Raw genomic sequence first — 115,343 nt, 5'->3', positions numbered from 1 at the left:
GATTGGAACCTTTTTTTTTGTCTAGACATTAGACACAAGACACAAGACATACGAACTTTCTGGGGTCTAGTTATATCGGTGTCATGGGTATAAGGTCATGACTGAGGTATTGTTTGATATTGGTCTGCATTTTATTTGAACCAGGATTAAAAGAGTTGGAGGATGCACCAAGATCACCTCACAAAAAAGGAGCTGTTTTTAACAGCCCCTTCAAAAAATGGAAATACACTTATATGTTTTGAAAATCCAGTCATTATCCATTTGAAACGTCTGAAATTTCTCCTGTCTAATGTCTGTTGACTAGTGTCTGACGTCTTTTGTCTAGTGTCTTATTTAGGCTGTGGCATAAACCGCCTCCTTGCTTTCCAGTACCGATGTGCCCATCAGGTATTCATCAACCTTTCTAGCGCATTCTCGGCCCTCAGAAATGGCCCATACGACCAAAGATTGCCCCCTTCTCATATCGCCAGCTACAAATACTTTGTCCACACTGGTTTTATATTCCGTTTCCGTAGCCTCTACATTCCCTCTATCGGTTGTTTTTACACCCAACTGGGTCAAGAGACCTTCATGCTGAGGATGTAAGAAGCCCATGGCCAAGGTCACCAATTCGCAAGGGATTTCACGTACTGATCCTTCCACTTCCTTAAAGGATAGCGGTCTACCGGAAGGGTCCAATTCCCATTCCAGGTCAACGATCAATGCTGCCCTTAAGTTTCCTGCTTCATCCCCTAAAAACTCCTTGGTGCTGATGCTCCAATGGCGTTGGCAACCTTCCTCATGCGAAGTGGTGGTTTTCAACAGCATCGGATAGCTTGGCCAAGGCATGGCCTCCGTACGAGCAGTAGGAGGGGTTGGCATCAGCTCAAATTGTGTTACTGATTTCGCTCCATGTCTATTGGAAGTTCCGACACAGTCTGAACCCGTGTCTCCACCGCCGATAACCAATACGTTTTTATCTTTGGCATGGATCTCCTCCACTTCAATTGGAGAACTGCCCACGCGCTTGTTCTGTTGTTTTAGGAATTCCATGGCGTAATGAACACCCTTCAGTTCCCTGCCAGGTATATTCAGATTCCTAGGAATCGTTGAACCTCCAGCCAATACAATGGCATCAAACTCATCCAGCTCGCTTGCAGGGACATTGTTGCCCACTTCGGCATTGGTCCTGAATTCTACGCCTGACTGCTCCATGATCTCGACACGGCGATCGATGACCGATTTGTCCAATTTGAAATCTGGAATGCCATATCGCAACAGACCACCGATTTTATCATCCCTTTCATACACAACCACATCATGCCCAGCTTTGTTCAACTGTGCAGCTGCTGCAAGTCCGGAAGGACCCGAACCAACCACGGCTACACGTTTTCCGGTCTTCAGATAGCTCCTGTTCGGTTTCACATAGCCTTTTTTATAGGCAATCTCGATGATGTGCTTCTCAATTTCCTCAATGGCTACCGGGTTTTTGTTGATCCCCAATACACATGCCGATTCACAAGGAGCAGGACAGATCCTACCAGTGAATTCTGGGAAGTTATTGGTGGAAGAAAGGATCTGGTAGGCCTCCTCCCAATTGCCATCATAGACGGCATCGTTAAATTCCGGTATCACATTCCCCAGCGGACATCCTGAATGGCAGAATGGAATTCCGCAGTTCATGCAACGTGCCGCCTGTTTATTTAACTGTTCCTCGCTGAACGAATGAACAAACTCTTGATAATTCTGCTTTCTGCTTTCCACAGCATCTTTCTGAGGAAGCGCTCTTTCAAATTCTAAAAATCCTGTTGGTTTTCCCATGATGATGTTCCTCCTTGATTATGCCGTTACTAATTTTTTGTTCACCACATTCTTGTACTCTCTTGGGTACACTTTGATGAAGCGGTTCTTTTCCGTTACCCAATTATCCAAGATAAAGCTGGCCCGCTCACTTTTGGTCAGGTGGATATGGCGCTTCAGCAAGGCGATGATGGCAGTTTCATCCTCGGTTTCCAATGGGTCCAGGTCAACCATTTCCTTGTTGCAGTTTTCTTTGAAGGTGCCCGCAAGGTCATAGATCCATGCGATACCGCCACTCATTCCTGCCGCAAAGTTCCTTCCGGTCTCGCCTAAGATCAAGGCCCTTCCGCCGGTCATGTATTCACAACCGTGGTCACCAACTCCTTCTACTACAGCAGTCGCTCCCGAATTTCTTACCGCGAAACGCTCTCCGGCCATTCCATTGATAAATAGGTGGCCAGAAGTCGCACCATACAGGGCCACATTGCCGATAATGATATTGTCCTGTGGTACCAAATTACTTTCCTTCGCAGGATATATAGCCAACTGTGCTCCTGAAAGCCCTTTCCCTACGTAGTCATTAGCTTCGCCTTCCAGTTCAAAGGAGATTCCCTTGGTATTGAATGCGCCAAAGGACTGTCCGGCAGACCCTTCGAACTTAAAGTTGATCGTATTGTCCGGAAGGCCTTCTGAACCATAGATCTTCGAGATCTCATTGGATAATAGGGTACCGATGGTTCGATCGGTGTTTTTCACCTTAAAGGTTCCAAAAACTGGAGTCTTAGTTTCCAGCGCCAATTTTGATTGGTTCAATAATCCCCAATCCAAGATCATGCTCATGCCATGGTCTTGTTCTTCCGTATTGTACAGGGTTTCTCCGTTTGCGTTTGGAGCTACATGTAATATGCCCGAGAAGTTGATTTTATTTACTTTCCAATGGCCTAGGTTTTCTCTTTTCTTCAGGAATTGAGCTTTACCAACCATTTCATTGATGGATTTAAATCCTAAGTCTGCCATGATCTCGCGCATTTCTTCCGCCAAAAAGCGGAATAGGTTCACGACATCGTCCGGTTTTCCGGTGAATAGCTTTCTCAGTTCCGGATCTTGGGTTGCAACACCTACCGGGCAGGTATTCAGATGGCATTTCCGCATCATGATACAGCCGCCAGCTACCAGCGCTGCAGTGGCAACGCCCCATTCTTCAGCGCCTAATAAAGTGGCGATCACCAAGTCTCTACCGGTCTTCATCTGTCCGTCTGCTTGCAATACCACACGGCTTCTCAGTTTGTTCAGTACAAGAGTCTGATGGGCTTCGGCCAGGCCTAGTTCCCAAGGTAGACCTGCATGTTTGATGGAGCTGATTGGAGAGGCTCCAGTTCCGCCATCATAACCTGCTATCAGGATTACGTCGGCATGGGCTTTGGCAACACCTGCTGCAATGGTACCTACACCAGCTTTCGACACCAATTTTACATTGATGCGCGCTTGTCTGTTGGCATTCTTCAGGTCGAAAATCAATTGTGCCAAATCCTCGATGGAATAGATATCATGGTGTGGCGGCGGGGAGATCAGGCCTACTCCAGGTGTAGAGTGTCTCACTCGCGCGATCCAATCATCTACTTTATGTCCCGGTAGCTGTCCACCTTCTCCTGGTTTTGCACCTTGTGCCATTTTTATCTGTAATTCATCCGCTTGGGTCAGGTAATTGGATGTTACCCCAAAGCGTGCTGATGCAACCTGTTTGATTGCCGAACGCATGGAATCTCCGTTCGGTAATTTTTGATAGCGAATTTCATCTTCACCACCTTCACCTGTATTGGACTTCCCGCCGATGCGGTTCATCGCAATGGCCAAGGTACTGTGGGCCTCATGCGAAATCGATCCGAAGGACATTGCGCCAGTGGCAAAGCGTTTCATGATTTCGCTCGCCGGTTCCACCTGATCGATGGAAATCGGACTTCTATGTTTTGCAAAATCCAACAATCCCCTCAAAGTGAACATACGTTCCTTTTGGTTGTTGATCAGTGTTGCATATTTCTTGTAGGTAGAAAAATCATCTGTCCTGCAGGCCTGTTGCAACAAATGCACGGTCTGCGGATTCCATAAGTGACCTTCACCTCTTCTTTTCCATTGGTAGATACCACCTTCCGGCAATAGGGTAGGTGCCGATCTGCTGTTTTCAAATCCGCGCCAATGTTTTGCCAAGGCTTCCTTAGCGATATCATCCAGGTTCAGGCCGCCAATCCTGGAGACCGCGCCACAGAAGTAGCTGTCCACGACTTGGCTGTCGATACCAAGTACCTCAAAGATCTGGGCACCATGGTAAGACTGCAGGGTTGAAATACCCATCTTCGAGAAGATCTTCAACAAACCGTTGCATACCGCCTTTACATAGTTCTTTTTCAGGTCATCCCAGGTCAGTTCAGTTTCCAGATGGCCGATCTCTTTCATGGTCCGGATACTCGCCAATGCCATATATGGGTTGATGGCCGTAGCTCCGAAAGCCAATAGACAGGCAAAATGATGAACTTCCCATGCATCTCCAGCTTCAACGACCAAACCTACCGCGCCACGGTTACCCGTTTTGATCAGGTGGTGGTGTACTGCAGAAACCGCTAATAGAGAGGGGATGGCACAGTGCTGTGAGTCGATCGCCCTGTCAGACAGGATGATCACTTCAAACCCATCACGAACGGCATCGTCTGCATAGCGGCAAAGCCTTTCCAGACCAGCTTCCAGGGAACCTTCTTTTCCGTCTGCACGGAAATAACTCTGAATGGTTTTCGCTTGGAATACACCGGTGTCGATGGAGCGTAGTTTCTCCAATTCACTGGATGTCAGGATCGGATGTTCCAGGGTTACACAATGGCAGAATTTCTTGTCTTCCACCAAAATATTGCCGGAGTTTCCGATAAAGGTTGCCAAGCTCATCACCAAACGTTCGCGGATCGGGTCGATCGGTGGATTGGTAACCTGAGCAAAGAATTGCTTGAAATAACTTGAGATATGCTGTGGCTGATCAGAAAGGACGGCCAATGGAACGTCCGTTCCCATAGAACCGATCGGTTCATAGCCGGTCAAGGCCATTGGGGTCAGTATCGTTTCGAGGTCCTCCCGAGAATAGCCGAAGGATAATTGATATTTGAATACAGATTCCTTGGACAGGTAGGTAAAGGTTACCCTTGGTTCCGCCAATTCCTCTAATTTGATTTTATAGTTGTTGATCCATTCTCCATAAGGTTGTTGACGGATCAGTTCGCCTTTTACCTCTTCATCCGAACGGATCTTTCCAGCCTCCATATCTACCACGAAGATCTTGCCCGGTTGCTGTCTTCCTTTTTTGATGATCAAGGCTTCATCAATTGGCAATGCACCAGCTTCTGAAGCGACCACCACACGGTCATCTGAAGTTACTGCGTAGCGTAATGGTCGCAGACCGTTACGGTCTAAGGTCGCACCGATGATTTTTCCATCGGTAAAACATAATGCTGCCGGACCGTCCCATGGCTCCATCAAGGTCGCATGGTATTCATAGAATGCTTTTTTCAGTGGATCCATCTGCTCGTTGCCATCCCATGCCTCTGGTACCAACATCAACATAACATGTGGCAAGCTGCGGCCACTGTGAAGCAAGAGCTCCACCACATTGTCCAAACATGCCGAGTCTGACTGTCCGCGGTCTACTACCGGCAATAGGATTTCCATCTCCTCTTCGGTAAAGAATGGGGATGAATAAGCCCTTACACCAGCGTAAAACCAGTTTAAGTTTCCGGTCAGGGTGTTGATCTCCCCATTGTGCGCAATCATGCGGAAGGGTTGAGCCAATGACCATGAAGGGAAAGTATTGGTCGAGAACCTAGAGTGGACCAAGCCAAATGCCGATACCACACGCGGATCCCTTAGGTCTTCAAAATATGACCCTACCTGATAAGTAGTTAATTGTCCTTTGTAAATTATGGTTTTGCAAGATAGAGAAGCGATATAGAGTGGAAGGGGGTACTCTTGGTGAAGTTTGATTTTTTGGATGATTAAGCGTCTCAAGACAAATAATTTCCGTTCAAAATCTTCGGTGTTTGCCACCCCTGCCGGCCTGGAGATGAAGAACTGAACGATTTCTGGTTCTGCACCTAAGGCGGTAGGACCTATGCCTTCTCGATTTACCGGAACAGCTCGGAACCCCAATAGTTCCATGCCCCTTTCATGTGCAGCTTCGGCAATGACATCACGGCAGATTCGGTTCATGCTTTCCTCCTTCGGGAGAAACAACATCCCTACTCCATAATATCCTGGTTCCTGAAGTTGGATACCCAACTCAATACATTCTTCCCAAAGAAATTCATGAGGTAACTGGATCATGATCCCCGCGCCGTCGCCCGACTCTGGATCGCAACCACAAGCTCCACGGTGTTCCATGTTCTCTAACATGGTAAGTGCATCTTTAACCTGTTGATGTGACTTCTGACCCTTGATGTGGGCTACAAATCCAACACCACAGGCATCGTGCTCAAACGCTGGGTTGTAAAGTCCTTCTTGCTGCATTGTAATATGATAATTAGATAAAATAACAAACGAGTTTGCTAATATATGAATAAAAACATAAAATATTTGCAATAATGATAAAAAATAATCAAAAACGTTGAGGTTAATATAAATTTAACGCTGTTTGATAAATGAAATTGTATTTGTTTCGCCATTTGCTTATAAAAATGGAATATCATTCGTTACATTTGCTATTTGAACTAATAAATTATGTTGATCAAAGAAATTGAAATTTATAGGTTGAGTATTCCCATGGAACCCTTTGTCATTGCAACGGGTGTGATGGAGTTTGCTCAGAACACTTTTGTAAAGGTTATCTCGGATGAAGGCCTTAACGGAGTGGGTGAATGTTCTGCCTTTCCGATGATTGTTGGGGAAACACAAAATACCTGTATCGCTGTGGCCCAGGATTTTGCAAAGATCTGGATCGGTAAGGACCCTTTGGCAATTGAAGAGCGATTGGCCGAACTGCATCTGTACATTGCCAAAAACGCCACCATTAAATCGGCCTTTGATATGGCCCTTTATGACCTAGCTGCTAAGAAAGCAGGTGTGCCACTTTATCAATTCCTGGGTGGAAAGCCAAGAGAGATTGTAACGGATATTACCATTGGTATCGCTAGCCCGGAACAAATGGCGGCTAAAGCAAAGGACCTGCACGATCATGGTGCCGTTGCCTTAAAAGTAAAATTGGGTAAGAAACCGCAGGATGATATTGCCCGCATTAAAGCCATCCGACAAGCTGTTGGCTTTGATATCCCTATCCGGATTGATGCCAACCAGGGCTGGAGCTATGAAGAGGCCTTGGAAGCATTAAAAGGGCTTGAACCTTTGAAAATCCAATTCTGTGAACAGCCCATGCGTACCTATAACGATCATCTATTGCCCCAGTTGAGGTCTGAAACCATCGTTCCGATCATGGCAGATGAGTCTGTCTATGACCATCACGATGCTGAGCGCTTGTGCAGGACAGACAGTTGTGACTATATCAATATTAAGTTCTCCAAATCTTCGGGCATTGCGGAATCCTTAAAGATCCAGGCGGTTGCGCAAGAATTTGGTATCCCATGTATGATCGGTGGCATGTTGGAAAGCCGTTTGGCACTTGCCGCGAAGACACATTTTGCATACGCTGCACCTAACGTGAAATTCTTTGACCTGGATACCTGCATGGTAGGACATCTTGAGGACCCTGTTATTGGCGGAATTCAATATGATGGCTATTCCATCAAGATTACCGAAGGACCAGGTATTGCAGCGGATATTGACCCCTCATTTCTGGAGAAATGTGATAAATGGACAATTTCCTAAAATCGAACCGATATGCTGAATAATGACACCTGGAACCTAGGAACAAATGAGATTATCATCTTGTTTATCCTGATCGTAATTGTCGTTTTTTTCTTTTGGCTTTTTTCCAAGCTGTTAAAGAGAAAGTAACAAGCAATATTTTATAAGAAAAAACAGCTCCAATTACTTTATGATTGGAGCTGTTTTTCTTCTGACCAGCTCGGTCCGCAATCAAGCTCATCACGCAGGCTGATTTTTCCAGTTCAAATTCTAATCTTTTTAGGGGTTTCATTCGAGACACATTCGAGAGATATTCGAAAAAGCTTCGGAGATCGGAGCACGTTGCTAGCTCCATCGTTTTGGTCATTTTGCGAATTTTCGGAATATGTCTCGAATAAAATCAACTTATAACCTCAGAATTTTCATTGCCGGTTAGGATTTAAAAATACTTCAAATGAAAAGAAGGGATTACTGTTTTGGGCTGTCTCCACTTGCTTGAGCCTTTAGTTTGGTCATTTCATAGCCTCCAAGTCTAATTAAGAGCATTTTTTAACATTTGTTAAAAAACAGGCTTATAAGCGGGATTAACTGCTTTTTTGAAAGCCTATCGAATGGATATTATTATGGCTTCCGCTCAAATTTCTTTGATTGCGGGAGATTTGGGGCGTTTAGCACGCATAGCGCTCAGTAATTCTTGAATAAATCAGTACCTTTGTGAACATTTATTTGAATATAAGATTATGAGTACACAAAGAGGTCCTATTTCTCAATTTATTGAGAAAAACTATCTTCACTTCAATGCCGCTTCCTTAGTTGATGCCGCAAAAGGTTATGAAACCCACCTAGCAGAAGGTGGTAAAATGTTGGTTTCATTAGCAGGTGCGATGAGTACTGCTGAGCTTGGAATTTCATTAGCCGAAATGATCCGTCAGGACAAAGTGGCTATCATTTCCTGTACTGGTGCAAATCTGGAAGAGGACGTGATGAACTTGGTAGCGCACTCACACTATAAACGTGTTCCTAACTACCGTGATCTTACTCCTCAAGACGAATGGGAATTGTTAGAAAACCATTACAACCGTGTTACTGACACCTGTATCCCTGAAGAAGAGGCTTTCAGAAGATTGCAAGTTCACCTTGAAAAAGTATGGAAAGATGCTGAAGCTGCTGGCGAACGCTATTTTCCACATGAATTCTTATACAAAGTAGTATTATCTGGCGTTTTGGAACAACATTATGAAATTGATCCTAAAAACTCTTGGATCTTGGCTGCTGCAGAAAAAAACATTCCTATCATCGTACCGGGATGGGAAGACTCAACTACAGGTAATATCTTTGCTTCATATGTCATCAAAGGTGAATTGAAAGCACATACAGTGAAAACTGGTATTGAATACATGATCTATTTGACAGAATGGTACCGTGCTAACTCAGGTGGTAAAGGTGTAGGTTTCTTCCAGATCGGTGGTGGTATCGCTGGTGACTTCCCAATCTGTGTGGTTCCCATGATGTACCAAGATCTTGAATGGCATGATGTTCCTTTCTGGTCATACTTCTGCCAAATCTCGGATTCAACAACTTCTTATGGTTCTTATTCTGGTGCTGTACCAAATGAGAAAATCACTTGGGGTAAATTGGATACCGAATCTCCTAAGTTCATCGTAGAGTCAGATGCAACGATCGTGGCTCCATTGATTTTTGCTTGGGTATTAGGTCAATAAGATAATTACAACGGCGCAAGGAATTAGGATGGACAAGAACCTTACAACAGATAACCCTATAGCGATTCAGGCCTTGATGTCTGAAACGGTATTTGCTATCCCAGGTTCTGTCATGCCCATCGTAGAAACCCAAACCGTTGGAAGCCAACATACATCTCCTCAGCAAGGGCATTTTGAGGCCTCTGCTGAGGAGTTTGTTTATCAAGGGGACAAGTCGACCGGTGTGCTGTTTATCCTGCGTTATCCGGACTATCCTTACTTCTCCCCACAGGCAGAAGAAGCATTCTTGAAAACCATCGGTGCCCTCCAATTGAATGCGGATAATGTTGCGGTGCTGAATCTGGCAAACCCGCACAACCCCAATGAGTGGAAGCAGATCATGCAGTTTTTCCAACCCAAGAAAATTACGCTTTTAGGTGTGGAACCTACCTCGCTAAAGCTTCCTGAAATCGGCCATAACTCCTATATGCGCGGCAAGATCGCGACCGTGTTCAATACCTTCAGCTTTGAAGAGATGTTTGCTGATGTCCAGAAAAAGAAACTGTTCTGGAATGAGTTCAAGACCTTTATTCAATCCTAGTTTTTCCCATTTTTCTTTCTTCCTTTCTTGATTGCTTAAATAGAATGTTATTTTTGAAGCTTAAATTTAGAGCTATGGAATTGGTATTTGCTACGAACAATGCGCATAAACTGGAAGAAGTACAACAGATGGTGGGAGATAAGTTTGTCTTGAAATCATTGGCTGATATAGGTTGTGACGATGATATTCCCGAAACTGGGGTTACTTTCCAGGAGAATGCCCAACAAAAAACAGATTACCTATTCCAAAAATACCAAGTGGATTGTTTCGGAGATGATTCGGGTTTAGAAATTGACGCCTTGAATGGGGAGCCAGGGGTATATTCTGCACGCTACTCAGGATCTAGGGATATGGAAAAAAACATTGACCTGGTTTTGGAAAACCTACAAGACCAAGAAAACCGCAGGGCGAGATTCAAAACGGTTATATCCCTGTTCTTAGATGGAGAGCAGCATTTCTTTGAAGGCACTGTAGAGGGAAGGATCATTGCAGGTAGGACAGGAACGGCGGGCTTCGGTTATGATCCCATCTTTATTCCGGATGATTATGAAAAGACCTTTGCGGAAATGAGTCTGGAAGAGAAAAACAAGATCAGTCATCGCTCGCAAGCCGTGGCTAAGCTGGTTGGTTTTTTAAACTCAAAAGAATAAATATTAATTTAAAAATAATTTACGATTTTCGGGTATGTTAAGCATCATGGTTTTTTCACATGGTAACAAACTCTTAACATAATTATGCAACAAAATCCATTTTTGTTGGAGAATAGGCGGAGAAATAGCGGATCCGCCTATTTTTTATGTCCTAATTAACAATTTTCTCATTGTTTAATTACCTAATCTTTTTATTGAGTTAATGTTACCTTAAATGTGCGGGGCTACTTTTACGGCAAAATATTAACCCACATTTCAATGAGATTAATTAAAGCTCCAAAGCTGTATTTAGCGGCTTTTTTGCTTGTAGGATTTCAAATCCCAAGCTCCCATAGTATGGGTGAGGTTCTATCCATTGTCCAGGACCAGGAGGTCTTTACGGGCAAAGTCATGGATGAATCTGCTCGCCCAATCCAAGGTGCCACTGTAAAGAATCTAAACGCTGGAATTTCTACCCAAACCGATGAAGATGGTCAGTTCAGTTTGCGGGCTGCCAAAGGAGAGTCCATCCAGATCAGCTCCATTGGTTATGACAGCAAGATCTTTGTCCTTGCTGATCAGAACAGTTTTACCCTGAACTCCAACTCTTCAAACTTGGAGGAATTAGTGGTGATCGGTTATGGTTCCCAAAAGAAAGTCAACCTTTCTGGAGCTGTTGATTATGTCAGTGGTAAAGAACTGGAGAGCCGTCCTATTGCCAACGTTTCCCAAGGTTTGCAAGGATTGGTACCCAACTTAAATGTACAATTCAATTCTGGTGCTCCTGGAGAAGCTGCAAAGATCAATATCCGTGGTATCACGTCCATCAATGGTGGGGACCCTTTGATCTTATTGGACAACGTGCCTATCAGTTCGGCAGAACTGAACAGGATATCACCACAGGATATAGAGTCCATGTCGGTGATCAAAGATGCTTCTGCAGCTGCGATTTACGGAGCTAGGGCATCTTTCGGGGTTATCTTGATTACCTCTAAATCAGGTAAAGGCGCCCTAAAAATCAACTATAGCAATAACTTTACCTGGAATACGCCGACCGTCATTCCAGATAAGATTACAGATCCCTATGTTTTCTCCCGTTTACTGGAGACATCAACCGATAATACCCCTTGGGATAACGTGAATTTCTCGGAGCAATATTATCAATATGCCAAGGAAAGGTCGGATAACCCTAGCATCGCTGATGTCAGGATTGACCCTAGTAACCCAAAACAATGGGAATATATGGGTAATAGAGATTGGACCCGTTATTTCCTGTCCGACTGGAACAATACCCATAACCATGACCTTTCGATATCAGGATCCAGTGATAAGGTCAATTATTATATCAGTACGGGCTACAACCGTCAAAATTCACCGATCAAAATCGCAGATGACTATTTTGATCGATACAGTATCCGGTCCAAGGTAAACTATAAGCTGAACGATTACCTTTCTGTGGGTAACAATACGGTTATCGGATTGAACGAAAGGGTAAATCCATCCTTGTACAGTTCATCCAGTTCCATGGCTGAAATCTACCATGTTTTCCCAACGAGCACCTTGAAAAATCCGGATGGAAGTTGGGCATATTCCGATGTGGATCGAAATGTTGGTGCAGGCCGAATTGCCGCCAAAATGGTCGATGGGGGACAGATGAGGACCAAGCGTAATGATCTTCAGTCAACCTTTAATGCCGAATTGCGATTATTTGAAAGCAAGTTTAAGATCAATGCAGACTATACGTTCCAGAGGAATACCAGGAACTTAAACAGATACACGACCAGATATAAAATTGGTTATGGTCCGGATGATATCCGTGAAGAAGGAATTTCATCAGCCTATCGTGAGGCAGGATTCTCTTACTATAATGTCTACAATATCTTTGGAACCTATAATCAGACCTTTGATAAACATCAGGTAACTGCCGTCCTAGGTTTCAACCAAGAGGATTATCGTTGGGAAAATATCGTTGCAGAGAGACAAGGATTGATCTCTGATCTCTTCCCTACGGTGGCCTTGGCAACCGGTACTGCTGAAGTAGGTGAGGAAATCGACAAGTATGCCCTGCGCGGCGCATTCTACCGCTTGAACTATATCTATGATGATAAGTATATCTTGGAATTGAATGGCCGTTATGATGGTTCATCAAGATTTCCAAAGGCTAGCCGTTTCGGGTTCTTCCCATCGGGTTCCGTGGCATGGTTGATCAACAAGGAAAACTTCTTGTCCGACGTCAATTGGTTAAGCCAATTGAAGGTAAGAGGTTCATATGGTGAATTAGGTAACCAAGCGGTATCCAACTTTGGTTATATCCCGACCATGGAGCCTTTTGAATCTCCATATTTGATCGGCGGCAAAGTGAATCCATCGATAAAAGCGCCAGGTTTAGTGTCCAACCATTATACATGGGAGAAGGTAAAAACCTACAACTTAGGTTTGGACTTTGGGTTTATGCAGAATAAGTTTAATGGTTCATTTGATATCTACCGTAGAAATACCATGGGCATGTTGACCTTCGGAAAGGAGCTTCCTAAGATCCTGGGTGTAAAGGAGCCGAATGAAAATGCGGCTGACCTGGCCACCAACGGCTGGGAATTGACCTTGTCCTATAATGATTCAAAAGATGTCTCGGGCTCAATCCTGAATTTTGGGGCTACTTTTGTGCTATCGGATTCCTACGCCAAGATTACCAAATTTGACAACCCGAACCAGCGAATTACCCAATTCTATAAGGGCATGGAACTGGGTGAAATCTGGGGATTGGAAAGCGATGGTTTCTTCCAAAATCAAGAAGAGATCAATAAGCTGGACCAGACCTCGATCATTCCATGGGGAGCCTTATCGATTGTTCCGGGATGGCCAAAGTTTGTCGATCAAGATGGTAATGGCAAAATTGAAAAAGGCTATGTATTGGGTGATACCAAGGACCTGAAAATTATCGGTAATTCTACTCCACGTTACAATTTTGGTCTGAACCTGAATGCAAGTTGGAAAGGATTTGATGTGCGGGCATTTTTACAAGGTATCGGGAAGCGAGATTATTATCCATTGGATTACCTATACTGGGGTGTTTACCAACAGCCTTATGGAAATATCTATTCCCATCTCTTGGATTTCTATCGTCCTAACAATGATTCTGATGCTGACCGTGCGAAACATTCCGCTTCCTATTTAGCCTTAGGTTTGGCAGACCAGAATCTGGATGCCAAATATCCAGTCCTTCAGTCTTGGTTGGCGGACCTGAACTTAGGGACACGTGTCAATGAGGCTCAGGGGGCTGCTATTCCTCAAACACGATACTTATTGAATGCGGCATATTTGCGGTTCAAGAATGTCACCATAGGCTATACCATTCCAAATCATTTGTTGGAAAGAGCAAAAGTGAAGAACCTTAGGGTTTATGTCAGTGCAGAAAACCTGATGGAATGGTCTGCAGTAAAGCGATATTTTGACCCCGAGGTTTTGAACATCAACACCTATACAGATCCAACGGTAGCAAGAACGAGGGAAGGTAATGGCGCCATGTATCCATTCCAACGTAGTTTTTCAGCTGGTCTACAATTAACCTTTTAAAATAATGAAACGATATATCAAATTAAGTTTATTGACTGCCTCCTTGCTTACGTTTGCAGGGTGTAATGACAGTTACCTCGACCGATTGCCTGAAACGATGGTACAGAAGGAGAACTTCTTCAAGACGGAGTCCGATCTGGACATGTATGCCCTGAACCTCTATGATTTTCTGGACAACGGTTTTTATGAGCAGGATGCCACTACCGACAATGCGAGTACCACAGGAAATAAGGAGATCAAAAACATCATGCTCGGAACAGCTTCGGCAGCAAACATTACCGAGGGCTGGAATTGGGAGAAGCTGAGAGATATCAACTTTATGTTGGAAAATCTTTCACAGGCAAAGATCTCAGAAGCGAAACTCAAGCATTATGAAGGATTAGCTCGTTATTTCAGGGCTAGGTTCTATGTAAATAAAGTGCAGCGCTTTTCGGATGTGCCTTGGGTAGATAAGGTGGTTAAAGTGGAAGATCAGGCAGCTTTGTTTGGCAAAAGAGATCCTCGAGAATTGGTGGTGCAGAAAATCATGGAAGACTTTAAGTTTGCCTTTGAAAATGTGGAAGCAACCAAGGTTCCTGGAAAAGTGAATAAATGGGTGATCGGGCAGGAATATAGCCGCTTTGCTCTATTTGAAGGTACCTATCGTAAATACCATAAATATTTAGGTTTGGACAAGACCGTGGATAACTTCTTGACCATTGCATATCAAACTGCTGAAAACATCATGAGCAATGCTGGTTATGCTATCCATAACACGGGAAAGGTCGAGTCGGATTATGCCTCTTTGTATAATAATCCAAACCTTGAAAATAACAGTGAGGTCATTCTAGGTAGATTTTATGCCAACAATGTTATCAATCGTTCGGATTGGCCCGGTATGTTTGGGAATTATGAATACTATCCACTCCGCGATATGGTACAGAGTTATCTGATGAAGGATGGTTCGATCTATACCAATAAGGCGGGTTATGAGAAGTTTTCCTTTGTGGAAGAGTTTAAGGATAGGGACCCTAGGTTGGCCCAAACCTATGCTGCACCTGGATGGAACCTGGTATATGTCAGCACCTATTCGCAGGGACCAGGTTTATATGTACAGCAATTGAGCAAGAACTTTTCGGGATATCACCAGATCAAGGGTTTCTTAAATACCAGTGTTCAGGAAGAAAGATACAATGTAGATATCCCACTTTACCGCTATGCTGAGGTACTATTGACCTTTGCAGAAGCAAAAGCTGAATTGGGAATCTTGAACAACCAAGCAGATTTAGATAAATCGGTAAACCTATTGCGCAAAAGAGCGGGTATGCCGGATATGACCTTGAACCCGGTGTTGGATACAAAAATGGCCAACGATTTCAAGGAGACTGCTGGACCTCAGCAAAGTTTGATCCTGGAAATCAGAAGGGAGCGTAGGGTGGAATTGGCTTTTGAGGGATTCCGTTTCAATGATTTGATGCGCTGGAAAGCAGGTAAACTTTTGGAAAGAAAACCACAGGGAATCTATTTCAATGGATTGGGCAATCACGACGTGACGGGCGATGGTATTGCGGATATCAAATTGATCGGAGCCAGTGAGTCCTTACCAGAGGTTAGAGAAAAGAACAGTTTAGGGGTGACCTTAAGATATTATAAGGTCGGCAGAATAGGACAGGATGTTTCTGTATTTTTAAGTGACGGAAATTCTGGATATATTGATGTCGTAGATAAGGTTGGTGGTTTTGAAGAACCTAAATTTTATTATAGACCTATCCCTAAAAACGATGCAGATATCAATACCAATCTCAAACAGATCTTTGGTTGGTAAAATTATAAAAGAGTCATTATGAAAAAAATCAGTTTGATCCTTGCTTGCCTTTGTAGCATCAGCTTGATCTATGCGCAAGCTCCGAAAGCTAAAAAAGCAATCGTCATCATCGTGGATGGTATCCCAGCGGATGTTAAGGAAAAGGTAAGTACGCCATTTATAGATGCCGTAAGCCAAATAGGTGGCTATACCCGTGCGACCATGGGCGGCGAGAAGTCGGGTTATTCCCAGACGCCCACCATTTCTGCAGTATGCTATACCAGCATGATCACTGGGACCTGGGGAAACAAGCACAATGTTTGGGACAATGGTCTGGAAGACCCTAATTATAATTATTGGACCATGTTCAGGTTTCTGAAGAATGATCAGAAGGACAAGAAAATCGGGATTTATTCTACTTGGTTGGATAATAGGACAAAATTGATCGGTGAGGGCCTACCGCAGACCGAACAATTGAAGTTTGATTATCATTATGATGGTTATGAATTGGATACCGTTCGTTTTCCGCATGATAAACAATCCAAATATATCAACAATATTGATGAGGAAGTAGTGAAGGAAGCGAGCCAGAGCATCAGGAAAGATGCGCCTGATTTCAGTTGGGTCTATCTTCAGTACACCGATGATATCGGTCACCATTTCGGGGATAGTCCTGAAATGGAGAAGGCGGTACAGATAGCGGACCGTCAGGTGGGTGATCTGTTCGCGGCAGTGCAATATAGAGAGCAATATTTTAATGAGGATTGGATGTTTGTCGTGATCACGGATCATGGTAGGGATGTGGCAACCGGTGAAAGCCATGGTGGTCAGACCGATCGTGAAAGAGGAATCTGGATTGCGACCAACAAAAAGGAGTTGAACAAGCACTTCTATGCACATACCCCAGAGATCGTTGATATTTTACCTTCCATGGCAAGACATCTAGGTGTGAACATTTCCAAGGAGCAGCAATATGAATTGGATGGTGTGCCATTTGTAGGTGAAGTGTCCATTGCCCATCCTAAGGCTATGCTGAAGGATGATAGTCTGGTTCTGAGCTGGACCAGTCTTCAAAGAAATGATAAGGTGAAGATATTGGTGACAGGAACGAACAACTTTAAGCAGCAGGGGGTAAAGGGAGCTGACAAGTATATAGATTTAGGTGAGTATGAGCAAAGCTCTGGAGCCGTGAAAGTCAAGCTTCCGAAGGAATTGAAGGACAGCAAAATGTTGAAGGTGGTATTTGAAGGGAAAGACAATACGTTGAACCGCTGGATCGTGAGATAATAAGTAAAAAGGATGATCAATAACAAGAAAGAGGCTGCATCATGCAGCCTCTTCTTATTTACTATTAACTTAATATTTATTATTTACTTACCCCAGGGTTGGTGATTGTTTCGCCTAGTGGAATTGGGAAAACATAACGCTCATCAGAAGGTTGAACCAAACGGCCTGCACCTTCGGAATTGATTGGCATATTTCTGCGCTGTAAGTCTGGTACACGAAGACCTTCACCCAAGAACTCAATTCTACGCTCTAATAAGATGGCATCTACCAAAGCTGCTTTGTTAGCAAATGCTGGGAAGGTATAAGCCGCATCAGAACGATTACGAACCGCTTTCAATAAGGCCAAGGCTCTAGTTTGAGAACCAGCTTCTGCTTCAGCTTCGGCCAAGTTCAAGAGTACCTCTGAATATCTGATCGCAGGAATCCAGTCCAAATAAGGTGATGCACTGGAGAATTTCGTTAAGATATTCAACTTGCCATCTGAAGATTTGCCGGTCAAATCTTTCTTACGCGCATCGGTTGCTGGCCAAGCAGCGTTCGAAAAGATACCATCTGCAGCCAATGAATACTCGATATTTCCTTCATTGTAGTAATAACCCAATTGGTTTTGTGTTCCAGGGGCATTGTTAGCTTCAAAAGGGAAACTTAAGATACGTTCGTTGATCGTGAAGTTCGAAAACACATCGGTAATGGCAGGAGCCAATTGATGTTGGACACCAGAGCTAGCTTTGAATGGTGCTGCGGCACTTACGATCTTGTTTGCTTCCGAAATTACCTTTGCATAATCCTTCATGGCTAGATAGACACGGGTTTTGAAGGCAATAACGGTGTTTTTATGCGCACGGGTACTTTGAGATTCCGCATCTCCATAAGTTGCTGGAACCGCGGCTTCCGCTTCATTCAAATCTTTTAGGATCTGGGCATAGATGTCCTTTACGGGGCTTGCTGCTAAATCATTGTTTTCCGAGTTCCTTTCTGCCAATAAACGCAGTGGAATTCCTCTAGAAATACCATTGTCCGCTGCATATGGCTTAGCAAATAACTGTACCAAGGAATAATAAGTCAGCGCACGGATGAACTTAACCTCCGCGATCAATTGTGTTTTCTTGTTGGCATCCAAGATATCGGTACCAATCGGTTCAACACCTTCCAAAAAGATATTGATACGGTTGATGGTCAAATAACCTCTTACCCAAAAGTCTGAAACATAACTGTCTGTTTCATCATTGGAGAATTGATAGGTCGAATAACCCGTTACGTTGTTCTGTCTTTGATTGACAAATTCTTCCGAACGGATATCATTATAGATTAAGTAACGGCCGCCATAAAACTGACCATTCTTGATCGATGAATATATACCTACTACTTGAGATTCGATACGGTCTGCGCTAGAGAACACGAATTCACTAGGTATCGATAGTTCAGGGGATAGTTCCAAAAAGTCCTTTTTACAAGAGACGGTACTGAACAACAGCGGCGTTAGAACTAATAGCGCTGCTAATTTATTTTTGATTTTAAATCTTCTCATGACACAATTAATTAAAAGCCTAGATTAATACCGAAAGTGAATGTACGTCCATTAGGCATAGAGTTACGCTCTACCCCTGAGTTTAAGTTTCCATTACCATTTGATGAAATCTCAGGGTCAACACCAGTGTATTTGGTAATCAAGAAAGCGTTGTTTACTGCTGCATAGATCCTTAAGCTTGAAATGCCAGAATTTCCAAAAATGGTTCCTGGAAGACGGTATCCTAATGATGCGGTCTGTAATCTGATGAAGTCACCTTTTTCGATGTTCGATCCGATTGCGAAAGCAGAACCATTAGAAATATTGTCACCATAGATCGCTCTTGGGATATCCGTGTTTTTATTCGTCGGGGTCCAAGCATTCAACATGTCTACTGAGTTGTTCCAGATACGTTGGTCTCTTAAACCAGCTCTTGAACCATTGTAGATATAGTTACCTCCAGAGAAGGTGAAGTTAATGGTCGCATCAAAACTTTTGTATTGGAAGTTGTTGTTGAAACCACCGAAATAAGTAGGTAAAGTATTACCTGCTGCTACGGCATGACCTGCTACCGAACCAGCTTTTGTGCCGTCCATATAGCTATAAGAGTAGAAGCCTTCTGTGTTAGGCGCATTGTGTAAGTATTGTACTTGGTCACCATCTAAATTGATAAAGACTCTTCTACCATTTTCTGGGTTGATTCCAGTGGTAGGCACGGCATAGATTTGAGCTGCAGATTTTCCAACTTCGGTGATACTTGTGGTTTCAAGTCCTGAAGTTGTAGCAATCAATGGTCTGCCTTGGTTATCCAAAGCTGTTACCTCGTTTTTATTGGTGGAGAAGTTTAATGTTGTTGTCCATTTGAAATTCTCTTTTTCTACTGCTCTCACGTTCAGGGCAAATTCAAATCCCCTGTTGTACATTGAGCCGATGTTCATCAAGATGCTGTTCCCTGGGATACCTTTTGAAGGAGTCTGTGGAACGGCAAGGATTAATCCATTGTGGTCTTTGTTGTAATAGTTAGCTTCTAAGGAAACTCTATTATTCCAGAATCCTAAATCTATACCAATGTTTGTTTGATCGGCGGTTTCCCAAGACAGTTCTCTGTTACCTGCTTGTGAGAATACCATACCACCTACATTTCCATAGATTGCTGGATCATAAGTATCGAAAGATCCGTAAAGATTGGAGATAGCACTGTTACCCACGCGACCCCAGCTTCCTCTTAATCTGAAATTAGAGAATACATTGCTTAAAGAACTTGATTTAAAGAATTCTTCTTCAGATACGGTCCATCCAGCGGATACACCACCGAAGTTACCCCATTTTCTTCCTGGTGCTAATGATGATAGACCGTCACGTCTGAAGTTAGCCGTGAAGAAATATTTATTAGCATAGTTATAGTTCAGGGAAGTGAAGTAAGATTCCAAATTAAGTTCGCCAATTCCATTACCCCCTGCATCGTTGGTCAGGTAGTTACCTTGGAATTGATCAAAGAAACCATCAGTTAGGTCATAGCGAACGGCACCCCAGTTCTCGATACGTGTACTTTGCGCTTCATGTCCTGCTAATGCTGTAAGGTTGTGGTTTCCAAAAGATTTGTTGTAAACCAAGGTGTTGAAAATTAGCCAGTTGTTGTTTTTTGCTTGGTTGTTGTAAGCATAACCATTGTAGCTATATCCATCACCATTGATTGGGTTCCAGAATTGTTGGTTGGTCGTATTTCTTAAATCCCAGTTGAAATTGTTGTTTAAAGTCAGTCCATCCAATAATTTAATTTCGGCACTCACATTTGCGAAGAAACGGCTAGTTTCTGAAGTGTTTTTGTCCAAATCTCTGATAGGAAGTGGGTTAGGGTAGTTAGGGGCTAAGATATTAGCTCCTTTTCCGATGGCACTACCTGAAACGTTGTAATCTCCATTAGGAAGGAATGCTGGAACGTTTGGTGCTTGTACCATGGCGATACGACCAAGACCTGAAGTATTGAAGGCAGCACCCGCAACTGAACCTGAGTTTGGTGATCTGTTGTCACTGTTGGTGAAAGTTAAGTTCGTTCCTAATTTGATCCAGTCATTAAGTCTGTGATCTAGGTTCGCTCTTACACCTTTACGTTTGAAGGTGTTGTTGAACAAGATACCGTCTTGGTCAGATAAGTTACCTGAGAAGAAGTACTTGGTTTTTTCAGTACCACCACTTACACTTAAGTTGTGGTTGTGCGAGAATCCATCTCTATATACATAGTCGTACCAGCGTGTATCTACTGGATTGCCATTTTCGTCTAAAGTTGGGAAGAAACCACCACCTACTGGATAAGATCCTGTCGCTAGTTTAGGGTTGATTTCCCTAGCATTTGCGATTGCACCGTTTTTATGGGCAATATACTGTGCTGCGTTCAAAAGTTCAGGAAGACGTACGGCTTTGGAAGTTCCAAACCAGCCATCATAAGCAACTTTTGCAGCACCTGATTTACCTTTTTTCGTTGTGATGATCATCACCCCAGGTGCACCACGTGATCCATAGATAGCTGTTGAAGCAGCATCTTTTAAGATGTCGATGGATTCAATGTCCTCGGGGTTGATATCCCCCAATGGGTTGTTTGCTGAAGAGTTTGCAGAAACGTCTCCTGTTGCAATAGGAATACCATCAACAACCACCAAAGGGAAGGAGTTCAAGGAAAGGGAACTTAATCCGCGAACACGTACAACCGGTGGGTTGTTCAATACACCTGAAGGTTGGATAATGTTTACCCCTGAAGCCTGTCCGGTAAGACCTTGTGTAAAACTTTGCAATGGTCTGTTGGCTACGGTTTCACCACCTACTTTAGCAGAAGATCCTGTAAAGTCTTTTTTCGATTGAACCAAGTAACCTGTTACCACCACCTCGTCCAAGGTCTCATCATCGGAGCCTAGTTCTACGTTGATTACCGATCTGCTTCCAACAGCGACTTGGAAAGTTTGGTAACCGATGTAAGTAAAGGATAGGGAACCATTGTTGTCAGGAACCGCGATGGAATACGTACCATCACCGCTGGTTTGAGTTGCCGCGGAAGTCCCAACAACTCGAACGGACACTCCAGAGATCGGAGCGCCATCTGCTGCAGACGTTACCTTACCGGTAACCTGCCGATTTTGTGCATAGGAACTGCCAATAAGCAGCACGCACAGCACAAGCATGCTAAGTAATCTTTGTTTCATGTGTTTGTTTAGTTAATATTAGTTAGTAAATAATGCCAAGCAGACCATAACTTACTGGTTTGCAAAGAATCTCTAGAATTTTCTCTGCGGCTTCAAGATGTTTAATAATTTCAACTAATCAAACGTGTGCATTCAAGAAAATAAAGTAAAAATTAGGAAAGTTTCATTTGTTGTTAATAAATAATTAACAATAGCGTGATTGATGTTAATAATATAAATTGCTGGTTTTTGTATTTTACCCATCAATTTGATTTTCGGTTAATTATAATAAATTGGGGAAATAATTTGAATCGATAAGGTTAAAATTGTAATTAACGCAATAGTTTTTTAAAAAATTATTTAGAATAATGTTTTATTTTCCATTTTCCTGGAAAGGAAGGATTCAATTGTAACAATAAGGTTGATAATTGGAGAAGATTGTTAGAATAATTGAAAATATCGCAATTCTATTTCATATGAAATAGAATATTGGCTAACATTCATTGCTTTATCTGAAACTATTTGAATGTTATTTTTTAATAGTGCTGTCTTGCTTTGCTTTAATAACCGAATCTGGTTGAACTTTCAAGGTGCTATCAGGCTTCAGTTTTAAGGCACTATCCGCGGGAGTCGTTGGTTTGCTTTGAGGGTTCAGCGTTGGCTTTGAGTCCTTAGTAGGAGGCAAAAGGTTTCTTTTCTGAACTCGTTTTTGGAGTTGCTGTGTTTCCATCAGGCTCAGATGCAGAATCCTCATTAGGGGTGCTATTCTCTTCAGGACTTCCTTTTTGATCGGAGACAGGGGCTGCTTTGGTCCTCTTGCGGTTCAACATATCTTCTACAGATTTCGGTCGATCCTCAGGCTTCCATTGGAACCCTGGTAATACTTCTATTTCTTGGGTGACTAACCTAAATGGATAGACTTTTTGGTCTACTTTACGGATAGATACATAGTCAATTACCTTTTTGCCCTCCATCTTGACCTTGATCCGGCTACTTCGGTCATGGAACATCTCCGTAATCGTATTGGTTTTGTCGTTGGTGGTAAAGACCAAGTTTTCCGCATTCCCGTCAACGAAAAGGCGGTCAATATTATTATTGGCAAAGAAGGCCGTGATTTTTCTTCCCTTAAGCTGGTTGAATTTCAAAGTATCCAACACCGCATTCACCATAAAAGCATTGTCCTTTAATAGGGCATTGTCCATTTTATTGTTCTTGATCTGCATATAGATGGTGTCAGCATTGATCTGTGATCCCTCTGACCAGATCATCGGTGAGCCCATAAATCGGAACATGGAGTCTACCATTCCATAGTACACAGAGTCTGCTACAGCTTGTAAGTCAGATTTGAATACCCGCACATTATAATAAGCCTTTACAATTCTGGTTCTTGCCGTATCAGCATAGATTTCTGTCGAGTCCTTCAATAATGTGTCAGCAGTTTGGGCGGATTGCAAGGCTTTCCGCATCAGGCTATCTTGTTCTTGTCCCGTTGGCATGACGGCATTTCTACGCAATACGCTATCGGCCTTACTGGTGGCTTGGATAGTTGCGGCATCCACAGGCTTTGGTTTTGCTGCAGGTTTATTGGCAGGTTTCTTTGCTCCCTGTTTATTGTCCGTAGATTCTTTTTTAACAGGGTCAACTTTCGTCAATTTCTTCGTCCCCACATTGCCAACTTCGGTAGAATCACCGGTTTCAAATAGATCAACCTGATCGATGTCGCCATAATCTACTTCCGTAGTATCTTCCAATTGGCCACCATCCCTATCTAGCTTAAGGTCCAGAGGTTTATAATCCCTGACAAAGATAACTTTAGAAAACAAGGTGTCCGCCGTCATATATGCAGTATCAATTTTACTTGTCTGTCGGACTGGAGGAGGGGCTATACTATCGGTTTCCACCGGTTTTATTGCCGCATTTTTTAAATCCTCTTGTTTTTCCTTCTCGGCTTCTTCTATTTTCTCGCGTTCCTTCTCTTCTGCCTTTTCAAGTTTCCTAAGTTCTCTTCTTGATAAGTTCTCCCTATTGACCGTGTCGACCTGTACAGAGTCTTGGGAATTATCCGTAGAATCTGTCCTGACCACGTATTTGATCAATGGCTTATTGGTCATCAGGATAGATTGGTCGCTCTCTAGGTATTTTCCGTATTCCCCGCTGGCATAGAACTTATCTAAGGTGTCAACAAACAGTACATTTCGAAAAGCTTCACCATGACCTTTGTCTCTATCGTAAAACAAACTATCCCCTTTTAAGAACCGGCTACCTTCCGTATAAAGATTGTTCTTGTTGAATTTTGCAACTCCAAAAGCCGTATTGTAGGTTCCTTTTTCCGTGTAAAGTTTTTCGCCTTTTCTACCATTGATAGTCGTTGGTCCAAAGAAAAAAGCATCTCTGTACATGGTATTATACTGCATGGAGTCCGTATAGATAATGGTGCTTTCATTTCTCACAACGACTTTGTTGTTGAAATAGGCATCCTTTGTATTTTCAAAGTAATAAGCCCTTTGGGAAGTGATGGTGTCACCTTGCCCAACAATCCTACCGCCACCGGTATAAGTTCCTTGCTGGCTTCTTAGGTTGTAAGTCAGGTAGTTGGTGGTCAGTGTACTCTGGTCATCAACCATTTTCACGTTTTTGGTCAGCACGGCATGTTGTGAAGAAGCATCGTAATGAAGATGCGTACCTTGGATTACAGTACCCGAAGGCTGGGTAATGACGATATTTCCATGGGCTTCAAAGAATTCATTTCCAATATCATCTTTATAAAGATCACCACTGTCAGCGGCCAAGGTTGAGCCCTTGTGCTCATATACAGCGTTGTAACTCCTTAATATTTTCTGGTTGATAAATCTACTGCTGGATGAAGATACCAAGCGCATGGGGGCATTGTCCGCGCCAGCATTCACGGGTGTAAACTCGTCCTGTGCATAGGCAGACAGGCATATCATGCTTATTAATAGTACTAATAGGTATCTCACAAGCGCAAAAATATAGAATTAATTAGCAAAAAATTGTTAAACAATAAATTTTAATGCCTCTAACACAAGATTATTTATAATCTGTAATTTTGGACTATGTCAGTTTCAGAAAGATTAAAACAGTTTATCATCGAAAAGGAACTCCTTGACAGGAATGATAAGATTCTCTTGGCCGTCAGTGGCGGTAAGGATTCCATGTTGATGGCTAGGTTGTTTCATGATTTAAAGATGAACTGCATAATAGCCCACTGTAATTTTCAATTGCGGGGGGAGGAGTCTGACAAGGATGAGGCTTTAGTTTTAGATTATGCAAAAGAATTAGGCTATCCATTATTTGTAAGGAAATTTGAAACGGATGACTATGCCACTCAACATAAAGTCTCCATTCAAATGGCTGCTCGAGAGCTACGGTATCAATGGTTTGAGGAACTGCGAGCTGAACAGAATTGTCAAAAGATTGCCATTGCACAGCATGCCAATGACCATCTGGAAACCATGTTGTTTAATTTAACACGATCAACCGGAATCCAAGGGCTTTTAGGTATTCAAGCTAAGCGAGGGCCTATTATTCGTCCACTTCTATTTCTTTCTGCTAGTGAAGTTGCTGCTGAAGTTCAAAACCTGCAAGTTCCGTATAGAGACGATCAGTCCAATTTCTCAACCAAATATGCGAGGAACAAAATAAGGTTGGAGATCATTCCTAAGTTTAAGGAAATCCAACCAGACTTTGAAGCTATCCTAGAACAGGACATCAAACATTTTGAGGAAAGCCAACGCTTTATACAGAATCAGGTGGATGCTATCCGAAAGCTGATGTTCCAAAATGAAGGATCTCAAATAAAGATCCAAATTGGGGCCCTGCAAGGCCATGCTAACGATCCCTTTCTCATCTTTGAACTATTCAAGCCTTATAATTTCCAAAGAAATGTAACCAATGATTTAATCAAAGTACTTGATAAGAGGATGGGGCAGATATTTGAATCCCCTAGTCATGAACTTCTTTTGGATCGAGATATGTTAATCCTTAGGGAGAAGGTCATTGACAGTCTTGTAGCTATTGCCATTGAAGACCTTAACGCGAAGGTGAATTATAACCAAAGGCACTTTTACATTGTCGAATCACTAGGAATGGAAATTGAGCGAGATGAAAACCAAGTCCAAGTCGATGCGGATTTGATCAAGTTTCCATTGGTATTAAGGCCATGGCAAATAGGGGATACCTTCAAACCATTGGGAATGGAAGGTTCTAAAAAGCTAAGTGATTATTTCATCCAAAAAAAGCTGAACCGCTTTCAAAAGGAGGATGTCCCAATTTTGGTCAATGCCGATGGGCAATTGATTTGGATAGTGGGTATGCGCTTAGATAATCGCTTTAAAGTGACAGAAAATACAAAGAAAGTACTTACTTTAGTATACAAATAGCAAATATGGAAGAAGAACAAATCTTATTTCAAGAAAAACAATATCTAGGAAGAGATTGGACTTGGATTAGCGTACGATTGATCTTAGCATTGTTTTGCTTTGTTGCCTATTACATCAACTGGGAACATGTTGTCTCTCAACAACTGTTCTTTATCGTGGGGGTTGGAATCCTGATCGTTTCCATCATCATGCTCTATATGGTCAGTTATCGGACCACAGTTACCAAGACTCATATCATTTTAAGCGGACTATGGACCACCAGTTTGGTCAAGATTGATCTTAACTCAATCAAAAAGATTGAAAAGGATAGGTATTCCACCTTCTTTTTTAACAACCCAGTTTATAACCTGCACAAGAATGGCAAAATCAGGTTCTATTCAGGTGGTAAGGAAGCCTTATGGCTTACAGATAACGACGGATTGGTCTATGTAATTGGTTCACAGCATCCTACCCAGCTTCTTCAGGCTGTTTTGAAAGCTAAAGCAGAAAAGTAAAAAAATGTTAACTGAGATTTACTTGACAATCTCTTAAACTTTCATTTCGATTATTTGTTAAATTTGATGAAAAGCATTTAAAAATGACATTTATATATTTCCTTATATCAGCAGTTATATTTTACTACCTATTTAAAATTGGTATGCGTCTTCTGATGCCTTTCTTTATGAAGAAGGTGGCAGAGAAAATCATGAATGGCGCTCAAGGACAATATGCTAATCAAGGTCCAAATCAACAAAACTATAACGATCCTTTTTCACAGTTTAAGCAACAACAACGTCCTGACGGAAAAGTTCGTGTGGAATATACTCCACCTAAAGAAAACAATTCCAGAAAGGGTACTGAAACTGCAGGTGAGTTTATTGACTTTGAAGAGGTAAAATAAAGCATAGCCCGACGAAAAAGCATATCTTTGTATTGCTATGTGGCTAAAACATCTATCCGTTTTAAATTTTAAGAACTACACTGAATCTTCATTAGATTTTCTGCCAGACACCAATGCCTTTACAGGGCAGAATGGTTCGGGGAAGACTAATCTTTTGGATGCTATTCACTATCTATCACTTTGCAAATCCTATTTTAATCCCATTGACTCCCAGCATATCAAAAAGGGAGAGGATTGGTTTATGGTACAGGGGCAATTTGATAAGGAAACAGTTTTGGATGCCGTTTCCTGTAGCATCAAAAGAAATCAGAAAAAGCAGTTCAAGAAGAACAAGAAAGAATACGGTCGTTTAGCCGATCATATTGGACAGTTTCCTTTGGTCATGATCTCGCCTAATGATAGCTTTATTATCATGGATGGGAGTGAGGAGCGAAGGAAGTTTGTCGATAATGTGATATCGCAAACCGACAATCAATATCTAGACATCCTGATTACCTACAATAGGATTCTATTGAACCGCAATATCATCTTGAAGAACATCCGTGAAACTGGCGTTTTTGACAAAGGACTATTGGAAGTTCTCAACTTACAGCTTGTGGAAGCTGGGGAAAAGATATTTTCACGCAGACAGAAGTTTATGGAAGAGTTCCTTCCGGAATTCCGTCGCTACTATCAATTTCTTTCCGATGACGTCGAGCAGGTGGACCTAGTCTATGAATCTCAACTCCAAGACCAAGATTTCTTGGACCTTCTCAACAAGCAATTAGAAAAGGATAGAGCTTTGGAGCGCACGACCGTAGGGATACACAAGGACGATCTACAGTTTAGCATACATGAAGGGATGCCTTTAAAGAAATTTGGCTCCCAAGGGCAGCAAAAGTCTTTCTTGATCGCTCTGAAGTTAGCTCAATATGCTTTTCTGAAAAACAGGAAGCAATATAAGCCACTCCTGTTGCTGGATGATATCTTTGATAAACTGGATGAACAGCGGACCAAAAAACTGATGCAATTGGTCTCTGAAGACGAATTTGGACAGATATTCCTGACTGATACGGACTCCGACAGAATAAGGAAAATATTTCAAGAAATAGGAAAGCCAATTCGTATCTTTGACATACAAGGAGGTCAGATCAATGGCGAAGTATAATGATGATGCATTTAGGAGAAGTGATGATGTAACCATCAAGCAAGCAGTGGAGAAGTTATTGGATGTATACCGTCTCAGACGTAAATTCGATGAAACCTCTATTGTTACCGCCTGGCCTGAGCTTATTGGAAGTGCAATCGCCAACCGAACCCAACAGATTTATATTAGAGATAAGAAATTGTTTGTACGCGTAGAATCAGCGGTCATCAAGAATGAACTGGCCATGATGCGCAGACAGATTATCGGACGTGTCAATGAATACGTTGGAAAGGTGGTCATCGAAGAGTTCGTTATTCTTTAAGGCTTTTACTCTTTATCTATAATATGAAATATTACCTGTCAGCATTGACAGGCTTTATCATCTGGGGAACATTCGCCTTGGTCTTGAAGCCTCTCAGTGACTATGGAGCCCTCGATATATTAATCCACCGTGTCCTATTTGCCTCAGTCTGCATACTATTGGCCTGTTTTATCTTCCGAAGAAAACAGACCCTAGCCAGTATACAATACCTTAAAACCAGCAATTCCACAGAAAGAAAGCAACTCCTTGTAAATGTACTGGCAAGTGCCGTCCTCTTGGGGATGAACTGGTTCCTGTTTATTTATGTGATGAATGCAGTCAGCGTCAATGCAACCTCCTTGGCCTATCTCATTTGCCCCATATTGACAACCGTATTGGCCAGTATTTTCCTCAAGGAACGACTCAACAAAGGACAATGGTTTGCTGTAGGCCTCAGTATCGTGAGTTGTATCCTATTGGCTTATGGGCATTTTCTTGACCTTTTCTATAGCTTCATCATCGCACTTTCCTATGCAGGCTATCTTGTCCTTCAAAAGAATAAATTCAAGCTTGATAAATTCTTTACCCTGACCATCCATATTTTGGTCAGCACTATTTTATTGCTGCCAATTCTTTATGTTGTGGACAGCTCCGTTCCCAAGACCGATGAGTTTTACACCTATATCCTCATCATTGCCATTGGATATACCATTATTCCACTGTTCTTGAATATCTATGCCCTGAAGGGGTTAGACTCTTCTGTAGTGGGCATATTGCTGTACCTTAACCCGATCATCAGTTTCTTTCTGGCTGTTCTATATTACAAGGAGTCCATCAACACGGCTCAAATTATAGCCTTTGGGATGATATTTATAGCTGTAGTCATTTTTAATATTGCCTATATTTATGAAAGAAGACGTCAGACTCAACTTAAAATGGAAGGCTCATGATATTTAAACAGCAGTTATTACAGATGTTCGAACTCTCTGATGAACAAGCCGAATTGATTATCTCTAGGTTTGTCCCCGAGGAGCTCAGCAAGAATGAATTGTTCCTGGAAACAGGAAAATCCTGTAAAAAACTGAGTTTTATCGAAGAGGGAATATTTAGGGTTTTCAAATGGACAGATACTAAGGAAGTAACCCAATGGATCGGCGGAGAGGGCTATTTTATCACTGATCTAGCTTCCTTCTTTTTCGACAACCCTTCCAATTGGTCCATTGAGGCATTGACACCTACCAAGCTTTGGACCTTAAATAAATCTGATTACTTCGATATACAGCAGTCCATACCCAATTGGAATGTGATCGAAAAAAGATTCATCGCGAAATGTTTTATGCAGATCGAACATCGTGTCTTCGATTTTATTGCTTTATCTGCCGAAGAACGCTATCAAAAGTATTTCGAACAGAATAAACAACTGTTCAATCAAGTTCCCTTACAATACATTGCCTCCGTATTGGGCATGAGCCCAGAAACCTTAAGCCGCATCCGGAATAAATTATCTTCTTGATAAATGTCAAGTGCTTCTGACTGCCTCAAGGCTAACTTTGAGGTATGAAAGAACAGATTGAATCACAGATTATCATAAATGCTCCTGCAGAAGCTGTATGGGCTATATTATCCGATTTCCAAGCTTATCCGGAATGGAGTCCAAGCATCGCTGAATTTTATGGAACCCCTCAAGTTGGCAAACGGACCCAGGTCCTGCTAACCCAACCGGGCGGTACGAGCATGAAGATGAATCCTGTCTTTTTAAAGATAGAAAGCAATCAGGAACTTCGTTGGAAAGGAAAGCTTTTAATCAATGGAATATTTGATGGCGAGCATTATTTTATCCTGAACAGGATCTCAAACGATCAAACCCAGCTTATCCAAGGGGAAAAGTTTTCAGGCATACTGGTGCCACTCTTCAGGAAAATGATTCATGGAAATACCAAGAAGGGTTTTGAACTCTTCAATGCCGCCATTAAAGAAAGGGTGGAGTCTAGGCTATAGATATTGTTCTAGATCCCCTTTACCTTCACGGATGATTTCAAAGTCGCCAGAGGTCACATCAACTACTGTCGAAGGAACGTTGTCGCCATACCCACCGTCGATTACTAAATCTACCTTTTCCTCGAATTTCTCATAGATCAATTCAGGGTCGGTAGAATATTCGATGATCTCATCATCATCATGGATGGAAGTAGTGACGATTGGGTTACCCAATTCCTTGACGATATCACGGACAATATTGTTGTCCGGAACACGGATACCTACAGTTTTCTTTTTAGAGCTCAGCAGTTTAGGGACTTGGGAGCTCGCATTGAAGATAAAGGTAAATGGACCAGGCAATGCTTTCTTCAATACCCTAAAAACGGTAGTGTCAAAAGGTTTGGTGTATTGCGAAATATCCGTCAGGTCATAACAGATAAAGGAAAGGTTAGCCTTGTCCGGTTTCAGTCCGCGGATAGAGCACACGCGCTCTATGGCCTTCTGGTTTGTAATGTCGCAACCAATACCATATACCGTATCTGTTGGATAGATAATCACGCCTCCTTTTCTTAATATCTCCACAGCCTCTTCGATAGCCTTTGGATTCGGATTGTCATTGTAGATTTTTAGTAACATGGATTAGTTTATTAAATTGTTTCAATATTACTGAATAAACAAAAACCGTCAAAATAATGTTTGTTTTGACGGTTTTTTAAATTTATCTAGTTTTTAAAACTCTGCGTTATTTGGTGTCCTTGGGAAAGGGATAACATCACGGATATTGGTCATTCCAGTGGTAAATAATACCAACCTTTCAAATCCAACTCCAAAGCCAGAGTGAGGAACCGAGCCAAAACGGCGGGTATCCAAGAACCACTCCATCTCTTCCGTAGGAATTCCAACTTCACCCATTCTGGTGATCAGTTTCTCCAAGTTTTCTTCACGTTGTGAACCGCCAACCATTTCACCGATTCCTGGGAACAAGATATCCATGGCGCGAACGGTTTGTCTTCCGTTAGCATCTACTGGGTTCTGTTTCATATAGAAAGATTTGATCTCTCTTGGGTAATCAGTAAGGATGACAGGTTTTTTGAAATGCTTTTCAACCAAGAAACGCTCATGCTCCGACTGAAGGTCGGCACCCCAACTTTCAATAAGGTATTTGAATTGTTTCTTCTGGTTAGGCTTGCTTCTCAACAAGATCTCGATGGCTTCCGTATAAGTCACGCGCTCAAAATCATTGTTGATGACAAAGTTTAATTTCTCGATCAGGTTCAATTCAGAGCGTTCGTTCTGAGGTTTAGATTTCTCCTCCTCCAATAAACGGTTGTTCAAGAATTCAATCTCTTCCGGACATTGATCCAAGGCATAACGGATAACATATTTCAATAGATCTTCAGCAAGATCCATGTTGTCTTCCAATTCATAGAAAGCCATTTCCGGCTCGATCATCCAGAATTCAGCCAAGTGACGGGTAGTATTGGAGTTTTCAGCTCTAAAAGTAGGGCCGAAGGTATAGATATTTCCAAAAGCCAATGCCGCCAGCTCCCCTTCAAGCTGTCCAGAAACAGTCAGGTTAGTAGATTTTCCGAAGAAATCTTCTTTAAAATCGACATCACCGTTTTCTGTACGCGGAATATTGTTCAGGTCCAAAGTTGTAACACGGAACATTTCCCCAGCGCCTTCAGCATCCGAACCTGTAATGATTGGCGTATGCATATAAACGAAGTCACGCTCCTGGAAGAACTTGTTCACTGCAAATGCCAGGGCATTACGTACTTTGAAGATAGCATTGAAAGTTCCGGTACGGAAACGCAAATGTGCAATCTCACGAAGGAATTCCAAACTGTGCTTCTTCGGTTGCAAAGGATATTTTTCAGGATCCGAGTCACCAATGATAGAAACATCGGTTGCTTTGATCTCTACTTTCTGCCCTTTACCCAATGATTCTACCAAATTTCCTTTTACACGCACAGCCGCACCGGTGGTAATCCTTTTTAGGATTGCATCCGATGTATTTTCAAAATCAATGACCGCTTGAATATTATTGATTGAAGATCCGTCATTGATAGCTATAAATTGATTGTTACGAAAGGTACGAACCCATCCTTTAACAATAACTTCTTTTCCGAAATCCTCTGATTTTAATAATTCTTTAATTCGTGTATGTTCCATTTTGTAGAAAAAATATTTTAATGGTCGCTTTATAGGCTTACAAAAATAGCCAAATAATTGATTTATGGTCTATTTTACCCAGCCTTTTTCAATAACTTCTTTTGCATGATAGGTCAAGATCGATGTCGCTCCAGCTCGCTTGAAACTCATTAGGGTTTCCAAGATAACCTGCTCGCTCAACCAACCATTTGCGATGGCAGCTTTCAGCATGGCATATTCACCAGAAACATTGTACGCTGCAATCGGCAGATCAAAATTATCGCTCAATAACTTGATAACGTCCAAATAAGGCAATCCTGGCTTTACCATCAAGAAATCAGCACCCTCTTGGGTATCCAACTGCGCTTCGATCAAGGCCTCTTTGCTGTTCGCAGGGTTCATCTGATAGGTTTTTTTATCCCCTTTTTTAGGGGCAGAACCTAAGGCATCCCGGAAAGGACCATAGTATGCCGATGCATATTTTGCCGTATAGGACATCAATGATACATTGCTGAATCCGTTCTCGTCCAAAATATTACGTAGGTACCCAATTCTTCCGTCCATCATATCCGATGGAGCAATGATATCGGCACCACTTTCTGCATGTGCCAAGGCCATTTTACCCAATACTTCTAAAGTTTCGTCGTTCAGGATCTCTCCATTTTCAACGATGCCGTCATGACCATCCGAACTATAAGGGTCCATCGCCACATCGGTAACCACACAAGCTTCAGGGAAGTTTTTCTTAACCGCTTCAATAGCTTTTAAGTATAACGTACCTTTTCTGTAGCTTTCTGTAGCATATTTATCTTTCAGGGATTCTTCCACAGCTGGGAATAGATCGAAGGCTTTCAAGCCTAAATTCATACAGCTTTCTACCTCACGCAATAAATTATCGATCGAATAGCGGTAGATACCAGGCATGGAGGATACTTCAACTTTTTGGTTGTCTCCATCTACAATAAACAATGGGAAAATCAAGTTGGCAGCAAACAGATGGTTCTCTTGAACCATGTCGCGAATTACAGCTGATTTTCTGTTTCTTCTAGGACGGTGTAACATGTTTTTGTTTTTTTATGTAAGAGCAAAGGGGGATAATTCCCCCTTCGCTATATTTTTTCTAATAATCTAATCCGAATACAGCTTCCGCCAATCCAATTTCGTCTGGCGTGAATGGAAGGGTATATTTTAGGCCTAATGCTTCAATAGCTTTGGCTGTTGAATAACCGATACAGATAATCTTTTGATCAGGATCCGCCAAGTTCTCACGGAAATAAGCTTCCACATTGCTTGGGCTGGTAAAGATCAATACTTGAGCATTGCTCTTATCCACTTCTTCCTCGATTACCGATTCGTAGATTGGCATATCGATGATTTTGGTGTTTTCCGTCAATGCTTTCTGGATCGTTTGCAAAGAACCTTCAGCGCGTGGGATCAATACCGTCTGACCATCCACCAACTTCGCAAACTCCTGTGCTATTCCTTCCGTATCGATACCTAAGTTATCACCTGAAAAATCAGCAATACGGTTGAATTTGCGCAAAGTATCTTCCGATCCTCTTCCTAGCACACCGATCTTTGTTTTCTTCAAGATCCAAGGTTCCAATTTGAAGAAATGCTCAATGGCATTTTTGGAATTGAAGAAGATCCAATCTGCTCGCTTCAAAATGAAGGAGTCTAATTTATTGATGGTCGGGAAAATGCGGATCAATGACCTTGCATCCACCTGAATATCATGTTTCTTTAAGAAACGGGCTAAATATGAGTTTTCAGCAAGATCCCTGGTAATAAATACCGAAGAAGGTAATTTTCTATCCTTTTGGTATTTTGCAAAAATCTTCTCTGCCATTCCCTCTGTCGTCTCCGACTCCAAGAACACACGGTCAGGAAAGTCTTCGTTGGTATCTGCAATGGAAGTCCAAGATTGGAATACACCATCTTTCTTACGGCAATAGCTGCCTAGAGGAGCATGACAACCCGCATCGAACAAATTCAATACTTTGCGTTCTACTGAAATTGCTTCAGCTACTTCTTTATCGTTGATTTGTTGCAAGATATCGAACAGTTCTTGGTCACTTTCACGAATCTGAATGGCCAATACCCCTTGAGCAGGTGCAGGCACAACCTCAACTGGTGCGATCTCTTCCAAATGGAAATCCGAAAGCTCCATGTTGATCCTTGCAATCCCAGCCTTAGCCAAAACAATAGCATCATATTTCTCATCACGTAATTTCTGTACACGTGTTTGAAGGTTTCCACGAAGGTCTTCAAATTCAAGGTCCGGACGTAGCGATAGGAGCTGTGCTTTTCTTCTGTTAGAAGAAGTTCCAACTGAAGCATTATGTTTTAAGGAAAGACGCTTGGTAATATCGACACAATCTTTGTGGATAATCAATAATTCCGATGGGTCTTCACGTTCTGAAACTGCCGCAATGATCAATCCTGGAGGATTTACCGTGGGTAAATCTTTATGCGAATGAACTGCCAGATCAATTTGGCCAGACAACAATTCTTCTTCTAACTCTTTCGTGAAGAATCCTTTTCCTTCAAGTTTGTCTAGTCTTAAATGCTGAACAATATCCCCTTGGGTTTTGATGATTTTTAATTCAGCTTCGATTGATATTTCGGCTAATCGATCCTTTACAAAGTTTGCTTGCCATAGTGCCAATTCACTTCCACGGGTACCGATAATTAGTTTTCTGTTCACGTTCAAAGATTTACAAATGAATAATCCGGAGGCAAATTTAAGGAAATAGCCTCTTTATTCTGATGATTAAATGTCAGAATCAGAATATTTTTAAGAAAATTTAATATTAATTGCTTTCTGATTCGGCAGATTTAACCAAGATCTCTTTCGCCATCACCATAGGAACTTTGATATATTTCTTTTCCATATAGTTGATGACCTTGTTCAGCACTTCACGTGCTTGTGGGTCCAGTTGCTCAACTTCATTGGCAAATACCTCCGATAAAGCCATCGCTTTGATTTCCTTGATTTTCTCAGGAACCTCCTTCATGGCAACCTCAACACGACGTTGTTTCAGGATCGGTAAGAATTCTTTGATGTTTTGCTCAATGATTTTTTCAGCATTATCCAGCTCCGCATAACGCTCTTGAATATTCTTCTCCGCGATCTGTTGCAAGCTGCTTACTTCGATGTAGTGGATTTGGTGTTTTGCAATCACAGCTGCATCAATATCATTTGGAATGGCTAAGTCAACAATTACCTTTTTATCCTCCTCGCCATTCAGTAAAGACTCGTAAAGATCTTCATGGATAATGGCTTCAGGGGCACCAGTACAGGTGATCATCATATCAAATCCCTTTTTGTAATTCTTCAATTCGCTCAAAGGATAAACAGGTGCCTGCAATTCTTCAGCTAATGCCTGCGCATTGGCCACTGTTCTATTGAAAATAGTGAAATTACTGTACTTATGTTTTTTAAGGTATTTTGCTAAATTTTGGTTGGTCTCCCCAGATCCAATGACCAAGATCCTAGGGTTGTCCTTTAATTTCACTTCACGAAGCTTGCGATAAGCTAGGGAAACTACCGAAATAGGGTTGCGTGAAATATTGGTATAGGTATAGACTTCTTTTGCGGTTTTTACCAAGCGGTCCATCATCAGTCTCAGGAAATCTCCCGTAAACCCTGCCGCTTTGCAACGGTCATAAGCACGACGGATCTGAGCTAAGATTTCTTTTTCGCCAACTACCAAACTCTCCATGGAACATGAAGTGCGGAATAGGTGGTTCAAGGCGTCAAGACCTGAATATCTGTTGACCTGTCCCAAATAACATTGCATACGCTCCGCTGGAACACAGAAATTCATGCTGTCCAAAAACTGCACTACAAAATCATCGTTCAACTCATGCGCGCCATAGAACACAAATTCCACTCGGTTACAAGTACCGATATAGAATATCTCAGGAATGTCTAAATTGTTTTTTAGGTTAATAAGGCGACTATCCAATTCTTCATTGCATATCACCAGATTCCCCAAATCTTTTAGATCGACATGTTTATGGGTAAACGCTATAACTTTTAAATTCTTCAAAGCCTAATTATTTCTCCAATAATTTTGTACTGCAAATGTAGATTAAAACAGCGTTGCTATTGTCAAGAATGTGTCAATACAGTGAATTTAGAACGATTATAAATAGTGTTAAAAATATGTTAATAACCTGATATGCAGTGTTATAGGTTTGTTAAAGCGCTAATATTGTGATGACAATCATTTCTAATGCTGGCAATAAATGACATTAATTACAGTTTATACTTAACGAATATCGATAAATCATGCATTTTTTCGGCCTTTATTCAGTTTAAATCCCAAATTTTCTTTCCTAAATCCCATCAAATGCTCATCTTTGAACTATAAATTTTATCATGAGAAGTTTAAACAAACCTTTGGCATTAATAGGATTTTTTGTGGTGTTTTTTTCTGCAATATTCTGCCCGTTCCTGAAAGTTCCACTACAGGCAAATTGGAATCTTTATCAAGTTGATACCGCCTTGTTCATGATCACAAATGGTTTGCTCGGCCTATGTGTCCTGCTTTTCTTTATGCGTAAATTAAGTCCCTTCCGAATCGCTGCCTTGGTGCTCATCGGATGGATCGTCCTTTCTTTTATATTGGTATTTTTCCAGATCAACAATTACCTAGGCCTAAAATTAATCGATGGCCTGCTTTCCAAAACCCTTAATATCAAATGGGGATGGGGAGTGTTGCTGTTCGGAGCCCTGTTGATTCTGTTTTCTGTAGGGAAGAAGAAGACTATAGACATAAGACAGTAGACAACAGACATATGTCCATTGTCCATCCCTAAATAGGGTTGACCGTTTTTATTTATCTGAAGAATATTTTTATCCGTCATACATCCCCTGCGGGGATTAATTATTTTAGCATGGATGGTAAACAATATAAGGTTAATGCAAAAACGATGTTCGATTAATCGAACATCGTTTTTGCGCGACTTCCAGGCTAACGTGCCATGCCAGCTAAAATAGTGGAACCCCAAAGGGGGTTCTTTATTTTTTAAATAAAAGAGCTAATTTATTTTCATTGCCAACATGCTGTCATCACCTTCCAATAAATTTAACCCAAATTTTTTATTCTCAGAAGGACAGCAGAAATAGAGAAAAATAAAAGATTTATTTTTAATCTTGGTCTATCCTCCCATCCCTTCAATCCTGGTTCAAACCCATTCGATATTCCGCTTCAACGACCTAGGATAAAGAATCAACCTTCTAATGCGCGAGGGTCTTATGTCTTTATTTCTCCTATCTAACCCGGCCTATGCGAGATAAAATGTTGCTTCAATTTATCGAGTCCAATATTTTCCTCCACTTTGTCCAGTTCATAGATCCATGCTTTTTCGGGCAAAACTTCCAGGTTCTCTTTTGAATTGATCAGGTCAAGAGGTTTTACCTTGATTGACTTTTCGATGGGAGGGAACGCGTTGTGTTGTCTTCTCGAGGTCCTTAAGATCTGGAATTCCAGATTAGGCCATTTGTTGATGGCGGAGAAATTGCCGGTATAGAACTGGTTGTATTCGCGTGCAGGAACGATATTGGCGAATATCCCTGTTCTTTTGTTTCCTACAGATTCAGATACTGTAACCAACAATTCAAAGGAGGTCTCATTGACAATAAAGAACTTGACCAATCCTTCCTTCTGTTCACCGGTCAGGGCTAAGTATATGCCCTTTTCGATAAATTTCCCCGTCTGAACTACCTGGGTTGGTTCCTCATCCTCCTCCATGCGCATGTTGCCATGGACTAAGGTGATCTTATCTTGCATCACCGGAATCTCAAAGCCTGTGTCATCCGTAACCCCAACCAATCCGTTGCTCAAAAAAGCGGTAATATGGCCCTCAATGGGTTCATCTACAAACCTGACTAAATCTCCTATTTTAAAATTCATCGTAAACTCTCAATAATATTAACAAAATTATGAATATCCTTTATGTCATTATAAAGGTGTATTCCTATTCTAATCCCTGTTCCACGGGGAAAACATTTCACCCCCATGTTCATCAGGTTTGGGTAAAGCTCCTGTGGAAGCTGCACGTTGATCAAGGATGAACGAACCGAGCGCTCTGCTATATAAGGTAGGATCAAATCCCTTTCCAATAACAGTCGGTATGCCTCATCCGATAGTTCCGTGATGTGTCGCTGAATATTTTCCAGTCCTTGTGCTTTCAAGAACGTTAGACTGCTCTTCAAAGTTCCATGGCTTAGGGTATCTTGATGACCAGGTTCAAAAAAGGTGTCCAAGATGCTCTTGTGTTTCCACATTGCTACCTCTGGCAGTGGAACCTCAGCTTTCAGGTCCTCCAGCATCAGTTTCAAGCTATCGCTGATCAGCATAAAACCATTCCCAAATCCTGACAAGAGCCACTTATAACCAGAAGCTCCTAGGGCATCAATCCCAGAATCCTGGAAATTAAAAGGACCTGTTCCTAAAAATTGGGTGCCATCTGCAATGATCCAGAGATTAGGGTATTCAGCCTTTATCCTTTTGATAAAATCTAAGTCTATCATCAGTCCTGATATGTACTGCACCAAGCTCAGGATCAAAACATCCGGATTGTGCTTCTCCACAGCTTTTTGAAGCTCATCTTCCACATTCGCCGATACAGCAACAGAGGTATATTTCAACTTTCTGTTGACTATGGGGTATTGCAGGGATGGATATTCATCTTCCAGGACCAAATAGCTCAGGTCCTTCGGTAGCAGGTCCACCAAGGTGGAAAATCCAAATGAGAAATTAGGGGTCAAGAAGGTGTTCGCTGCTTGTGTTCCGAAAAAATCCGCAACGGTCTCCCGTACTCCATTGATAAATTCCGGCTGTTCATCCCTTAGGTTGGAATTGATATCAAAGAATTCCTGTTCCCAGGTCTTCCTCCAATCCAAGGTCACCTTCGGCAACAATCCATTGCCGGGTGTATTGAGATAAACAACATCATTTGGAAGGTTAAAGTGTTCCTTCAAAGTCATAAGGCAAAATTTCTTGTTCGTCTAGAATGGATAAATATTCTTGTTGACTGATCATTTCTGCCCCCATTTTGCACAAATGATCTGAGGGGATCTGACAATCGATTAATTCAAGCCCAAAATTTTTGGCTAAGTGAAATAAGGCAACCTTTGAGGCATTTGGGACCAAGGAGAACATACTTTCTCCGCAGAAAACATGGCCAATTTTCACGCCATATAATCCACCTACCAAATTATCATCTTGCCAAACTTCCACGCTATGTGCATAACCTTCTTCATGCAACTGTAGATAGGCTTTCTGCATATCTGAAACGATCCAGGTTCCATCCTGATCCTTTCTGGGGATATCGGCACAGGTCTCGATGACAGCTTTAAAATCCGAATTATAGCTGACCTTAAATCTGTTTGACCTGATGACCTGCTTCAAGCTTTTGGAAACCTTCATTTCCGAAGGCCTTAAAACAAACCTTTCCAATGGCGCATACCATAATATGGGACTGTCCTCATTGTACCATGGAAAGATGCCGTTTTCATAGGCCAGCATCAATCTATCAATACTGAGGTCGCCACCTATTGCCAGAAGGCCGTCTTCATCGGCTAGTGAAGGGTGGGGGAAAACCAATCTGTTTTCATCCAACAAGTAGGGCATGCTATAGCGATTTGCCTATTCAGGCTGTCTTGGTTCCTTGCTGATCTCATCAAAGATCTTGTCCATATGTTCAACGTATTCGTTGGTATCATCTAGGAAGAATTCCAACTGTGGAACGATGCGGGCTTGGTTCTTGATCCGTGCCCCCAATTTATAGCGTATCTCGTTAGTTTTTGATTTGATGCTGTCGATGTCTGCCTTGGCAGTTTTGGTGTTCAAGAAGCTCAAATAAACCCTAGCAATGGCCAAGTCAGGAGTGACACGTACCCTGGTAACGGTAATAAAAGCACCGGGAGCCCAAGAGTTGCCCTCACGTTGAAACATTTCTGCAAGATCTTGTTGTATTACTCCAGCAAATCGTTGTTGTCTTTTACTTTCTGTTCCCATCTTTTGATTTGATTGCGGAAAGCTGCATTGCATTTCCTAATACAAATATAGGGCTTTTCTATGAACTAATATATGTTAGGAAGAACCTTTGGCGATCAAGGGGAGGATGTGTTGTGAGGACTTTTTTGAACTAGGATTAAATGGATTCGAGGCTAAACTTTGCACAGGGTATTGGTATTCTTTCCCTTTTTCCGCTACTGGAAATGAACAGAGGGCTAAAGGTCATCCTCCGGCAGGATCTTGTTTGTTTTGAGAAACCCACAGCGTGGGTGAAATATTTGTAGAAATTGATTGATTGAATTGGTGAACCCCTAGCGGGGGTGAAATATTTTTCAGCACATCTTCCAGCTTGGAAGAAAGTTAGAAGATGTATATGAGCTATAATATTGACCTCATTCGAGACACATTCCGAATTTTCGCAAAATGTACCGAATCCAGTCTATGGATTTCCCGAATATGTCTCGAATAAGAGCAAGTCCTGTCCCGAATTTTTCACTCGAAAAATTCGGCAAAAAAGGCATAAAAAAAGACTTGTCGTGGGCATGGTGACAAGTCTTTAATCAAAATTAGTTTATAATTGGATAGAATAATTCTTTTCGTAGTTTTAAGACTTTCCGGTCTATCATGTTTAGTAATTTGTAGTTGGCTATTAAACGTGAGTGGAAGCTCACTTATTAATATCATTCATTCCCCTTTACATCACAAACATAGAGCTTTAATTACGATGTGACAAGATGTTTTTTAAAAAAAAGTAAGTAATTACTTAATTGACAAAAGCTATTTTTTGTCCTATTTCTTCATGATTTATTCATCGTTTCTTAATAAATTAAACCCAAAAATTAAAAGCTCGTCAAAAGTTAAATGCTTGTTTTTTAGTGTGCTAAAACGGAAAAGCTTTAACAAAATTTAACATTTTGGTTTTTGGGGAAATCCTAGCACAGTTCTCCAAAAATTAACCAAAAAAGCACAGAAAATTCATGCATAATTCTAAAAAAATTATTGAATGTCAAAAAAAATAATTGGCGGAAATGGATAAATGTTTGTAATAATTCTGGAAATTACTAATCAGGCCAGTCCCTTGTTGCCTTGCATTTTCCCTATATATTGGTACTTTTGTTCGACAAGATTTTGAACATGAAGATTTGGCAAAAAAATATTGATGTAGATTCCTTTGTGGAAACCTTTACCGTAGGACAAGACCGTGAAATGGACATGAACCTGGCAGCCGCCGATGTTCTTGGTTCCTTGGCCCATACCAAAATGCTGAACAGCATTGGATTGATGACCGACCAAGACTTGGAGGATGTGCAAAAAGAACTCAAGAATATCTACAGAGAAATATTGGCCGGAAATTTCAAAATTGAGGATAGCGTCGAAGATGTGCATTCCCAAGTAGAAATGATGCTGACCGAACGCATCGGTGAGGCCGGGAAAAAGATCCATTCTGGCCGTTCCAGAAATGACCAAGTCTTGGTGGACCTAAAATTATATTTCAGGTCTGAAATCGAGAGCATCTTTAAGAATACAGAAGAACTGTTCGATCAGTTAATCAGTTTAAGCAATCAATACAAATCGGTACTGATGCCGGGCTATACGCACCTGCAGATTGCCATGCCATCTTCCTTTGGTCTATGGTTTGGAGCCTATGCGGAAAGCCTAGTGGATGATCTGCAACTGTTGAAAGCGGCTTGGAACGTCTGCAATAAAAACCCATTGGGTTCAGCAGCGGGCTATGGCTCGTCTTTTCCATTGAACAGAACGATGACCACCAACTTGCTTGGCTTTGAAGACCTTAACTACAATGTGGTCTATGCGCAGATGGGCAGGGGGAAAACCGAACGGATCTTGGCGCAGGCCATGAGTTCGATTGCCGCAACCTTGGCGAAATTTGCCATGGATGTCACCCTTTTTATCAATCAGAATTTTGGGTTTATCTCCTTTCCGGCACACCTGACAACAGGTTCTTCTATTATGCCGCATAAAAAGAATCCCGATGTGTTCGAGTTGATCCGCTCCCGTTGCAATAAGATCCAGGCATTGCCAAATGAAATTGCCATGATGACCACCAACCTTCCCGTTGGATACCATCGTGATCTGCAGCTGTTAAAAGAAAACCTTTTTCCTGCATTCCAATCCCTGAATGATTGCTTGGCTATCGCTAAATATATGCTGGAGAATATTACGATCAAGGATAATATCCTGGATGATCCGAAATACGATTATTTATTCTCGGTTGAAGTCGTAAATAATGAAGTGTTGAACGGAGTTCCTTTCCGCGAAGCCTACCGCAAAATCGGTCTGGATATCGAAGAAGGAAAATTCCAGCCAGCAAAAGAGGTTAACCATACCCATGAAGGAAGTATCGGTAACCTTTGCAATGATCAGATCCAAAGAATGTTTAAAGAAGTGAAAGCTGATTTTGGCTTCGAAAAAGTAGATGCTGCCCTAGATAGCCTTTTGGCGCAGTAGATAAGAGACACTAAACTTAAGACACTAGACATAAGACACTAAACTTAAGACACTAGACATAAGACACAAGACATTAGACCTAGACAGGTTTAATGTCTTTTTTTGTTAATAAGCTGAGTTGAAATCCGGATCTTGGTCCATCCTCTTATCCCTTGAATCCTGGTTCAAACCCTGTCATAAAAATAGGACGCCAGTAGGTCTTATGTCTTGTGTTTATTGTCTTATGTCTATTAAAAAGTCTTATGTCTAATAAAAAGTCTCATGACTTTTTAATACAGAACTTATATCTTGTTTCGCTTTCGAAAACATCTCCTGGATTAAGTTTCACCGAAGGAAATTTTTCTTGGTTTGGACTATCGGGATAATGTTGGGTTTCGAAGCAAAGACCACCATAGCGCAGGTACTTTTTGCCGGATTTCCCTTTGTCATCGTCTAGGAAGTTTCCGCTGTAGAGGTGCAGGCTGGGTTCTGTGCTGAAAACTTGGAGTTCTATGCCGGACTCTTTCGAGAAGGCTTTTGCAATAGGCTCACTGATGGGTTGCTTATTGATGAAGCTATGGTCATAACCATTGGCGATCTGGATCTGTTCCTCGGGGCTATTGATATCTGTTGCCAAAAGTTTGGGTTGGCGGAAGTCGAAAGCAGTACCTTCTACTGGATAGATATCACCCGTTGGGATCTGGTTTTCATTGAGGGGAAGAAACTCATCCGAAAGAATGCTGATTTCATGGTTCAGGGTATCCCCGTTTCCTTCGCCATTTAAATTGAAGTAAGCATGGTTGGTCAAGTTGAGGACCGTAGGGGCATTTGTTGTAGCCCTATACTTGATGATGATTTCATTCTCATTGCTCAACTCGTAGGAGACGGTTGTTTTTAGCTCCCCGGGGAAGCCTTCTTCGCCATCAGGAGAAACATAATAGAAGTCGACTAATTTGTTGAAGCTCACCTGCCTGTCCCATACACGGTTGTGGAAACCGTCGACTCCTCCATGCAGGCAGTTGCTGCCATTGTTCTGCGCTAAACTGTATTCCTTCCCATCGATGGAGAATTTTCCGTTGGCAATCCGGTTGCAGAATCTGCCAACTGTAGCTCCATGGTAAAACTGCTTTGCCTGAAGGTAGCCTTGAATACTGTCAAACCCTAATATCACATCGATCAGGTCGCCATTTTTGTCGGGAACCAATGCGCTTACCAGTCTAGCACCATAATCGGTCAACGCGATTTGCATTCCAGCTCGGTTGGTAAGAGTGATGAGATGGGTGTTTTTGCCATTCAATTTACCTTCAAAGTCTTTAGGAAGAGGGAGTTTATAAGTCGTCATTATGTTTTAATTGCTTCTGTTAAAGATAATAATAAAGGGGGGCGTTCCAAAGAACTAAGGAAAAGGAATGGTAAATACCTGTTCATTGATGGTCTTTTGGTTCCCAGCGAATCATTTATTATTTAATTCTTAGTTGATATTGGTATTTTAAAAATCGCTGAGATTTTATTATTTTGTTGGAAATCAGTGTTATGTTTAAGGTTTCGTTATTATTTCTTGCTGTCGGAATTTTGGTTCTTGCCTTTGCGGTATTTGTGCCGGCCAAGGACTCCTCCATTACGATAAATATCTACGATACCTTCTTTATAATCTCATCTATATCGCTTTTTAAGTTTTTGGGTTTATTGGGGCTTATTTTTGCCGGTTTATACTATTTTACGGAGCAGATGCTCTATTCCAAAACCTGGAGCATCATGCATTTGATCAGTTTCTTATGTCTCATAGTTAATTTATGGACCTGGGGGTTTGTGGAAAGGGTTTATTTTGGGAATATAGAATCCCAGGTTTCCGGTAAAGCCTCAAACTTGGCTGAGGTAGAGCGGTTTTACAAGATCCAACAGTTTTACGTAGGCTCTTTTATTATGTTGCTGGTCATGCAATTTGTGTATGTCCTGAATCTGTTGTTCGGAATCATGACGCGAAATAGGAGCAGTGAGGATTTGGACTGATAATAAACTATACCTACGAATTATTGGCTGTAATAATTGAGGACTAATCCATCTACATAGGGTCCTTGAAATTTTTAAAATGGTATATTTGCCATTCAAAATCTGAGATTTTACATGAATTGGAAACAACTGATATCGGCAAAGCGCTGGGGCTATGAAAGTCGTGCGAACAATGATCAATTTGATGCTCGTTCTGAATTTCAGCGGGATTATGATCGTTTGATCTTTTCTTCACCATTTCGTAGGCTTCAGAACAAGACGCAGGTATTCCCTTTGCCGGGAGCTGTTTTTGTTCATAACCGCTTGACCCATAGTTTGGAGGTTGCATCGGTCGGAAGATCCTTAGGACGTTTGTTTTACAACATGCTGAAACAGGAGAATCCCAATATTGATGATGAAGCACCTTTTTTGCAGGAGGTAGGGAATATTGTGTCGGCAGCATGTCTGTCGCATGATTTAGGGAACCCTGCATTTGGACACTCTGGGGAAGCTGCTATTTCCACCTTCTTTACCGAAGGGAAAGGGCAGAAGTACAAAGAGATGGTCAGCAAGGAGCAGTGGGAAGATTTGATTCATTTTGAAGGAAATGCCAATGCCTTGCGGATTTTGACCCATGCATTCAATGGGAAAGACCCCAAGGGATTTGCCCTGACCTATACCAGCTTGGCTTCCATCGTTAAATACCCATGTTTAGCAATTGATGGACATGTGAAAGGCTCTCACCATAGAAAGAAATATGGCTTTTTCGATTCTGAAAAAGCGAGTTTTGAAAAGATTGCCTCGGAATTAGGATTGGAAAGGGATCCTTCAAATCCGAATGGCTATTTGCGCCATCCATTGGTTTATCTGGTTGAGGCAGCTGATGATATCTGTTATAATATCATTGACCTGGAGGATGCCCATCACCTGAAGATTCTTTCGTACAAGGAAGTGGAGGAATTGCTCCTGCCGCTTTGTGCTGGGGAAGACTTAAGGGAGAGATTGGATTCACTGGCCGATACCGCAAGTCGGGTTTCATTATTGAGGGCAAAAGCTATCAATACCCTGATTTGGGCATGTGCAAAGGTTTTTGTGGAAAACCAAGAGCAATTCTTGAAGGGTACTTTTGAGAAACCCCTGATGGATGCCTTGGATCCGGAAATCGTGCAGCATATGAAGGTAATCTCCAAGATTTCCGTTGCACGTATTTACAATGCACCGACGGTTGTCCAGATTGAAATCGCAGGTTTTAAGGTGATGAATGCCTTATTGGAAGAGTTTGTGCCAGCCTACCTGAAGTCTAACAAATCCATGTTTGACAAAAAGTTGGTGGCGATGATTCCTGAGCAGTTCCATACGGATAAGGATGACACCTATTCCAAGATCCGTGCAGTCCTTGATTTTGTTTCCGGGATGACGGATGTATATGCAGTGGAACTGTACCGTAAGATCCAAGGGATTTCTATAGCTTCCTTGGAATAATAATTTCATTTTTCGTTAGATTTAAGATGTGATATGGCTTTCGATTGAAGGCCAATATAAAGTATTGAATGAAAGTAGTAATAGCTGAAAAACCTTCTGTAGCGAGAGATTTGGCCAGGGTGATGGGCGCGAAAGAGGTTAAGGATGGATATATTTCGGGGAATGGCTATGCCTTTACTTATGCATTTGGCCATTTGGTGCAACTGTGTACTCCGCAAGCCTATGGCTTCCATAACTGGTCCATTTCCAACTTGCCGATCATTCCCGAGCAATTTGCCCTGGAGGTGAAGAAAGTCAAGAGAGATGGCAAGCAAATGGATGATTTGGGTGCCTTGAAGCAGTTGAATACCATCAAGGCTTTGTTGGCCCAAGCCGAAGAGATCATCGTGGCAACGGATGCTGGGCGAGAAGGAGAATTGATTTTCAGGAATATCTATTATTACTTGAGGTCCAATGTGCCTTTTAAAAGGCTGTGGATTTCCTCGCAGACGGATAAGGCCATCAAAGAAGGTTTTGCCAACCTGAAGGAGGGTGTAGAATACGACAGTTTATATATGTCGGCAAGGTCAAGGTCCGAATCGGATTGGTTGATCGGGATCAATGCAACCCAAGCATTGACATTAGCTGCAGGGAATAGAGGGCTCCTATCTTTAGGAAGGGTGCAGACCCCAACCCTTGCGATGATCTGTTCGCGATATCTGGAGAACAAAGATTTTAAGCCACAGGCTTTCTATAAAATTCAGGCTGGTTTTGAAAAAGAGGGCATTCAGTTTAAAGCTACCTCGAATAAAATCGATAAAAAGGAAGTGGCCGAAGAAACTGTTGCCAAACTACAGGTTGGGATGCAGGCGATGGTCAAGAATGTAGAGGCCAAGGAAACGAAGGAACAACCACCACTGTTGTTTGATTTGACTTCCCTTCAGCAGGATGCCAATAAGAAATACGGCTATTCGGCCGACCAAACCTTGAGTATTGCCCAGACTCTATACGAGAAAAAAGTGATTACCTATCCACGGACGGGTTCCAGATATATCGGTGAAGATGTTTTTGAGAAAATTGAGGAACTCTTCCAGCATTTAGCGGATACCGCACAGGAACAGATTGCCGTCATCAGTAAGAACTTGATAGGCGCCAAGCTGAACAAGCGGTCGGTAGATGATAAAAAGGTGACGGATCACCATGCGTTATTGGTAACCGATGAAAAACCGGGACCAATGCCTATGGACCAGCAGAACATCTACAATATGATTGCTAAACGTATGGTAGAAAGTTTCTCGGAGGTCTGTCTAAAGGATATCACCACGGTGACAATAGACGCTGCAGGGGTAGAATTGATTGCCAAGGGAACCGTGATCAGGCAATATGGTTGGCGATTATCTGCAGATCAGGTTGAATTGCCAGATGAGGATAAGAACACGGATGACCAAGACAATGAAAATGCGCAATTACCAAAATTGAGCATAGAGGAAATGCTTGAAGTATTGACCTTGGAGTTGGCTGAGCGATTTACCAAGGCCAGACCTATCCATACGGAAGCCTCTTTGTTGAAAGCGATGGAAACATCGGGCAAGGAAATCGAGGATGAAGAAATGCGCCAAGCTATGAAAGACTGTGGTTTGGGTACGCCTGCAACCCGTGCTGCAACCATCGAGACCTTGTTTCAACGGGATTATATCAAAAGGGACAAGAAAAAATTGATCCCTACGGAGAAAGGTCTTTCGGTTTATTTCCTGATCAAGGATCGCTCCATTGCGAAAGTTACCCTGACTGGTAAATGGGAACAGAAGCTGGAAGAAATGCGAGCGAACAAGGTGAGCTATGACGTGTTCATGAAACATATCAAAGATTATACGGAGAAGATCACGAAAGAGCTTTTGCAACTGCGTGTAGCCATTGCCCATGAGGAACTGAAACCTTTGCAAAAAGGAAAGATCAAATGCCCTAAATGTAAGCCTGGTCAGGTGCAACTGTATGATAAGGTTGCCCAGTGTGACCATTATGCGAGGGGATGTGACTTTAAGATTTGGCGTACGCTAAATGGTGTTTTCCTCGATGAAAAGGAGATGAAGAACCTGTTGGAGAAAGGGAAAACTTCGGTATTAAAAGGGCTGAAGGGACAGGATGGGCAGGTTGTTTCCGCGCCCTTGCTTTTCGAAAACTTTAAAGTAAATATTGGTTGATTTCCTTAACTTAGATAGATGGACACTATCTATGTTTTCTCTGGTTTAGGTGCAGATCGTCGGGTCTTTGAAAAACTTGATTTTTCAGGGATGCAGGTGGTTTATGTGGACTGGTTAAAACCAAGACCTGCAGAAGCATTGGAAAGTTATGTGTTCAGGCTTGCCGAGCATTATCAGATTCCCAAACAGGGAGCAAATGTACTGGGACTTTCTTTTGGTGGAATGTGCATTGCTGAGCTCTCAAAATACTATGATTTCAAGAAAACCATTTTAATTTCATCTGCGAAGACCAAGGATGAATTACCGAAGGTCTTGGGCGTTTCCAAATTCCTTTCCCTGCACAAATTGTTTTCTGGAAACCAATCGAGATTTGCGAATTCCAAAGTTCTGTATTGGCTCTTTGGACTGAAGTCAGATGAAGAGCAATTCCTGTTTGATACGATGTTGGCTGATTCAGATCCGGACTTTCAGAAATGGGCCGTGGACAAAATCGTCAATTGGGAGAACAGTCATGTTCCTGTGAACTGTCTGCATATCCATGGTGACAAAGATCGATTGATTCCAATCCAGAATGTAGACTATAGCATTCGGGTAAAAGGGGGCGGGCATTTTATGGTTTGGAATAAAGCTGCTGAACTCAATTTTCCCATTCGAAATTTTCTCCTTTAATTGTGCTGATTTCCTCAAAGTCATGTTGCGGTCAATTGTAGCAGCATGGTTTTCCATCTATGAGTTTTGTGTTACCTTTGCAGCTTATGGCAAATAAACTCTATAATCCCTTTTTGGATTTTAAATTTGATAACAAAACTTGCTTCTTGTCAGGAAAAGCATTGGAGTCGGAAGATGAAAAGATTCAGGTATTCCCTGTCTGGATGATGCGCATCTTTGATTTGGAAGATAAGCCGTTTAAGTTGTTGGATGAGAGTTTGGTGACTTACAAGCAGTTGCAATTGCCATGTTCGGCTGAAGTGGCGGCAGTCATTGCAGAGGTAGAGAAAAAGGTTGAGGATGCAGTGAACATTGGCTATACGGCTTTAAAAGAGCTGGATCAGCTGACCCTTTTTCAATGGGTTGGGAAAATCCTGTACGGTGTGGTGTTTAACGAGATCCAGGTTGGGATTAGGCAGGCTTTCCTTTCCGGAGAGCAGTTGAATTTTTCCCAAGCATTGGTTCATAAGTTCAAGAACCTGCATTTTATGTTGCAATCTCTGATCACCCCGATGGAGTTTGAACATAAAAACCCCTTTACCATTTTGGTGTTCCCTGTTGACAGTACCCCTGAAACCTTTATGTACCGTGATGAGATCAATACCTTGATCTTTTCGATCCGTATGAAGGATTTTGCCATCATAGCGACCATGCAAGATAATGGTGTGCATGAAATCTATCATGATGAGGTTTTGGCAAAAATAAAGGGGATGGTTTTGCACCCTGTTCAATTTGAAGAGATCTGTGCTCGTTTTTTCTATTCTGCTTATTTATTTAACAGGTTGCCCGAATATACCTATATGGAAGTTCCAGAGAAGGTTTTCGTGGAGCCAATGCCCTTGAATGATTGGACCCTCAAGCCTATTTTTGATCAATGGACGGCTAAAACCTATGGACAGGTATTGGAAAGTTTTTGGAAACCCTGGGGCTATACCCTTTTTGAAATCATCAAGGACCCTGAGAATCCTATGAGCTTTATTACGGATGATCAAGGTGAGTTTCTTTCCGATATTGATCTAGCAAAGTAATTTCTGTTATTCTTGAATTTTTCATATCTTTTAGGTATTGATTTTAAGATTCTTATGAAGACATTTCTCACGATCGTTATCCTATTCCTTTCTGGTTTTGGGAGTTTAAAGGCCCAAAATGAAGTGGTTGTGGACAGCAGTGTCGTTCGGGAAGTGGATGTTATCCCTCAGTTTGTTGGCGGAGCTATAGGATGGCAACGCTTTTTGGAAAATAACTTAAACCTTTCCGGAGTATTCAGGGACATGGACAGCACAGAATATGTGAAGTATGGTCTCCGTCAGACTGCCATCTTGGAGTTTACAGTCTGTGAGGATGGAGAGTTATGCGATATAGACATCGTCAACAAGTCCAAAATCAGTCCTTCATTTGCGCGAGAAACCATGCGTCTCATCAAGAAATCTCCGAAATGGAAAGCAGCCATAAAGGATGATAAGCCAGTCCGCACTCGGATTAGGCAGCCGATCGTTGCGATCCTTGATGAATACTAATCCTAGCTAAAACTTATTAGCATATTCCTAATAATAATATTGTAGTAATAGTTAAATTACTGTAAAAGCATCTTTACATTAATTATTGCACTTTGTCATTTATTTTATTGGTAATTTTTTAATAAATATTAAATTTGACAAACCAAATTATGAAATTACTGCATATGAAAAGACCTCCAATTTGATGGCTAATTCTTCTCTAGAATTAATCTATCATGAAAATTAGCACCTAAATTATTTCAATTATGAAACTAACCACTTGTCCAAAAAATTGGACAAAACCATTGCTGTTTACCAGTAAATGGACATTAATGGGCTTTACATGCCTGTCGTTATTTGTGTATCCAGAGCATACATTTGCGCGAATAAATAGCGATGTAATTTCTTTTCAGGAAGAAATTGAAATTAAGGGGAAAATTACTGACAAAAATGGTGCTCCCATCGCTGGGGTATCCATTACCATTAAGGGCAAAAGCATCAGTACATCAACAGATGCCAATGGAAATTTCACTTTCCGGGTTCCAAAAAACTCAGTTTTGGTAGTGACTTCAATGGGGTACAGCTCTATTGAGCATGCCGTATTGAATTCCAATCCAATCAATTTGACGATGACAGAGTCCAATGAAGAGTTGGACGAGGTCGTTGTAATCGGTTATGGAACGCAAAGCCGTAAGGAGACGACCGGAAGTTTAACATCTGTAAAGGGGGACGATGTGGGGAACTTGCCCGTTCAGAGTTTTGATGCTTCCTTGGCCGGAAGGTCATCTGGGGTTCAGGTAAATACCAGTTCAGGTGTTCTGAATCAAGCTCCAGTTTTCAAGATTAGGGGAACGAACTCCTTATCATTAAGTACATATCCTTTGGTCGTGATCGATGGGGTTCCAGCCTTCAATGATAATGACGATTCAGGACCAAGTTATGCGGCCTCCAATCCATTATCTGCAATCAACCCAGCCGATATTGAGAGTATAGATATCGCTAAGGATGCTGCTGCAACCAGTATTTACGGTTCGCGAGCTGCCAATGGAGTGGTTTTTATCACCACTAAAAAAGGGAAAAGAGGTTCTGCCAAAGTTAATTATGAAGGTTGGTTGGGTTATACCACCGCTAACCGTTTGCCGGAGTTGTTGAATGCTGCCCAATATGTGGAAATCAAGAACGAAGCATTAAGGAACGACGGAACCTTTAATGACACTAAAAACTTTTACGGGTTGAGTAAGGATGCCAATGGAAATACCATTGACACCCGCTGGTATGATTACATCTATCAAACTGGAACTTCCCATTCTCATAACATCAATATTTCTGGAGCAACCGAAAAAACCAATTATTTTGGTTCTGCAGCCTATACCGATCAAGAGGGTATCTTCCAGAAAAATGGTTTCAATAGAAAGTCAGCGATGTTCAATATTGACAATACGACTACCGATTGGTTAAAGTTGGGCGTTAAGTTGAACTATGTCAATGAAAACAACCTGGCGGCAATGTCTACCGGTGCAGGTGGCCAAGGTGGTTTTCAGTCTTCTTCATCTTCTGGTGCGATGGCACGATTGGCTTTGATTTCAGCGCCTATCATCGGTCCATATAACAATGACGGAAGCTTTAACGTGACTTCAAATGGTTTCTTGGGATTAATGGACAATACAGGGCATTTGAATCAATCCAGACTAGGTTTCTACAACCCAGTGATTTCATTGCTGAACAATTATTCGAATAATACAGGAAATAATGTGCAATCCAATGCTTATGTGCAGATTAAACCCCTGAAATGGATTACCTATAAATCTGTTTACGGAATCGATTATAGAAACGTAGATTATAACAATTATTATTCACCACTTTCTGGGGAAGGGTTAGCTAGCAACGGTTCTGCAAGTAGTGTGAGTTCGAAACGTCAGCGTTGGGTGTGGACAAATACCTTGACATTCGATCGTAACTATGATAAGCATAGCTTCAACCTATTGTTAGGTCAAGAACAACAAAGAACTACAGGTTCTATGTTTGGTTTGCAGCGAACTGGACAGACCGACCCATACTACACCAATATACAGGGAGGATGGCAAAACGTTTTTGACTATAGAACTGATAACCAAGAAATCAATAACTATCTGTTCTCTTTGTTTTCCCGTTTGCAATATGACTATCAGAAGAAATACTTCTTTACTGCCAACTTAAGACAGGATGAATATTCTGCTTTAGGACTGAACAATAAGAAAGGTACCTTCTGGGGAGTTTCCGGTGGATGGGACATCGCTAAGGAAGCTTTTTGGTCTGCAAGTTCATGGGGACAAAAGATCAATGCCTTTAAGTTGAGAAGCAGTTATGGTAAAGTGGGTAATGTGGGTGGACTTGGAGACTTTGGAGCGATCAATACTTATTCTGCTACCTTATATGGAGGTCAACCGGGTTTAACCTATTCGGTAACTGGAAACCCTGACCTTAAATGGGAAACCAGTAAGAAATTTGATGTAGGCTTGGATTTTGCCTTATTCAATTCAGCCATCACTGGGGAGATCGGTTATTATAAAAACTCTATCGACGGTTTGATCTTCGCGGTGCCACTACCTCCTTCAGTAGGTATTCCTAATGGTACCTCAAACAGTATTTTGCAGAACGTAGGTGAGATGTACAACAGAGGTTTTGAATTTACCATTGGAGGTGCTCCAGTCCGTAAGGAGGATTTCAGATGGAATAGTTCATTTAACCTTACTACCAATCATAATGAAGTATTGACATTGGCGAATGGTGTACCGAGTATCATTTCAGGTTCTTTGGATGGTATGACGATTACTTTACCTGGACAACCTGCCGGTATGCTCTATGCGATTGAAACTGCTGGTGTGGACCCTGAGACAGGTAGAAGGATCTTCATTGATGGCGATGGCAAGAAAGTATTCTATCAACAGAATGTTTCAGGGATCAATGCTGTCAAATACCAATGGGAATATGAGGATGGAACCAGAGCTAGAGCTATCACTCCGTCGGATGATGCAAAACCATATAAGCCAACTGCTCCTAAGCTGTTTGGAGGATGGACCAACAGCTTTAACTATAAAGGTGTTGACCTGACAGTGCTATTGACCTACCAATTGGGCGGCTATATGATGAATGGTAACCAAGGAACAATGCGTGACCTAAGGTTCTGGAACAATTCCGCGGATATGATGCGTAGATGGCAGAATCCAGGAGACCAGACCGATATTCCAAGGGTCGTAAATAATGATAATGTGTCCAATGGTAATACATTGCCTTTAATACATAATATTTCTTCGACAGATTACTTGCGCTTAAAGAATGTGATGCTTTCATACAGCATACCAAATACTTTGGTGAGCAAAATGAAGCTGAATAACATTCGTGTGTATGTCAGTGGCCAAAACCTAGCATTATGGACCAAGTACACTGGGTATGACCCAGATGTTACTACCAATGGTAACAATGCAATCAGACAAGGTATTGACAAGAACCAAGCTCCAAATGCAAGAACATTCACATTTGGATTAAACGTTGGATTTTAAGGACAATTAAAAACTTATCACAATGAAATCGAGTAAATCTATCATATTATGTGCAACTGGACTGACCTTATTATTTAGCAGTTGTAGGAAAGAAGAGTGGTTGAATCCACAACCCAAAACATTGATCACCGATGTTACCGCGTTTAGTACGCCAGAGCGTATCCTGAGTCAAGTTAATGGCTTGTATGCAAGCATGAAGGCTTCAAGCTACCTAGGGAGTTGGTACATATTGATTTCTGATGTCAGGACGGGTGAATTTCACTGTAGCAACATGAATGCTGCTACAGGTGCCACCATGTATTCCATGTTGCCTCAGACCACAACCTCCGATGTCAATGATATTTGGGTGGCGACCTATGCGGCAATCAACAAATTGAACGTTTTCTTGGATGGCTTAGATAATGGTGGTGATGCGGTATTGGATGCTGCCACAGCAAATAGCTACCGTGCAGAGGCACGACTGATCCGCGGGATGACCTATTATTATCTTTTGCAATTTTATGCAAGGCCGTATTGGGATGGTAATGGTAGTAAACCGGGACTTCCTCTCCGTTTGAAAGGAAATACAGGACCGGGGAACTATGATTTGGAGCGAAGTACTGTTGCAGAAACTTATAAACAAGTATTGGCTGACTTGGATTTTGCTGAACAAAACCTGCCAGCAAATTATACCTCTGCGTTCCTGAATACCACCAGAGCTCATAAAAACACCGCCATTGCTCTAAAAACGAGAGTTTACCTGAGCATGAGAGATTATCCTAAGGTAATCGCTGAAGCAAATAAGATTGTTCCTGCTTCAGCACCCTTCAGTGCAGGGACTGGGGTAGCCAATAAATTGGAAGGTAATTTTGAAGATCTCTTTAAGTCTCCTTACACTTCTGCGGAGTCGATTTTTTCAATGCCATTTACAAATAATGATGCTCCCGGAAGTGCCCTGTCCAGATATTATTTGCCAGGCACAGGTGACGGCGGTACATCTACCAGTAATGGAGCAGGTGAATATTCCTTGAATAAAGTGGAAGGAATCTATGCGTCAGCGGAATGGTTGGGTACTGATGCCCGTAGGAAATTGACCAAAACAGGAACAAAGACTGGGAAAGCATGGTTAACGAAGTTTAATCAAGCATCTCCTTATATCGATTATGTACCAGTAATCCGATATTCTGAAGTTTTGTTGAACCTTTCGGAGGCTTTGGCTAGATCCTCCAATACCATAGATGCCCGCTCATTAGCCTTATTGAACGCAGTATATGGCCGGTCAAATCAAGGGGCTTCCCTGACGGCAGGGGCATTTGCCAATGTAACCGCATATTTAAATAGAATCATCGAAGAACGTAGGATTGAATTCCTAGGCGAGGGAATCCGTAATGGTGACTTGATGCGATTGGGATTATCCATTCCAGCGAAATCACAGCATGCCATTGCTGCCGTGCCGACCGATGATCCTGCTTATATTCTACCGATTCCAAGTAATGAATTGATATTGAATAATTTAATGGATAATAACTAAAATAAATAATGTATGAATGATTATAAAATTAAGACGATTAGTTTCATAGCTTTCATGTTCATCTTTGGAGATCTATGGGCGCAGAGTTTAGCGCCCGTAATCCCAAGGGGGCCGCAATACAGTAAAAACAAGGCCATCGAAACATTGAAACTTGATACGTCAGTAGTATCTAACAATTCAGCCATCATTCCTGAAGTGGTAGAAACCAAGCATGTAGCCAAACTGAGGTCTGGTAGTATTGAGTATAAAGCCCAGTCAGGCTATATACAGTTGAAAGATGAAGACGGCAATCCCAAAGGGAATGTATTCTTTATCGCGTATGTTGCAACCAACCGGAAAGACCGTCCGGTTACTTTTGCATTCAATGGAGGCCCAGGTTCGGCCTCTGTTTGGGTTAATATGGGATTTATGGGACCTAAGCGGCCTAATTTGACCGAAGCTGGAGATGCCGTTTATCCATATAGCTACGGAGATAATCCGGAGACCTGGTTGGACAAGACAGATCTGGTGTTCATTGACCCGATCTCAACGGGATACAGCCGGGCGGTAAAAGGCGAAGATCCCAAGCAATTCCATGGATTTGTCGAGGATGTTCAGTCGGTAGCCGACTTCATCAGGTTGTATGTCACAAAGAATGAACGCTGGAATTCCAAGAAGTATATCATGGGCGAAAGCTATGGTACGCCGAGGGCAGCCGGTTTGGTTCAGTATCTACAGAACCGATACAGCATGTATTTTGATGGAGTCATCATGTTGAGTTCTATATTGAATATGCAGACGGCAAGGTTTGAGATCGGGAATGACCTTCCTTATCATCTGTTTTTGCCGACCTATACTGCAACAGCCTATTACCATAAACAATTAGAACCTAGCTTGCAGAGCAACCTAAGAGCAATACTGGATGAAGTTGAGAAATTTGCAAACAACGAATATATCCTGGCACTGAACAAGGGAACTGACTTAACAGAGCAAGAATATGATCAGATCGCGACTAAATTGGCTAGGTATACCGGTTTGAGCAAAGCCTATATCAAAGAAACCAACCTAAGGATCAATATCCATAAATTCTGTAAAGAATTGAGGCGCGATGAAGGTTTGACGGTGGGAAGGCTTGATAGCCGTGCTATCGGTCGAGACTATGATGATTCGGGCGATCGTTTCGAATTTGATCCAGCAGGAAATACAGCAGGTACCTTTTCTTCGGCAATGAATCATTATATTAGGACCGAACTTAAATTCAAGAATGAACTACCTTATGATTTTTCCGGTGGGGTATCCCCATGGAACTACAATAATGTTCAGAATAAATATTTAAATGCTTCAGAGCTATTGAGGCAAGCCATGGCTAAGAACCCTGACCTAAAGGTTTGGGTAATTGGTGGTTATTATGATTTGGCAACGCCTTATCATGCTGCTGAGTATGTTATGAAACATATGAATTTAAGGCCAGAACAGAAATCGAAAGTATCATTTACCTATTACGAGGCAGGGCACATGGTGTACATGCCGAAGGATTGCATGGTACAGCTAAATAAAGATGCAGATGAATTTTACAAGAAAAACTAACCGAAATTATTTGAAAGCAGGATTTTTCATTGCTTTCTTGGCGGGTTCAACCATGACCCATGCGCAAGAGGCAATCAAGTATCAATTACCTCCTCAATCCATCGTTGATCTTGTGGATGCTCCACAGATACCTATGGAGGAGTTCAGTCCAGATGGAAGGTATATGTTGGTACTGGAAGTTCCAGGTTTTCAAACCATTATTCAAGCTTCACAACCTGTGTTAGGTGTTGCCGGATTGAGAATCAATCCCATTAGCAATACCACTGTAGCAGAGAATCTGGGGACATTCAAAGGCCTGAAGATTCGTGATTTGAGCAATGGCTCAGAGTTCAGCATCCAAGGGCTGCCTCAGGACTTGCAGATTGCCGATGTAAAATGGTCATCCAAACCTGGTGTATTTGCCTTCTTGAATAAATCATTAGATGATACGGAACTATGGCTTGCCGACCTGAACAGTAAAACAGCTAAAAAGCTGTTGAGTAAGGTCAATGATACCTACGGAAGTACCTTTCAATGGAATGGAGATGGAACAGCTTTGCTTGCCCAGCAAGTGAACGCCTCAAGAGGATCGGTTCCTGTCCAAAATCCAGTGCCTACAGGTCCTGTAGTGCAGGAAAACCTTGGCGGCATCACCCCTTCAAGAACCTATCAGAACCTATTGGCAAATGGATACGATGAAACCCTAATGGAATATTATCTGACTTCAGACCTTATCGAAGTCGATCTTCAGGGAAATGCCAAACCTATCGGCATAAAGGGCATATTTAAATCTGTTTCCTATTCTCCAGATGGGAAATATATCCTGACGGAAAAGGTCGTTAAGCCCTATTCTTACTTGGTGCCCATCTACCTGTTTCCGGCAGAAGTGACCGTTTATTCTTCAACTGGTTCTAAAGTAAAAGATATCTATACCATCCCATTAGCCGATAAAATGCCGATTTCATTTGATGCGGTATTGGAAGGCCCTCGAGATTTCGAATGGCGAAAAGATAAGGATGCTTCATTGGTTTATGTGAAGGCATTAGATAAAGGCGACCCTAATATGAAGACCGAGGTCCGTGATGAATTATTTGAAATCGCTGCACCATTTGATCTTTCATCATCAAATAAGATATTCTCAGGTACCTATCGTGTTAGGGATATCCAATGGGGAGATGGAGTGGCTATCGTTTCAGAAAACTGGCGCAAGGACCGTTCCTCTAAACTGACATTAATCAACCCGAAGACCAATCAGGTAGTCAAAGTGCTTTCAACCCGCAAGTCTGAGGATACCTATACCGATCCAGGAAGCTTTGTGAAAAATGAAAAAGGTCAGTTGCTGACAGATGGGAAAGGTTCTGTTTTCACGCAAGGATTAGGAGCTTCTCCAGAAGGAGATCGCCCATTTCTGATGAAATGGAATGTTCAGAATGGTAAACAGGATACCTTGTACAAATCTAAACGTGGATATTATGAAGAGCCGATCTTCTTCAACAATACCGGAGTGCTATATGTCTCCAGGGAGTCCGCAAAAGATGCTCCCAATGTCTATTCGGTAAATATCAAAAACAAGAAGGAAACAAAGATTACAAACTTTGCAGATCCATACCCAAGTATCGCAAATGTTCAGAAAACCTTATTGTCTTACCCAAGAAAAGACGGATTGAACCTTTCAGGAACGCTATATGTACCTGCGGATTTCAAAAAAGGCGATGCGCCATTACCTGTTTTGGTATGGGCATACCCGCGTGAATTTAAGACCAAAGAGGCTGCCGGACAGGTAAAAGGATCACCAAATAGGTTCCCGCGCTTGGCCTTCCGTTCTCCGGTTTACTGGGTGACCCAAGGATACGCAGTCGTGGATCAAGCTGATATGCCAATCGTTGGTGAAGGGATTTCGGAACCTAACGACACCTTTGTTGAGCAGATCAAGGACAATGCTAGTGCATTGATAGACCATATTGTAGGATTAGGTGTGGCTGACCGCAACAGAATTGGGGTTGGAGGCCACTCTTACGGAGCTTTTATGACGGCCAATCTATTGGCACATACCGATCTGTTTGCCGCTGGTATAGCCAGAAGTGGAGCCTATAACAGGACCCTGACTCCATTTGGATTCCAAGGTGAGGCAAGGACCTATTGGCAGGCCAAAGACACCTATGATGCCATGTCGCCATTTACCTATGCACCACAGATCAAGAGACCGTTATTGATGACCCATGGAATGGACGATGAGAACTCAGGAACATTCCCTATACAGAGCGAGCGCCTTTATGCAGCGATTAAAGGGCATGGCGGAATCGTGCGCTTGGTGATGTTGCCGAAGGAGTTCCATGGTTACAGAAGTAGGGAAGGCGTCCTCCATACCTTCTGGGAACAACATCAATGGCTAGAGAAATATGTAAAAAACAACAAAAAATGATTAAGAATACCATAAAATCGATTCTGGTAGCCTTATTGATTGGGCAGTTCAACTATGGAACGGCGCAACAGGTTACCAATCCGAAAACACATTTTGGATTCAATATCGGTGATGATTATATGCTTGCCAACTACAAACAGATGGAAAGCTATTTTCTAAAAGTTGCCAAGGAATCCAACAGAGTACTTATACAGGACGGGGGACTAACAGAAGAGGGCAGGAAACAGCACCTGATCATTATCTCTTCCCCTGAGAACCTGAAAAATATCGAAAAATACCGTAAGATATCCCAAACCCTAGGTCGTGCCGAAGGAATCACTGAAGCCGAAGCGAAGGAACTTTCCCTAGCAGGAAAACCTGTGGTATGGATTGATGGAGGTATGCACTCCAATGAGATGGTTGGATCGCATCAATTAATTGAAACCTTCTATCAATTGACCAACCGTAATGATGCTGAAATCAACAACTACCTGGATAAAGTGGTGGTCCTGATGTGGCATGTCAATCCAGACGGTCAGGATCTATTGGCAGATTGGTATATGCAATATGAGGACAAGTCAAAGCGTAACATGTCCATTCCTACCTTGTACCAGAAATATGTAGGCCATGATAATAACCGCGATTTCTTTATGTTCAACATGAAGGAAGCGAGCAACCTGGCCAAGGTAGTCTATGTAGATTGGTTGCCTCAGATTATCTATAACCACCACCAAACCTCTCCAGATGGCACTATTGTCGCTGGCCCGCCATATCGCGACCCATTTAACCATGTGTTCGATCCGTTATTGGTGACCGGAATTGATGGTGTTGGATTTGCGATGATCAATCGTCTTAATGAAGAAGATAAGCCTGGCTATGTCCGCATGGATCAATCTGGATTTTCTACTTGGTGGAATGGAGGATTGAGAACTGCTCCATATTTCCATAACATGATCGGTATCTTGACCGAAATTACAGGCCATCCAACCCCTTCGGAGATTCCATTGGTAGCAGAAAGGCAGATCCCTAGAAATGGCTTGCCTTTCCCTATTGCACCTCAAAAGTGGAATTTCAAGAAATCAATTGACTATTCCGTGTCGATGAACTTCGCCATCCTAGACTATGCTGCGCGTAATGGAGATAAATTATTGTACAACATCTACAAGATGGGTAAAAACTCCATTGACCGAGGTAATGAGGATTATTGGACAAAATACCCTAAATATGCCGAGTCCATTGAGAAAGCCTATGATGCAGATGTAGCAGCAGGTAAGGTGAAGAAAGAAGAAAGCAATACTTTCTACCGTTCAAAAACTATCCCTAAAAGCTATTATGATGCAATTTTCGCTGATAAATCCAAACGCGACCCAAGAGCTTTCATCCTATCGGCCGATCAAGAAGATTTCGGAACAGCCGTTAAATTTGTGAATACCTTGATCAAATCTGGAGTTTATGTTTATCAAGCGAACGCTGACTTCAGAGTAAATGGAAAGAATTATCCAAAGGGATCCATCGTTGTCAAAACCAATCAAGCCTTCAGACCGCAGGTTTTGGACATGTTCGAACCTCAGGATCACCCACACGATGTGGAATATGAGGGAGGCCCTCCAATCCGTCCGTATGATGCAGCAGGTTGGACCTTGGCCATGCAAATGGGCGTAAAATACGATAAAGTATATGATGATTTCAATGCGCCTTTAGAGAAAAAAGAAACAGGTGTTCTGTTGAACCCATTGGCTAGAGAGGTTGCCTCTTCAAAAGGTGGATATCTGATCAATGGAAAAGCAAATGATGCTTATTTGGCGATCAACCAACTATTGAAAGCTGGCGTGAAAGTATTCCGTGACCTTGATTCAAAAGATTTCTATGTAGATGCAAAAGCAGCAGCTAAGGTAAAGGAATTTGGATCTACCTTAGGCTTGGAAAGCAAAGCGGTTTCGAGCAAGCCAAAGCAATTGAAACCTGTTGAAGCCATCAAGATCGGCTTATTTGACCATTATGGAGGTAGCATGCCTTCAGGATGGGTAAGATGGATGTTGGAGCAATATGGATTTGACTACAAATTATTCTATCCACAAGATATAGACAACAGTAGCATCAAAGATTATGATGTGCTGTTGTTCGTAGGTCAGGGTATTCCGGCATTTGGTTCCAATGCTTCAGGCCGTTCGGTAGACGCGAGCATCGTTCCGGATCAATATAAACACATGTTGGGTTCAGTAACAGCTGCCAAGTCCATCCCTGTGCTTAAAACATTCGTAGAAAATGGAGGACAGATCGTGACTATTGGTGCTGCATCAGAACTGGTTTACCATTTCAACCTTCCAGTTGAAAATCCGTTGACGGAAGTGGGCAAGGATGGCAAGAAAGTGAAGTTGTCCAGTGTGAAGTTTTATGTTCCTACCAGTATTTTAAAGGCTGAAGCAGATATCAGCAGACCTGAGAACTATGGATTGGATAAAGACCTAAACATTGTGTTCAATAACAGTCCGGTCTTTAAGTTCCAGAATTCGGATAACCTATATTCATTAGGTTCCATTAACTCAGATCATTCGCTTTTAAGTGGCTGGGCGCATGGACAGCAATATTTAAAGGATGTCAATATTGGATTGGTATCCAAGATTGGGAAAGGGAAATTAGTGGCCATTGGACCTGAGATCACCAACAGGGCACAAAGCCATGGAACATTCAAAATGTTATTTAATCAACTATACCGATAAAAATAAAGGGAGCGAAAGCTCCCTTTTATTATTTATTGTAGTTCATCTCTATTTTCAGGAATCTTCCCGTTTCAGAGTTTTTCTGTTTGATCAATTCCTCCGGTGTACCTTGGAAAAGGACTTTTCCGCCGTTTTTGCCACCTTCAGGCCCCATATCAATGACCCAGTCGGCCGCTTTGATGACATCTAGGTTATGCTCAATGATCAGAACCGTATTACCGCGGTCAACCAAACGATTGATAACCCCCAGCAATACATTGACGTCCTCGAAATGTAGACCTGTCGTCGGTTCATCCAGGATATAGAACGTCTTTCCGGTATCTTTTTTAGAAAGTTCCGTTGCCAATTTTACCCTTTGGGCCTCACCACCAGAAAGGGTGGTCGAAGATTGTCCCAAGGTAATATAGCCTAGACCTACATCCTGTAGGGTCTTTATTTTCCGATAGATGGAAGGGATATTTTCGAAGAAGGTTACCGCTTCATCAATGCTCATGTCCAGTACATCTGAAATGGATTTTCCACGATATCTCACCTCTAAAGTCTCTCGGTTATAGCGCTTTCCGTTACAGGTTTCACAGGGAACCTGAACATCAGGCAAAAAGTTCATCTCGATGATCTTCATCCCCGCACCTTGACAGGTTTCACATCTTCCGCCCTTCACGTTGAACGAAAAGCGTCCCGGTTTGTAACCCCTGATCTTGGCCTCTGGTAATTGTACGTAGAGCGCCCGGATATCGGAGAATACACCGGTATAAGTGGAAGGGTTTGACCTTGGCGTCCTACCGATTGGAGACTGATCGATTTCAATCACCTTATCGATGTTTTCCAAGCCTTCTATTTTTGCGTAAGGTAGCGGTTTAGCTTTTGCCCTAAAGAAATGGTGGTTCAATATCGGGTATAAGGTGTTGGTGATTAAACTAGATTTACCAGAACCCGATACACCCGTTACAAGCACCAATTCTCCCAAAGGGATATCAATACTCACATTCTTTAAGTTGTGCCCTGTAGCGCCCTTTAAAGTAAGTGTATGGCCATTTCCTTTTCTTCTTTCATCAGGTATCTTGATTTCTCGGGTACCATTCAGGTAATCTGTCGTCAAGGTGTTTTCCTTCATCAATTGCTTAGGCGTCCCTTGAGCCACGACTTTCCCGCCGTGAACACCAGCTGCCGGTCCCATATCGATGACATAGTCCGAATGTAGGATCATGTCCTTGTCATGCTCTACGACCAAAATGGAATTACCGATATCACGAAGATTTTTAAGGGCATTGATCAAGCGTTCATTATCACGTTGGTGCAGACCGATACTCGGTTCGTCCAAGATATAAAGTACATTGACCAATTGTGATCCGATCTGTGTGGCAAGGCGAATCCGTTGAGCCTCTCCACCGGATAAGCTTTTGGAGCTGCGGTTTAAGGTCAGGTAATTCAGGCCTACATCCAACAGGAATCCAATCCTGGTCTTGATTTCCTTGATGATTTCCGTGGCTATGATGTTCTGTCTTTCAGAAAGCCTGTCTTCAACGCCATCAAACCATTCATTCAAGGCTACAATATCCATTTCTGCCAATTCCGAAATATTCTTGTCCGCAACTTTGATATGTAGCGATTCTTTTTTCAAGCGTGCCCCATGGCATTCCGGACAAACAACCTGTGTACGGAATTCATCCAAACCTTGTGTATCATCGCTGTATTTCGCGCTCATCTCTTCCAACATCTTGAAGATACCGGCGAATTGCACCTTATATTCCCTAGCTCCATATGAACCGTAGGAAACCGTTAAGCTTATCGGTTCCTCTTCTCCAAAAAGAAGGTTGTCGATCAGATCTTCGGATAGCTTGTCGATAGGTGTCGTTAGCGAAAAATCATATTTCTTGGCCACTGCTTTCAGTACCGCAAAGTTCCAGGAGTCTTTTACAGGCCCCAATGGGATTATTCCGCCCTTTTGTATGCTTTGGCTTCTATCAGGGATAACGATCTTTTTGTCGATTTCATAGATATATCCTAAACCATCGCATTTAGGACAGGCTCCATAAGGGGAGTTAAAGGAAAATGTATTAGGTTGCGGTTCATCATAGGAAATCCCAGATTCCGCATCCATTAAATAGCGACTGAAAAATTGTTCCTTATTTTCTTTATTGGCAATCTTGATGATCCCTTTAGCCGTTTTTAAGGCCTGGCCAATGGAGGTAAAGAGTCTTTTCCTAGATTCCTGCTCCACAATGATCCGATCCACGACAATCTCGATATCATGGATTTTATAACGGTCAACCTGCATTTTAGGAGCAATATCCAATATTTCTCCATCCACACGTACTTTGGTATAGCCCTGTTTCCTGATTTGTTCAAAAAGTTCGCGGTAATGACCTTTACGGCCCTTCACCACAGGAGCTAAAACATAGATGCCTTCTCCATTGAATTCATTGAGGATACGGTCTGTGATTTCGTCATCAGACATGCGTTCCATCTTTTTGCCGGTCACATAGGAATAGGCTTCCCCAATCCTTGCATATAGCAATCGCAGGAAGTCATATATTTCTGTTATGGTCCCTACGGTGGATCTTGGGTTTTTGGAAGTGGTTTTTTGTTCAATCGAAATAACGGGACTCAGGCCAGAGATTTTGTCTACGTCCGGTCTTTCCATTCCTCCCAAAAATTGGCGGCTGTAGGCAGAGAAAGTCTCCATATACCGTCTTTGTCCTTCGGCATAGATCGTATCAAAAGCCAAAGAGGACTTACCGCTGCCACTTAATCCCGTGATAACGACAAGTTGGTTTCTTGGAAATGATACATCGATGTTTTTAAGGTTGTGTACACGGGCACCAAATACTTCTAATTCGCTTTGATCCCCAAGGTCTACTGCTTTTTTTACGGCCATTAATCTCTCCTTTTAGCAAAATGCAAAGTTACAGATTTTTAGCTAAGGATTTTTATTTGCTCAACCCTAATCTACTATTAGGCAGGATTATTGAAAAGTATTACCTTTAAACTACAAAGCACATCAACTTGAAGAAACTAGACATAAATAAATCGGAGCGCGAGATCATAGAACAGGCATTGCATCATTGGGAAAAAGAGCAGTTGATATCGCAGGAAAAATCTGAGGAATTAAAGGGGAATTTGGATGACAAAGGCTTTGAATGGGGGATGTTGGCCAGGTATGCCTTCTGGATCGCTTTGGCCTCATTGATCTTCTCCGTAGTTTCCCTGTTTTCTGATGGTTATCTGTCCGACTTGGTGGAGAAATTTTATGAGACCCCAAACGTAATATTCTGTTTAGGCTTTGCAGGACTGGCTGTTTTGTTCTATATCCTAGGTTTTCGGAATAAGTCGAAAAACCCGGAAAAGAACTTTTCAAATGAGACCTTGATGCTTGCCGGCGCATTTTCCACAGCGGCTAGCATCGGATTTTTAGGACAGGTCCTGGACCGGAATGAAAACCACTTCACCCTGCTATTCCTACTATCCATTATTATTTACGGAATCCTTTCTGTCAAGCTGACCTCAAAGTTGCTTTGGGTTTTTACCTTAGTGGCCCTCGGGATTTGGTTTGCAACGGAAACCGCATACCATAGCAATTGGGGATTTAAGTTCTGGGGGATGAATTACCCCTTACGATTTACCATTTTTGGGATTATCCTGACTGCCTTTGCGGTATTGCTACAACCTAAAATAAAGCCATTGGCCGTCTTCAGGTCCACTTCTTTTGTCGTTGGACTGCTCTATACCATGATCGCTCTTTGGTTGCTTTCCATATTTGGCAACTATAGTGATTTCGACAAATGGTCCAGTGTCAGACAGTATGAGATTTTTTACTGGGGACTTTTAGGGATTGCCATTTCCCTGGGCTTGGCCATCTATGGCATGAAAACCAAGGACCATATCTCGCGTGATATCGGTTTTGTATTCTTTATCCTGAATCTGTATACCCGGTTTGTGGAGTATTTATGGGATAATATCAATAGAACGATTTTCTTTTTGTTATTGGCGGTTTCCTTTTGGTTTGTTGGCCGTTGGGCCGAAAGTATCTGGAAGAAAAAGGAGTGAGGTATTAATACTTTACCCCATTTTCCTTTAAGAAATTCACTGCAATTTTCTCATGTTCGATCAACGGTTTCAACTCTGAATCCATGAGGGAGGATGCCACAGAAACAAAGAACTTATTGATTGACGGAATTAAGGTTTCAGAAATGAGCTGTACCCTTTCCATGTGAAATTCAGAGGTGATAATGATCAATAAGTCTGGTTTTATTTCTTCGACGGCCTTTCGGGAGAGGGAAAAATCTTCAATGGTGTTCTTTGAAGGGATCCCTGGCAGAAACCGAGCAGGATTAATGCCTTTGAGGCTCAGGAAATTTTGAGCATAATATGTATGAGGTTTGTCCGTAATATTAAAGTGGTCGCCTTGACCACCCGTACATAAGATCAAAGCAGAGTCGTTATTGATGGCTAAATCATATGCTCTATATAGCCTATCGAGTGCTATAGCCGAAAGGTGTCCGTACTCGTCATTAGGCGCGCCCAACACCATGATTATTGTTTTCATGAACAAATGAATTAATTACTCAAAACTATAAAAAAGGATATAAATAAAGTAGGGTTTAATAATTATTTCTTGGACTTTAAAATATTAACCAATCTAGTTTTACATTCTAATTATAATAAAAATTTATAACAATTGGAATTGCTGTATCCACGGTAATTTACGAAAAATATTAAAAAAGGACAAATTGGTCTTAAATATGGGTTTGCAGAAAAAAAGAGGTCGGATTTTTGTTCCGACCTCTTTCAACTCCATTAGGAGTTATTATGTTTTAAAATCTTATAAGTGGATTACTTCACCGTACGCATCAGCAACAGCTTCCATAATAGCTTCACTCATGGTCGGGTGTGGGTGAACCGATTTAATGATCTCATGGCCAGTTGACTCTAATTTACGAGCTACAACCACTTCAGCGATCATTTCAGTTACGTTCGCACCAATTAAGTGAGCACCTAAGAATTCACCATATTTAGCATCGAAGATTACTTTTACGAAACCATCTTTTGCACCTGCGGCAGAAGCCTTACCAGAAGCAGAGAATGGGAATTTACCCACTTTGATTTCATAACCAGCATCTTTAGCAGCTTTTTCAGTGAAACCTACGGAAGCAACTTCTGGTGAACAGTAAGTACATCCAGGAATGTTGTTATAATCGATTGGGTCAACATGTAAACCTTTGATCTTCTCCACACAGGTGATACCTTCAGCAGATGCCACGTGCGCTAGAGCTTGACCTTTCACGATATCGCCGATTGCATATACACCATCGATGTTCGTTTTGTAGAAGTCATCAACAAGGACACGTCCTTTATCTGTTTTTACACCAACTTCTTCAAGGCCTAGGTTTTCGATGTTAGGCGTAATACCTACAGCAGAAAGAACCACTTCAGCTTCAAGGGTTTCAGTACCTTTTTCCGTTTTGATGGATACTTTGCACAGATCACCTTTAGTGTCTACTGATTGAACTTCTGATTTCGTAAGGATATTGATACCAGCTTTCTTCAAGGATTTCTCTAATTGTTTAGAGATTTCCTCATCTTCTACAGGCACGATACGGTCCATAAATTCAACGATAGTCACTTTCGTACCGATTGCGTTGTAGAAATATGCAAATTCGACACCGATAGCTCCCGAACCTACGACAACCATAGATTTAGGTTGCTTAGGCAAGTTCATTGCTTGGCGGTAACCGATAATTTTCTTTCCGTCCTGAGGGAGGTTAGGTAATTCTCTGGAGCGAGCACCAGTTGCAAGGATCGTGTGTTTAGCTGTATATTCTTTGGTAGAACCATCTGCAGCTTTCACTTCGATCTTACCAGCTTTTTTAATTTTTGCAGTTCCCATGATCACGTCGATCTTGTTCTTTTTCATCAAGAACTGGATCCCTTTGCTCATGCCATCTGCTACACCACGACTTCTTTTTACGATGGCTTCAAAGTCGGCTTCTCCACCGTTCACTTTGATACCATAATCAGCAGCATGATTTAAATATTCGAATACTTGTGCACTTTTCAATAGTGCCTTGGTAGGAATACAGCCCCAGTTAAGGCAAATTCCACCTAATGCGTCACGTTCGATAATGGCAGTTTTGAATCCCAATTGAGCTGCTCTGATGGCGGCTACGTATCCACCTGGACCACTACCGATAACAATAATGTCGTAATTCATAAATATTAATTGTCGTTATGTTTGCAAATACAATTCTTCAAAAATACACATTTTTTATTTAGTCAGGACATATCTTTTCCCCTATGGGGTGATTTTTACGCGGTATATGTCATATCGAGGTCAATCCTTTTCCTCGATTTCATTTCCCTAAAGGATTTCCTTTTCTTTGCGCTGACTAATAGTAATTTATATGTTAAGAATATTTCAGCAAGTTGCCCTTTGGGAGGCAATCTCTACCGTTTTGTTGTTTTTTGTTGCTATGCCATTGAAGTATTTTGGAGGTATTCCAGAAGCCGTGCGTGTTGCCGGATCAATCCATGGTTTCCTCGTTGTACTTTTTGTTGTCCTGTTGATTGCCTGTTGGCAAACCTATAACTGGAAGATTGGCCGCGTAGTCAAATATTTCTTCCTTAGCTTGATCCCAATCGTTTCCTTTTGGGTAGAAAAAGACCTTAAAAGAGAGATTACAGCTCAAAAAGCTGCTTAATCCCTTTTCTTGATATCCGACTCGATCCCCATATAGGCATAGGTAATTTCCGTTTTGCCATGTGGGGTTGGAGTTCCTTCCGGATCTAGGTTGACAAATACCAATTTGTCGATCGAAAGAATCACCATCCTTGTTATTTTATTGCGGACCACACAGCGCATCGTTAACGAGGTCCTTCCAAAATTGATGGCTTCAATGCCGAGCTCAATGATATCACCTTGCTTGGCCGAACTGACAAAGTTGATTTCTGAAATGTATTTAGTGACTACATGTGGATTCCCGAGTTGGACGATGGCGTAGATTACCGCTTCTTCATCTATCCAGCGCAATAGAGTTCCTCCGAATAAGGATCCATTAGGGTTTAGGTCCTCGGGTTTGACCCATTTACGAGTATAAAAGTTCATGATACAAATATCCGAAAAAATAGTTTATTCATTTTCTGTATTTTCCAGAAAGATTCAAGGCCATTAGAGCGGCTTATCTTTAATAAAAATGCTAGTCAAAAGGAACATGGCAATTCGCTAAAATTTGAGTCTGAAAAATTTTTTTTAGGGTAATTTTTGAGAAGTATTATTGGGGATTGATTCGAGTCTCATTCGAGACATATTCGGAAAATTCGGAATGTGTCTCGAATGAGACCAATAGCTCCACTAGGTTCAGAAACAAAAAAAGAGGCTACCTGAAAAGATAGCCTCTAGAAATAATATTTTTGATTTTAAGCGTGGATCGCTCTATTTGCAGTTGCTGCAAGAGCAGCTTCTTTAAATGCTTCCGTGAAGGTAGGGTGAGCGTGACAGATTCTACCGATATCTTCAGCAGATGCACGGTATTCCATTGCTACAACAGCCTCTGCAATCATATCAGCGGCACGTGGTCCGATCATGTGTACACCTAGGATCTCATCCGTTTCGGCATCAGCCAATACTTTGATGAAACCATCTGTGTCACCCGATGCTTTCGCACGTCCAGACGCTTTGAATGAGAAACTTCCAGCTTTATATTTCTTGCCTTCTTCTTTAAGTTGTTCTTCAGTTTTACCTACAGAGGCAACTTCAGGCCATGTGTAAACTACTCCAGGGATCAAGTTGTAGTCGATATGCGGTTTTTGACCAGCGATACGTTCAGCAACATAGATACCTTCATCTTCAGCTTTGTGAGCCAACATAGCACCTTTGATCACATCACCGATGGCGTATACACCAGCAACCGAAGTTTCCAAATGCTCGTTTACAGGAACCTTATTTCCTCTTTCTTCAGTTTTGATGCCGATATTTTCAAGGCCTAGACCTTCTGTATAAGCTGTTCTACCAACCGCTACGATACAGTAATCGCCTTGCAATTCTACCGCTTGGCCTTTAGCATCTTCCGCCGTAACCGTTACGTTCTTACCTTTTACGGTAGCTCCGGTAACTTTGTGGCTCATGAAGAATTCCACGCCTAAGTTTTTCTTCAGTACGCGTTGTAATTCTTTTCCTAGTCCAGCATCCATGGTAGGGATGATAGATTTTGCATATTCTACAACGGATACTTTAGCGCCTAAACGGGCATATACAGAACCCAGCTCCAATCCGATAACACCACCACCGATAACGATTAAGTGTTTAGGGACTTCAGTAAGGTTTAATGCTTCAGTAGAAGTAATGATACGTTTTTTGTCAACAGGAAGGAAAGGTAATGCTGAAGGTTTAGAACCCGAAGCGATAATTACGTTTTTCGCGCTTAACTCTTCTACTTTACCATCTGCAGCAGTCACTTTAATGGTGTTTTTGTCAACGAATGAACCTACGCCTTGGAAGCTGTCAATTTTGTTTTTCTTGAATAAGAAGGTAATACCAGCAGTATTTTGGTCAATAACACTGTTCTTTCTGTCGATCATTTTTTTCATGTCGACCTTCAGGTTACTTAAGCTAATGCCGTGTTGTTCAAAATTGTGAGCAGCATTGTGGTAATGTTCTGATGAATCCAACAATGCTTTGGATGGGATACATCCAACATTAAGACAGGTTCCTCCAAATGTGCTGTATTTTTCAATTACGGCTGTTTTTAAGCCTAATTGAGCACAACGGATAGCGGCAACATAACCACCTGGACCACTTCCGATTACGATTACGTCGTATTGCATAGAGATTTTTCTTTGTTTACGAGGCAAATTTACTATTTAAATGCATATTAAGCGAAGATTAATAGGATTAAAAATTGGGTGTTTTTTGGAATTAGACGGAGAGATTACAAAAGGAAGGAGAGGTTTCAGGGATGGATTCTGATTCTGAGCGAGGAGCGAGGAATCTGTAGTCTTTTATAAAATTGAATGTCATTCTTGACCGAAGGTTAAGGAATTGTTCGTGTGCTGGAGCAATGGTTGGTTTTTGGAAGATGGAAGTAAGTATTGGCGTACAGTTCCTGTTTGCTGCGCAAAAGGATGACAGCGAGAGGGAGAAGCGAAGAATCTGTAGTCATTAAAAAAAAATGTCATCCTTGACCGAAGGTTAAGGAACTGTTCGTATGCTGGAGCAATGGTTCGGTTTTGGCGGAAGAATGTGAGTATTGGCGTACGGTTCCTGTTTGCTTCGCAAAAGGATGACAGCGAGAGTGAGGATGAAAGGAACTGCTCGTATGCTGGAGCAATGGTTGGGTTTTGGAAGAAGAAGGTTAGTATTGGCGTACAGTTCCTGTTTGCTTCGCAAAAGGATGACAGCGAGAGTGGGGAGCAAGGAATCTGTAGTCATTAAAAAAAGAATGTCATCCTTAACCGAAGGTTAAGGAACTGTTCGTGTGCTGGAGCAATGGTTGAGTTTTGGCGGAAGAATGTGAGTATTGGCGTACGGTTCCTGTTTGCTTCGCAAAAGGATGACAGCGAGAGTGGGGATCAAAGAACTGTTCGTGTGCTGGAGCAATGGTTGGTTTTGGAAGAAGAAGGTTAGTATTGGCGTACAGTTCTTGTTTGCTTCGCAAAAAGATGACAGCGATAGGGAGGATGACAGCGTACAGATTTCTCGCTATTCGTCCAGAATCAAATTTATTGACATTCAATAAAAAAAACATAAACTTTACATGGTTGGAACGAAGGCTTAATAGTAAAATGCTTATTTGTAAAAAAATTAAAATATAGTGTATTACGTTTATATTCTAACAAATTCCAATCGAACTGTCCTTTATGTAGGTGTAACTAATGATTTAAAAGTTCGATTAACTTTTCACAAATCACCATCTCTATCTCACAATTCCTTTACCAATAGGTATAAAGTGTATTTTCTAATTTATTTTGAGACCTTTTCTCATGTTTTGGACGCAATAACTCGAGAGAAGGAAATTAAGAGATGGACAAGAAAACGAAAAGAGGAATTAATTAACACTCAAAACAAAGAATGGAAATTCTTAAATGACATGATTTAGGGGAGGATTCTGTAGTCCTTAAAAAAAATGTCATCCTTAACCGAAGGTTAAGGAACTGTTCGTGTGCTGGAGCAAAGGTTGGGTTTTGGAAGATGGAAGTTAGTATTGGCGTACAGTTCCTGTTTGCTTCGCAAAAGGATGACAGCGATAGTGGGGATAAAGGAACTGTTCGTATGCTGGATTAATGGTTAAAAATTAGGATTTGAAAAAGGCATTTGTGCACTGTTAGTATGCAGAAAAAAAGATTGAAATTAGGTGAAGAAGGTGAGTATTGGCGTACAGTTCCTGTTTGCTGCGCAAAAGGATGACAGGGATAGTGGGGATCAAGGAACTGTTCGTATGCTGGAGCAATGGTTGAGTTTTGGAAGATGGAAGTTAGTATTGGCGTACAGTTCCTATTTGCTGCGCAAAAGGATGACAGCGATAGTGAGGATGAAAGCGTACAGATTCTTCGCAATTCGCTCAGAACTGAAGACAGGGGATATAAATATAAAAGGCTCCAATTTGGAGCCTTTTATATATGTTCAATTACTTTGATTATTCAGCAACGATTTGACCATGCATAATTCCAAAGTGACCAGGGAAGCTACATAGGTAAGGATAAACTCCTTTTTCCAATGTAAACGTGATTTTGTCTTCTTGACCTGGACCTAATAATTTCGTGTGTGCAACGATTGATGAAAGAGCTGATTTAGGGATATACTCGTTATCCGCTGCAGCCGTAGCTTCACCACCGAAAGTAGCCACATCAACACCTGGTTTCAAAACAACCAAGTTGTGTCCCATTGATTCAACAGGCATTGAACCTACGTTTTTCAAAGTCAATTCTACTGGTTCACCAGCTTTAACACGGATTAATGTAGTATTGAATTGCATTTGATCATTAGCTTCAACTGTCCATTGGTTTGACAATGTTACATTCTCAATACCTTCTACAGTTGTAGTAGATGCAGTTTCTGTAGCTTCTGGTGCAGTTGTAGTGGTTTCGGTTGAAGCGCCTTCTTCTTTCTTCTCAGCGTTATTGCCACAAGAAGTAATTCCAATTGCTAAAACTAGCGCTGGAATAATAAATAATTTCTTCATAGCTATTTTTAATAAATTTTATACGAATTTAACATAAATTATTGATTTAAACGAGGATTAAATCATTGTGAAGTCAATTTTGGGTTTTTATTTTTGTTGGTAACCTGAATTATTTTCTGATATAATTCGATTGGATCGAAAGGTTTTCCAATTACGCCATCGGCTCCGGCCTGGAATGCAGCTGCTTGTTCATGTTCTAAAACCGATGCGGATATGGTAATGATCGGTATGCCATGTTTTTCAGGGATTATATGGTTCTTGATTTCCTTGATGGCCTCAAATCCACTCATGATCGGCATGTGCGTATCCATTAAGATTAAGTCGTACTGCTCGTTCTCTACTTTTTCTAGGGCCAGTCTGCCGTTCTTTACGATATCCACGGCACAGTTCCAGCTTCGTAACATATGGGCCAGCATAAAAGAGTTGAGCTCATTGTCTTCCGCTACCAAGACTTTCATCTCCTCAAATTTTGGAAAACTGTTGTAGGTCGGTACTTCTTTTTCTTTTTCGACCTCACTTTGCGCTGATTCTTCAAACCAACCTTCAAAAAAGAATTCAGAACCTTCCCCATAGATACTTCTGGCACCTACGTCACCGTTCAATAGCTTCGCTAATCGCTTTACGATCGCTAATCCTAAACCCGTTCCGCCGAATTTTTTGGTAATACCATCATCTGCCTGTTCAAAGGCCATAAAGATCTTGTCGACGGAATCCTCACGGATGCCGATACCAGAGTCTTTAACGGAAAACCGCAGCCTAAAGCGTTCGTAGTCTTTATTGACAACCTTTACGGTAAGCTGTATGGAGCCTTTTTCGGTGAACTTAAGACTGTTGGATACAAAGTTGCTGATGATCTGTTGCAACCTCAATGAATCGTAATGAATATACTGAGGGACATCTTCGTCCACTTCGATATGGAATTTCAGGTTCTTATGGGTTGCTTTGATCTTGAATATCCTATTGATATCCTCGATCATTTTGGTGAGGCTGAAATCCTCAAATTCAATCTTTAACATCCCTGAATCGATCTTGGACAGGTCGAGGATGTCATTGATGATGAGCAATAGGGAATGAGAAGCATTGTCCAGCCTTTTTAACCAATCTTTTTGTTCCACGGTGAGTTCCGAGCTCTTGAACATGTGCATGATTCCCATAATCCCATTAATGGGAGTCCGGATTTCATGGCTCATGTTGGCCAGGAATATCTCTTTGGATTTTCTGGCTTGAATGGCTTCTTCACGAGTTTTGAGCAGTTCAATCTTGGATTCTTCCAGTTCCTTATTCTTTTGGATAAGTTCCTGTTGGATCAAGATCTGTTGAACAAATGACTTAACCTTTGCTATGGTAATCTCTGGGTTCAGCGGTTTGTACAAATAATCTACTGCACCACTTTCCAGACCTTTTAATAAGTATTTGTCTTCCTTAGAAATAGCGGTGACCATGATTGCCATGATATGGCTAGTCTTGGGGTTAGATTTTAAAAGGGATACGAATTCGAATCCATTTATTTCTGGCATCTGTACATCGACCAGGGCAATTGAGATATCATCCTTCCAACAGATTTTCAGGGCTTCATTAGGGTCTGTAGAGCTCACGATGTTGACGTGGTCAACTTCCTGAAGTAGCGCATGCAGACTGATGATGTTTTCTTCCTTATCATCCAATATCAGAATATTGATCGTTTTCATAGGTGACATTACTTTAATTGACTGAAATAATCTACGATATGTTGATTTGAAATGACTTGCACTTTTTTAGAGACCTGTGTTCCAGCCAAGGGCATGGTGTCAATAATGGCTTCTTTGGGGTCTTGGACATAGCAAGCTGCACCTTGATCAACCATGGCCTTTAGGCCGGATGATCCATCGTTGTTGGCTCCTGAAAGAAGAAAAGCAGTCGCATCCTTGTTGTAAACAGCCGCTACAGAGTCAAAAAACACATCGATAGATGGTCTTGAAAACTGTACTGGGTCTGAAATGTCCAAGGAAAATATATAGTCAGGTTCTACCAGTGTATGGTAGCCCGGGGGAGCGAAATAAATATGGTTTTCCAAAATGGGCAGTTTATCACGTACCGAAATAACATTCCGGTTCAATCTTTTAGATAAACTCGTTTCGATTTTAGTTTCGTATTTCGAATTTCTATGCAATACAATGACAATAGCATCGGCGAATTTGCTAGGCAGATGATCGAGGATTTCCACGATCAATTCATAAGCGCCTGCAGAGCCCCCGATTACTATGATATGTTTTGCCAGGTTTTCCATTTCTATTTTATTTTTTGATAGATGTTGTACTCCTTGTCGATGACTTTAAAATTATCCATGATTTCATGTCTCATTAAAGTCTCCTTTGTTCCTAGGCATAAAAATCCAAACAGGGCCAAGGATTGATAAAACAGGTTGATGACATGTTCCTGAAGTTTGAGATCAAAGTAAATCAGTACATTTCTGCACGTTATTAATTGGAACTCATTAAAAACTTGATCGGTTGCCAGGTTATGGGTTGAGAACAGGATGTTTTGCCTCAGGTCATGGTTGATGATTGCGGCATCATATCTTGCCGTATAATAGTTTGAAAGACTTTCTGTTGAGTTGTATGCATTGAAGTTGTCAGAATATTCCTTGAATTTATTGATGGGATAGATCCCTTTTTTGGCAACTTCGAGCACTTTACTGTTGATGTCCGTTCCATATATAAAAGCACGGTCACTTAGATTGTTTTCCTTTAACAGAATGGCCAGGGAATAAACCTCTTCTCCGGTTGAACAACCTGCACTCCATATTTTTATCCTTGGGAAAGTCTGTAAGTAGGGGATGATATCCTTGTTGAGTTTATTGAAGAATCCAGGGTCCCGAAACATTTCAGTCACATTTACGGTGACTTCCTGTATGAAATATTGTTGGAATCCCTCAACGTTGACCAATGCATTCTTTAAATCCACCATATCCATGTCCTCCAGGTTCATGATACGTTGGATTCTGCGTTTCAATGAAGAGCGAGTATATCCGGACAGATCAAAATCTGACACATTCTTTAATAGAAAGACAATTTCTTCTACTTCTGAAAAACTCAATTCATTTGAATCTCTTAACTCAGCCATACTTGCATTAATGATACTAATTTATCAAGGTCGATGGGTTTGCTCACATAATCGTTTGCTCCCAATTCAATGGATTTTTCCCGATCCCCCTTCATTGCCTTCGCCGTAACGGCGATAATAGGCAAGTCTTTAAATTTCTTGTTTTTCCTGATTTCTTGAATGGCCTCATAACCGTCCATTTCCGGCATCATGATATCCATCAGGACGATGTCGACTTCCTTTTGCTCATCGTTAATGATGTTTAGTGCTTCCAGGCCGTTATTGGCAATCTCAATCTGCATGTTATATTGCTGTAGCGACGAGGTCAATGCAAATACATTTCGCATATCGTCATCTGCTATGAGCACCGTTTTATGATCCAAGGTGCTTGTTCCATAATTTTCTTTAGGACCAATCTTCTCTGGATGCTTGATCGGATTATATGCCGGAGCAGAAAGCTTGTTTAAGAAAAGATTTACCTCATCGATCAATCTATTGTTGGATTTACTTGATTTTAATACCATAGATTGTGTATGGCGCATGATTCTTTCGGTCTGCTCTGAGCTCAAATCATATGCTGTATTGATGATTACCGGAAGTTTCTCAAATTTTGGATTCGATTTGATGACATCCAGCATTTCAAGACCGCTTCCATCAGGCAGTTTCACATCCAAGATGATACAGTCCAGATTCTTTTCCTGTTCAAGTTTTTTCAATCCCGATTCTACCGTGAAGGCTTGGATGACATTGATGTTCTGTTCAGCAAAAGCTTTTTTGATCAGGTCACTTTGGAATTCCTGGTCTTCGATCAATAGGATCTTTTTAAGGTCCTTATTGATGTTGAGTTTAATGTTTTCAAAGGCTACTCCAATGCTTTCTCCAGTAACCGGTTTTGCCATAAAGCCAATGGCGCCACTTTCAAGGAAATCTTTCTTGTTGAAATTAGCTGCAGACATCATGTGGATCGGGATATGCTTGGTCGTCTCGTTTGCTTTTAAGGTTTTCAGGACTTCCCAGCCATCAGCCAATGGAAGCATCACATCCAGAATAATAGCATCAGGAATATTTTCCTTGGCCATCTGAATACCTGCAACACCATCATAGGCATTTAAGACATTGAAGCCAAATTCTAGAGCAAATTCCTTAAGGATATCCGCAAAATTAACATCGTCTTCAATAATCAGGATGGATTTCTTCTCCCTTACGACTTCTGCAATTGGTTCAGGTTGCACAACAGCTGCAGGTTTTGCTGCTGCCGTTTCCTTAATTGCTGGCGGAGTTACTTTTACGGCTGCTTCTTTTGCAGGAGCTGCCTCTTTATATTCCGTAAATGGAATGATCAAGGTGAATTTACTTCCTTTTCCAGATTCACTTTCCAAGGTAATCCTACCGCCCAATAAAGAGGAAATCTCTTTCGAGATTGACAATCCCAGTCCTGTTCCGCCATATTTGCGGCTTGTGGAGCCGTCTTCCTGACGGAAAGCTTCGAATATCAAGGCTTGTTTGTCCTCTGAGATCCCTTTTCCAGTATCGGAAACTGCAAAGTGTAAGTTTCCAGATTGTTTGATGATCTGCAGATTGATCTCTCCATTTTGGTCGGTGAATTTGAATGCGTTTGAAAGGAAGTTCTTTAATACTTGTTCCAAGCGGTATTCGTCGGAAATAAATTGTTCCGGTGCCTTTTTAATGTCGATATTGAATCGGATGGACTTTTCTTTTGCCACCTCTTTAAAAAGGGATTCAAGATTGGCAGCAAAATGTTTGCTATCGATGCTGTCCTTGTGGATCTCTACTTTTCCGGATTCAATTTTCGCAAGGTCTAAGAGTTCATTGATCAATTGCAACAGGTCTGAACCGGCATTATGAATGACAGAGGCATATTTGACCTGTTCTTCACTAAGGTTGCTATGTTTGTTATCCTGCAATAATTTGGCAAGGATCAAGATACTATTGAGGGGAGTGCGAAGTTCGTGGCTCATATTGGCCATAAACTCGGATTTATATTTACTTGCCTGCTCCACTTCTGTGATTTTCTGTTCTACGACGGTATGGGCAAGATTAAGGTCGTTATTGCGCTTCTCAAGCTCTGCGGCTTTTTCGTTAAGCTCTTTATTGGCTTGGGAAAGTTCTTCTTGCTGTACCCGAAGCTCTTCTTCGGAAGCTTCCAATAGATTGGTCTTATAAACCAATTCTTCATTGGTTATCCTCAATTCTTCCTGTTGAGCTTCTAGTTCTTCCGTTTGTCTTTGGGTTTCTTCAAGCAGGCCTTCAACTAAGGCATGGCTTTGGCGGCTATGTAAGGCTGAACCTATAGAACGGCTTGTTCGGGTTAGGTAGTTGATGATATTTTCTTTCTTGGAATCGGGGAAGGATCCAATAATCTCAATCAGGGCGATGCAATAATCTTCATATACTACTGGGAATAAAATCACATCAGCTTCAATGGATTTGATTACCCCAGTTTTGATCTTGCTATTGCTAACGTCAATCGAGGATAGGATCTGCGGTTTTTTAGATTCTACGACCGATCCCAAAATCCCTTCACCTTGGCGGAATAACTCGATTTTATCTTTAGGGTCTAGGCCTTTTGAGTCACGAATCCTGAATTCATAGGAGTCGATCTTTCGGACATAAAATGCCCCAGCAAAAGAATTGGTCACTTCCGAGATCACGTTCAGGGACGTTTTGGCAATTTCAGATTCCGTAGAAACGCCTGAGATGTTATTGTGGAGTTTGGAGGAATTGGTAAGGACCCAATTGACACTTTCCAGTTCTTCGGATGTTTTGGTCAAGTTGTTGTTTAATTCCTTTTCCTTTCTTGTATTTCTGCGCAGGTATTCAAGAATGCGTAGCGTTTGGATGAAAGCAAAGAATATCCCTAACAGCGATAGGATACCAAAAGCGGCGGTATACACCCTTGTACTTGCAAGTTCTTTGGATTTTTTATCAGTAAGCTTTTTCCTAGCTTCAATCACATCATTTGTGAAGGAATTTCTAGCCTGATTTATTATAGTTTGTTCATTGGCTAGGGACTTAAATATTTGGTCCGTAGATTCGGTGTTGAAATCGTGTTCGTTAGCACTAATGGAAGCCGTTATGGCTTTAATATGTTCCACAGACTTTGGTGGAGTCTGGTGCAATTCATTTGGACGTTCGATCTGTAAGATCAAGCCCTGGATTTCATCTTCTAATTGTTCCACAGTCAATGGATCTGCGGTATTATCCAGGTTCTTGTATTTGGAAAGTTTCTGTATGTCAAGTTCCCACTCCTGGATATTGTAGAATTGTTTTTGCGCCAATTCTATATAATTGTTTATGGTCTCTGAATATTCGCGTTGTTTGTTCAGGAAATACCAATAGGAGAATATAATGATTAGATTAGCGACAATGATGCTGACTATAAATTGCCACTTTAATTGACTAAACTTATTCATGTTAGAATAGTATATTAACTTTAAATTTCATAAGTATAAACTTCATTATCCAGCACAGAGATGTAAATAATGTCCTTCTAATTAAAACTTGAAACCACAATCAAGAGATGTGATTAAATCGCATTAGTTTTTAGAAAATTATGACAAAGGTAATGAACTAAATAAGAATCATTAGCACTATATATCTGTTTTATACTTAGTATCACTTGTTTTTCCATAATTTACTTGGTCCAATTCTTTAAAATTGTCGAAATAACAAAATCTAAATTAATGATTTAAATTTTAATTTTGCCGGTATAAAAAATTAATAATTAGCGTTTTAAGAATGAATTCAGTATTAAAAAATATCGAAAACATTCCTTTTACCAATCGGTTGATTGGTGTAACATCTAAAATTAAAAATAGTTTTTTATTGTTTCTTAATTTTTTATAACCTTTTTTCATTAAAAAATCATCGATATTGAGGTAAAGCTGACATGTTCGGAATATTTTTTTATCTTTAAGAAGTCAGAAACAATATTAATCTAAAAATTAATGGATTCACCGATTCAATTAGTTCTAATCATTACTGGGTCAGTAATAGCTATTTTTTTCCTGTTGTATTTGTTGCCAGTAAATCTTTGGTTTACGGCACAATTGTCGAATGTAAAGATCAGTCTTTTGAATTTAGTGCTGATGAGATTGCGTAAGGTCCCGCCATCCTTGGTGACCAATGCCATGATTACCTCGACCAAAGCAGGCTTGAAGATTACCTCCAATGAGATTGAAACCCACTATTTAGCGGGAGGAAATGTAAATAAAGTAATCAAGGCACTGATTTCCGCGGATAAAGCAAATATTCCCTTGGATTTTAAGTTGGCCACAGCCATTGACCTTGCGGGGCGTGATGTTTTTGATGCGGTACAGCTTTCCGTAAATCCACAGGTTATCAATACGCCACCAGTTGCTGCCGTTGCCAAAGATGGTATTCAGTTGATTGCGAAGGCAAGGGTAACCGTTCGTGCAAATATCAATCAATTGGTCGGGGGTGCGGGTGAAGAAACCATTCTTGCCCGTGTAGGTGAGGGTATTGTAACAACTATTGGTTCCTCGGCTAACCATAAGGAGGTTTTGGAAAATCCAGACCGTATATCAAAAACTGTTCTTTCCAAGGGATTGGATTCCGGAACGGCCTTTGAGATCTTATCCATTGATATTGCAGACATCGATATAGGTGAAAACGTAGGTGCGAAACTTCAGACCGATCAGGCAGAGGCCGACCTAAAAGTTGCTAATGCAAGAGCTGAAGAGCGTAGAGCGATGGCTGTTGCGACCGAACAGGAAATGCGTGCGAAAGCGCAGGAAGCTAAGGCTAAGGTAATCGAAGCTGAATCGCAAGTTCCAATGGCTATGGCAGAAGCTTTCAGAAATGGAAACTTAGGTATCATGGACTACTATAAAATGCAAAATATCCAAGCGGATACCGATATGAGAACATCCATAGCTAAGCCGCAAGGACCTGATAAAAAATAAATTATCTCAATCAATAAGAAAAGCCATGATTAAGAAAGTTTAGCGCTTTCTGAAATCATGGCTTTTTTTATGGCATTATAAAGGTTTATAAACGAAAAAACCCTGACGATGGGCGCCAGGGTTTGATACTAACCAATTATAAACCTAAATTATGAAAAGACAATTTTAATATAAATTCTACTTATCCTTCGAATTATGAAACAAAGGTACGGTGAGAATTAACATTTACAAAGGAATGTCGATAAAAAGTTTCCCTTGCAACCATTTTCTGACAATACCATGATTTATCTGTTGCAACAAATAAAACTTTGGCGTAAATGAATTAACAATTCAAGATTTTGGTCTATAAAAAATCTTTATTTTTGGAAATATCAATTGATTATGGTGTTAAAGAAATTTGCTGCAATCAAAGCAGTTGTATTAGATGTTGATGGAGTCCTGACAGATGGCCGACTTTTGGTGACAGAGGCTGGTGAACAGTTGCGTTCTTTTTTTGTGAAAGATGGATATGCCATGCAATTGGCAATAAAAATGGGTTTAGATATCTGGGTGATATCAGGTGGAAACTCCGAGGGTGTCAGAAAGAGGTTGGAGGGTCTAGGTATTCAAGAGATTCATTTAGGTGTAAAAAATAAAATGGATGTCATGACCCAACTTACCGAAAAACATCAATTACAATTGGAAGATTTGATGTATGTAGGAGATGACATGCCTGATTATGAGGTGATGCAGGTCGTGGGAATCGCGGTCTGTCCTTGTGATGCCGTGGATGATATCAAGACCATCTCGCATTATATGTCGCCGAAAAAAGGAGGGGAAGGAGTTGTCCGTGATGTCTTGGAAAAAATATTGAAATTGAAAGGTCGTTGGGGCGTACAGACAGAAATAAAGAGTGTTTAATGATAGTCCAAGAGAAATTAAAAGCAATCCCAATCATCTTGGGTTCTAAATCACCCCGAAGAAAGGAGCTATTGAAGTCCATGGATATAGATTTTACGGTAGAGGTTCGGGAAACCGATGAATCCTTTGATGAAAATTTGTCCCCTGAAGAGGTCGTTCAACATATTGCAGAAGCAAAATTGGCGGCATTCCATGAGCCTTCTTTCCATGATAAATTAATTATCTGCGCTGATACTATCGTCGTAGATCATTTATCTTCGGTAATAGGAAAGCCAAAGGATGCCGACGAGGCGGTGGAGGTGATTGCAGGCCTAAGTGGCAAGGAACATCAGGTCTTTACTGCTGTTGCCATGGCTTATCAAGGCGAGACAAGATCATTTGTTGAGGAGACGAAGGTGTGGTTCAACGAGCTGGATACAGAGGAAATCAGTTATTATGTCGATAGATATCAGCCCATGGATAAGGCAGGCTCTTACGGCATTCAAGAATGGATAGGCCGAATTGGCATTGAGAGAATTGAAGGTTCTTATGAAAATGTGATCGGATTGCCTACAGCCAGGTTGCAAAAGGAACTCAAGGAAATGTTTGCTGTATAAATCCAGCTTTAGATATTAAAATAAAGGGCGGAAAATTAATTTTCCGCCCCTTTTATTTACATTTTACCTTACTTAATATGATATCTAATTCCTGTGTAGAACATTCTACCGGTCATAGGTCCCCAAAGCATATTCGTGTCAAAATGCTGACCAAATGGTTGGTCAAACGCCAAGATTGGATCTTTTTGATAGAAGTTGCTTAAGTTTTCCCCACCGATATAAATATCAAAGTTTTTGTTCTTGCCTAATGTTTTGCTCACCTGAGCATTCATGGTTACATAGGCATCAGATTGACTTGCCAATTGATATTCTACTGGGTTACTGCTGGTATTTGGCAATCTTTTCTTGCCCACTACGTTCAATGTATAGTCAAAATGCCAGCCTGAGTGGGTATTGTAGGCTAGGTTCATGAATCCACGGTGCTTAGCAGTCAGCGGTTTCTGTAGTTTTCCAGATTTATATTCCGTTTCCACATCGAGCATACGGTAAGCCATTCTGGCCTCGAAGTGTGGGGCAGGCATAAATCTGAATTCAGCCTGTAAGCTATTGGAGTACGATTTCCCGTCTAAGTTATAGAATGATACTTCACGAGGGTTTTCAAAATCAACGACTACTTGGTTTTGGAAGTTATTATGGAATAGTTCCACGGACACACCTGATTCCCTTCCGAAAAGCTGGAAGCTTTGGTCAACAGTAAATCCTGTATTCCAAGATACTTCTGGTTTAAGTCCATAGGCATGTTCGCCATTAGCAAGGTTTGCCAATCCGTTAATAGCTCTGCTTGAGGCAAAGATGCCTAGGTTTTCGGCAAAGATATTGGCGGTGCGCTGTCCGCGACCTGAACTCAAGCGTAGGGTAGTTCCCAGGATAGGCTCATAACGCAAAACTGCTCTTGGTGTGGTAAACCAACCATAAAGGTTGTTGTAATCCTGACGGATTCCCAACACAGCATCAAACTTTTCACTAGGGCTATAGGTGTATTCTGCAAATACGCCTGATACAGCCTCTTTACGGCCAAAGTTGTAGGCATAATCGTTGTTGGAATTTACGCGTTTCAGATCTTCATCATAGTGGTCATATTGAACAGAAGCCCCAACCTTGTATTTGTGGGATACATCTCCGATGATATCCTGGAACAATAGGTTGGCATAATAGGAGTTTTGTTCATTATCGTAGGTGTTCAATCCAAAGAAGCTTTCTTGTTTATATTGACTTGCAGATAATTGAAGACCGATACTACGGTGTTTATTGGTCGGGAATACATAACCTAATTTACCAAAACCTTCAATTCTTTGGTTTTTGAATCCTAGACCATATTTATTGGTCGTCAATTTATCTGTATTCTCGTTGAATTCAATCTGTCCACCGATCCTATCATCGTGAAGGAATTTGACGCCGAACTGAGCAATGATCCCTTTGCCGTTTTCGAAATGCCAACGGTTTACCCCTGAGAATAGGTTTCCTACTGGAATGTCACGGAAGCCATTGTCACTGAAGTTCATTTTTTTGTTGTACATGAAGTTATCATGCAACAATAGTCCAACTGACCATTTCTCATTGATATGATGCGAAAGGTTTAGATTGACATCGGTACGGCCCATATTGTTGGCATAGGCATTAAAAAATAACTTCTCGCTGTTATGTGGTTTCTTCAGTTCAACGTTGATTTGGCCAGCCATGTTTTCAAATCCATTGGCTACTGAACCAATTCCTTTGCTGATATTGATGGCTTCGATCCAAGTTCCGGCAATACTGTTCAATCCTAAGGGAGAAGCAAAGCCTCTAGGTCCTGGTAGACCTTCAACGGTAAGTTGGGTATAAATACCAGCAAGTCCGAGCATTTGGATCTGTTTGCTGCCTGTTACGGCATCGCTGCTTACTACATCCACGGAGGCATTGGTCTCAAAACTTTCGCTAAGATCACAACATGCCGCCTTGAAAAGTTCTTTGGCCGTGATAGTCTCTACACGGTTCGGGGTCAATTTAGAAATGTAATTGGATTTCTGTCTTCTAGTGACCACGATTTCCTGTAAAGTGTTGTTCTTCGCCTGTACAACCAGGACTTCATGTAGATTTTTTACCTCGATGGTATCACCTTGCATACTGGCATGTGAGATCACTAACTTTCTGTAAGGCTTCTGGTGCATGATCTTGAAAACCCCATTTTCATTGGTCTTAACCTTTTTGTTCGGGTTGTCCAACCAGAAAATGGTGACTTCGGTAATTGGGGTCAAATCCCCTTTTTCACTTTCATTAACTACGACTCCGGTTACCTCATGGTCATGGTCGTGGTTATGTCCGCCATCGTCATCGTGCTGATGTTCCTGGCCTTCCTCATGCTGATGGCCTTCTTCTGCATGTGCATGGTCATGGTCGTGGTCATGCTCATGATCATGCTCATTCTCTTCATCCATTCTAGGATACAGGCAGCATTCATGTAATTCTTCGTAGATGGCATCAGGTGCACGGAATTCTTTGGTGTCATGACCAGCTTCAGCGATTCCCTGTTTAATTTTATCTAAGGAGTTTTTGCTGGAATCATAGGTTACAGTAGCTATACCAGTACTGCTATCCCATTCAATGGATTTTGCGCCGGCATCTTTGCCCGCGGTCTCGATCCGTTTCTTACACATGGCACAATTGCCAGAAACTTCAAATTTCTCGGTGTTAATATTGTTTTGGGCGAACAGTCCTGTGCCCACAGCTATAAAAATAAATACTAATAAATATCTAAATAAGTGCATAGTTCATTGTAATTAATAAAAATTCAAAAAGTCTAGATTGATTTTGAAAGTTTAATTAATCAAATGATGAATGTGCAGTTGAGAAGGTATACAGAATGGGTTTCCGCGAATAGGGCGGGTTTGAAAGGATTGGGTTCTTCGGGTTTATCTTCAATGATTTGTACCCAATGGTTGATGATCCAAGGGATCAAAACGATGGCCGGAGAAAAGTCGAAAGTATTGCCAAATAGCATCTTTGAACGCACTTGGTCACTTTCGGTGGTCAATTCTAAATCTACTTTGGAGTCTTGACAGGTATGGTCATCTTCACATTGGCTGTTGCTTTCCAGATCGTCGGCATGCTCATGGTCCTCGTGCAAATTGATGCACATTGGACAACTGTCATGTGATACTTTGGATTCCTCAAGAACCGAGAACATGGTACTTTTTCCACAATGGTGCATATGGATAGTAGCCCCTGTACTGCATACAGAATAAATCAATAGTAAGCATATGGCTACAATTTTTCTCATGTCGGTTTCAAATATAGGAAACTAACACTGAATATGTGGATAATTAATTGTAAATTTTTCTTGTCAAAAGAATTCACACTAATTATATTCGAATTGACTTATTACTTTATAAACCTTTGACTTATGGAAACTTTAGCTGCACATCCAAATCTGTTGTATTTGGGCTTGGTAAGCCTAGTATCAGCGGGAATCTTGGTAATTTTCCTATTCAACAAAATTCTGAGAAGAGTTAATTAAATAAAAAACCTGATTCAACTGAATCAGGTTTTTTTTCTATCCTTTTATGGAGGAAATGAAATCTGGTATTTTCTCCAAGTAGTTTTCTTCTGCCAATAACTTGACAAATGCAGTTCCTACAATGGCGCCATTGGCATATTTTGTAGCTTTTTGAAAGGTGTCCTGATTGTGGATCCCAAATCCTATCACGACTGGGTTCTCGAGATCCATATCCTTAATCCTCTGGAAATAGCTTTCTGATTGTTCCTGAACATTTAATTTTGTTCCCGTGGTCGCATTCGAAGAAAGGAGATAAATAAAGTTTGTCGAAAGTGAGTCGATTTTCCTTATTCTGTCGGCAGATGTCTGTGGGGTTACCAAAAAGACATTGCTCACTTGGTTCTCTTCAAATATTCCTTGGTACAGTTCTTCGTATTCATACATCGGAAGGTCAGGGATGATCGTACCGTTCACTCCGACCTCCTTGCAGGCTTTGCAGAAGTTCTCTACGCCATATTGAAGTACAGGATTAACATAGCCCATAAGAAATACTGGGATACTGACTCTTTTTCGTAGATCCTTCAATTGTTCGAACAAAACCTTCAGGTTCATGCCATTTTCCAGGGCTACTTCTGAACTATGTTGGATGGTAGGTCCATCGGCAACCGGATCTGAGTAGGGGAATCCAATTTCAAGGAAATCAGCACCTGCTTTTTCCAGTGCTTCTGCAATATCAAGGGTACTGTCCAGCGTTGGGTAGCCAGCGGTAAAATATATAGATAGCAATCCGTTTGCCTGTTTGTTAATCTTTATCATGTTATAAACCGAAATATTTCATGTAATTGTCCAAATCCTTGTCGCCACGTCCAGAAAGACAGATGACCACAGTTTCGTCTCCTTTAAAGTTCATTTTTTCTAGGTGAGCTAATGCATGCGAACTTTCTATAGCCGGAATGATACCTTCTAATTTCGTCAATTGTAGTCCTGCCTGCATGGCTTCATCATCTGTCGCACTCACATAGGAGCCACGACCGGATTTGAAGAGCCAAGCATGTTGGGGGCCAATCCCTGGGTAATCCAGCCCGGCCGAGATGGAATAAGGTTCGATGACTTGGCCATCTTCCGTTTGCATCAGGATCGAACGGCTACCATGTAATACGCCTTCATTTCCTAAAACGGTGGTCGCGGCGGATTCTCCACTGTCTACCCCATGACCTGCAGCTTCAACAGCAATTAACTGTACATCTTCATCATCTAGAAAGTGATAAAACATGCCTGCTGCATTTGACCCGCCACCTACGCAGGCCATTACGATATCTGGTGTTTCCTTGCCTGTTTTTTCTAATAATTGCTTTTTTGTTTCCTCCGAAATAATGGACTGAAACCTTGCCACCATATCCGGATAAGGATGTGGCCCTACCACGGAGCCGATGATGTAATGCGTGTCGACAGGGTTGTTTATCCAATCTCTTAAAGCTTCATTGGTAGCATCTTTCAGTGTTTTGCTTCCTGATGTGGCTGCAACTACCTTTGCACCCATCATTTTCATGCGCGCAACATTGGGAGCCTGTCTTTGGATATCGATCTCGCCCATATAAACCACACATTCCAAGCCTTTCAGGGCACATACGGTAGCTGTAGCCACGCCATGCTGTCCAGCGCCTGTCTCCGCAATGATGCGCTTCTTGCCTAGTTTTTCGGCAAGCAAGATCTGTCCGATGGTATTGTTGATCTTGTGTGCGCCAGTATGGTTCAGGTCTTCACGTTTCAAGAATATTTTGGCATTGTATTTTTCCGAAAGACGTTGAGCATGATATAGGGGAGAGGGTCTGCCTACATAATCACGTAACAAGTATTCAAATTCTTCCTTGAAGGAAGGGTCTTCCATTATTTGCAAGTATTGGTTTTGCAATTCTTCAACATTTGGATAAAGCATTTCAGGAATATAGGCCCCTCCGAATGGTCCATAGTATCCTTTATTATTTACTTGATATTTGCTCATTTCTGATGGTTTTCAATGCTAATTTTAATTTTTCTATATCTTTTAGGCCAGGTTCGATTTCAAATTTTGAATTGAGATCTAGGCCGATCAGTTTGTTGTCTTCAAAGTTTATGGCTTCCTGTAAGTTTTCCAAGGAGAGCCCGCCACTTAAGAAATAGGGCGTTTCGTAGGGGTACTCCTTTAGTTTTTGCCAATTGAAGGTAACTCCAGTGCCGCCATATGCTGGGCTCTTGCTGTCAAACAGGAAGTAATCGACCTGCCCAATATAAGGTTCCAATTGTTTCCAATCAAAATCTTCATCAATTCCAAAGGCTTTGATGACTTCCAAGCCTTTGTCCTTTAATGCTGCAGCAAGCTCAGCTGGTTCATGTCCATGTAGTTGGATGCTGTTGAGGTTGAAGCTTTCTGTTGCATTCATGATTTCGGCAAAGTCGGAATTTACAAAAACTCCTGTTTTTTTGATATCATTTGCCATGGTAATATTGACAAGGTCTCCCACATATCGTGCTGACTTCTTATAGAAGATATGACCAATATACTGTATTGGAAGCTCAAGGAGTTGCAAAATGTTTTGCTCTTCCTTCATGCCACAGACCTTTACTAATAGTTCCCTAGCCATTTATCAAAGTTTTAAAGCTTTTTAAGGCCTTGTGACCCAAAAGGGATTCTTCAGCCTCGTAATAACAGTCTGCAAAGCTTTTTTCTGGATGGAAGGTTTTTATTCCAAAAGCTGCATTGGTCAAGACAACATTGTTCTGGATATCATTTCCTTCGCCCTCGATAATCTGTTTGAATATCTTTGCTGCCTCTTCGATGGATTCACCACCTGCGAGATCTTGCGGTGCTACTGCCGTAAAGCCAAGCTCGTCCACCGTATAATAGTTCTCCCCTTGATTATTGATAACCTTGAAATCGCCCGTCAAGGAGATTTCATCATAACCATCCATGGCATGCATGATGCTATATTGTTTGTCGGTGTTTTGATAGAGGTATGCATAGAGCCTAGCTAATTCCAGACTAAATACTCCAACTGATTGGAACTTAGGGTTTGCAGGATTGGTCAATGGACCCAACATATTGAAGAAGGTCTTCACCGCTAAAGCTTTGCGGATAGGCGCTACGGTTTTCATTGCTGGATGAAACAATGGCGCATGTAGGAAACAGATGTTGGCTGTTTCTAATTGTTTCTTTAGGACATCTTTATCAGCAGTAAATTTATAGCCCAAGTACTCCATGACGTTGGAGGATCCGCAGCTGGATGATACGCCTACATTTCCATGTTTGGCAACATGGTAACCAGCACCTGCCACCACAAAAGAGGCTAGTGTGGAGATATTGAAAGTGTTTTTTCCATCACCACCGGTTCCGCACATGTCAATCAGGTCAAATCCATTGAAGTCTACTTTGTTGCACAGGTCATACATCGCGTCGCGGAAACCGCCTAGCTCCTCCACACGGATACTGCGCATTCCATAGATGGTCATGAAGGCAGCGATCTGATGGGTATCGTATTTTCCTGTTGCAATGTTCGTCAGGATATCATAAGCCTCTTTTCTGCTGAAGGACTTGTATTCAAATAGATGCGCTAAAATTTCTTTCATATTTTTTTCAATAAAAAAGGGCTTGCCGAAAAGGCAAGCCCACTATTATTTAGTTCTTTAATTCAACCAATAGGTGTCTGCCACAACATTATTTGTTGTGCCACCACCAAGCTGTATTGAATTGTACTGTTTTCATCGTTAGTTCAACAAATATCCAAGATGTTTTTGAGAATTGCAAGAAATCCTTTCAAAAAATGATTTTTTGTTAATAAGTGACAAAGTGAGCCATTTCATTCCCTTTGGATACCAAGGTAAATGATCCGATTTTATCCCCTTCTACGTAGATGCTGGTAACCAGTCTGTTCTTGTAATAAACGAAGAACATATTATCTACATCCAGATCTTCTGGATCGATATCCCGAACCTCCTTACGAGGAAGTTCAGCGTAGTTTTTGATTTCGATCTGATCGATGTTTTTACTGCTTAGGTTCAGTCTGATTTCTTCCAAACTGACCTCTAAATAGTCATATAGTTCATCGGAAGGTTCATTCACGATGACCCATTTGCTGAGGATTACATCCAAAGCGATTTCATTATCATTCAGGTCGTAGATAAAGTCTGTTGCGATATCCCTGCTATTGACAGTATATTCTTCGGTTCGATCATCTCCATGTTCAAACTGGGCAAAGCTGATCGTTGGGCTGATAAAAAGCAAGAAATATAGTAAGTAATGTTTCATTCAGTAAATTTTATTGTCGTTCTATGGACATAAAAAATGCAGAAAGGATTAATTTGTTTGGAGGTTTGCAACATATAATCCCCATGATATTAAAAAAGCGCCCTTCTTCAAGGCGCTTTCTATACCGATTTTAATATTCGTCTTCGTTGAAAAAGAAATCATCTTTTGTTGGATAATCTGGCCAGATTTCCTCAATGTTTTCATAAGGTTCACCATCATCTTCCAACGCCTGAAGATTCTCAATTACTTCAACTGGTGCTCCAGAGCGAATCGCATAATCAATTAATTCGTCTTTTGTCGCTGGCCATGGAGCGTCTTCTAAATGAGAAGCTAATTCAAGTGTCCAATACATATCTCTTTAATTAAGTTTCACGTTTTCGCAAAAATAATATTTAATTTAACTAATGCAAGGAAATTATCTTTAATTCTTTGTTAACAGGTATATTTCTCAGAAAATCAACGTTTTAAAATGAAACATTTCTTAAAATCAACTCCCTTGATTCCATACTTTTTTCATTTTTTCATAGACTTCTATTTCAATAGAGTCATATTTTTGACTTGAACTGCTGTCATATGTAATCGGTTTGAGTACCGATATTTTTATGACGCCTGGTTTTGAACCAAATCTTCCGCCATCATCCCATAAGATTTCCCATGCATTATGGATGACAACAGGGAGTATTGGAATGTTGTTCTCAATCGCCATTTTAAAGGCTCCAGCCTTAAATTTGTGCAATACTGGTGGGAACTCTTCATCAATTTTTCCTTCTGGAAAGATAACAACCGACTTGCCTTCATGTAGAAGTTCAGTGGCTCTTTTGAAGGCCTTGAAAGCCGAAATCTTGCTCTGACGGTTGACAGGGATATCGATCGATTTAAAGAAAATACGTGTGACGGGATTCTTTAACAATTCAACCTTTCCAATAAAAGAAAATTCCTGCGGACAAAGGTAGGTAAGAGCTGTAATATCTAATATGGAGGTATGGTTAGGGCAGATGATGTAGGGTTTGCTCCAATCAATAGTTTCTTCATAATCTATTTTGAACTTGATGCCTACTAAATGGACACTTAGGATGGAAATCCATTTTCTGAACCAAACAATGGAGGAGTAATGTTTATTCGGGTTCTTAGAAAGGAAATATAAAAAAGGAAAACATATTGAAAAGAAAAAAAGGACAGATATGAAATATAATAACCTATGTATTCTCTTTAAAAATATTAACATATCTTCCTTAAACGTCTTGTCTGATGGTATAAAAATATAAAAAGCTTCACAATCGTGAAGCTTTTTATTTTATTTACTTAGTTCAGCATAATATTTATGGAACAATGGAATAGTTTCAATTCCTTTTAAATAGTTTTCAATACCGTACTTTTCATTTGGAGAGTGCAGGTTATCTGAATCCAATCCAAAGCCTAAAAGCACTGTTTTGATACCCAATTCCTTTTCAAATAGGGCAACGATTGGAATAGATCCACCACCTCTTGTCGGGATTGGTTTTTTATTAAAAGTCTCTTCCAATGCTTTTTCAGCAGCTTTATAAGCGATGCTATCTGTAGGGGTAACCACTGGTTCACCACCGTGGTGAGGTTTTACCTCTACTTTTACAGATTTAGGAGCGATCTTTTCAAAATGTTCTTTGAACAATTTGGTGATACGCTCTGAGTTTTGATTAGGGACCAAGCGCATGGAGATCTTCGCGAAAGCTTTTGAAGGCAATACGGTCTTAGCTCCTTCACCGATGTAACCACCCCAGATTCCGTTTACTTCCAAAGTCGGACGGATACCAGTGCGTTCGATCGTAGTGAAGCCTTTCTCACCCCATAATTCTTGAACACCTAAATCATTTTCGTATTCCTGAACATCAAAAGGAGCTTCGTTCAAAGCTTTTCTTTCTGCATCAGTCAACTCCAATACATCATCATAAAATCCTGGAATCGCGATATGGTTGTTTTCATCATGCAACGAAGCGATCATCTTTGAAAGAATGGTTGCAGGGTTAGCTACAGCACCACCATACACGCCAGAGTGAAGATCGCGGTTAGGGCCAGTGACTTCAACTTCAACGTATGAAAGACCACGCAATCCTGTTTCTAATGAAGGATTTTCGAGGCTGATCATGGATGTGTCCGAAATAACGATTACATCAGCTTTAAGGCGTTCTTTGTTTGCATTGACAAAGATGCCCAGATTTGCAGAACCTACTTCTTCCTCTCCTTCGATCATGAATTTAACATTACATGCCAATTCATTTTCTTTCATCATATATTCAAAAGCTTTAACGTGCATATAGAACTGACCTTTGTCGTCAGCAGCACCACGAGCGTAGATTTTACCGTCGCGAACAGTTGGCTCAAATGGAGGAGTTTCCCAAAGTTCAATTGGGTCTGCCGGCTGCACGTCATAATGTCCATAAACCAAAACTGTAGGTAAACTTGGGTCGATGATCTTCTCCCCATATACGATTGGATAGCCTGCAGTAGGACAGATCTCAACATTGTCTGCACCAGCATCCTTAAGTTTTTGAGCTACAAATTGTGCTGTATTGATTACACCTTCCTTGAACTGTGGGTCAGCACTAACTGATGGAAAGCGCAATAATTCAAATAATTCTTCTAAGAAGCGATCTTTGTTTGCTTCTACATAGTCTTTGATTTTTTGCATTTCAAAAGTGTTTTTACAAAGGTAATGAAATAAATTTTACAAGAGCTGTAACTTTTTCTTTCTCCCGGCGACATATGTTTACATAGATTTTCAATAAATGAAATCTCGTTTTTTAAAGCATTGTGTTAAATGATTGTTAAAGATCTTTTAGTTTTCTGTTATTTCTCACAATAGTGATAATTTAGTGCTGCCTTTATTTGATTTGAAACTTTAACTTTTTTATGAAACCACTAACCAAAGTAATCTTAAGCCTATTTCTCGGTTTATTTTCACTTGCCAGTTTTGCCCAAACTAAAATTACGGGTACTGTCGTTGATGAAACGGACAAGACGAAGCTTATCAATGCGACCGTCATGCTTTTGCAGGCGAAAGATTCCATCCTCGTAGACTTTACGAGAGCAAATCAAGAGGGCAAATTCTCCCTCAATAATCCCGACACCACGGATTATTTAGTCATCATCAGCTACCCAAAGTTTGGTGACTTCTTTGAAACAATCAGCAAAGGTTCTGGAAACAAGAGTCTTGGTGAAGTCACTATGCAAAGTGCTGCCAACCTGATTGAAGAAGTATTAATTACCGGTAAGATTCCCGTAGTCATCAAGGGAGATACCGTGGAATATGATGCATCCAGTTTCGTAACTGAAAAGAATGCAAAGGTAGAAGACCTTCTAAAGGTGCTCCCTGGTATTTCTGTCGATGCATCAGGTAAGATTACTGCCCAAGGAAAGACCGTTGAAAAGGTGCTAGTCGATGGGGAGGAGTTTTTCGGAGATGACCCTAAACTGGTAACCCGTAATATCCGATCGGATATGGTGGATAAGGTGCAGGTCTTTGAGAAAAAATCTGAAGAGGCTGAACGTACGGGTGTTGACGATGGAACCCGCGTTCAAACCATTAACGTGAAATTAAAAGAAGATGCCAAGAACGGTATGTTCGGCAAGCTTGAAGCTGGTGGCGGTTTAGATGATAATTCTGGATATTATCTCGGTAAAGCAGCTATCAATAAATTTAAAGGATCCCAAAAGATCTCTGCATACGGCATTACATCCAATGATGGAACTACCGATCTAGATTGGCGCGAAGCTGAGAAGTTTGGTGTAGATAACGGTAATATGACCGTATTGGATGATGGTGGAATCATGATCACTGGTGGTGGTGGATTCCTGAACAACACCAATAGGGGGCAGCCAAAAGCCTTGACCGCTGGGGTTTCATTTATGGATGCTTGGAAGGAAAAGAAACATAAGCTGAACCTGAACTATAAATATGGTATGGCTGAAAATGAAATCAATACCAATACCATTAGCCAAACTCCTTTAACCGAGGGTATCTCAAACTCTGAAACAGATAATGATGATATCTCCAAAAGTACAGGACATCGCTTGAATACCAAATATGATGTAAATATTGATTCATTGACAACCCTGACTTTGCGTGTTGCTGCTTCAAAAATGAACAGTGAGAATAATACGCAGAGAAGCGGAAAGAGCTTTAAGAACGGTGAATTGCAATCTGAAGATGAACGTTCTCAAGATATCAATTCCTCAAATGACAACTTCAACTATGATGCAAACTTCACAAGGAAATTTGCTAAAGAGGGTCGCTCCATCAACCTGAAATTCACTGGGAACCTAGGTAAAACGGAATCGGACATGATGTTGAACTCTTCATTGAAAAACGTCGTAGAAGGAACGGAGACCCTTGTTGATCAGTTTAAAGACAATTCCAACAACTCTAATTCGATCATGGCTGCTGCAACTTATACAGAGCCTTTTTCCAAGAAGATCAATATGGCTTTTGGATATGAGTACACCAATTCAAAGGCCCACTCTATCAATAGTGCATACAACAAAGATGCTTCTGGAAACTATACCGATTTCGATGAGGAATTCAGTAATGACTTTAATTTCAATACAGTTAGGAACGCAGCGAACATCTCGTTCAATTACAAAGCCGATAAAATTGAATTTAACCTGACCAATAACATCAGACATGATGATATGTTCCAAAAGAACAACTTGGCAGGAAATGAAATGAGCAGAGATTACCTTACTTACAATCCTAGAGCTCGTTTCAGATATAACTTCACCAAGGCTAAGTCGTTGAATATATCTTACAACAGATCCAATTCATTGCCTTCTCTGTTCCAGATCCAACCTTTGAAACAGAACGAAGACCAGATGAACCAATATTTCGGGAATGAAAGTTTGAAACCATCCGTTTCCAACAACTATAACCTGAACTACTATTGGTATGACATGCTGAAAGGAAAGAATATGTACACCGGAATTGGTATGACGCAGACATTAAATGCGATCCAGACCGATGTGGTTATCCATCCTTCCCTGAAAAGAGACCTTTATTATGTCAATACCGATAAGGCCATGATCAATGGTTATGTATATGGTGGTTACTTTTTTGATCTGATCAAGAAACAGCAGATCAAGATGAACTTCGGATTGAACGCAAACCTGAATAACTATTACAACAAGATCAAAGACCTTTCTGATGTCAATAATCCAAAGGATTTTGAAGAAAACAAAAACATCAGCTACAGCTTCGGAACGGATATCGGTTTCCAAAAAAATACCACCAAAGGCTTTGACTTTTACCTGAATTTCTCTCCAGGTTATAGAGTGTTGAAAACCACCCTGAACCCTGAGTTGAACTCTGAAGGTTTCACTTTTGACTCTTACGGTAGATTTACTTACTACCTGCCAGCGAAGATCCAATTGACCGGTGAGTTGAACTACGAGTATGAAGCGGCAACTAAATCATTACCTACCGATTTCAGTAGGTTGAAGTTCAGTCCAGGTATTTCCAAGAAATTCATGAAAAATGAAAGTCTGATCGCATCGTTCTACGTGAATGACGTATTTAATCAAAACGTTGGATTCAGCAGAAGCCAATCAGGACAGGCGATCACCCAACAACGCTTTAACAATATCGCAAGATATTACATGCTGAAACTATCTTGGGAATTCACATCAATGAAAGGAGCTGAGTAATTATGAAAATGAAATATATATTATCGACAATACTTTTGGCCATCCTGAGCATGGGATTCGCCAATGCACAATATGCTTTCTTCCCTGAACAAGGAACCATTACCTATGACAAAACTGTTCACGTCAAGAATCTGATGCGTAGGCATATCCAAACCCTGAAAGATGGAGATTTCTCCAAGAAGTATTTTGAGGAAATGATGGCCAAAGTGCCGGAGACAGCAGTATTAAATAAAAAACTATCCTTTAGTGGATCTGAATTCTCCGTGGAGCCTATTGAGAAGGACCAACCGCAAATGATTGCAAACCTTCTGCGTATGGGACTTTTGGATTACGGTGCCAAGATTTATCAGAACATAGCAAAGAACGAATCTTTACAGACCATGGAAATGGGAGGCTCACTGATCAACATTAAGGACTCTCTGACGAACGTTAAGTGGAAGATAACAAATGAGTACAGAAATATTGCTGGATACGATTGTAGGCGAGCTAACGGCGTCACATTGGACTCTGTGTATGTAGTTGCCTTCTACACCGATCAGATTCCGACTGCCGGATCGCCTAGTACCCTGCATGGCTTACCAGGAATGATCCTAGGATTGGTTGTTCCAGAACAGCATTTTAATATCTACGCCACAAAAGTGGAAATGCAAGCGACGACAGTTAACTCCAATATCTTTAAGAAGAAAGCCGATACCATGACCAGGCAACAGACCAAAGACCGCATGAAGGAAATCTTTGGCCGTTGGATGACCGACAAACAGTTCAACCTGATTATGGCTGCCATATTCTTATAGGATCATATTAAGATCTTATTTATTAAGCAATTCAAAATTAATGATGATGCAAAGGGCTGGATTTATCCGGCTCTTTCGCTTTGAGAGAGTATTTAGTAGAAAGTATTTAGTATTTAGACCTAGGTTCATCCCTAAATAGGGTTGACCGTTTTTATACTTTTCTCATTTTCATCAAATCTAGTAAGAGTGGTTTAGGAGATAACATTCCCCTAAACCACTTTTTTTCAAACTCCTCTGGGGCTGACCTTCCTAAGGAGTCGTGATTCCATTCAACTGATATAGGAATATTAATCTTGGTCTATCCTCTCATCCCTTTAATCCTGGTTCAAAAGTATCCCCAATCCTGCTGCAACTGCAAAAAAAATCCCGGTCAGTACTGGCCGGGATTTTTATGCTTTAATTCAACGAATTATTTCTTCTCGTTTTTCTTAGAAGTAACATCGTTACGAATTTCTTGAGCTAAAGTTTTGATCTCTTGTAACCCTTTACGAACGCGTGTTCCTGCAGCAGAGTTTCCGTTATTGAAGAATTTTTCTGCGTCAGCTTCGATTGAAGCTACTAGCTCTTTTAATTTAGTGTAGTTTTCCATTTTTTAATTAATATAATTTTAGTTTTTCTTAATTAATTCTCTAATATATCATAAATATACAAAAGGAATGCAAACAATGCGAATTTTAAAATGTTTTTTTGTGTTATAAACGCCTTTTTTGTGGCATCTACTCTACTATTTTCAATTCGTCGATGATGTTTTGAGCACCCGCAAACTTGTCGATTATGAAAAGAACGTATCGGATATCAACCGAAATAGTACGTTGCAATTTTGGATCAAAAATCACGTCTCCAGCCATTGCTTCAATGTTTCCATCAAAAGCCAAGCCAATTAATTCGCCATTTCCGTTCAAAACAGGTGATCCGGAGTTACCGCCGGTGATGTCTTGGTCACTTAAAAAGTTAACCGGTAGATAGCCCGCTTTATCTGCATAACGTCCAAAATCCTTATTTTCATATAGTTCCATTAACCTTTTTGGTAAATCGAACTCCTCATCTCCTGGTTTATATTTTGCAATGGTACCTTTCAATGTTGTGTAATAATTTTCTTTGGCATCATTCCTTTTGTCCTTAGGCAATGCTCTAATCGTTCCATAAGTCAAACGCAATGTAGAGTTTGCATCTGGATAATATTTGCCATTAGGGTCCATTTTCAAAACTCCAGCGATGAATTTTCTGGATGCCGCCAAGAACTCATCATTCATCTTTTCAGCCTCCGGAGAAGTCTCACGGTATTTATCCATCAAAGATGATGATAGTTTGTAAAGAGGGTCTGCATCAATCAGCTCTGCTTTAGGGTTTTTAAGGTATTCAGCCAATTTTGCCTGTGATCCAAAGATGCTGTTGTCAAAAGCTGTTTTGATATCCGATTGGAAGTTCCCGCTGTTCTTGTTTGCCATTTCACGAACATAAGGAGCGATTTCACCACCTTTTGCTGCGTATAGGTTCAGTTCATCAGCCAATACATCAATTTCCAATGGCATATATGCTTTCTCGTAGTTATCCGCGATAAATGCTTCCAAGCGTGGAGCCATTTCTTTGCGTTTAGCTTCGTTTTCTTGTGCATATTGTTTCAAACCATTTCCTAAGGTAGCAGGGATTGCTGCGAAAGTCGAAGAACGTAACATACCAATCAGGTAATTGTCTTGTCTGGCCTTATCGTTTGTTTTCGCGTAGAAATCATTGATTACCGCTAGGACATTGCCATATTGTTCCTTGTTTTCAGGACGGTTTGCCCATTTGTTGAATTTCTTCTCTTGCTTGCGTTTTGCCGCTGCGGTCTTGTGCTTTTTCAAGGCATCGATCATCCCTTGTCTATTTTTCCAGTAGTTTGCCACTCCAGAATATTTAGAAGCATAGTTTAATTTTACCGCTTGGTCTTTATCCATGTATTTTTTCATGGCATCCATACCCACTTTAGAAGCTTCAACCCATGCTGGATACGCATAATTGACGTTTTGGTCAATTCCTGCAGCATTCATCCAACGGTTTGTACGGCCTGGATAACCTAGGATCATGGAGAAATCGCCATCTTGGAAACCTTTGATGCTCACTGGCAAGAATTTCTTAGGCTTCAACGGTACGTTGTCCTTAGAATATTCAGCTGGATTACCATCTTTATCAGCATAAACACGGAAGATAGAGAAGTCACCTGTATGGCGAGGCCATTCCCAGTTGTCGGTATCACCTCCAAATTTACCGATGCTGCTTGGCGGAGTTCCTACCAAACGAACGTCTGTAAAGTCTTGGTAAACGAAGTAGTAATATTCATTTCCATTATAGAATGGGCGAACAGAAACTACGTATTTACCATTTTCGCTGTTTTCTTGTTGGATCTTGGCAATTTCTTGATTGATCACTTTTTCGCGTTCCTTTTCCGACATCTTATCGTTTACCAAACCTAGGATACGTTTAGAAACATCATCCATACGGACAAAGAAACGAACGTACAAAGATTTAGGCTTTAATTCCTCTGCATGGTTTTTAGCCCAAAATCCATTGGTCAGATAATCATGTTCTGGAGTAGATAATTCTGCGATAGCGCCATAACCACAGTGGTGGTTCGTGAATACCAATCCGCTTCCTGAAACAATCTCTGCGGTACAACCGCCATTAAACTGCACGATTGCATCTTTCAAGCTGGAGTTATTGATGCTGTAAATTTCTTCGGCTGTGAGTTTTAAGCCTTTTTTTTGCATGTCAGCTTCGTTCAGACGCTTTAGGTGCATCAAGAACCACATGCCCTCATCCGCAAATGAGAAAGTGCCAACGAGCGTCAGCACACATAGTAATACTAGTTTTTTCATATCAACCTTTTTTGTGGTAGGACAAATTTGCTGGAATTTAGGCGCAAATCAAAATGATTTGTAAGGAAATCAGGCCACTGCATGTCCTTGGATTTAACTATCTTTGCCAAGATGGCGTCATTTGAAGACTTTAAATTTAATAAGCAGATCCTAAATGCAATAGCCGAAGCGGGCTATACAACCACGACTGAAATCCAAGAAAAGGCGATTACACCGATTCTAGCGGGGCAAGACGTGATGGGGATTGCGCAGACAGGGACCGGAAAAACTGCAGCATTTGTGCTGCCGATGCTCATGAAGCTGAAATATGCTCAAGGTAATGACCCAAGAGCATTGATTTTAAGCCCTACCCGAGAACTTGCTATGCAGATTGAAGAGCATATCAAGCAATTCTCCACTTACCTAGACTTAAGAACCGTTCTATTATATGGTGGTTTGGGACCAAAAACCCAAAAGGAACTCCTTGCCAAAGGCTGTGATATCATTGTTGCTACCCCAGGCCGTTTCCTCGACCTCTATTTAGAAGGTGATATCAATGTCAAGAGCCTGAAATTCTTGGTCCTTGATGAAGCAGACAAGATGATGGACATGGGTTTTATTGGAAAAATCCACCGTGTCCTGGAAATTGTCCCTAGAAAAAGACAGAACCTACTTTTCTCCGCAACCATGAGTGAACTCGTTCGCAAGATTGCAGGGGATTTCTTGGCATTCCCAACCGTTATCGAAGTAACCGAACAGGCAACTCCGGCACAAACCGTGACCCAGGAGCTTTATCATGTTCCCAACTTAAAGACGAAGATTAACTTACTGCAACATTTCTTCAAAGACGATGAAACCTTCAGTAGAATCATCGTTTTTACCAAGACAAAAGTGGTTGCCGATCGTATATATGCCTTCCTTGAGCGGAAATATGGTCCTGAGGAGGTCCGCGTAATCCATGCAAACAAAGGTCAGAACACCCGCATCAACTCCATTAATGCCTTCAAAGAAGGTGAAGTTAGGATCTTGGTTGCTACGGATGTAGCTGCTCGCGGATTAGATGTGTCGCAAGTGAGCCATGTGATCAATTTCGATGTACCCATCGTTATCGAGGACTATGTACACCGTATCGGTAGAACAGGCCGTGCCTTCCAGACAGGTGATGCGATTACCTTCTGTAATCCAGCAGAAGAATATTATGTGGCAAAAATTGAAAAGCTGATCAGACAGACCATTCCTGTGAAGGAATTGCCTGCGGATGTGGTTATTGAAAAGACACCTTTCGACGAAAAACAGGATATCGCTAGGGAAATTGATAATCAGAAGAAAAAAGATAACCCCGATTTCAAAGGTGCATTCCACGAGAAAAAGTATGCCATTAAGGCAAATAACTCAAAAAGAACGGCTCGTGGTAAAGGTAAGCCAGTAAAAAAGGGAAATAGCAAACCAAGCAAGAAAAGATGAAGTTAACCCCATTGAATATTACCTTGGCTTGTATCCTGGTATGGGCAATATCTGAAATGGGTTCGGTAGAAAAGCCATTGTTTTCCTGGGCTTGGCTCCTTATCCTTTCTATCGTGCTCATCGTTGTGGATATCCTGTTCCGCTTATGGACCAAGAATACACAACGCTTATGGATCATGCAGATAGGTTTTATCTTGGTGGTGGGTATCATTTCAATGTTAATAAAATTACAGTTTTAGATATGAAGAAAGCAGAAATCAAACTCCAGATCGAGTTAGATGATTCCAATGTTCCAGATTCCATCCAATGGAGTTCTACAGATGGGCAGAATACAGAAGAATTACCAGCAAAAGCTATGTTCTTAGCGCTATGGGATGCCCAGTATAAAAATTCATTAAGAATTGACCTTTGGACAAAAGATATGCCTTATGATGAAATGAAACGTTTCTTCTATGAAACTTTGCAGACATTAGGCGACTCTTTCCTAAGGTCTTCAGGTGGTGATCCAATGGCTGAGAAAATTATTGGCGATTTACGTGACTATTGTGCACACTACGCTGATAAGATGGAAATCTTGGAACAACAGAACTAATTGAATTTGGAATCTGCCAACAGGTTCGTTGGCTAATCAATATGCAGATATGAATTACTTTTTGGTGAAATCTGAACCATTTAAATACAGTTGGGAACAATTTAATAAAGATGGGGAGACCTTTTGGGATGGCGTACGCAACGATCAAGCTCGAAACAACCTTAAAGCAATGAAAAAAGGTGACCTCGTACTTTATTACCATAGCAATGAGGGTAAGGAAGTTGTAGGTTTGGCAAAAGTCGTGAAAGAGTTCTACCAAGATCCAACCACAGAAGATGAACGTTGGGTAGTGGTGGATCTAGCTCCAGTGGAAACTTTCAAACATCCAGTTACCTTGGAAACAATCAAGGCAGATCCATTGCTTCAAGATGTTGCATTGGTCAGACAAGGTAGGCTATCCGTGATGCCCCTTAAAGCTGAAGAATTTGATCGGATCGTTCAACTCGGAAATACCGACTAAAGACATTGAAACTCCCCAAACTGGGGAGTTTTTTATTTTCTCATTATCCATCCGCTTTCAACAGCTAAAATCCCCACTTTGCTCATTCTTCCTCTTTAATTCAAAAATTTCAAATAACTTTATATCAGCTGACTCATTAATAACCAATTAACAGACATATGATAAAGGCAGTTATTTTGGATGATGAAATTCGTGGTTCCGGATTATTGCAACATAAGCTGCAACAGTTCCAGGAGCTATTGTCCATAACGGCCGTATTCAATGACCCCCAGGAAGCCTTGCTTCAAATGCCCAACATGGAATGTGATGTCCTTTTTCTCGATGTTGAAATGCCTTTTATGAACGGATTTCAATTCCTCGAAAAACTGGGGCAATTCGAATTTGAAGTCATATTTGTCACTGCCTACAACATCTACACCTTGGATGCCTTGAAGGCAAATGCACTCGATTACCTCCTAAAGCCAGTAAACAATGAGGAACTCAAGAAAGCCATGGTCAAACTTGAACTGCGTATCACCCAGCGCGAAAAGTTGAAAAACGTGGACTTAAAGGAAAATCGCCCAGTGATGGGAAGATTAGCATTGCCAACCGCCGAAGGCATACATCTAGTGAAAAAGGATGATGTAATCCGTATCGAAGCCATGAGCAATTACAGCATCTTCTTCCTGAATAACCTCTCGAAAATCATTGTTTCCAGAACATTAAAGGAATTTGAAATGTTATTGGAGAATACGCAGCTCTTTCGTGTCAATAGAAGTGTCATCGTCAATTTAGATTACGTCGTAAAATATAAAAAAGGAGAAGGAGGGACCTTGGAATTAGTCGATGGTTCGGAGATCGAAGTCTCTCCAAATAAAAAGAAGCAATTGATGGATAGGTTGTTTACAGCCTTCTAAACCCAATGAATTTGAGGATTATTCTATCTTTTGTCCTTGCTGTATGCTTAACCTGTTCTATTACTTATGGACAAAGACGGATCTATAACTTTCTCCATTTCACCGAGAAGGAAGGGCTTTCCAGCAATGAGGTGGAAGGGATTGAGCAAGACAGCAATGGATTGATCTGGATTAGTGGTAAACGTGGACTTTCCTATTTTGATGGCCAGAAGTTTACCGATGTGAAATTTGAACATACAAACGGGGTGATGCTCAATTACCTCGGTAGCATGGCTATTGACCAGAAAAATAGAATTTGGATTACCAGTAATAGCCATGGACTGATCTGCTATGATCGAAATAAACCCATAGGGAAAAACCTGAGTTCATATACTGCAAAAGTGAGCAACAAAGGCTTGGTAAAAAAGAATCTTTATGATGTACTGGCTTCTAAATCGGGTATGATTTATTTTTCAGGGCAAGAGACAGACCTACAATCCCTAGATCCTGAAACGGGTGAAATAAAACAGATCTCTATGCCGGGGATAGTGAGTAAAAATTACCTTTCTATCTTTTCCTTGGACGAGGACTCTTTGGGGAATATCTGGATGGGGACCCGTTATGATGGTTTGATATGCTATAATCCAATAAAACATACCGCAAAACAGATTAATCTAGAAAATGAAGGGGAAAATGCGGTAGATGGTATTGTGTTGCGTCCAGATCGTATCTATGCCGGATATTATGACCATGATCTTATCGCTGCAGATTATACCTTCAAAAATACCATTTCCTCTATTCTGGGCTGGGACAAAAGCATCAACTTTTACGACAATAGCATCAGTTCCATTGCCTTTTGGCCAACTGAAAATAAAATCCTCATCGGGCATGTCTCCAATGGCATCTATACTTATCAGCCTGAATCCAAAAAGATCGAGTATATTTCTTTAGAAACCTTAATGCCGATTACACCGAAGGCAACACGAATCTTTGATTTTTGTATTGTAAAGGATGGTTATTGGCTGGCAACTAATTCAGGCCTGTTTTACTATTCTTCCAAACTCAACCGAATAAATAGCCTGATTGAAGATCGCTACGCCGATCCAATCGTAGAATTGTTCAATTGGAAAGGAAAAGTTTGGTACAGGACTGAAACTGATTTTGGTGAACTGGATGCGAATCAGGATTTTAGAATGTCAAAATATTCCTTAAAAGAACTCAAGATTGGAAACCTAATGACAACAGATGAGGCCATTTATATCTCAACCATCGATCAAGGAGTTTATGAATTTAAGGATCCTAAAAGAGGGTTGGTTCCATTGGAAATCAGTAATGAGGATTATGGTTTTAGAAAATCCGATTGCAATAGCATTATCGTGGATACCATAGCCAACGAACCCATACTATGGATTGGATCCTGGAGCTCGGGCTTATATAGATACCATTTAAATACCAAGCAGATCGACCTGTTTGCGGAAAAGGATGGCCTACCAGACCCAAAGGTTATCTGTGTCGGTAAAGATGCCTTTGGATCAATTTGGTTAGGAATGGATGGCTATGGATTGGTCCTGTTAGAAAACAAGCTCGAACCTCAATTCAAACAATTCACCCATAATAAACAAAACCCAAAGACCCCCCAATCCAATACGGTATTCTCCTTTCTGTTGGATCAGGACAAACGGTTTTGGTTCAGTAATGCCAGTTCAGGAATTGCTGAAATCAAGAAAAATAATAGGGCAGAATATGAGTTTATCCAATATCCGGAAAGTAATACGCAACCCTGGTTATACTCGGTCAAGATGCAAGCAGATCAAAATGGACTTATTTGGATGAAGTCCCTTGATGGCACCATGTTTTTCCAGCCAGCTTCCAAGCTATTCTTCCATCTCAATGAATCTGCAGGGATTTTCCCGCCTGAGGAGTACATCACCTACAGTTTTTTTGTCCGTGGGAATGAACTGTTCTGGTGTACCAATTGGGGGTTGGTCAAGGGGGATTTGCCCGTTTTTCATCCAGATAAGACGATCAATTTTAAGCCTTTGATCAATAAGTTTTTCGTTCAACATCAAGATAGATCAGAGGACCTATTCAAAAAGATAATCGAATTACGACCCGATGAAAACAATTTCACCTTCAACTTCTCTGCAGCCGAGCAACTCTTGGAGCAAGGACTTAGGTTTCAATTTCAATTGATTGGATTTGATCCCCAATGGGTGGAAAGTTCCGAAGAGCAGATTGCGGTATATAATAATTTGGAAGGAGATGATTATCAATTTCAGGTCAGGGTAGGAGACCAGTTTGGAAATTGGTCTACCCAGTTTGCTTCAATTGACATTAACTTGGCTTCACACTGGTATGCTACGGTTTGGTTCAAGCTATTGTTTGTGGTCTTATTTCTCTCCGCTGTTACGTTCTTTTATTTCTATCGGCTACAAGAACATAAGAACATCAACCGACTTCAGGCCGAATACAACCTTAAGCTCCAACAGGAATTGATGATGAATGAAACGAAGATCAAGGAGCAAGCCGCCGATATAGAAAAAGAGAAACAGGAACGATTGGAAAATGATTTTAAGCAAAAACTCTATGAAAGTGAATTAAAGGCAATCCGTTCCCAGATGAACCCGCATTTTATTTTTAACGTGCTGAATTCCATTGAGGCTTATGTCGTGGAGAAGGATAGTAAAAGTGCCAGTGATCTAATCCAAAAGTTCGCCAGCATTAGCCGCTTGGTTTTAGAGAATTCTCAATATTCCATTGTCAGCCTGAGTTCTGAAATACAATTATTGAAACTTTACCTAGAACTGGAACAGGAACGCTTTAACCATGCCTTCGATTTTGAACTTGAGATTCAAAAAGGATTGACCAAGAAGGATAAGAAAATCCCTTCTATGCTGATCCAACCCATTGTTGAAAACGCCGTGCACCATGGTGTCCGACATTTGAAATCTAAAAAAGGCTTGATCCGGATATCCATGGCTGAAGAGGACCAGAAAATTATCATTCAGATTATGGATAATGGAATAGGTTTTAATCAGAATGCCGAAAATAAATCATCTGCATTCAAACAAAGCTCCTTCGGAATAAAGGGTGTACAGGAAAGGATAAATATCATCAATAGCTACTATCCGACGCCCTTTGCATCCCTACAGATTAATCAGGGGGATGAGGATTCCGTATTTACCACCATAGTATGCATAACACTGCCATCAAAGACCGATCGAATGGAGGCATAAGAGCTTTGTAAATTAAGCCTAAAAAGGGATGATATTTAAGGATATGCATTCGGCGGGCGAATTCAATTCGCCCCGAAAATTATTGTCTTTCAAGAGGAATATGGATCTCGATCCTGATATATCCTCTAATCCCCGGATGGCGAGCTTTCCCTGAGCGAAGCCGATGGAGAGTCGAGCCACATCCTGGTTCAACCGAACAATCACAACCTCCCTTATCCCTTATGCTCAAAAAGATTGACCAAATTCTTGATCTCTGTGGCATTTTCTGGTTTTAATTTACCAGCCAATAGCAACCTTAATTCCCTACGTTGCATGGCCTCGTCATATAAGGTCTTCTCCTTATCAGATTCTGGAATCAACTTAGGGATAGCTTTCGGACGGTCAGACTCGTCGATGGACACAAAGGTATAGTATGCCTCGTTGGACTTAACTTTAGTGCCCTGAGGGAGGTTTTGCGCAAAGATTTCCATTCTCACTTCAACAGAAGTGTTAAAAGCACGGGTTACTTGCGCCTCAATGGTCACCACTTCGCCTAACTTGATAGAACGTTTGAAAGACACATTATCTACCGAAACGGTTACCACTTGGTTATTGCAATGTTTCTGCGCAGCCATAGCCGAACAGATATCCATCCAATAAAGAAGTCTTCCCCCCATGAGGTTTCCGAATGTATTGGTGTCATTGGGAAGTACCAACTCGTTCATTTCGGTATAGGATTCCCTTGCGTATTTATCTTGCATAGTTATTTTCTAAAGAATGTATATTGTTGATCGATATAAGTGAGCGACTCGCGGAAGGGTGTTGGTTTAAAACCCAGTTCGCGTATCGCTTTATCTAAAATAAACCCAGTTTTTCGCGGTCGGTTTTCGGCTTGCCCAATTTCAGCGGCGTGGATAGGACTGATCAAGGATTTGTCGAAACTCCAATAATCGGCTAATTCCTCAACTGCTTCCAGGACTGTGAACATTTTGTCGCTTGATATATGGTAGATGCCCTCAGCATTCCTTTCAATACAGCGCAAACAGGCATTCGCCAGATCATCTACCCAGGTTGGCATTCGCCATTGGTCGCTGACCACTTTGATCGCTTCTTGGGCTTCCAGTTTTGATTTTGCCCATAGGACCAGATTGGATCGGTTCCGATCCGCAATAATCCCATAAACTAGAATGGTCCTCAAAATTGCCGCACGGCAGCCTGAATGGAGTACTGCTTGTTCCGCATCCAGTTTGCTCTGTCCATATGCATTGCATGGATTGGTTTCGGCAAGCTCATCATATGGACCATTTTTCCCATCGAAAACAAAATCTGTAGACAGGAAGGTCAGGTGGATGTCCTTCGCTTTGCATTGCTCTGAAAGCAATTTGACTACCTCGACATTGAGCTTGTTGCAGGTCTCAGGGTCTTGTTCGCAAGCTTCAACACTGGTCATGGCTGCGGTATGGACAATATGCGTAGGGTTAAATGAGCCTAAAAGTTGGACAAGGCCTTCTGAATCCAATAGGTCCAATTGTATAAATTGATAGCCTTGATTATTGGGATTCCTGTTTTCCGAATGAGAGGTACAGCATAGGCTATAGTCCGTCTCTTTCAAGATAAAATCAGTTAATTTCTGTCCCAGAAAACCATTCGATCCCGTGATCAGGACCCTGATATTTGAACTTAGTTGGTCCATTGAAAGTCCATCTTAGGTTGTTTCATGGAATTGTCCAGCACATCAATTTCCAATTTAAGGATTGCCTCCATTGCTTTGTAGTCTATCCTTTCTTCATCATCGGTAGGTTTGTGGTAATCATCATGTCCACCTGTATGGAAGAAAAGAACTGGAATATTCTTTCTGTAAAATGAGGTTTGATCTGAACCGCCATTTCCATCACGGCTCTTATTGAATTTAATGCTACTGCTTATACCTTCAAAGATCTTTGGGAATGCTGAACTCGTCCCATAACCAATGACTGCCAGACCATTGTCTGGATTATATCGGCCGATCATATCCATGTTCAACATCCATTGGATGGATGCTAAAGGAATGGTTGGGTTTTCGGTGAAATATTTGGAGCCTATCAATCCCAATTCTTCCGCGCCAAAGCCGATAAATAAGAAATTAAAAGGTTCTTTAATGTCATTTGTTGCATAATGTCTTGCCAACTCCAACAACCCAGCTACGCCGGAAGCATTGTCGTCCGCTCCATTATGGATTTTTCCAACACCTAGTGAATCTTTAGAACCTCCGATCTCACCTTTACCTAAGTGATCATAATGCGCACCTATAACAATGGTATAGGGAGCGGCATTATCTAGGAAACCTATTATGTTGTCCGATCTTCTTTCGGCATTTTCTATCTTAACCTTGGTCACTTTAGCAGGGAAGTTTTGTCGATAGCCTTTTTCCCCTTTAGGTTCCAACTTATATTTCTTGAAGTATTTCTCAACGTAGTCAGCGGCTTTTGAAGAACCTTTCATCCCCGTTTCTCGCCCAAGCATTTTGTCTGCAGAAAGATATTTGATATGTTTCTTCAGATTCTTAGGGTTGACTTGTGCGATTGCCAAGTTTGCTGAACCTAAAATTGCCAGACATAGGGCAATAGAAAATAGTACTCGGAGATTTTTCATGTCCAAATATACGGAATAAGCGAAAAGTGTTGTAATTAGCTTTGTTAAATCGGAAAGTTTAATCCTCTACGATTTCACTGTTGGCATGTGATTTTTCATCATGTTCTTCCTTGAAATAACGTTTTTGGAAGATCAGGATCAAGAAAACTCCCACGGATATAGCCGAATCGGCAATATTGAAAACTGGCCGGAAGAACAAGAAGTCCTCGCCGCCCCAGATTGGGAACCAAGTAGGGAAGGTCCCACTGATGAGTGGAAAATAAAGCATGTCTACGACCTTACCATGTAGGAAAGAGGCGTAACCACCCCCATCTGGAAACAGGACTGCTTTGGAGAATGGAGTACTCTCACTAAAGATCAATCCATAAAAGGCACTGTCAATGATATTGCCTAACGCGCCAGCAAATATCAAAGCTACATTCAGGATAAAGCCACGGTTATACTTGTTCTTGACCATATAGTGAAGTCCATAACCAATGCCCATTACAGCAATGATACGGAACACACTCAGGAAAAGCTTGCCATATTCGCCACCGAATTCCATACCATAGGCCATGCCCGGATTTTCAATGAAGTGAATCAAGAACTTATCACCTAAAACTTTGAAATCCTGACCGATGGTCATGTTTAATTTGACCCAAAACTTCGAGATTTGGTCAACCAATAAAATGATAATAATCAGTAGAACGGGCTTGGAGTATCCTTTCATAGCATATAAAAATGGTCTTTGCTGTTGATAACAAAGACCATTTATTTAATCTTTTGCTTAATATTGTTTGTTTTTTGCCTCAATACTCAAGGTGGTATGAGGTACAGCTTTCAATCTTTCTTTTTGAATCAACTTACCAGTCTCTCTGCAGATTCCGTAAGTCTTGTTCTCAATGCGCACTAAGGCTGCTTCAAGATTGTCGATAAATTTCTTTTGACGAGCTGCTAATTGGTTGATTTGTTCCTTCTCCAATGTTGCAGAGCCATCTTCTAATGTCTTGTAGGTACCTGCTGTATCGTCAGTTCCATTCGCATTGCTATTACTTAAAGAAGTAGTCAAAGAGGTTAATTCCTCTCTCGCTATGCGCAACTTCTCAAGAATTATTGCTTTAAATTCCTGTAATTCAGCATCACTGTACCGTGTTTTCTCTGTGTTTCCCATACTTTAAATTTTTTCTATTGATAGCAATAAATTCTCTCCGTCAATTTCGATAGCATCGCCATTTGCCAGGGCACTATCGAATTTCAGACTGTCGGCCAAAATTTCCGTACAAATATACGAGAAATTATTATCTACAGCTTGTTGAATTTCAGTATTTTGACTTAAGGTCACATTTATTCGGTCAGTAACTTCAAATCCTTTATCTTTTCTGAGATTTTGGATGCGGTTAATAAGCTCTCTTGCCATCCCTTCTTCCTTTAACTCTGCAGAAATATTAACGTCTAAAGCTACCGTTAAACGTCCTAAATTAGCAACTTGCCATCCTTCTACGTCCTCTGCTATGATTTCTACATCTTCGCTGCTAATTACATATTCCGTGCCAGTTAACTGGATGGACCCTTGATTTTCTAGTGCTTGGATCTGGGCAGCATCCATACTTTGGATCGCACTGGCTACCACTTTCATATCCTTACCTACCTTAGCACCAAGGACTTTGAAGTTAGGTTTTACCTTTTTCTTAATGATACCGGTGGTGTCAGTAATAAATTCAATATCCTTGATATTTGTTTCTGAAAGGATCAGGTCTTTTACCTTTTCTACTTTCTCTTGGAACGAACTGTCCAGTACAGGCACCAAAATCTTGCTCAATGGTTGTCTAACATTGATTCCTGTTTTCTTTCTCAACGAAAGAGTCAAGGATGATATATCTTGGGCCAAGGCCATACGTTCTTCCAATTCTATATCTACCAAGTCCTCATGGTAAGCTGGATAGTCTGCCAAGTGAACCGATTCATATTTTTCCTTGCCTGTTGCTGCATTCAAGTCCAAATACAATTGGTCTGCAAAGAATGGTGAGATCGGTGCAATTAATTTTGCAATGGTATCCAAACAGGTATATAAAGTTTGGTAAGCCGAGATCTTATCTTGTGAATATTCCCCTTTCCAGAAACGGCGACGGCATAAACGAACATACCAGTTGCTCAAATGTTCATCCACAAAATTCTGGATCGCACGTGCAGCCTTAGTAGGCTCATAATCTGCATAGAATCCATCTACTTCCTTACTCAAACTGTTCAATAAAGAAAGGATCCAACGATCAATTTCCGGACGGTGTTTTAATGGAATCTCAGGCTCTGCATAATTGAATTTGTCAATATTGGCATAAAGCGCAAAGAATGCATAGGTATTGTATAAGGTGCCGAAGAATTTACGACGAACTTCATCTAGCCCCTCTACATTGAATTTTAGGTTATCCCATGGTGCTGCATTGCTGATCATGTACCAACGGGTTGCATCTGCTGAATATTTGTCGATCGTAGCAAATGGATCCACGCCATTTCCTAGGCGCTTGGACATCTTGTTGCCATTCTTGTCAAGCACCAATCCATTCGACACTACGTTCTTGAAGGCAATCGATCCGCGGACCATGGTTGAAATAGCATGCAAGGTAAAAAACCATCCGCGTGTTTGGTCAACACCTTCTGCGATGAAATCAGCAGGGAAAGCCGAGAAGTATTCATCCTTGAATGGAAGCGCTTCACCTTTTTCCAATTTATCGTAATCCAGTCCCCATTGCGCATATGGCATCGCTCCTGAATCAAACCATACGTCGATCAAGTCCGGTTCACGGAATAACTTCTGCCCGCCATCGGAAACCAAGATGATATCATCCACATAAGGTCTATGTAGGTCTAATTCATCGGTTCCAAATTTATCCAGATAGGATCTGTTGGTTGCTTTTTCGTCTTCAGTAAGGACATCTGAATTTAATGAAGCTTCAAGGTAAGATTTCAGCTCAGGCATTGAACCTATGCAGATCTCCTCATTTTCATCTTCACTTCTCCAGATCGGTAGGGGAGTTCCCCAATATCTTGAACGGGAAAGGTTCCAGTCAACCAGGTTTTCCAACCAGTTACCAAAGCGGCCAGTTCCTGTTGCCTCTGGCTTCCAGTTAATGGTTTTATTCAAAGCCACCATTTCTTCCTTGACCGCTGTTGTTTTGATAAACCAGCTATCCAATGGATAGTATAGGACCGGTTTGTCCGTTCTCCAGCAGTGCGGATAGGTGTGCTCATATTTCTTAACATCAAATGCTTTGTTCTCTTCCTTAAGTTTGATGGCGATCAAAACATCCGTAGGACGGAAATCTTTGTCCGCACGCTCTTCATTGGAATAATATTCTTCTTTTACAAAACGGCCAGCAAAATCAGTGATTTCTTTTACGAATTTACCGGTCTTGTCCACGGTGGGAACTTCCTTGCCGTTTTCATCAAGAACCATGATGGATGGAATACCATTCTCACGAGCTACCCTAAAGTCATCTGCACCATAGGTTGGTGAAGTATGCACGATACCAGTACCATCTTCCGTGGTCACAAAGTCCCCTAAGATGACACGGAAAGCTTTTTCCCTTAGCTCTTCAGAAGTCACATAAGGCATCAATTGATGATAGCGTAATCCTTCGATTTCTGCTCCTTTAAATTCCTCTACGATTTCCCAAGGGATAACCTTATCACCAAATTTATAGTCTTGGAAGGAAACCTGCTGACCATCTGCTTTAAAGTGCTTTGATATCAGGTTTTTTGCCAAGATAACCGAAACTGCCGTTCCAGTGTATTGGTTGAAGGTTTTTACTTTGACATAGTCAATGTTTTTACCCACTGTCAAGGCACTGTTTCCAGGTAAGGTCCAAGGTGTGGTCGTCCATGCCAAGAAAGCCACGTCCTCATCTTGGTTTTCCACCAAACGGTCCATCATGGGGTGGATCTGTTGTTTGTCCAAACGGAATTCAGCAACAATCGTAGTGTCCTTAACGTCCTTATAGGTTCCAGGTTGGTTCAGTTCGTGCGAGCTCAAGCCCGTTCCTGCAGCAGGAGAGTAAGGTTGGATCGTATAGCCCTTATAAAGCAATCCTTTTTTATAAAGATCCTTCAATAAGAACCATAGCGTCTCGATATATTCATTTTGGTAAGTGATATAAGGATGTTCCAGGTCTACCCAATAGCCCATCTTCTGGGTCAGGTCGTTCCATACATCCGTATATTTCATGACTTCTTTACGGCAGGCATCATTATAGTCCTTCACGGAAATTTTCTTACCGATATCTTCTTTTGTGATACCTAAAGTCTTTTCAACAGCTAATTCAATCGGCAAACCATGGGTATCCCAACCACCTTTACGTTTAACCTGAAAACCTTTCAAAGTCTTATAACGGCAAAAAATATCCTTGATCGTCCTCGCCATAACATGGTGGATACCAGGCATTCCATTCGCTGATGGAGGTCCCTCGTAGAAAGTATAGGGCTTGCTGGCTGGACGGTTGGAGATACTCTTCGCAAAGATGTCGTCAGTCTCCCAACGTTTCAATACTTCTTTGCCTATTTCTGAAAGATTTAACTGCTTATATTCCTTGTACATCACGTAATCTAATTCTGATTTTTAAAGGTCGCTAATTTAGTGAAAAATTTGCACAAATTATAGATAGCTGGGATTGGGGGATTTGAACCAGGATGTGGCTCGACTCCGCTCGCCATCCGAGGATGAGAGGATAGACCAAGATCATTTTTTGAACCCACAGCGTGGGTGAAATGTTTTTCAATACCCTTTCTGTGTCACCCTGAGGGCACCCCCGAAGGGTCTCGGAAAAATACTTACTTCATTTGAAATGATTTCCTCATCTTACGATTGGCAATGACCAACATCTTCATAAAAAAACAACAATAGATTCTTCGCTTCACTCTGAATCCCTTTTTAGCGCATTTTTATTCTGAACGATCAGTGAGGAATCTGTACGGTCCTCCACTCTACGACCCTGTCATTCTTTACCGAAGGTAAAGGACCTGTACGCCAATGCAACCCGTGAAGCAATACTTTTTTGTTGTTTTTAAATAAATTTGGGTTTGTTGTTTTCCGAGATTCTTCCTTCGTCAGAATGACTTGAAGGTGGAAACCGAAGGTAAGGGACCTATACGCCAATGTAAAAGATAATGTTTTGATTTTAGAGATATATATGGGTAGATAATAGCATGAACCTCAGTATTCCCCTTAAAACATTAACTTAATGACATTGCCCAACAGGGATGACATAATTGTAGAAATTGGGTGTTTGAAAAGGTGAACCCACAGCGTGGGTGAAATGTTTTTCAATACCCTTTCTGTGTCACCCTGAGGGCACCCCCGAAGGGTCTCGGAAAAATACTTACTTCATTTGAAATGATTTCCTCATCTTACGATTGGCAATGACCAACATCTTCATAAAAAAACAACAATAGATTCTTCGCTTCACTCTGAATCCCTTTTTAGCGCATTTTTATTCTGAACGATCAGTGAGGAATCTGTACGGTCCTCCACTCTACGACCCTGTCATTCTTTACCGAAGGTAAAGGACCTGTACGCCAATGCAACCCGTGAAGCAATACTTTTTTGTTGTTTTTAAATAAATTTGGGTTTGTTGT

General features: G+C 41.3%; 89 protein-coding genes. 45 read left to right on the top strand and 44 right to left on the bottom strand.

The genetic code is table 11. The features are described 5' to 3' along the window. Nucleotides 1-333: 333 nt before the first annotated feature. Nucleotides 334-1,800 carry a glutamate synthase subunit beta gene (locus RT138_RS14590; protein WP_313191274.1) on the bottom strand — a complete coding sequence of 489 codons (1,467 nt, stop codon included), beginning with the start codon at nt 1,798-1,800 and terminating at the stop codon, nt 334-336. Nucleotides 1,801-1,818: 18 nt separating this feature from the next. Beyond that, nucleotides 1,819-6,318 carry a glutamate synthase large subunit gene (gene gltB / locus RT138_RS14585; RefSeq protein ID WP_313191273.1) on the bottom strand — a complete coding sequence of 1,500 codons (4,500 nt, stop codon included), beginning with the start codon at nt 6,316-6,318 and terminating at the stop codon, nt 1,819-1,821. Between the two features lie 210 nt (nt 6,319-6,528). Here gltB and RT138_RS14580 point away from each other — a divergent pair, with 210 nt between their 5' ends. Then, nucleotides 6,529-7,629: a dipeptide epimerase gene (locus RT138_RS14580; RefSeq protein ID WP_313191272.1), complete on the top strand. Its 1,101-nt coding sequence runs from the start codon at nt 6,529-6,531 to the stop codon at nt 7,627-7,629. Nucleotides 7,630-7,693: 64 nt separating this feature from the next. Here the strand turns inward: RT138_RS14580 and RT138_RS14575 are convergent, their stop codons facing one another. After that, nucleotides 7,694-7,900 carry a hypothetical protein gene (locus RT138_RS14575; RefSeq protein WP_313191271.1) on the bottom strand — a complete coding sequence of 69 codons (207 nt, stop codon included), beginning with the start codon at nt 7,898-7,900 and terminating at the stop codon, nt 7,694-7,696. 448 nt (nt 7,901-8,348) lie between these two features. Here RT138_RS14575 and RT138_RS14570 point away from each other — a divergent pair, with 448 nt between their 5' ends. The 6 genes from RT138_RS14570 to RT138_RS14545 all read left to right on the top strand — a co-directional run bounded on the left by RT138_RS14570 (nt 8,349) and on the right by RT138_RS14545 (nt 17,181). Beyond that, a complete protein-coding gene (locus tag RT138_RS14570) occupies nt 8,349-9,329 on the top strand; it encodes a deoxyhypusine synthase family protein (protein WP_185211243.1) in 981 nt (326 codons plus the stop codon). 28 nt (nt 9,330-9,357) lie between these two features. Further along, nucleotides 9,358-9,909, top strand: a complete 552-nt coding sequence (locus RT138_RS14565; RefSeq protein WP_313191270.1) for a hypothetical protein — start codon at nt 9,358-9,360, stop codon at nt 9,907-9,909. A 74-nt stretch (nt 9,910-9,983) separates the two neighbouring features. Beyond that, a complete protein-coding gene (locus RT138_RS14560) occupies nt 9,984-10,559 on the top strand; it encodes a non-canonical purine NTP diphosphatase (RefSeq protein ID WP_313191269.1) in 576 nt (191 codons plus the stop codon). A gap of 258 nt (nt 10,560-10,817) precedes the next feature. Then, nucleotides 10,818-14,111 carry a TonB-dependent receptor gene (locus tag RT138_RS14555; protein ID WP_313191268.1) on the top strand — a complete coding sequence of 1,098 codons (3,294 nt, stop codon included), beginning with the start codon at nt 10,818-10,820 and terminating at the stop codon, nt 14,109-14,111. 4 nt (nt 14,112-14,115) lie between these two features. Further along, nucleotides 14,116-15,915, top strand: a complete 1,800-nt coding sequence (locus RT138_RS14550) for a RagB/SusD family nutrient uptake outer membrane protein (RefSeq protein WP_313191267.1) — start codon at nt 14,116-14,118, stop codon at nt 15,913-15,915. A gap of 18 nt (nt 15,916-15,933) precedes the next feature. After that, on the top strand, nt 15,934-17,181 hold the full coding sequence (locus tag RT138_RS14545) for an alkaline phosphatase family protein (protein ID WP_313191266.1): 1,248 nt from the start codon (nt 15,934-15,936) through the stop codon (nt 17,179-17,181). Between the two features lie 79 nt (nt 17,182-17,260). On the opposite strand, the gene RT138_RS14540 is transcribed toward RT138_RS14545, so the two are convergent. The 3 genes from RT138_RS14540 to RT138_RS14530 form a co-directional block, all read right to left on the bottom strand. Then, on the bottom strand, nt 17,261-18,709 hold the full coding sequence (locus RT138_RS14540; protein WP_313191265.1) for a RagB/SusD family nutrient uptake outer membrane protein: 1,449 nt from the start codon (nt 18,707-18,709) through the stop codon (nt 17,261-17,263). A gap of 11 nt (nt 18,710-18,720) precedes the next feature. Then, nucleotides 18,721-21,882 carry a TonB-dependent receptor gene (locus RT138_RS14535; RefSeq protein ID WP_313191264.1) on the bottom strand — a complete coding sequence of 1,054 codons (3,162 nt, stop codon included), beginning with the start codon at nt 21,880-21,882 and terminating at the stop codon, nt 18,721-18,723. Between the two features lie 650 nt (nt 21,883-22,532). Then, nucleotides 22,533-24,809: an OstA-like protein gene (locus RT138_RS14530; protein WP_313191263.1), complete on the bottom strand. Its 2,277-nt coding sequence runs from the start codon at nt 24,807-24,809 to the stop codon at nt 22,533-22,535. A gap of 126 nt (nt 24,810-24,935) precedes the next feature. Here RT138_RS14530 and tilS point away from each other — a divergent pair, with 126 nt between their 5' ends. The 8 genes from tilS (at nt 24,936) to RT138_RS14490 (ending at nt 30,566) form a co-directional block, all read left to right on the top strand. Continuing rightward, nucleotides 24,936-26,261, top strand: coding sequence for a tRNA lysidine(34) synthetase TilS (gene tilS, locus RT138_RS14525; RefSeq protein ID WP_313191262.1), 1,326 nt, complete (start codon nt 24,936-24,938; stop codon nt 26,259-26,261). Nucleotides 26,262-26,266: 5 nt separating this feature from the next. Continuing rightward, nucleotides 26,267-26,755, top strand: coding sequence for a hypothetical protein (locus RT138_RS14520; RefSeq protein ID WP_185211233.1), 489 nt, complete (start codon nt 26,267-26,269; stop codon nt 26,753-26,755). An 83-nt stretch (nt 26,756-26,838) separates the two neighbouring features. Further along, complete coding sequence (locus tag RT138_RS14515) at nt 26,839-27,141, top strand: DUF4834 family protein (RefSeq protein ID WP_313191261.1); 303 nt, start codon at nt 26,839-26,841, stop codon at nt 27,139-27,141. A gap of 37 nt (nt 27,142-27,178) precedes the next feature. Beyond that, nucleotides 27,179-28,288, top strand: a complete 1,110-nt coding sequence (gene recF, locus RT138_RS14510) for a DNA replication/repair protein RecF (protein ID WP_313191260.1) — start codon at nt 27,179-27,181, stop codon at nt 28,286-28,288. Then, nucleotides 28,275-28,589: a DUF721 domain-containing protein gene (locus tag RT138_RS14505; RefSeq protein ID WP_093101548.1), complete on the top strand. Its 315-nt coding sequence runs from the start codon at nt 28,275-28,277 to the stop codon at nt 28,587-28,589. Before recF ends, RT138_RS14505 begins: the two co-directional genes overlap by 14 nt. Before the next feature lie 23 nt (nt 28,590-28,612). Next, nucleotides 28,613-29,518, top strand: coding sequence for an EamA family transporter (locus RT138_RS14500; RefSeq protein ID WP_185215940.1), 906 nt, complete (start codon nt 28,613-28,615; stop codon nt 29,516-29,518). Further along, nucleotides 29,515-30,081 (top strand): Crp/Fnr family transcriptional regulator, encoded by a 567-nt coding sequence (locus RT138_RS14495; protein ID WP_313191259.1) that lies wholly within the window; start codon nt 29,515-29,517, stop codon nt 30,079-30,081. The genes RT138_RS14500 and RT138_RS14495 overlap by 4 nt, the downstream gene beginning before the upstream one ends. Before the next feature lie 44 nt (nt 30,082-30,125). Then, nucleotides 30,126-30,566, top strand: coding sequence for an SRPBCC domain-containing protein (locus tag RT138_RS14490; protein ID WP_313191258.1), 441 nt, complete (start codon nt 30,126-30,128; stop codon nt 30,564-30,566). Here RT138_RS14490 and RT138_RS14485 read toward each other — a convergent pair. The 5 genes from RT138_RS14485 to hemA form a co-directional block, all read right to left on the bottom strand. Beyond that, a complete protein-coding gene (locus tag RT138_RS14485; RefSeq protein ID WP_093101542.1) occupies nt 30,561-31,181 on the bottom strand; it encodes an L-threonylcarbamoyladenylate synthase in 621 nt (206 codons plus the stop codon). The two genes, RT138_RS14490 and RT138_RS14485, sit on opposite strands and share 6 nt — an antisense overlap. Nucleotides 31,182-31,274: 93 nt before the next feature. Beyond that, nucleotides 31,275-32,720 carry an asparagine--tRNA ligase gene (gene asnS / locus RT138_RS14480; RefSeq protein WP_313191257.1) on the bottom strand — a complete coding sequence of 482 codons (1,446 nt, stop codon included), beginning with the start codon at nt 32,718-32,720 and terminating at the stop codon, nt 31,275-31,277. Between the two features lie 69 nt (nt 32,721-32,789). After that, nucleotides 32,790-33,761: a porphobilinogen synthase gene (gene hemB / locus RT138_RS14475; RefSeq protein ID WP_093101539.1), complete on the bottom strand. Its 972-nt coding sequence runs from the start codon at nt 33,759-33,761 to the stop codon at nt 32,790-32,792. 58 nt (nt 33,762-33,819) lie between these two features. Then, nucleotides 33,820-35,406, bottom strand: coding sequence for a hydroxymethylbilane synthase (gene hemC, locus RT138_RS14470; protein ID WP_185211226.1), 1,587 nt, complete (start codon nt 35,404-35,406; stop codon nt 33,820-33,822). 106 nt (nt 35,407-35,512) lie between these two features. Next, nucleotides 35,513-36,754: a glutamyl-tRNA reductase gene (gene hemA / locus RT138_RS14465; RefSeq protein ID WP_093101537.1), complete on the bottom strand. Its 1,242-nt coding sequence runs from the start codon at nt 36,752-36,754 to the stop codon at nt 35,513-35,515. Nucleotides 36,755-37,086: 332 nt separating this feature from the next. On the opposite strand from hemA, the gene RT138_RS14460 reads away from it, so the two are divergent. Then, nucleotides 37,087-37,494 (top strand): hypothetical protein, encoded by a 408-nt coding sequence (locus tag RT138_RS14460; protein WP_313191256.1) that lies wholly within the window; start codon nt 37,087-37,089, stop codon nt 37,492-37,494. Between the two features lie 490 nt (nt 37,495-37,984). Here RT138_RS14460 and RT138_RS14455 read toward each other — a convergent pair whose 3' ends face one another. From RT138_RS14455 to rbfA, 4 genes are read right to left on the bottom strand one after another with little or no spacing between them, the layout of a single operon-like run. Beyond that, the gene (locus RT138_RS14455) at nt 37,985-38,623 is read right to left on the bottom strand and encodes a hypothetical protein (RefSeq protein ID WP_185211224.1); all 639 of its coding nucleotides are present in this window, start codon (nt 38,621-38,623) and stop codon (nt 37,985-37,987) included. Then, nucleotides 38,620-39,699: an aminotransferase class V-fold PLP-dependent enzyme gene (locus RT138_RS14450; protein ID WP_313191255.1), complete on the bottom strand. Its 1,080-nt coding sequence runs from the start codon at nt 39,697-39,699 to the stop codon at nt 38,620-38,622. Before RT138_RS14450 ends, RT138_RS14455 begins: the two co-directional genes overlap by 4 nt. Next, a complete protein-coding gene (gene aat / locus RT138_RS14445; RefSeq protein ID WP_313191254.1) occupies nt 39,677-40,345 on the bottom strand; it encodes a leucyl/phenylalanyl-tRNA--protein transferase in 669 nt (222 codons plus the stop codon). The genes RT138_RS14450 and aat overlap by 23 nt, the downstream gene beginning before the upstream one ends. Before the next feature lie 15 nt (nt 40,346-40,360). Further along, entirely contained in the window at nt 40,361-40,732 is a 372-nt protein-coding gene (rbfA, locus tag RT138_RS14440; RefSeq protein ID WP_185211221.1) for a 30S ribosome-binding factor RbfA, read from the bottom strand. A 1,134-nt stretch (nt 40,733-41,866) separates the two neighbouring features. Here rbfA and argH point away from each other — a divergent pair. Next, nucleotides 41,867-43,201 (top strand): argininosuccinate lyase, encoded by a 1,335-nt coding sequence (gene argH / locus RT138_RS14435; RefSeq protein WP_313191253.1) that lies wholly within the window; start codon nt 41,867-41,869, stop codon nt 43,199-43,201. Nucleotides 43,202-43,460: 259 nt separating this feature from the next. On the opposite strand, the gene RT138_RS14430 is transcribed toward argH, so the two are convergent. Beyond that, nucleotides 43,461-44,522, bottom strand: a complete 1,062-nt coding sequence (locus tag RT138_RS14430) for an aldose epimerase family protein (RefSeq protein WP_313191252.1) — start codon at nt 44,520-44,522, stop codon at nt 43,461-43,463. 191 nt (nt 44,523-44,713) lie between these two features. On the opposite strand from RT138_RS14430, the gene RT138_RS14425 reads away from it, so the two are divergent. The 11 genes from RT138_RS14425 (at nt 44,714) to RT138_RS14375 (ending at nt 62,750) form a co-directional block, all read left to right on the top strand. Further along, complete coding sequence (locus RT138_RS14425) at nt 44,714-45,190, top strand: hypothetical protein (protein ID WP_313191251.1); 477 nt, start codon at nt 44,714-44,716, stop codon at nt 45,188-45,190. Nucleotides 45,191-45,304: 114 nt separating this feature from the next. Next, nucleotides 45,305-46,651 carry a deoxyguanosinetriphosphate triphosphohydrolase gene (locus RT138_RS14420; protein ID WP_313191250.1) on the top strand — a complete coding sequence of 449 codons (1,347 nt, stop codon included), beginning with the start codon at nt 45,305-45,307 and terminating at the stop codon, nt 46,649-46,651. Nucleotides 46,652-46,719: 68 nt separating this feature from the next. Beyond that, nucleotides 46,720-48,831, top strand: coding sequence for a type IA DNA topoisomerase (locus RT138_RS14415; protein WP_254526474.1), 2,112 nt, complete (start codon nt 46,720-46,722; stop codon nt 48,829-48,831). 18 nt (nt 48,832-48,849) lie between these two features. Beyond that, complete coding sequence (locus RT138_RS14410) at nt 48,850-49,500, top strand: hypothetical protein (RefSeq protein WP_313191249.1); 651 nt, start codon at nt 48,850-48,852, stop codon at nt 49,498-49,500. Nucleotides 49,501-49,586: 86 nt separating this feature from the next. Continuing rightward, nucleotides 49,587-50,567 (top strand): hypothetical protein, encoded by a 981-nt coding sequence (locus RT138_RS14405; RefSeq protein WP_313191248.1) that lies wholly within the window; start codon nt 49,587-49,589, stop codon nt 50,565-50,567. A 54-nt stretch (nt 50,568-50,621) separates the two neighbouring features. Continuing rightward, entirely contained in the window at nt 50,622-51,056 is a 435-nt protein-coding gene (locus RT138_RS14400) for an energy transducer TonB (RefSeq protein ID WP_313191247.1), read from the top strand. A 245-nt stretch (nt 51,057-51,301) separates the two neighbouring features. Then, complete coding sequence (locus RT138_RS14395; RefSeq protein WP_313191246.1) at nt 51,302-54,574, top strand: TonB-dependent receptor; 3,273 nt, start codon at nt 51,302-51,304, stop codon at nt 54,572-54,574. A gap of 22 nt (nt 54,575-54,596) precedes the next feature. Then, complete coding sequence (locus tag RT138_RS14390) at nt 54,597-56,084, top strand: RagB/SusD family nutrient uptake outer membrane protein (protein ID WP_313191245.1); 1,488 nt, start codon at nt 54,597-54,599, stop codon at nt 56,082-56,084. 12 nt (nt 56,085-56,096) lie between these two features. After that, entirely contained in the window at nt 56,097-57,650 is a 1,554-nt protein-coding gene (locus tag RT138_RS14385; protein WP_313191244.1) for a S10 family serine carboxypeptidase-like protein, read from the top strand. After that, the gene (locus RT138_RS14380) at nt 57,628-60,051 is read left to right on the top strand and encodes a S9 family peptidase (RefSeq protein ID WP_313191243.1); all 2,424 of its coding nucleotides are present in this window, start codon (nt 57,628-57,630) and stop codon (nt 60,049-60,051) included. Before RT138_RS14385 ends, RT138_RS14380 begins: the two co-directional genes overlap by 23 nt. Continuing rightward, entirely contained in the window at nt 60,048-62,750 is a 2,703-nt protein-coding gene (locus RT138_RS14375) for a M14 family metallopeptidase (protein ID WP_313191242.1), read from the top strand. The genes RT138_RS14380 and RT138_RS14375 overlap by 4 nt, the downstream gene beginning before the upstream one ends. A 28-nt stretch (nt 62,751-62,778) precedes the next feature. On the opposite strand, the gene uvrA is transcribed toward RT138_RS14375, so the two are convergent. Then, complete coding sequence (gene uvrA, locus RT138_RS14370) at nt 62,779-65,628, bottom strand: excinuclease ABC subunit UvrA (protein ID WP_313191241.1); 2,850 nt, start codon at nt 65,626-65,628, stop codon at nt 62,779-62,781. A gap of 128 nt (nt 65,629-65,756) precedes the next feature. Between uvrA and RT138_RS14365 the strand changes: the two genes are divergently transcribed. Beyond that, complete coding sequence (locus RT138_RS14365; protein ID WP_313191240.1) at nt 65,757-66,797, top strand: DUF2157 domain-containing protein; 1,041 nt, start codon at nt 65,757-65,759, stop codon at nt 66,795-66,797. Nucleotides 66,798-66,801: 4 nt separating this feature from the next. Here RT138_RS14365 and RT138_RS14360 read toward each other — a convergent pair whose 3' ends face one another. Beyond that, nucleotides 66,802-67,296, bottom strand: a complete 495-nt coding sequence (locus RT138_RS14360; RefSeq protein ID WP_313191239.1) for a YdcF family protein — start codon at nt 67,294-67,296, stop codon at nt 66,802-66,804. A gap of 276 nt (nt 67,297-67,572) precedes the next feature. Further along, entirely contained in the window at nt 67,573-68,961 is a 1,389-nt protein-coding gene (lpdA, locus tag RT138_RS14355) for a dihydrolipoyl dehydrogenase (RefSeq protein ID WP_185211201.1), read from the bottom strand. A gap of 190 nt (nt 68,962-69,151) precedes the next feature. On the opposite strand from lpdA (RT138_RS14355), the gene RT138_RS14350 reads away from it, so the two are divergent. Beyond that, the gene (locus RT138_RS14350; RefSeq protein ID WP_093100829.1) at nt 69,152-69,448 is read left to right on the top strand and encodes a DUF3817 domain-containing protein; all 297 of its coding nucleotides are present in this window, start codon (nt 69,152-69,154) and stop codon (nt 69,446-69,448) included. Here the strand turns inward: RT138_RS14350 and RT138_RS14345 are convergent. Next, nucleotides 69,445-69,852, bottom strand: coding sequence for an acyl-CoA thioesterase (locus RT138_RS14345; protein WP_093100827.1), 408 nt, complete (start codon nt 69,850-69,852; stop codon nt 69,445-69,447). The two genes, RT138_RS14350 and RT138_RS14345, sit on opposite strands and share 4 nt — an antisense overlap. A 311-nt stretch (nt 69,853-70,163) precedes the next feature. Further along, the gene (gene lpdA / locus RT138_RS14340) at nt 70,164-71,570 is read right to left on the bottom strand and encodes a dihydrolipoyl dehydrogenase (RefSeq protein ID WP_185211197.1); all 1,407 of its coding nucleotides are present in this window, start codon (nt 71,568-71,570) and stop codon (nt 70,164-70,166) included. Nucleotides 71,571-71,961: 391 nt separating this feature from the next. Here lpdA (RT138_RS14340) and RT138_RS14335 point away from each other — a divergent pair, with 391 nt between their 5' ends. The 4 genes from RT138_RS14335 (at nt 71,962) to RT138_RS14320 (ending at nt 73,378) form a co-directional block, all read left to right on the top strand. After that, nucleotides 71,962-72,177 (top strand): hypothetical protein, encoded by a 216-nt coding sequence (locus RT138_RS14335; RefSeq protein WP_313191238.1) that lies wholly within the window; start codon nt 71,962-71,964, stop codon nt 72,175-72,177. A gap of 54 nt (nt 72,178-72,231) precedes the next feature. Then, a complete protein-coding gene (locus RT138_RS14330; protein WP_313191237.1) occupies nt 72,232-72,369 on the top strand; it encodes a hypothetical protein in 138 nt (45 codons plus the stop codon). Nucleotides 72,370-72,556: 187 nt separating this feature from the next. Beyond that, nucleotides 72,557-72,841: a GIY-YIG nuclease family protein gene (locus RT138_RS14325; RefSeq protein WP_313191236.1), complete on the top strand. Its 285-nt coding sequence runs from the start codon at nt 72,557-72,559 to the stop codon at nt 72,839-72,841. 255 nt (nt 72,842-73,096) lie between these two features. After that, nucleotides 73,097-73,378 (top strand): hypothetical protein, encoded by a 282-nt coding sequence (locus RT138_RS14320; RefSeq protein WP_313191235.1) that lies wholly within the window; start codon nt 73,097-73,099, stop codon nt 73,376-73,378. Here the strand turns inward: RT138_RS14320 and RT138_RS14315 are convergent, their stop codons facing one another. The 5 genes from RT138_RS14315 to RT138_RS14295 all read right to left on the bottom strand — a co-directional run bounded on the left by RT138_RS14315 (nt 73,379) and on the right by RT138_RS14295 (nt 80,439). Continuing rightward, the gene (locus RT138_RS14315) at nt 73,379-73,924 is read right to left on the bottom strand and encodes an azurin (protein ID WP_313191234.1); all 546 of its coding nucleotides are present in this window, start codon (nt 73,922-73,924) and stop codon (nt 73,379-73,381) included. A 62-nt stretch (nt 73,925-73,986) separates the two neighbouring features. Beyond that, nucleotides 73,987-75,612 (bottom strand): response regulator, encoded by a 1,626-nt coding sequence (locus RT138_RS14310; RefSeq protein WP_313191233.1) that lies wholly within the window; start codon nt 75,610-75,612, stop codon nt 73,987-73,989. A gap of 8 nt (nt 75,613-75,620) precedes the next feature. Further along, complete coding sequence (locus RT138_RS14305) at nt 75,621-76,190, bottom strand: chemotaxis protein CheB (protein ID WP_185211191.1); 570 nt, start codon at nt 76,188-76,190, stop codon at nt 75,621-75,623. Between the two features lie 2 nt (nt 76,191-76,192). After that, on the bottom strand, nt 76,193-77,026 hold the full coding sequence (locus tag RT138_RS14300; protein WP_185215955.1) for a protein-glutamate O-methyltransferase CheR: 834 nt from the start codon (nt 77,024-77,026) through the stop codon (nt 76,193-76,195). Beyond that, nucleotides 77,014-80,439 carry a response regulator gene (locus RT138_RS14295; protein WP_313191232.1) on the bottom strand — a complete coding sequence of 1,142 codons (3,426 nt, stop codon included), beginning with the start codon at nt 80,437-80,439 and terminating at the stop codon, nt 77,014-77,016. Before RT138_RS14295 ends, RT138_RS14300 begins: the two co-directional genes overlap by 13 nt. A 534-nt stretch (nt 80,440-80,973) precedes the next feature. Between RT138_RS14295 and floA the strand changes: the two genes are divergently transcribed. From floA to RT138_RS14280, 3 genes are all read left to right on the top strand, one after another. After that, nucleotides 80,974-81,951: a flotillin-like protein FloA gene (gene floA, locus RT138_RS14290; protein WP_185211185.1), complete on the top strand. Its 978-nt coding sequence runs from the start codon at nt 80,974-80,976 to the stop codon at nt 81,949-81,951. A 381-nt stretch (nt 81,952-82,332) separates the two neighbouring features. After that, a complete protein-coding gene (locus RT138_RS14285; protein WP_313191231.1) occupies nt 82,333-82,851 on the top strand; it encodes a KdsC family phosphatase in 519 nt (172 codons plus the stop codon). Next, entirely contained in the window at nt 82,851-83,447 is a 597-nt protein-coding gene (locus tag RT138_RS14280; protein WP_313191230.1) for a Maf family protein, read from the top strand. Before RT138_RS14285 ends, RT138_RS14280 begins: the two co-directional genes overlap by 1 nt. A 68-nt stretch (nt 83,448-83,515) precedes the next feature. On the opposite strand, the gene RT138_RS14275 is transcribed toward RT138_RS14280, so the two are convergent. From RT138_RS14275 to RT138_RS14230, 10 genes are all read right to left on the bottom strand, one after another. After that, nucleotides 83,516-86,191 (bottom strand): TonB-dependent receptor domain-containing protein, encoded by a 2,676-nt coding sequence (locus RT138_RS14275; RefSeq protein WP_313191229.1) that lies wholly within the window; start codon nt 86,189-86,191, stop codon nt 83,516-83,518. Nucleotides 86,192-86,250: 59 nt separating this feature from the next. After that, a complete protein-coding gene (locus RT138_RS14270) occupies nt 86,251-86,703 on the bottom strand; it encodes a hypothetical protein (RefSeq protein WP_313191228.1) in 453 nt (150 codons plus the stop codon). 273 nt (nt 86,704-86,976) lie between these two features. Continuing rightward, a complete protein-coding gene (gene trpA / locus RT138_RS14265) occupies nt 86,977-87,735 on the bottom strand; it encodes a tryptophan synthase subunit alpha (RefSeq protein WP_313191227.1) in 759 nt (252 codons plus the stop codon). A 1-nt stretch (nt 87,736) separates the two neighbouring features. After that, nucleotides 87,737-88,921 (bottom strand): tryptophan synthase subunit beta, encoded by a 1,185-nt coding sequence (trpB, locus tag RT138_RS14260; protein ID WP_185211175.1) that lies wholly within the window; start codon nt 88,919-88,921, stop codon nt 87,737-87,739. After that, nucleotides 88,899-89,540 carry a phosphoribosylanthranilate isomerase gene (locus tag RT138_RS14255; RefSeq protein ID WP_313191226.1) on the bottom strand — a complete coding sequence of 214 codons (642 nt, stop codon included), beginning with the start codon at nt 89,538-89,540 and terminating at the stop codon, nt 88,899-88,901. The genes trpB and RT138_RS14255 overlap by 23 nt, the downstream gene beginning before the upstream one ends. Next, nucleotides 89,533-90,522 carry an anthranilate phosphoribosyltransferase gene (gene trpD / locus RT138_RS14250; protein WP_313191225.1) on the bottom strand — a complete coding sequence of 330 codons (990 nt, stop codon included), beginning with the start codon at nt 90,520-90,522 and terminating at the stop codon, nt 89,533-89,535. Before trpD ends, RT138_RS14255 begins: the two co-directional genes overlap by 8 nt. Before the next feature lie 205 nt (nt 90,523-90,727). Then, the gene (locus tag RT138_RS14245; protein ID WP_313191224.1) at nt 90,728-91,201 is read right to left on the bottom strand and encodes a hypothetical protein; all 474 of its coding nucleotides are present in this window, start codon (nt 91,199-91,201) and stop codon (nt 90,728-90,730) included. Nucleotides 91,202-91,331: 130 nt separating this feature from the next. Next, nucleotides 91,332-91,553: a DUF2795 domain-containing protein gene (locus tag RT138_RS14240; protein WP_002996718.1), complete on the bottom strand. Its 222-nt coding sequence runs from the start codon at nt 91,551-91,553 to the stop codon at nt 91,332-91,334. A gap of 135 nt (nt 91,554-91,688) precedes the next feature. Next, nucleotides 91,689-92,426 carry a lysophospholipid acyltransferase family protein gene (locus tag RT138_RS14235; RefSeq protein ID WP_313191223.1) on the bottom strand — a complete coding sequence of 246 codons (738 nt, stop codon included), beginning with the start codon at nt 92,424-92,426 and terminating at the stop codon, nt 91,689-91,691. Nucleotides 92,427-92,495: 69 nt separating this feature from the next. Continuing rightward, nucleotides 92,496-93,866 (bottom strand): dipeptidase, encoded by a 1,371-nt coding sequence (locus RT138_RS14230; protein ID WP_185211166.1) that lies wholly within the window; start codon nt 93,864-93,866, stop codon nt 92,496-92,498. Nucleotides 93,867-94,087: 221 nt separating this feature from the next. Between RT138_RS14230 and RT138_RS14225 the strand changes: the two genes are divergently transcribed. Continuing rightward, a complete protein-coding gene (locus RT138_RS14225; RefSeq protein WP_313191222.1) occupies nt 94,088-96,874 on the top strand; it encodes an outer membrane beta-barrel protein in 2,787 nt (928 codons plus the stop codon). Between the two features lie 8 nt (nt 96,875-96,882). Further along, nucleotides 96,883-97,668, top strand: a complete 786-nt coding sequence (locus RT138_RS14220; RefSeq protein ID WP_313191221.1) for a GLPGLI family protein — start codon at nt 96,883-96,885, stop codon at nt 97,666-97,668. Nucleotides 97,669-98,077: 409 nt separating this feature from the next. On the opposite strand, the gene RT138_RS14215 is transcribed toward RT138_RS14220, so the two are convergent. Together RT138_RS14215 and RT138_RS14210 are read right to left on the bottom strand one after the other, a co-directional pair. Beyond that, complete coding sequence (locus tag RT138_RS14215) at nt 98,078-98,257, bottom strand: histone H1 (protein ID WP_185211160.1); 180 nt, start codon at nt 98,255-98,257, stop codon at nt 98,078-98,080. A gap of 127 nt (nt 98,258-98,384) precedes the next feature. Beyond that, nucleotides 98,385-100,523 carry a S46 family peptidase gene (locus tag RT138_RS14210; RefSeq protein ID WP_185215966.1) on the bottom strand — a complete coding sequence of 713 codons (2,139 nt, stop codon included), beginning with the start codon at nt 100,521-100,523 and terminating at the stop codon, nt 98,385-98,387. 81 nt (nt 100,524-100,604) lie between these two features. Here RT138_RS14210 and RT138_RS14205 point away from each other — a divergent pair, with 81 nt between their 5' ends. The 6 genes from RT138_RS14205 (at nt 100,605) to RT138_RS14180 (ending at nt 107,129) form a co-directional block, all read left to right on the top strand. Further along, a complete protein-coding gene (locus tag RT138_RS14205) occupies nt 100,605-101,966 on the top strand; it encodes a DEAD/DEAH box helicase (RefSeq protein WP_409529457.1) in 1,362 nt (453 codons plus the stop codon). Beyond that, a complete protein-coding gene (locus tag RT138_RS14200; RefSeq protein WP_185211156.1) occupies nt 101,963-102,205 on the top strand; it encodes a hypothetical protein in 243 nt (80 codons plus the stop codon). The genes RT138_RS14205 and RT138_RS14200 overlap by 4 nt, the downstream gene beginning before the upstream one ends. A 2-nt stretch (nt 102,206-102,207) precedes the next feature. Continuing rightward, entirely contained in the window at nt 102,208-102,558 is a 351-nt protein-coding gene (gene gldC / locus RT138_RS14195; RefSeq protein ID WP_185211155.1) for a gliding motility protein GldC, read from the top strand. A 49-nt stretch (nt 102,559-102,607) separates the two neighbouring features. Then, nucleotides 102,608-103,018 (top strand): EVE domain-containing protein, encoded by a 411-nt coding sequence (locus tag RT138_RS14190; RefSeq protein WP_313191220.1) that lies wholly within the window; start codon nt 102,608-102,610, stop codon nt 103,016-103,018. Between the two features lie 158 nt (nt 103,019-103,176). Next, nucleotides 103,177-103,914: a LytTR family DNA-binding domain-containing protein gene (locus RT138_RS14185; RefSeq protein ID WP_313191219.1), complete on the top strand. Its 738-nt coding sequence runs from the start codon at nt 103,177-103,179 to the stop codon at nt 103,912-103,914. Nucleotides 103,915-103,919: 5 nt separating this feature from the next. Beyond that, complete coding sequence (locus tag RT138_RS14180; protein ID WP_313191218.1) at nt 103,920-107,129, top strand: histidine kinase; 3,210 nt, start codon at nt 103,920-103,922, stop codon at nt 107,127-107,129. Between the two features lie 212 nt (nt 107,130-107,341). On the opposite strand, the gene RT138_RS14175 is transcribed toward RT138_RS14180, so the two are convergent. From RT138_RS14175 to ileS, 6 genes are read right to left on the bottom strand one after another with little or no spacing between them, the layout of a single operon-like run. Then, nucleotides 107,342-107,869 (bottom strand): acyl-CoA thioesterase, encoded by a 528-nt coding sequence (locus RT138_RS14175; RefSeq protein WP_185211147.1) that lies wholly within the window; start codon nt 107,867-107,869, stop codon nt 107,342-107,344. A gap of 2 nt (nt 107,870-107,871) precedes the next feature. Then, nucleotides 107,872-108,801, bottom strand: a complete 930-nt coding sequence (locus tag RT138_RS14170; RefSeq protein ID WP_313191217.1) for an SDR family oxidoreductase — start codon at nt 108,799-108,801, stop codon at nt 107,872-107,874. After that, nucleotides 108,789-109,739 (bottom strand): M20/M25/M40 family metallo-hydrolase, encoded by a 951-nt coding sequence (locus tag RT138_RS14165; RefSeq protein ID WP_313191216.1) that lies wholly within the window; start codon nt 109,737-109,739, stop codon nt 108,789-108,791. The genes RT138_RS14170 and RT138_RS14165 overlap by 13 nt, the downstream gene beginning before the upstream one ends. A gap of 58 nt (nt 109,740-109,797) precedes the next feature. Continuing rightward, nucleotides 109,798-110,448, bottom strand: a complete 651-nt coding sequence (locus RT138_RS14160) for a lipoprotein signal peptidase (protein WP_185211141.1) — start codon at nt 110,446-110,448, stop codon at nt 109,798-109,800. 57 nt (nt 110,449-110,505) lie between these two features. Then, complete coding sequence (locus tag RT138_RS14155) at nt 110,506-110,889, bottom strand: TraR/DksA family transcriptional regulator (RefSeq protein ID WP_093100778.1); 384 nt, start codon at nt 110,887-110,889, stop codon at nt 110,506-110,508. Nucleotides 110,890-110,892: 3 nt separating this feature from the next. After that, nucleotides 110,893-114,306 carry an isoleucine--tRNA ligase gene (gene ileS / locus RT138_RS14150; protein WP_313191334.1) on the bottom strand — a complete coding sequence of 1,138 codons (3,414 nt, stop codon included), beginning with the start codon at nt 114,304-114,306 and terminating at the stop codon, nt 110,893-110,895. Nucleotides 114,307-115,343: the final 1,037 nt, after the last annotated feature.

The sequence above is a fragment of the Sphingobacterium sp. genome, from assembly GCF_032065005.1.
In the GTDB taxonomy this organism is placed as follows: Bacteria; Bacteroidota; Bacteroidia; order Sphingobacteriales; family Sphingobacteriaceae; genus Sphingobacterium.
This window is presented reverse-complemented; position numbering and strand designations above follow the sequence as displayed.

Excerpts from the sequence above, each read along its gene's own strand:
- RT138_RS14590 (WP_313191274.1), bottom strand. The coding sequence starts at position 1,800 with ATGGGAAAACCAACAGGATTTTTAGAATTTGAAAGAGCGCTTCCTCAG.
- gltB (WP_313191273.1), bottom strand. The coding sequence starts at position 6,318 with ATGCAGCAAGAAGGACTTTACAACCCAGCGTTTGAGCACGATGCCTGT.
- RT138_RS14580 (WP_313191272.1), top strand. The coding sequence starts at position 6,529 with ATGTTGATCAAAGAAATTGAAATTTATAGGTTGAGTATTCCCATGGAA.
- RT138_RS14575 (WP_313191271.1), bottom strand. The coding sequence starts at position 7,900 with ATGAAACCCCTAAAAAGATTAGAATTTGAACTGGAAAAATCAGCCTGC.
- RT138_RS14570 (WP_185211243.1), top strand. The coding sequence starts at position 8,349 with ATGAGTACACAAAGAGGTCCTATTTCTCAATTTATTGAGAAAAACTAT.
- RT138_RS14565 (WP_313191270.1), top strand. The coding sequence starts at position 9,358 with ATGGACAAGAACCTTACAACAGATAACCCTATAGCGATTCAGGCCTTG.
- RT138_RS14560 (WP_313191269.1), top strand. The coding sequence starts at position 9,984 with ATGGAATTGGTATTTGCTACGAACAATGCGCATAAACTGGAAGAAGTA.
- RT138_RS14555 (WP_313191268.1), top strand. The coding sequence starts at position 10,818 with ATGAGATTAATTAAAGCTCCAAAGCTGTATTTAGCGGCTTTTTTGCTT.
- RT138_RS14550 (WP_313191267.1), top strand. The coding sequence starts at position 14,116 with ATGAAACGATATATCAAATTAAGTTTATTGACTGCCTCCTTGCTTACG.
- RT138_RS14545 (WP_313191266.1), top strand. The coding sequence starts at position 15,934 with ATGAAAAAAATCAGTTTGATCCTTGCTTGCCTTTGTAGCATCAGCTTG.
- RT138_RS14540 (WP_313191265.1), bottom strand. The coding sequence starts at position 18,709 with ATGAGAAGATTTAAAATCAAAAATAAATTAGCAGCGCTATTAGTTCTA.
- RT138_RS14535 (WP_313191264.1), bottom strand. The coding sequence starts at position 21,882 with ATGAAACAAAGATTACTTAGCATGCTTGTGCTGTGCGTGCTGCTTATT.
- RT138_RS14530 (WP_313191263.1), bottom strand. The coding sequence starts at position 24,809 with ATGATATGCCTGTCTGCCTATGCACAGGACGAGTTTACACCCGTGAAT.
- tilS (WP_313191262.1), top strand. The coding sequence starts at position 24,936 with ATGTCAGTTTCAGAAAGATTAAAACAGTTTATCATCGAAAAGGAACTC.
- RT138_RS14520 (WP_185211233.1), top strand. The coding sequence starts at position 26,267 with ATGGAAGAAGAACAAATCTTATTTCAAGAAAAACAATATCTAGGAAGA.
- RT138_RS14515 (WP_313191261.1), top strand. The coding sequence starts at position 26,839 with ATGACATTTATATATTTCCTTATATCAGCAGTTATATTTTACTACCTA.
- recF (WP_313191260.1), top strand. The coding sequence starts at position 27,179 with ATGTGGCTAAAACATCTATCCGTTTTAAATTTTAAGAACTACACTGAA.
- RT138_RS14505 (WP_093101548.1), top strand. The coding sequence starts at position 28,275 with ATGGCGAAGTATAATGATGATGCATTTAGGAGAAGTGATGATGTAACC.
- RT138_RS14500 (WP_185215940.1), top strand. The coding sequence starts at position 28,613 with ATGAAATATTACCTGTCAGCATTGACAGGCTTTATCATCTGGGGAACA.
- RT138_RS14495 (WP_313191259.1), top strand. The coding sequence starts at position 29,515 with ATGATATTTAAACAGCAGTTATTACAGATGTTCGAACTCTCTGATGAA.
- RT138_RS14490 (WP_313191258.1), top strand. The coding sequence starts at position 30,126 with ATGAAAGAACAGATTGAATCACAGATTATCATAAATGCTCCTGCAGAA.
- RT138_RS14485 (WP_093101542.1), bottom strand. The coding sequence starts at position 31,181 with ATGTTACTAAAAATCTACAATGACAATCCGAATCCAAAGGCTATCGAA.
- asnS (WP_313191257.1), bottom strand. The coding sequence starts at position 32,720 with ATGGAACATACACGAATTAAAGAATTATTAAAATCAGAGGATTTCGGA.
- hemB (WP_093101539.1), bottom strand. The coding sequence starts at position 33,761 with ATGTTACACCGTCCTAGAAGAAACAGAAAATCAGCTGTAATTCGCGAC.
- RT138_RS14460 (WP_313191256.1), top strand. The coding sequence starts at position 37,087 with ATGAGAAGTTTAAACAAACCTTTGGCATTAATAGGATTTTTTGTGGTG.
- RT138_RS14455 (WP_185211224.1), bottom strand. The coding sequence starts at position 38,623 with ATGAATTTTAAAATAGGAGATTTAGTCAGGTTTGTAGATGAACCCATT.
- RT138_RS14450 (WP_313191255.1), bottom strand. The coding sequence starts at position 39,699 with ATGACTTTGAAGGAACACTTTAACCTTCCAAATGATGTTGTTTATCTC.
- aat (WP_313191254.1), bottom strand. The coding sequence starts at position 40,345 with ATGCCCTACTTGTTGGATGAAAACAGATTGGTTTTCCCCCACCCTTCA.
- rbfA (WP_185211221.1), bottom strand. The coding sequence starts at position 40,732 with ATGGGAACAGAAAGTAAAAGACAACAACGATTTGCTGGAGTAATACAA.
- argH (WP_313191253.1), top strand. The coding sequence starts at position 41,867 with ATGAAGATTTGGCAAAAAAATATTGATGTAGATTCCTTTGTGGAAACC.
- RT138_RS14430 (WP_313191252.1), bottom strand. The coding sequence starts at position 44,522 with ATGACGACTTATAAACTCCCTCTTCCTAAAGACTTTGAAGGTAAATTG.
- RT138_RS14425 (WP_313191251.1), top strand. The coding sequence starts at position 44,714 with ATGTTTAAGGTTTCGTTATTATTTCTTGCTGTCGGAATTTTGGTTCTT.
- RT138_RS14420 (WP_313191250.1), top strand. The coding sequence starts at position 45,305 with ATGAATTGGAAACAACTGATATCGGCAAAGCGCTGGGGCTATGAAAGT.
- RT138_RS14415 (WP_254526474.1), top strand. The coding sequence starts at position 46,720 with ATGAAAGTAGTAATAGCTGAAAAACCTTCTGTAGCGAGAGATTTGGCC.
- RT138_RS14410 (WP_313191249.1), top strand. The coding sequence starts at position 48,850 with ATGGACACTATCTATGTTTTCTCTGGTTTAGGTGCAGATCGTCGGGTC.
- RT138_RS14405 (WP_313191248.1), top strand. The coding sequence starts at position 49,587 with ATGGCAAATAAACTCTATAATCCCTTTTTGGATTTTAAATTTGATAAC.
- RT138_RS14400 (WP_313191247.1), top strand. The coding sequence starts at position 50,622 with ATGAAGACATTTCTCACGATCGTTATCCTATTCCTTTCTGGTTTTGGG.
- RT138_RS14395 (WP_313191246.1), top strand. The coding sequence starts at position 51,302 with ATGAAACTAACCACTTGTCCAAAAAATTGGACAAAACCATTGCTGTTT.
- RT138_RS14390 (WP_313191245.1), top strand. The coding sequence starts at position 54,597 with ATGAAATCGAGTAAATCTATCATATTATGTGCAACTGGACTGACCTTA.
- RT138_RS14385 (WP_313191244.1), top strand. The coding sequence starts at position 56,097 with ATGAATGATTATAAAATTAAGACGATTAGTTTCATAGCTTTCATGTTC.
- RT138_RS14380 (WP_313191243.1), top strand. The coding sequence starts at position 57,628 with ATGAATTTTACAAGAAAAACTAACCGAAATTATTTGAAAGCAGGATTT.
- RT138_RS14375 (WP_313191242.1), top strand. The coding sequence starts at position 60,048 with ATGATTAAGAATACCATAAAATCGATTCTGGTAGCCTTATTGATTGGG.
- uvrA (WP_313191241.1), bottom strand. The coding sequence starts at position 65,628 with ATGGCCGTAAAAAAAGCAGTAGACCTTGGGGATCAAAGCGAATTAGAA.
- RT138_RS14360 (WP_313191239.1), bottom strand. The coding sequence starts at position 67,296 with ATGAAAACAATAATCATGGTGTTGGGCGCGCCTAATGACGAGTACGGA.
- lpdA (WP_185211201.1), bottom strand. The coding sequence starts at position 68,961 with ATGAATTACGACATTATTGTTATCGGTAGTGGTCCAGGTGGATACGTA.
- RT138_RS14350 (WP_093100829.1), top strand. The coding sequence starts at position 69,152 with ATGTTAAGAATATTTCAGCAAGTTGCCCTTTGGGAGGCAATCTCTACC.
- RT138_RS14345 (WP_093100827.1), bottom strand. The coding sequence starts at position 69,852 with ATGAACTTTTATACTCGTAAATGGGTCAAACCCGAGGACCTAAACCCT.
- lpdA (WP_185211197.1), bottom strand. The coding sequence starts at position 71,570 with ATGCAATACGACGTAATCGTAATCGGAAGTGGTCCAGGTGGTTATGTT.
- RT138_RS14335 (WP_313191238.1), top strand. The coding sequence starts at position 71,962 with ATGGTTCGGTTTTGGCGGAAGAATGTGAGTATTGGCGTACGGTTCCTG.
- RT138_RS14330 (WP_313191237.1), top strand. The coding sequence starts at position 72,232 with ATGGTTGAGTTTTGGCGGAAGAATGTGAGTATTGGCGTACGGTTCCTG.
- RT138_RS14315 (WP_313191234.1), bottom strand. The coding sequence starts at position 73,924 with ATGAAGAAATTATTTATTATTCCAGCGCTAGTTTTAGCAATTGGAATT.
- RT138_RS14310 (WP_313191233.1), bottom strand. The coding sequence starts at position 75,612 with ATGAAAACGATCAATATTCTGATATTGGATGATAAGGAAGAAAACATC.
- RT138_RS14305 (WP_185211191.1), bottom strand. The coding sequence starts at position 76,190 with ATGGAAAACCTGGCAAAACATATCATAGTAATCGGGGGCTCTGCAGGC.
- RT138_RS14300 (WP_185215955.1), bottom strand. The coding sequence starts at position 77,026 with ATGGCTGAGTTAAGAGATTCAAATGAATTGAGTTTTTCAGAAGTAGAA.
- RT138_RS14295 (WP_313191232.1), bottom strand. The coding sequence starts at position 80,439 with ATGAATAAGTTTAGTCAATTAAAGTGGCAATTTATAGTCAGCATCATT.
- floA (WP_185211185.1), top strand. The coding sequence starts at position 80,974 with ATGGATTCACCGATTCAATTAGTTCTAATCATTACTGGGTCAGTAATA.
- RT138_RS14285 (WP_313191231.1), top strand. The coding sequence starts at position 82,333 with ATGGTGTTAAAGAAATTTGCTGCAATCAAAGCAGTTGTATTAGATGTT.
- RT138_RS14280 (WP_313191230.1), top strand. The coding sequence starts at position 82,851 with ATGATAGTCCAAGAGAAATTAAAAGCAATCCCAATCATCTTGGGTTCT.
- RT138_RS14275 (WP_313191229.1), bottom strand. The coding sequence starts at position 86,191 with ATGCACTTATTTAGATATTTATTAGTATTTATTTTTATAGCTGTGGGC.
- RT138_RS14270 (WP_313191228.1), bottom strand. The coding sequence starts at position 86,703 with ATGAGAAAAATTGTAGCCATATGCTTACTATTGATTTATTCTGTATGC.
- trpA (WP_313191227.1), bottom strand. The coding sequence starts at position 87,735 with ATGATAAAGATTAACAAACAGGCAAACGGATTGCTATCTATATATTTT.
- trpB (WP_185211175.1), bottom strand. The coding sequence starts at position 88,921 with ATGAGCAAATATCAAGTAAATAATAAAGGATACTATGGACCATTCGGA.
- RT138_RS14255 (WP_313191226.1), bottom strand. The coding sequence starts at position 89,540 with ATGGCTAGGGAACTATTAGTAAAGGTCTGTGGCATGAAGGAAGAGCAA.
- trpD (WP_313191225.1), bottom strand. The coding sequence starts at position 90,522 with ATGAAAGAAATTTTAGCGCATCTATTTGAATACAAGTCCTTCAGCAGA.
- RT138_RS14245 (WP_313191224.1), bottom strand. The coding sequence starts at position 91,201 with ATGAAACATTACTTACTATATTTCTTGCTTTTTATCAGCCCAACGATC.
- RT138_RS14240 (WP_002996718.1), bottom strand. The coding sequence starts at position 91,553 with ATGTATTGGACACTTGAATTAGCTTCTCATTTAGAAGACGCTCCATGG.
- RT138_RS14235 (WP_313191223.1), bottom strand. The coding sequence starts at position 92,426 with ATGTTAATATTTTTAAAGAGAATACATAGGTTATTATATTTCATATCT.
- RT138_RS14230 (WP_185211166.1), bottom strand. The coding sequence starts at position 93,866 with ATGCAAAAAATCAAAGACTATGTAGAAGCAAACAAAGATCGCTTCTTA.
- RT138_RS14225 (WP_313191222.1), top strand. The coding sequence starts at position 94,088 with ATGAAACCACTAACCAAAGTAATCTTAAGCCTATTTCTCGGTTTATTT.
- RT138_RS14220 (WP_313191221.1), top strand. The coding sequence starts at position 96,883 with ATGAAATATATATTATCGACAATACTTTTGGCCATCCTGAGCATGGGA.
- RT138_RS14215 (WP_185211160.1), bottom strand. The coding sequence starts at position 98,257 with ATGGAAAACTACACTAAATTAAAAGAGCTAGTAGCTTCAATCGAAGCT.
- RT138_RS14210 (WP_185215966.1), bottom strand. The coding sequence starts at position 100,523 with ATGAAAAAACTAGTATTACTATGTGTGCTGACGCTCGTTGGCACTTTC.
- RT138_RS14205 (WP_409529457.1), top strand. The coding sequence starts at position 100,605 with ATGTCCTTGGATTTAACTATCTTTGCCAAGATGGCGTCATTTGAAGAC.
- RT138_RS14200 (WP_185211156.1), top strand. The coding sequence starts at position 101,963 with ATGAAGTTAACCCCATTGAATATTACCTTGGCTTGTATCCTGGTATGG.
- gldC (WP_185211155.1), top strand. The coding sequence starts at position 102,208 with ATGAAGAAAGCAGAAATCAAACTCCAGATCGAGTTAGATGATTCCAAT.
- RT138_RS14190 (WP_313191220.1), top strand. The coding sequence starts at position 102,608 with ATGAATTACTTTTTGGTGAAATCTGAACCATTTAAATACAGTTGGGAA.
- RT138_RS14185 (WP_313191219.1), top strand. The coding sequence starts at position 103,177 with ATGATAAAGGCAGTTATTTTGGATGATGAAATTCGTGGTTCCGGATTA.
- RT138_RS14180 (WP_313191218.1), top strand. The coding sequence starts at position 103,920 with ATGAATTTGAGGATTATTCTATCTTTTGTCCTTGCTGTATGCTTAACC.
- RT138_RS14175 (WP_185211147.1), bottom strand. The coding sequence starts at position 107,869 with ATGCAAGATAAATACGCAAGGGAATCCTATACCGAAATGAACGAGTTG.
- RT138_RS14170 (WP_313191217.1), bottom strand. The coding sequence starts at position 108,801 with ATGGACCAACTAAGTTCAAATATCAGGGTCCTGATCACGGGATCGAAT.
- RT138_RS14165 (WP_313191216.1), bottom strand. The coding sequence starts at position 109,739 with ATGAAAAATCTCCGAGTACTATTTTCTATTGCCCTATGTCTGGCAATT.
- RT138_RS14160 (WP_185211141.1), bottom strand. The coding sequence starts at position 110,448 with ATGAAAGGATACTCCAAGCCCGTTCTACTGATTATTATCATTTTATTG.
- RT138_RS14155 (WP_093100778.1), bottom strand. The coding sequence starts at position 110,889 with ATGGGAAACACAGAGAAAACACGGTACAGTGATGCTGAATTACAGGAA.
- ileS (WP_313191334.1), bottom strand. The coding sequence starts at position 114,306 with ATGTACAAGGAATATAAGCAGTTAAATCTTTCAGAAATAGGCAAAGAA.